Below are 115,343 nucleotides of genomic sequence, written 5' to 3'. Positions count from 1 at the left end.
AAAAAGAAATTCAACAAGCAAGAGCGTGAGGCAGGTAAAACTTGTTATGTAATGGGTGCCACCTTTATAACAGAAGGAGCAATTCCATTTGCTGCAGCAGATCCGATGAGAGTTATCCCTTCTGTAGTGGTCGGTTCAGCAGTAGCTGGAGCCTTAACGATGGTATTTGGAATTGGACTACCAGCGCCACACGGCGGAATTTTTGTTATACCTATCATAACTGGAAGTATTTTATTGTATATTCTTGCGATTTTGATTGGTGCGTTTACAACGGCACTAATGGTTGGATTGTTAAAGAAGAAAGCAACAGTATAATGAATAAAGAAGGACCATTCCCTTTTGTGGAATGGTCCTTAGATATTAAATTAAAGTTATTAATGTTCCACCAATAGCTCCTGAAACCACAACAATCCATGGTGGAAGCTTCCAGAACACCAGCATACTAAAGAGAATAGCGGCAAAAGCAAAGTCTATTGGAGCTATAATAGAGCTTGTCCATATTGGCAAGTAAAAAGCAGAAATAAGTATTCCTACAACCGCTGCATTTACTCCCATCAAGGCTGCCTTTACTTTCACATTACTACGAAGAGAATCCCAAAAAGGCAGGGTGCCTAATATAAGAAGAAATGCTGGAAGAAATATGGCGAAGGTCGCAAGCAAGCCACCTTTCCAACCATTGATGACTGCTCCAATGTAAGCAGCAAATGTAAAAAGTGGTCCTGGTACTGCTTGTGCTGCACCATACCCAGCTAAGAAAGCTTCCTCACTAATCCAACCAGTCGGAACAAATTCTCTTTCCAATAAAGGAAGAACAACATGTCCACCACCAAACACTAAAGAACCTGATCGGTAAAAGCTATCAAACATGGCAACCCAATTTAGTGAAGTAGCTTCTCGAAGGATTGGCAAGAGTATTAGTAAAGCAAAAAATAAACTCAAACAAATTGTAGCAAAACGCTTAGAAATAGGAAATTTGATGCGGGAGTCATCCTTAGTAGCCACTTGTTTAAAAAGGATATATCCAATAAAACCAGATAGTAAAATGACCACAACTTGTGTAAAGGCCGTTTGCCACAAAAGTGTTCCTAGCAGGGCAAATAGTGCAATAGCTTTTCTTTTTAAATCAGGTGTTAAGTTGCCGGCCATCCCTAATATTGCATGGGCAACCACTGCAACAGCCACAATCTTCAAGCCATGAATCCATCCAGCACTATCGATATTCATTCCTTGTAATATAATCGCAAAGACTATGAGTGCGAGGACAGAAGGAAGGGTGAATCCGATAAACGACACGATCCCCCCTAACACACCAGCTCTCATTACTCCTATTCCAATACCAACCTGACTGCTTGCTGGACCAGGGAGGAACTGACAGAGCGCAACAAGGTCAGCATAGCTTTTTTCATCCATCCATTTTCTTCGACGGATATACTCTGTATGGAAATACCCTAAATGTGCGACTGGTCCACCAAAGGATGTAAAACCCAGCCGGGATGATACCATTAGGATTTCCAAAAGAGATTTTATTCGACTTTCATTACTCATTTTTTTCACCTCTGTAATTTTATGTGCTTAGTTTTGTTAAATACTTCCTGCGGGCTAAAGGCGAATTACGCCGGGCAGTGCTGAAGCTATCTTGACAATGGATGTGAGCCCTAGCGTCTACCGCGATCTCCAGTTGAGGTCTAATTTTCCTTGAGCACAAAAGGATATGTCTTTCTAGAGAAATATACCATATCTTATTTTTTGAACCAATCGATATCTATTAAACTTTACATAAACTATATACTTTATGAACAGGAAGAGAATAAACTGCACTTGACTGTCGGTGGTATTTGGGCTATGATGTATTTAATTACAATTTTAATATATTTCCCAAAGGGGAGTAGCTATACAATAAAGTCGTCATTACGGGAATCTTTCCTCGGCTTTATTGGCAACGGATACGTTGTTTGCGAGACCTTTGTCAGTATTAAATTCTGGCAAAGGTCTTTTGTGATTTCAGAGACCTTTTACCGAAATGGTAAAAGGTTTTTTTATAGGGAAAAGAGGAGGAGAAGAAGATGATAAAAAAACTGATTAAAGTATTTATTTTAAAAAAAGGTGCAGATATCGCCCGGAAAAAAGTAATGCCGGTTGTAATGAAAGAAGTTAAAAAAAGAATGAAGAAATAAGGAGAGATTGCTTTGAAAAAATGGTTAGTTATACTTGCAATGATATCTACTGTTGTATTAAGTGGTTGTTCATTACTAGAAGAGGTTAATAATTCATTGGAATATGCAAACAAAGCAAAAGATCATATTCAAACTTGGCAAGATTTCGCGGAGGGAGCTCCACAGTTAATTCAAGAAGCTGCAACTAATGAAGAAACAAAAGCTGAGTTGGAAAATGAGCTAAACTCTTTATTATCCGAAATAGATACTTTTAATCAAACAGAACCACCTGCTATTGCAGAGGATTTGCACCTACAAATAACCGAAAAAAACGAAGCGATTAAAGAAATCATTGAAAATGCTAAGGTCAATGGAGAATTAGCAGTAGAGAATTTGCAGAACTCCGAGCTCTTTACATTAATAAACGAAATTACTACGTTAATGAATTTAGTGGAAGATCTAGGTAATTAGTATGTCTTGCTTTTCTTTTCAATGCTAGGGGGAGGTGAGGTCGTCAATATGGAGCAGGTACTCTTAAAATCCTATGATCAATTGGCTAATACGGTAAGATTTAAACATTCTATGCGTGGATGCTTTATTAAAAATAAAGACAAAGCTCTGACTAAGATTGGTTACGGTAGAAGTGCTTATGTTTTTAGAATTGGAGCAAGCAACCAGGTTCTCAAAGTCTTTTATCCTCCGTATGAACATTTAGCAAAGAAAGAAGCGATGATCTACCAAAAGCTAGAGGGAGCCGCTTATTACCCGAGGTTATATAGTTATGGAGATAACTTTTTGGTGATTGACTATATTGAAGGCTTTACACTTTTTGAATGCCTTGCTAAAGGGGTTGAAATTGAGAAGCATTACATTGATTTTATTGATGAAGCACTTGATTTAGCTAGGGAAAAAGGTTTAAATCCTTCTGATATTCATTTGCATAATATCATTGTGACCCCGAATAAAGAGATTAAGCTGATAGATGTAGCTCGTTTTGAGCAGACTAAACGGTGTTCCCAATGGGCGGATTTAAAATCAGTCTACTATAACTATTACTTGCACCGATTTTTCCCGAAAAAAATACCTGCTTCCTTGATGTACTTTATCGCAAAGTTATATAGGAAGAATTTATTAAAATATTTTTATTAAAGTAAAGAAAAACATGTATTCCATGTTTTTCTTTACCTTTTTTTAGTTAAGGTAAATGTGGAAGAAGAAGTGGAGTAAATACATGAAAAGTAAGGTGAGGGACGGATGAGATACCAGAAAAAGTAGAACTATTACATGAAAAGCAAGGTGGAGGCTGGAGGATGTACCAGAAAACGAAAAGCAGGTACATGAAAAGCAAGACGGAGACCGAATGATTTACCCAAAAAAGCCGATAACGAAGTAGCTATAAGGAGGTTGCGTCCTTTGTCCATAAGAAAATATCCACTTTTCTCAACAACTATTGATACCTCACTAATCTGCTAAATGCACGCTAGTTGAAGTTGACTTTTTATCACAATTCTTATATTATTAAAGTAATAGTTTAAGAGTGAAACTATTGCTCTTTAAAGAGCCTATAATACTCCAAAGGGGAGTAGCTACAGTTATGTCGTCCATTCAAATGGGTTGTGTATCATTGGCTTAACTGGCAACAATTATTGTTGTTTGCGAGACCTTTGCCTATTAGGTAAAGGTGATATAGATGGGAAAACCTTTACCGACTAACTAGGATGGTGAAGGTTTTTTATTGTTTGCGGGAGGGACGTATCATCATTTAAAATTATTAATAAGTAATTACCTAATATCAGAAAAAATGAAAATTTCACGGAGGTGAATCCCTCATTAAGAGGGAATCTATTGGACAGTATAACGATTATTAACTTGCTTTTAGTTGCATTATTGATTGCACTAACGGCTTTCTTCGTAGGTTCAGAGTTTGCAGTAGTAAAGGTACGTATGTCACGTATTGATCAGTTGATTGCAGAAGGAAACAAAAAAGCGATTGTTGCAAAAAAATTAATCAATGATCTTGATTATTATTTATCTGCCTGTCAGTTAGGTATCACAGTTACAGCTTTAGGTCTGGGGATGCTCGGGAAGCCTACAGTAGAGGGACTATTATTACCGCTTTTTGAAGCGATAGGAGCTTCACCTGGCTTAACTGATTTCATTTCGTATGCTGTTGCGTTCTCTTTAGTTACTTTCTTGCATGTGGTTGTCGGAGAGCTTGCTCCAAAGACATTGGCAATCCAGTTTGCTGAAAAAATGACATTAACACTTGCTGCTCCCTTGTATTGGTTTGGTAAATTGATGTATCCTTTGATCTGGACATTAAACGGATCAGCACGTATTTTGCTTCGTGCTTTTGGAGTCCAGCCTGCAGGCCATGATCAAGCACACTCCGAAGAGGAATTAAAATTAATAATGGCTCAAAGCTTTGAAAGCGGAGAAATTAATCAGGCAGAACTATCCTATATGAAGAATATTTTTACCTTTGATGAAAGAGTTGCGAAGGACATTATGGTTCCTCGTGTTCAAATGGTCACACTATCTCAAACCTTCACACGTGAAGATATTATCGCAGTTATTGAAGAACATCAATATACTCGTTATCCTGTCACAGAAGATGGCGATAAAGATAATATAATCGGATGTGTCAATGTAAAAGAAATGCTAACAAGTATTGTTGCAGGTCGTGAAAGTCAATTAACGGATTTTATCCATGAGCTGCCTCTCATACATGAATTCACATCCTTGCAAGATGCATTATTAAAAATGCAGGCTGAACATTTCCATATCGCACTTGTAATTGATGAATACGGGGGAACAGCAGGTATTTTATCAATGGAAGATATATTAGAGGAAATTGTCGGTGAGATTCGTGATGAATTTGATGAAGATGAAGTTCCTGAAATAGAGCAGCAAACTGAGGGTGTCTATTCTATCAATGGTCGCGTACTCCTATCTGAACTAGAACAGGAATTTGGAATTAAATTCTATGAAAGCGAAGATATCGACACAATTGGCGGTTGGATACAAGTTCAAATGCAGAATGCTGAAGAGGATTCTGACGGAACTTATCAACAAGGTGACCATATCTGGTCTGTCCTTGAAATGGATAATCATCAGGTAAAGATGGTGGAACTAAAAATCGGTGTGCTATCTGAGAGTAAATAACATAAACAGGCATTGCTTCATACTTGAAGCAATGTTTTTTTTGTGAAAAAAATACCAAAAAATATTCATTACTTTCGACCTATTTCGACTAATAAGGTGTAATAAATTGTATATACTATGTAGGAGGACTTATATAACTAATGGAGGTGTGAACATGATGAAGGATAAACTAAATCATTATGATGGCAGTGTTCATGAGGATTGGGATGCAAATAACCTACAAGAAAGTCAGGAAGCGTTTGTACTGACAGATGACATGCGCAAATCCATTAGCGGTAATCCATTTGAACTACATAAAGCAGAATAGCATGAAGGTTTGAGATTTGTCGATAAAGGCAAGTCTTTTTTTATAGGCATATTACTTGAAATGATTATTGTTATCAATTATTATTATCTCGAATTAAAAATATTTCTTTTCAAGATAGTTGGTAATTTTTTCATTCTTGAGCAGACTATTTATTATTACATTTTACTAAGAGAAGGGATAGATTTGTTTTGGCAAAAGTATTATACATCACGGCTCATCCTCACGATGACAAACAATCCTATAGCATGGCAGTAGGAAAATCTTTTATTGATACTTATAAGGATGTAAACAAGGAAGATGAAGTAGTTCATCTCGATTTATATTCCGAAAACATTCCACATATTGATGCGGATGTATTTAGTGGTTGGGGTAAGCTACAAACCGGTAAAGGCTTCGAAGAACTATCAGAGGAAGAGAAAGCGAAAGTTAGTCGTCTTTCTGAATTATCCGAGCAGTTCATCTCTGCAGATAAATACATTTTTGTTACACCTTTATGGAACTTTTCTTTCCCACCGGTTATGAAAGCGTACCTTGATTCAGTTGCAGTGGCAGGAAAGGCCTTTAAATATACAGCAGAAGGACCAGTAGGGCTCCTTACAGATAAAAAGGCACTGCATATCCAAGCACGCGGAGGAATCTATTCTGAGGGCCCTGCAGCAGGAATGGAAATGGGACACCGTTATTTAACCGTTCTTATGCAATTCTTTGGGGTTCCTTCTTTTGATGGTTTATTTGTGGAAGGGCATAATGCGATGCCTGATAAAGCAGAGGAAATTAAAGAAAATGCAATAGCTCGTGCTAAGGATTTGGCACATACCTTCTAAAACAGGAAAAGGAGTCAACACTTGGTGTTGACTCCTTTATTTTAGGTTAGATAGAGGCCTTTTTTATAACTTTGACTTGTTTTAACATATTATCTTCCATGTTTGTCACTTCAAAGTGAAGGTGCTGGTATTCAATGCTTTCTCCTGGTTCAGGGATATGTCCGATTTCTTTATAAAGAAATCCTGCAATGGTATCTTCTTCTTCTGGAACTTTTGTTTTAAATACCTCATTAAAGCGACGTATGGAAATTTTCCCGTGACAGATAATTTGGGTTTCCGTTAATTCCTCAATAAGAATTTCTCCCTCTTCATCTGTTTCATCTTCTATCTCTTGACCTATCATTGCTTCAATAATATCTTCATGACTAATAATTCCAGTAGTTCCGCCGTATTCATCTATGACTATTGCTATGTGTTTTTTCTCTTTTAACATCATTTTAAATACTTTTTCAATATTTGTAGACTCTGCAACAAATAAGGGTGTTGCGTCCATAAAGTCTTTAATTGTTAAATGAGGCTGTAAAGACCAATTTAGGAGCAGTTTGGCATGAAATACACCCACAATATTATCCATATTTTCCTTATACACTGGATATCTTGAATGACTGCTATCCATTACAATATTTCTTGCTTCTTCAAATGTTATATCACAAGGAAGTCCGTTTATTTCCACTCTAGGTGTTTTTAAAGCATCCCTAACATCTTTTGTGTAGAAATCAATTGCACCTTTTATTCTCTGAGATTCTTCTTGATAGAAGGTTCCTTCTGTTAAAGCAATATCAACCATCGTTTTTAGTTCTTCTTTAGAAAGGCTGGCCTCCTGAATCATTCCTTTTGAAAGGAAGCGAATGATACCCTTTGTGAAAAGGGAGAGTATGTAAATTAAAGGCTTGAATGCTATAATTAAAAACAATATAACTGGTGCAACTATGTATGAAACTTTATTGGCAAAAGTAGCAGCAATTGATTTTGGCAGTACTTCAGCGAATACAATTATGACAACTGTTAACACAGCTGTTGCGATACCGATATTAAATTCATATTGAATGGCGATCAAAGTAACTAAGGTTGGTAGCATAATGTTTGAGATATTATTACCAATAAGAATAGCGGTAATAAATTCGTTAGGACGTTTCACCAAGCCTAACAGCCTTTGGGAGCGAAGATCATTGTTTTCAGCTTGTGTTTGAATTTTCATTTTATTTGCTGCGGTAAGAGCGGTTTCGCTGCCTGATAAAAAGAAAGACATAAACAAGAAGAATATAAGTGCAAAAATCATAAATTGTTTCCTCCTAAGATAATTTAATAGTAGTAATTTCCCCCAGTCATTTATAAACCATTCCCTTTGGTTAAAAATACATAAACTTAAAACAATGATATATATTGACGTTATCTGCTTTGTCGCATATGATTTAATCGTTATGAAACAATACATTTATTATACAATAGAACGTTCTCAAAGAAATAATAATATACAAAGCTTGGATAATTCGAAGCTTTAATAAAATGGAGTAGAAATGAATGGAGTATAAAGACAAGCAGCAATTGGACGGTACCTTAATCTTCCTCATGCTTTTGATGGTGTTAGCAAGCTTAATCGCTTTAGATAGTATTGAACCTACTTTACCGGCTAATCTTCAGGGTATTAATTTTATGGAAAAACAATTAGTGTGGTTTCTGGTCGGAGCTGTAGGAATCGGAATTTCCTTATCCATCCATTTTGATTATTTGCGTAATCTTGCCTGGATTACTTACGCCCTCGGAGTAATCTTACTTTTGGGTTTAGAGTTTAATATTCCAAGCAGTCTCGTTCTGAACATTAAAGGTGCTACAAGCTGGTACTACTTACCGGGTCTTGGGAATATTCAGCCCTCAGAATTAATGAAAATTTCTTTGATTCTTGTGCTTAGTAAAATAATTGCAGACCACCGGGCTAAATTTGAAGAACCTGAATTAAAGGACAGCTTTTATCTTCTATTTAAAATATTAGCTGCCTCCATGGTACCGCTTCTTCTAGTAGCTAAGCAACCGGACATGGGGACAACCATGGTTTATCTGTCTATCATTGCCGCATTGATTTTGGTTTCTGGAATTCGTTGGAGCATCATTGCTGGGATTTGCATAATTGGAATTGCAGCAGCAGGGCTTTTTCTGTATATCTTCTTTCAATTTCCTGAGTTTTTCCATTCCTATCTAATTCCAGAGTACCAGTTGAATCGGTTCTACGGATGGCTTAACCCATATGAGTATCAAGATGCTCAAGGATTTCAGCTAGTTCGCTCTTTGTTGGCCATTGGCTCAGGAGAGTATATTGGCGCAGGGTATGGATCAATGAATGTTTATTTACCTGAAGCGCATACAGATTTCATTTTTTCGGCCATAGCCAATCAGTTTGGTTTTATGGGTGCAATTGTCGTTTTATCTTTATTCTTCCTTTTGTTATATAAAATCACCTTTGTTGCCCTTCAATGTCACGATCCATATGGGTCGTATTTATGCACAGGTATCATTGGAATGATAACATTTCAGGTTTTTCAAAATGTAGGCATGACTGTAGGGTTATTACCGATTACAGGTATCCCTTTACCGTTCTTCAGTTATGGTGGAAGTTCCTTGCTTACTTATATGATTGCTATTGGAATAGTATTGAATGTGCAACTTAGGACAAGGAAATACGTTTTCACTTAATTTCTTTGGATAAAAAAATTAAAATGATATAATATAAGCATATTGAAATATATTTTCTTGGAGGCACTATGTTAACATTTGAACAAAAACTTGCAATAATTAAATCCTTTCCAGAGCTAAAAAGGAAGGATGTTTCATTAAAACGTGTTAATTATCAATTTGAAGAGAGTGCTAGTGATAAAAAGAATGTTGTTTATCATCTACATCCCAATGGCAATGGCTTTGTGTATGCAAGGGGTCTAAAAGAATATTCTATAGATGAAAAAGGCATGGTAAACATTCGTGAATTTACCGAAGAAAAACTGCGGGATATCATTGGTAAAACAATTGAAAAGATGAAAGATGCCGATGAAGAAGTTGTGGTGCAAACAGAGAATTTCAAGGATGAAAAATGGAAGAATGACGAAGATCAGACGCTTATGTTGATACAGGAAGACGATATGTGGAATGTATATGCTGGACCTAATCTCGATGGCACATTCTTATCTTATAACGAAGCAAAACAATATTTAATTGAAGAAGGATTTAGCAAGCGATTCTATTAGAGAATCGCTTTTTTTGATGTGTTTAATTTGGATGGAAATGGAAAATGGGGCCAGGCCCCTAGGAAAGGTAATTTTTTTAATTAGGCTTACAGCAACGATCTTTAAGAAATGAGCTTAAAAAAAGCTCCATTCACTTTGGGTGAGCAGGAGCTTTTGTTTGATTAGAATTAGCCTGTTAAGACATCTTCTGCTGGGTAGCGAATTTTAGCTGGAGTTGGTTTTGCCAGGGTGTAGGCTAATGTCAGCGGTCCCAGTTTCCCAAGAAGCATAATAAAAATAATAACACATTTTCCGATTTCGCTAAGACTCGAGGTAATACCCATGGAAAGTCCCACTGTCCCAAAGGCGGAAACTACTTCAAAAAGAATAAGAAGAAAGTCTTTGTTTTCAGTTATGGTTAAAATAAATAATGATAAAAAAACAAATAGAAGACTTATCATAGTTATTGAAAGTGACTTGTAAACATTTATCTGATGGATGGACCTTCTAAAAATCCTAATCTCGGGTTTTCTTCTAATGAACGAGACAACAGCTAGCATAATAATAAGAAACGTTGTTAGCTTTATTCCTCCACCGGTTGATGTGCTACCGGCACCGATAAACATCAGCAATATCATAAAGAGAATGGATGGTGTCTCCATTGACCCAATGTCAATCGTGTTAAAGCCAGCGGTTCTAGGTGTTACCGCTTGGAAATAAGAAGCATAAAGTTTCTCTATTATATTTAGATTTGCGAGAGTATTAGGGTTATAGAATTCTAAGGTAAAGAAGATAAGCATTGCTAATAGGTTAATTCCAAGCGTGCCATATAGCATGATTTTTGTGTGAAGGGACAGCTTTCTATGCTCCTTGGTGTACCATAGATCTGTCAGTACTGTAAAACCTATTCCCCCAATAATGAATAGGAAGGAGATAACAATGTTAATTACAGGATCTCCTACATATTGCATTAAACCATCAGACCATAAAGCAAAACCAGCATTGTTAAAAGCTGAAACCACATGGAAAATACTTAAGTAGATGCCTTCTCCCCAGCCATATTCAGGAATCCAGCGATAAAATAAAATGAGAGCAGCTGTTCCTTGAATCAAGAAAGAGAAGATGATTACTCTACGAACAAGTAGAACAATTCCCCCAAGAGATGATTGATTTAAAGCTTGCTGCAGAACTAATCTCTCTTGAAAACCAATCTTTTTGCCGAGCATCATAAAGATTAAAACAGCGAAGGTCATAATTCCAATACCACCAATTTGAATTAAAAACATTATCACTATTTGGCCAAAGGTGGTAAAAGCTACAGGGGTATCCACCACTATCAGCCCTGTTACAGTCATAGCAGATGTAGCAGTAAATAATGCGTTAATAAAAGAGATATTATCGGTAGTAGATACAGGAAGCAACAAGAATAGTGTTCCAAGAAACACAAAAACTACAAAAACTATAACTAATAGTTGAGGAGGACTTAGTTTTAACTTGTTTTTACGCATTGTTTAAACCCCAACTTCTTCAAAGCGGTGAATATCTTCATTTCGACCCAATATAATCATCAAGTCACCTTCTTGAATAATTTCGTCTGCTGCAGGAGATAGGATAATATCCCCGTTTCGTTGGATGCCGATTAAGGTACATCCAAATCTGGCTCGGATGTCTAATTCCATCAAATCTTTGTTTGCTACTTTTTTCGATGCGTATAGTTCTGCAATACTGTGATTATCTGAGAGTTCGATGTAATCGATTATTTTATCGGATATAACATGATGAGCAATTCTTTTTGCCATATCTCTTTCTGGTTGGATGATGCGGTCTACCCCGATTTTCTCCAAAACCTTCTGATGGTATTTATTCGTTGCTTTTACCCACACCTGTTTTAGACCCATTTCTTTGAGCAGAAGACTACACAGAATGCTGGATTCAATATCGTCTCCCATAGATACAATAGCATGGTCAAAATTACGTAAGCCAAGAGAGTTTAGTAATCCTTCATCTGTAGCATTTCCTTGAACAGCATGAGTAGCAAACTGGCTAATTTTATCAATATTATCTGCATCTTTGTCTATAGCAAGCACTTCTACTCCAAGCGTGGAGAACTCTTCCACTATGCTGCCTCCGAATCGTCCTAAACCAATAACGGCAAACTGTTTTTTCATCTGTATTCCTTCTTTCGTAAAGGCTTTCTTGAATTTATCCTAAAGTAGCACCTATATTAACATAAAAAAGACCGTTCCTTGAAAACACAAAGAATGGCCCCTAATCCATAAATTAGACCCTTCTCTCAATAAGCTTACGAGGTTAGCTGTCGGGTTAGAGGATGAGAGTCCTCTTCGTTTTTTACGATTCACCCCAAATATCCGCAATATTACCGGATACTATTATGGTTCCCCCGCTCTCAAAAGATTAAGCAATAGGTTTTTAGTTTCTTTAAAGTGATTTTTACTCTGTTTCATTATCATTTGAGAAAGTAAAACAGATTTTTTATGATGTATAATAATTTACTCTCCTTTATCGGGTTCGTCAATAAGTTTCATATAAATATTTTAAGATATTGATGGTCAATGCAATATCATAAAAGCATCCTCATATAGTTAAAGATCAAATGAATACCTAAGCGCAGCTATATGGGAGTACGAAAAATTTCTCTTTTACAATTGTGGGTTATTATTTCTGAAAATGATGATTTAGTGGTAAAGTTTGAATAGGAAGTATTTTCATTTTGATTTCCTATTTACTAGTAAAAGTGTATAGCTTAGAAAGTGAAGCTGTTATAAAATAGAATGACATATGAAGAAATTAGTTGGTGAAAGGGGGCACTCCTATATCTCGTCAAAGGGTAATAAAAATCTTGTCATTTCTTATTATTGTTATAGCTCTCATTTTTATATTCAACATGGAATGGTTTACTATTATGAAAAGTGGCGACATGGAAATGATTCAAAAGTTTTTAGAGAAGGAATTGCCCGTCACCCTTTTTATTATGCTGTTATTAATGGTCATCCAAAACTTATTTACCCTTATTCCAATTATCATTATAATTATGGTGAATGTTGTTCTATTCGGTTTTGTTAATGGGTACCTATGGAGTGTTGTTTCAAGTATAATAGGGGCTTCCTTTTCCTTTATTTTATATAGATATTGGTTTCAGTCGTATCTCTTAAGGAAGGCAAATCCCAGTCTTATTGAAAAACTAGAACAAAATGGTTTTTTCTTCGTATTTCTTATGAGGTTATTTCCTTTTGCACCTTCGAGTATAATTAACACCGCTTCCGGTATCAGTTCAATCAAAATGTCTCATTTTCTCTTAGCTACTACTTTAGGAAATATGCTTTATTTAGGATTACTTAGTGCGATTACAATTGGTTTATTATCCGAAGAAATACAAGGATATCTAATCATATCTCTATTACTAGCCTTTATACCAAGTTATTTTCTTTATCGGAAATTTAAACCTGGTGGTACTGGCGTAAAAAAATGGAAAGTAAAAGGTCACTAATTATAGCCCTTTTAAATAGAGGAGAATATAGAAGAAATTACGATTTTAGCGGTAGAACTACTAGTAAGCCTCTCCAAAAAGAAATATGGAGAGGCTTTATTATAGAGTAGCACTACGTGTGAACTTTCTAAAAGGTTATTTTCGCATTGCTTGTTGCTTACTTCAACAAGCCCCTTCTTTAAAAATATCAATTAACATAAACTTAATCACTAAGGGGTAATAAATAAAAAAGGGGGCATGGAGAATGTGGGCGATTGTAAGTATACAGTTTTTTCTGATTTCTTTATTCTTAATTCTAGGTTGGGTCATCTACAAGAAAAAAGCATATGGTCTAGTTTCTGGTTTCCAATCTCGATCAGAGACTGAACAACAGGAAATGATCGATAATGGCTATCCACAAAACGCAGCAAAGTTATTGCTTGCAACAGCTGTAGGAATGTTGACTCTTTTACCATTACAATTACTAGAATTTACATATGCATTAGAAATACAGTTTGGTTTTATGTTGCTTTTTTTGCTTGGAGGTTTTGTGTACTTATCAAAATTCGAAGTGCCAAAGAGAAGAAAAATAAGCTATATAATCAGCTCTTCGATTTTTGTTCTTGTCCTTTCTTTTGTAAGCATTTTAACTTTCTTAGGATATCAGGAATTTAAACTTGTACTAAATGAGAATTCTTTAGAAGTTACAGGAATCTATGGGGATGACTGGTCCTATGAGGATATTGAACAAGTTGATCTATTAGAAGAGATGCCAGAGGTTACTTTGAAGCAAAATGGTTTTGGAATGGCATCCATGTCAAAAGGGTATTTTAAAGTAGAGAATTACGGGAGTAGTCTCTTATTTCTTTATAAGGATTTTCCCCCTTATCTTTACATTAAAATGGAAAATGAACATATCTTCCTTAATGCTAAATCAGATGTTATCACAGAAAAGTGGTACATTGAACTTCAAAAAAGAACAAGTTCCAATAATTGAGTAAATAACGTAAAAGGAATGATCATTTTATGACATACGTATTGTTAATTGTAGGCTTTGCGCTGTTAATTAAAGGTGCTGATTTATTTGTAGATGGTGCATCAAAGTTAGCAACTTTGCTACGTGTATCTCCGCTTTTGATCGGGCTAACTATTGTTGCTTTTGGTACAAGCTCACCTGAAGCAACTGTCAGTGTTTTGGCTGCCTTGGATGGGAGTGCAGAGGTAGCGCTTGGAAATATTGTCGGAAGTAATATATTTAATATCACACTAGTGGTCGGGTTGACCGCACTAATCAACCCCCTTAAGGTTGAAAGTGTAACCATTCGGAAAGAAATCCCCTTTACTTTATTGGGGAGTGCTGTGCTGCTTGTTGTAATCAGTGATGTAGTGCTTCAAGGTTTTAGTGAAAATTTAATCACACGAAGTGACGGTTTCATTTTCTTATTGATTTTTAGTGTCTTTATGTATTATATTTTTGAGGTTGCTAGAAATAATCGGGAACAAGCCAAGCCTGAAGAAGGGGCAGAAAAAATCCCTTGGGGCAAGAATGGAGTTTTAACTTTAATTGGTCTTGCTGCCATTATTTTTGGGGGAGAGCTAGTTGTGCGTAACAGCACCGAGATTGCTGTTTCTCTTGGAATGAGTGAGACGCTGGTGGGACTTACGATTGTGGCAGTTGGGACATCCTTACCTGAGCTAGTAACATCCATAACGGCCGCTTTAAAAAAACAAAGCGAAATCGCCTTGGGTAACATAGTAGGTAGCAATATCTTTAATATCCTATTTGTGCTCGGTGCTGCTTCTGTGATTGCACCACTACCAGTTAACGATAAAATATTTACGGATATATTTTTGATGCTTTTCTTAACTGTAGTCCTGCTTGTTTTTTCCCGAACGAAATATCGGATAGGAAAAGTGGAGGGAAGTATCCTCGCAATAGCCTATGTGTTATATTTAATCTTTATTATTATACGAAACTGAGGTAGATTATCAATGGAAGAAATCTATAATTTATTAAAGTACTTGTTATTAGGAATATTTCAGGGGATAACAGAGCCAATACCTGTTTCATCCAGCGGGCATGTGATGATCTTACAGGAATTATTAGGAATTAGGCTTGAAGGCTTAACATTTGAAATAATTGTTAACACCGCTTCATTGGTTGCGATACTGATTATTTACCGTGAATCAATTTCACAACTTTTTGTTGGAGCCACCCGTTACGTTGCAAAACGCGATCATAAGGACAAAGCAGACTTTCGCTTTGCATTATTTTTAATTATAGGTACGATACCTGCCGGAGTAATCGGAGTTTTATTTGGAGATGCGATTGCTGCAATGCTTGATGAAAGCATCAAGCTGATAGGGATTACCCTTATTATAACAGGTATAGCACTGTTTCTTATCAGAAACTTAAGAGGAAGAAAAAGTGATGCAGGATTAACTTTTAGAGATGCTATCATTATTGGCCTGGCACAGGCGGTTGCGTTAATACCAGGAATAAGCCGATCAGGGGCTACAATTGTAGCTGCAATGGGACTTGGATTGAAGCAGGAAACTGCATTAAAGTTCTCGTTTTTATTGTTTATCCCTGTTAGTGTCGGGAGTATTATGCTTGCGATTTCTGATTTTTTGAGCATTCCTGATTTTGACCAGTTGATATTGCCTTATTCTGTTGCCTTTTTGGGTGCACTCGTTGCTTCTTACTTTTCATTAAAATGGTTTATGAACATAATGGCAAAAGGGAATCTGGTTTATTTTTCTATCTACTGTTTTATTGTCGGAACGTTGGTAATACTATTTTTATAGAATTAAAGAAAAAAACTCCGGTTACGGGGTTTTTTTATTGGATGAGTTAAGCACCAGCTGTTAATCAACACTCAATTTTAACAGGGGCAATAAATTTAGACCAGTTGGTTATTAAAACAGAATTTCTTGTGATTACTGGAATATAAAGAGAACTTTATCTGAAGGAATATTAAAACTGTTTGTGAGGAAAACTTCAATTAGATAGGCTCTTTTCATAGTGATTGTTCTAGTAAGCGTCCTTAAAACTTACGTAAAAGCAACAATCAATGCGAAAACAGCGAATAGTTAAAGTATCGATAGGAGTGTGTGGAATGAGAGCTGTAACTTACCAAAGTCCAAATAATGTAGCGGTAACGGAAGTGGATGATGCGAAGCTTGAAAAAAATGATGATGTCATAGTACGTATTACATCAACTGCAATTTGTGGATCAGATCTTCATCTTTATCAAGGAAATATGCCTTTACCAAAGGGCTATATTATAGGACATGAGCCGATGGGAATCGTTGAAGAAGTGGGTCCGGAAGTGACAAAGGTTAAAAAGGGTGACAGAGTAGTTATCCCTTTTAATGTCTCTTGTGGAGAATGTATCTACTGTAAGCATGATTTAACTAGTCAGTGCGATAATTCTAATCCTCACTACGATTCAGGCGGGTATTTTGGATACACAGAAAAATTCGGGAATCATCCAGGAGGACAAGCGGAATATCTGAAAGTCCCCTTTGGCAATTTTACGCCTTTTGTTATCCCTGAGACATGTGAACTAGAAGATGAATCCCTTCTATTTTTATCGGATGTCTTACCAACTGCATACTGGAGTGTTGAAAATGCAGGAGTGAAAAAAGGGGATACAGTGATTGTTCTTGGCTGTGGTCCGGTCGGATTAATGGCCCAGAAGTTTTCCTGGATGAAGGGTGCGAAACGTGTCATTGCCGTTGATTACTTGGAATACCGGCTAGACCACGCGAAGAAGATGAATAATGTAGAGGTATTTGATTTTACTAAATACCCTGATATGGGAGAGCATTTGAAGGAAATCACAAATGGCGGAGCGGATGTTGTTATCGATTGTGTTGGTATGGATGGGAAAAAGTCCCCCCTGGAGTTTATCGAGCAAAAGCTGAAGTTACAGGGTGGAACCTTGGGACCTGTACAAATTGCAACGAAGGCAGTCAGAAAGACAGGAACAGTGCAACTCACAGGGGTGTACGGAGCGAATTACAATAACTTCCCTCTTGGAGCCTTCTTCGCGCGAAACATCACTTTGAAAATGGGCCAAGCACCTGTCATACCAATCATGCCAAAGCTGTTTCAAATGATTATTGATAAAAAGTTTGATCCAAAAGAAATTATCACTCACAAGGTTAGCCTGGACGAAGCTGACAAAGCCTATAAGATGTTTAATAATCATACGGATAATTGCATCAAAGTAATATTAAAACCATAATAGAACAGTCTTTTAATGAATGTGACGGGTTGTAACAACTCTACGCAAAAGCAACAATGTTGCAATAACCGTCTTTTGAAAAGTTAAAAAGAAATTCAAGCGAGGGAGCACCTCACAATAAATTTTTAGAAAGAAAGGGTTCAGAATGGATACATTCAGAACCCTTTTGTGTATTTTTATGACAAGAAAAGTCTATACAAGTAATTTTTTCGCTAAACTGTTAGACTTTTTTGTTTTCTTTGGAGTATTTTCTTAGATGTTACATATATATATGATATAATCAAGTTAAGTAACATTAGAAGGTGGCTGGTGGAATGGAATGCGTAGAAGCACTTAGGGATATTAATTATATAAGTGACATAAAACATTACCTACAGAAAAACTCGAAAAGAGATTATTTGTTTTTTGTGATGGGAATTAATATGGGGCTGCGTGTAAGTGAACTGCTGCAGCTAAAAGTGAAAGATGTAGTGGAAGAAGAGGGAATCATAAAAGAATTCTACGACGTTAAAACTGATGATCCTTCTCCTGCCATCTATATTAATAGACAAGTTGAAGCGGCCTTAGAAAGTTATTTCCAGACTGTAAATTTGGAACCGCAAGATTACCTCTTTAAATCAAAAAAGTGCGCAACTCCCATCACCCGCCAACAAGCGTATCGCATTATAAACAAAGCAGCCAAAGAAGTAGGCGTTCTAGGGAAAGTAGGAACACATACACTTCGAAAAACGTTCGGATACCATGCTTATCGCAGTGGGGTTGCTATCTCGATACTTCAAAAACATTTTCATCATAGTACACCTTCTGAAACACTTCGTTACCTAGGTATATCCAAAAAAGAGAATAATCTTGTGAAAATTGATGTGAATCTATAACTTTTAAAGGAGGGAGACTATGATTTCAGGAGCTTTTAACGTAGACTATTTTATTCTTTTAATTGCTATTTTACTAATTGTTGGTGTAATTACAACGAAGTTTTCTTCTAAAATGGGAGTACCCGCACTTGTTCTTTTTATTATAGTAGGGATGATAGCAGGAAGCGATGGAGTGGGTTTAATTTCTTTTGATAATCCCAAGTATGCGCAGCTTATAGGGATTTTTGCACTTGTCATCATTCTATTCGAGGGTGGTCTGCAAACGAAATGGACGACTGTCAGACCGGTCATTGTACCATCTGTATTATTGGCAACGATCGGGGTTGTTCTAACTACTTCCATTGTGGCTTTAAGTGCCATGTTAATACTTGATGTGACCCTATTAGAAGCATTTCTTTTTGGTGCTATTGTTGGATCAACAGATGCAGCTGCCGTTTTTGCAGTGTTAAAAGGGCAGAATATCAATGAACGGATGGGAGCCACACTCGAAGCAGAATCAGGCACGAATGACCCGATGGCTGTTTTCCTTACCTTATCTTTCATCGAAATTATAATGGCGTCGAATCCCAGTTATATAGGGTTTATTGGAAACTTTTTCTGGCAAATGGGGTTCGGACTAATTTTTGGCCTTGCTTTAGGAAAGATTGCTTCTTATGCAATTAATCGAATTAATCTTGATTCGAGTGGTCTTTATCCTGTTTTTGCTCTTGCCTTTGCTTTACTTACCTATAGTGCTGCGGCACTTATGGGGGCAAGCGGTCTTCTAGCAGTTTATGTGGCTGCTTTAATAATCGGGAATAAAGAATTAACCTATCGTCATTCGATCTTCCGGTTTAATGAAGGTTTTGCCTGGATGATGCAAATTTTGATGTTTATCCTATTGGGGTTATTGGTTTTCCCAGGTCAGTTATTTCAATTAGATATTATGCTAAAGGGCTTGTTGATATCGGTTATCCTCATTGTTGTCGCAAGACCGATAGCTGTCTTTCTTTCTACTATAGGATTAGGATTCGATGTGAAAGAAAAAATATTTTTGTCATGGGCCGGTTTACGTGGGGCTGTTCCAATTGTTCTAGCAACATTCCCGATGCTTGCTGGTATACCCAATAGTCAGCTGTTTTTTAATGTTGTGTTCTTCGTTGTATTGACCTCCACGCTTGTACAGGGCTCAACGATTACGTTGCTTGCACATAAATTGAATCTTATGGGTCCAAAGAAAATTGCGCCGTTACACTCCTTGGAGCTAGTCTCTATCGGAAAAGCAAATGCAGAAATTATTGAGTATGAGGTAGAAGAAGATACTGCCATCATTGGCCAATCTCTTGCAGATATTGAATTTCCCAAGAACACACTTATCAACGCAATTATAAGATCAGGCATACTAGTTACGCCTTCTGGAGATACCATCATAAAAGAGAAGGATTTTCTCTATATTTTAACTTCTAGAAAAAGTAAAAAAGAATTAGAAGCGTTTTTAAGGCAAAAGAATGAAGATGAGATTGAGGAAGAAATAGAATTGAAGAAAAGTTTATAAATGAAAAGCTGGCTGATCCTATGGTTAATAAGGTCATCCAGCTTCTTTATTTATCTTGAGTAAGTTGTTATAACCCTTATCAGTCGGTACTTCCATTCTCTTTCAAGAGTATTCGCGACAAGTTAACCTTAATTTTGCAAGCAATAATCTTAGATCCTTAGGTTTTAATCTATTGATCACTGTTTCCAAAGGTATTACCGAATCCTTGGCCTCCACCAAAGCCAGGAGCGCCGCCAAAGCCAGGAGCACCACCGTAACCAGGAGGGCCACCGTAACCAGGAGCGCCGCCATAACCAGGAGGGCCGCCATAACCAGGAGGGCCACCGTAACCAGGAGCACCACCGTAACCAGGAGGGCCACCAAACCCAGGAGCACCGCCATAACCAGGAGGGCCACCAAACCCAGGAGCACCGCCATAACTAGGAGCGCCACCAAACCCACCTCCAGGATATCCCCCACCAAATGGTGTGCCTCCACCGAAGAAACCACCAGGTGTGTTAAACAGAGCACTTCCAACAAGCCCCCCAACTAATCCACCGAGTAAAGGGTAGCCAAAGCCTCCAAAACCTCCGTATCCGCCGCCAAAGCCTTTGGGATTACCAAAGCCTTTTGCGCCTCCAAACATACCACCGAAACCTTTTGAACGGTACCCTGCCAAAGGAGCGGGACCGTTCCATCGTTGAGATAACATATTTCTCCTCCTCAAATATAGGTTTACTAAGTATAGTATGTATAACTGACCAATAGGTGCCCGGCCTTACCTTACGCTTACAGGCGATAAAAGTGCCAAGTACATATCCTCAAAAAGAAGACACCCCCTCTATAGTAAGAGAAGGTGCCATCCATTTTAAGAAGGCTTTTCTTCAATTGCTTGTTTTAATTTCTTGATTTCTATAATAATATCTTTCTTTTCAACATTTAATTCTTTAGAAATTTCCCGGAATGACTGACCATTTTCTTTCTTAGCAAGAATCTCTTCAAGTTCTACATCCGATAGTTTGGAAAGAACAGAAGCTTTGACAAGGGTGTGTAGACTCACTCCTTCTTTTAAGTGCAGGTTTAACTCTGTTTCCTCTTTATTTAAATAGGAGGCTAGATTTAACATTACTTTGTCTTTATTTTTTTCTAAATACTCTTTATGCTTTTTCCAATGGCGATGATGTTTAATTTCGTTTGGATCCACTCCGAAATGTTTTGCTGTCTCTTTCCATGACCTATTCTTTTTGTAAAAGGTTAATACTATTTCTGGATCCTGTTTAGCTATTTTGGAAATCTTTATGGCATGATAGATATCATGTTTATCATATCCGAGTTTTTCGAGCTCAGCTATCTTACCTTGATCCGCTGACTTCCATCCTTGTTCTAGCTCATGGAAGTTTTGTAAAGGTTGAATAGATGCTACTTCAGCTTGTGGATTCACACTTATTCCTATAAACATACAACAAAATAGAAAATAAATTAACCTCTTCAAGAAACTACCTCCCAATTTATGTATTCTTTTAATATTATCCCCAAAATTGAATATTAAATGTAATGATTTCCATTTAAAGTAGGCGTTATGACTCTTACAGGAAAATGGATGTTTAAAATAGAGAATTAAACTGCAATTAGAGTAGGTACTTTCCCAATAGCCACCTTGCGAAAACTGTTCTATGATAGAAGATGAGACTATCGAACTAATCTATTTCATTTATTTGTCATTCGGATGTTTACTCTTAGGGGGGATAACTTGAGAACCGTTTCGATTATAATTGGAACAGCTATTTTGCTGATGCTTGTAACCCTTACAATTAATCATTACCGAATATATTCTATTGGGAACTCTGAAAGGGAAATCCAAAGTTATCTTAATTCAAGATATGAGGAAAAGGGAGTAAGTCCACTTCTATTGGAGTTATATCCTGTTGAGAATTCTGATACGATGGTAGCGACCTATTTACATAGAGAAGAAAAAATGGGAATTATTATATTAAAGAAGGGCTTTAATCAATCTTTTAAAGTAGTAAAAATGCTGGATACGAAACCTTTCTATATGGAAAAAATAGATACGAATAAAGGAAGCTTTACTTTGTTCGCTGGAGAAAATCTGCATTTGGCAATAAAGACTATTTCTTTTGACTTACTAGAATCCAAGGAAAGAAAAAGCATTAAGATTCCTCCTCATAAATATTTTACACATATAGAAAAAGTTGAAACACACTCTATAGATACTTTGTCGGCTACCTTTCATTACCGAACACTCCGCGGTGCAATTGATTCCTTAAAGCCAGGTCATATTGAGATGGAAATTATGTTTATTGATGAATACAATCAAACGTTTTTGCTGCACTCCTTGATTGAGCAAAGACTACAAACAGTTTTAGGTAGCTTTGAACATACAAACGAGGGTTATCTTGTTAATACAATTTTAGAGCCTGATACCTATTCCATGACAGATGGAAAAACTTTTTGTTTTGAAGAGAAGAAGTTAATTACTTCAGAAAAAGAGCTAGTCTATCTGCATGGACTAATTCCAGATATGGAAGCAGTAAATAAGGTCATATTGGAAGTTGTATTAGAAGACGAAATGATATACCAAGCTGCAAGTGAAGTGAAAAATCAGCAGTTTCTCCTAAACGTGCAAATTCCAGAAGAAATACTCTTAGGAGGCAAAGTGAAAAAGAAATTCCATTTATACGATAAGGCAGGAAGATACCTAGGAACCGAGGGGAAGCTATGAGTTTCTACATTATGAGGAGTGAATAGAGGAGACACTGGGTAATCTAAAATGGGTAAAATGAAGGTAGTCAGGTAGGAAATTTAGATAAGGTTATAAACTAGACAATCAAAAGACCGTCCAATTATCTAGTATTGGAGCGGTCTAATTTTTTGCGGGTTCTTTACTGATATATATATGTTTGTAGAAAGAAATATTCTGTAGAATGCTAACAACTAGCAGAACAAACATAAACCAAAAATACAAGGTATCATGTATAACTAACGCGATTACGGACGCCACTAACATTAAAAATGAAGCCATGATACTAATAACAAATATTATTTTACTTAATTTCAATGGTTTAATACCTCCAATCAACTTAATAAAACCCTGTTACACCGTAGTCTCGGCGCAACCCTGCGACACACGGGGTCTCTAAGCCTTCTGTTTCGATCCCAAGTGAATAACTAATTGCAAAAACAGCCTAAAATACAAATAAAATATCAGCTTTTTGTATATATACCCCATTCTGATTTCTATATGTGTAATTATACATGATAAAACCTAGTCCCTTCATTATATTTTTGAAAAAAACTACAAGAGCTTCTTTTAATATGGCTGTCGTCAAAAAAGGGGCTTAATAAATAACCGAAATTAATATCAAAAAGGGTTAAGGGGGAAGGGGAGAAGAAGTGGAAAATAACTAAAATAATAAAATCAATCATTTATATGAATTAATTCATGAACATCCTTTAAGAACTCATCGCTAGATTCATGCCCAATCCAACCATACTCTGGAGCGAAACTGGAACTGCCTGTTCTTAATAGATTTCCACTACGGTCCTTTTCTTCAAAATCAATCACAATGGTATTATTGAAAGTTTTGGCAGGGGTTTCCACAACGGCATTAATGGACCTAACGGTATACGTGATCTCAACATCTAATCCTTCTGGAGTCTCTGTCCAACTTTCCCCTGCCACTGGTGGATAGGATATAATTTTTGTTTTCGGAAATGCTCTGATATCTTTTGCTGTCCAGTTCTCTGGAAAATTTTCCGATAAGACGATATATCCAAAAATTCCATCATCCAATCTTTCATAAAAGTTATTAGTTTCTGATATTTCATCTGTTTCTAATTGTTGAACAGTTTTAACCTGGGTTATATTGCTATCAGGTACTTGACTATAAAGAACTCTATATTCGGTATGCTCCTTTTCCTCCACATAACGCATAAATGTGTAGTCACCTCTAGTTGGTAATACAGAAGGTTCCTCATTAGCTGATTCCGATTGATTACATCCAGTAAGAATAGTCACACCAAAACATATCACAAAAAGAAAGCTGGAAAGTTTCATTCTTTTTTCCTCCAAGTAAATAGATAGTTGTAGTGTAACCATTTATCATAAATACATTAGGGAGTAAGATTTAATTGTTTTTGAAAAGAAGTGGAATCTTGTGAAAAGTAATAAAACATCGGATTGTTTTTTTCCTTGTTGAATATAAGCATATACGGTCTTTCTCCTATAGGGAATATAAAAATAACCTCTTTTACAGGGTCTTTTAAAAGTTCATGATTAACATTTATTGCTGGCTCAAACGGAACTTTAACCATGCTCCCTGTCCTTGGTGTTGGATTGAGTTTAGGATACAGACTCTCTATACTTTTTACTAACTTGAGTGCTTCGTCTTTTTTTGCTTTATCCAATGGGAAGGTCTGTACTACTTTACTTTGTGCAACATCAAAGACCTCAATTTGCAAATTTGCTTGGGCTAGTGTGGAATGGTTGGTAAATATGCAAACTAAAAATAGAAGGAATAATCGTTTTTTCATTAAGTTCACCTCTATTTTAGTATGCAACTAATGGCTGCTTTTCACACTAAATGTAACTAGTCTTCATTGCCCAAAAATCGGTATCCTACGAATAATATGACAATACAGAAGAAGGTAATGGCTAGAAGGTCGTATCCTATACAGAAGGTTTCAAAGCAAAAGGTCCCCATATAATCACCTCAATATTTTTAATAGTCAGTTAATTAATACTGTGCTAATACAAGTTTATTGTCATCGAAGAGAAAAGAGCACCTGAAAAAAGGTATGGTTTAAAGACATAGAAAGCAAAAAGCCGAGCCGCCAGAAAAATAATTGGTTTCCTGGCGATCGACTACATTATTCCTCTTTGTCTTTTTCCTTTTGTACTTGTATCAACTCTTCAAGAAATGCCACTGCTTCTTCTTTGTCATAGGTGAATAAAATCATATCATCTGTCATGTAACCAGTATATTCAAAAATGAGATAGGCAGGAGATTGCTCTATTTTATAGCGAGAATATTTTTCATTTGCATTCTCTAGCCCTACAATTACTTCGCCCGTTCTTTTTATAAGATCAATATCCTCAATCTCAGACAAAGCTGCATCTTCTTGATGATCGACAACTTCCACATATGAATAGCGGTCAGGAATATCTGGAGCTTGTCCACAAGCTGTTAGAAAAAGAAGGAATGTGGAAAGAAGAAAAATCTTCTTCATGGACATTCACCTCACTTCGTTATAGACAATCTTTTATATCTTTCGACAAATTGGAGGAAAATCCTCTTTTGAAAAGGCAATTTACACATATTTTTATTTTTGGACGGTTTAATTATTGAATGGTGAGGACATAGGTTTTTTCTCATCCGATTTGTTGTCAAAAAGCAACTGACTCGTAGGGACTTTCTGTGCTCAGTGGTGGGGGGGCGTGTCGATTTGTGTCGAATGGCATTTATATTACCTAGATTGGACGATAAAATGAAAAATCGGCTTATATATTTAAAAGTTGGACTATAAAATGAAAACTTAGATTATAAAACGAAAACGTAGATTATAAAACGAAAACTTGCGGATTGATACTAGTTTGTGCGGGGAACCTTGACAAAAAAGTCTGACTGGCAAGTAAAGTGAAGGGTGCCTTGCATTGGATCCAAGCTTTTCGTCTACTTTGATGTAGTCCGAACCTCGCTTTTTATGATTTTTAGATGAATATCTTGGACTTGCTCTCATATATTGGTATGGACAACATTACCTTAAAAGAGGCGAGATATATGGAGCAGTTTTTTCTTGCAGTTTTTGAAATTTTCACAGGCTTAGGTGTGATAGGAATTGCGCTTGGGTTAATGATTGAAATCATACCAAGTGAGATTGTTCTTGGATATGGTGGATACCTAATTTCTAAAGGAGAAGTAGGTTTTATTAGTGCAGCTGTTGCAGGAGTATTTGGAGGAACCCTGGCACAGCTTTTTCTTTATTGGGCAGGAAGTTATGGAGGTCGCCCCTTTTTAGAAAAGTACGGTAAGTACATATTTATTCAACCCAAACATCTCGATTTATCAGAAAAATGGTTTCAAAATTATGGTCCTATTGTCATTTTTACTGCTCGTTTTATTCCGGTTGTTCGGCACGCAATATCAATTCCAGCAGGTATCGCAAAGATGAGATTTCTGCCATTTCTTTTATACACAGTGGCAGCAGTGATTCCATGGACCATCCTATTTCTTTATATAGGCTTTGAGCTAGGTGAAAACTGGCGTGAAATCAAAGAAGTCGCCGAGCCATTAATTGTTCCCATCAGCATTTTAATAATATTGGGTGCTATCACTTATTTTGTATTTGATCGCAAGCGTGAATAAACGGGGGAGGGAATAATGTATGTCCATATTAGAAGCTATCATCTTAGGTATTATTCAAGGGTTAACTGAATTTTTACCAATTTCAAGTACGGGTCATTTGTATTTAGGCAGAAACTTATTTGGCCTTAAAGATGCTGGTTTATTACTAGATACAATGATGCACTTTGGAACACTGATTGCGATCTTGTACTTTTATCGAGAAGAATTCGCAAAGATTATCCGTAATCCTTTTCATAAGCTTACATTGCTACTAATCATAGGAACCATTCCCGCAGTAGTTATTGGATTGACCTTTAAAGATTATTTTGAAGAGATATCCAAAACAGGGGTTACAATTGGTTGGGAATTTCTAATTACCGGTGCTTTTCTTTGGTTTGCTGATAGTATTAAAAAAGGATCCAAGAAGATGGAGGAAATATCCTGGAAAGACGCCCTCTTTATTGGCTCTTTTCAGGCAGCGGCAATCTTTCCTGCGATATCACGTTCAGGCTTAACAATTGCTGCTGGCTTATTCAGAAAATTAGACAGAGAAACAGCGGCATACTTTTCCTTTCTTTTATCCACGCCCGCCATTGCAGGAGCAGTTTTTTTACAAACCGTAGAGGTAGCTCAAGTTGGACGGGAGGATATCTCTCTCACTGCTTTGCTTGTAGGCATTGTATCTTCCTGTTTGTTCGGTTATTTTGCTGTAAAATGGCTGATAACTTATCTAAAGAAACACTCACTCCGAATGTTTGCCGTGTATGTTTGGATCCTGGGAATAGCAGTCCTTATACTTCAACATTTTAATTTATTCTAACTGTTGACAGTCTACTTTGTCATAGTAAGATAAAAGGTGTGGATGTATTTACCAATAGTAAGGTATCTCAACATTGGGGTGAGGAAGATGGATCATGAATCGAAAATTAAATCGTTAGAAAACAGAGTGCACCATTTGGAAAATGAAATTTCACGATTACATGAATTGGTGACTGAAATAAAAACAGGGTCAAATCGCTCCGCTGGATGGGAAAAACCGGTAGAACGTACAGAAAAAGTGAACAAAACAATTTTTAAACCTATGAGGGAGATTCAACCATCACCAACTGCCGAAACAACGGATTGGGAGAAGATTCTCTTGCAAACATGGCTTCCTCGTGTCTTTATTTTAGTTCTGATTGTAGGAGTTTTATGGGGGTTTAAGGCAGCATCGGACTATGGTTGGCTAAATTCATCTGTAAAAGTTGGTCTCGGTTATCTTACGGCGTGTATGCTACTTTATGCCGGCTATAAACAGATGCATAAAAAGCGTGAAGTGCTGGGGCAGGTTCTATTAGGCGGAGCTATTTCTATCCTCATGCTAACAACCTTTGCGATGCACATTTTGTATGGAATGGTGGGCCCGACTTTTGCTTTTATATTGCAGGTCATTTGGATTATTTTTGGAGTATGGCTGACAGTCAGATTTAAAACTCAAGTACTCGCAATGATCAGTGTTTTAGCAGGGTTCCTTGTTCCATTTTTAATAGAAAATACGAACCCATCTATTTTTATTTTTATTGGTTATGAAACAATTTTGTTTGTTGTCTTTTTATACTTGGCTATTCAATTGAGTTTTCCTATCCTTTATGTATCGTCATACATCCTTTTAAATGGAACATTGATGGTGTATTACGGTTTTTCACCGGACATTGAACAGGCATTTTTACTTGCGACGGCGATTATTATACAACATGCAGTTCTGCTCTACTTTTTCCTTACCACAGATTTCTTTTGGAAAGTCCAGGCAGTTACATTATTTAGTAGTGCCTTAATCACTTATTGGTGGGTAAGTTTAATCTACCAGGACCTCTCGATTACTCTATTCTTACTGCTAGGGATCGGCACCTATATTGCCCTTTCTTATTTATGGAAAGATGATAAGAAGCGGGTGGATGTACTGGCAACCAATGGGCTTGTATTTCTCTTTTTCTTTTTCTTTCATTTTATAAATGAGGAAATTGTTGCAGGACTATTATTATTACAGGGGGTAGCTGCCTTTTATGTGGCAGTAAAATATAATAGTTTAATCAATAAGATTCTTGCTGTCTTCATCTATTTTGTCGGAACGGTGATGGTTTTGTTCTCTTTTATCGAGACTCCATTGTCCATTGAGACATTGCAGTGGATGATCTTATTGGTAACATTATCTCTAGGTATCTGGATTAACTGGAAAAATAACCAAGAGTCCAAGGGTAAAGTGTTAACGATAGGTAGCATTGCTTTTACAGCTTTTACTCTAATCTTTGTCAGTCAATTCACATTGGCTATTACAAAAGATTTTGATTATGAAACACGCACTTTATGGTTAAGTTTTGCTTGGATAGCTCAGGCGGTTCTTACGATTATAGTAGGACTATGGCTTAAGTTTAAACAGGCAAAATATATTGGGGTAGGTTTGCTGGTACTTACTCTTGTAAAGCTGGTGTTACTAGATCTTCCTTTTATTCCTATTCAATTTAGAGCACTATTGTTTATTGTATTGGGTATTATTGGTCTGATTGTTTCCCGCACTTTTTATCAAAAAAATAAATAGAAAATCCTCATCTTGTTTCTATAAATGACTCTTCTTAAATAGCCTATCTGTATTTTGCGAAAAATTCTGTTAAAATAGATATTAGGGTTATAAGGGGGATGGGGAGTGTTCAAAAATATTAAATCTCGTAGAAAATCATTTGTACTATTACAGCTATCCTTATTTTTCATTGGTCTTTTTTTAGGTGGATTAGGGGTTTATATGGATAGCACAATACTTTTAGGTTGGATGCTTTGGCTCGTAAGCGGAGCCTTTCTTTTTAGAGGTGTGGAGATGCTACTATTAGATAAGCAACGTTCGATAGGGTATTTTTTGATAGGAAGCCTTTATCTTTGCGTTACATTGTTCTATTATCCTGTTTGGTAGAAGTAATTAACGATTGTCATGATTAGGACTGCAGACAAACTCGATTAAAGTCGTGGTTGCCTACAGTCTTTTTATTATTCATCTTGTAAAATAAAATAGCATGTGTAAGTCCATAGATGAGAAAACTACCTTATGCTATGCTCCTCTTTACAAGTCATCAAATCCATTATCCACAACGTTCACTTTCGTATATTGTCTGGATTTTTGTTCGAAAAAGTCCGATTTCCCAAGATCTACTTCTTCGTATGCTTTAATCCATTTAAGCGGATTGGACCGGTACCCTTCAAAGGGACGGTCAAAGCCTAATTGATGGCACCTTACATTTGCATAAAATTTGATATAATCGTCCACTTCTTGAATATCGATACCGCTTATTTTCTCTCCAATAATATGCTTTGCCCACTCTATTTCCAATTCAGCAGCTTGTACAAAGGTATTTTCAACAAACGATTTTAACTCGGTGTTATCATATTCTGGATATTCCACTAGAGTTTCCTTAAATATCTTCACAAAAAGATCTACATGTATCTGTTCATCACGGTTGATATAATTTATCATCGTGCTGGATCCGACCATCTTTTGATTTCTGGCAAGATGATAAAAAAAGGCAAATCCAGAATAGAAAAACAGACCTTCTAAAATGACGTCGTAAACGATTGAGTGAAGAAAGCTTTCAATATCCGGTTTTTCCGTAAATGACGCATAGCCATTGGTTATAAAGTCATTGCGTTTTCTTAAAGTAGGTTCTACTCGCCAGTATTCAAATACTTCTTCCTGTTGTGAACGGGACACAAGACTCGATAAAATATAAGAATAGGAATGGTTGTGAATGACTTCTTGTTGAGCAAGCATGATCATGAGTGCATTGAGGCTAGAATCTGTTAAATAATCTGCAACTTTTCCTGCATAATCTGTTTGTATGCTGTCTAAAAGAGCAAGTAGTCCAATAATTTTCAAGAAAGCTTCTTGCTCATTATCCGTAAGTCCTTGAAATTGTTTTATATCCTGTGCCATATTGATTTCAAAGGGAGACCAAAAGTTGGCCAACATTTTTTTGTATTTAGGATAAGCCCAAGAAAAAGCAACATCATCCCAGTTTAAAACATTAGAGCTTTGCCCATTAATTATTTTTGTTGATCGATTTGGTGCGTCTGCATCCATTATGAGTCGAGCTTGAAGAGAAGTCATCTTATTCCTCCTAGGTCATTCAGCTTGCGCATGAATCACAGTCTTCTATTTCTTTTGAAGTAGATCTTACATAATAAGTTGTTTTAAGACCCTGCTTCCACGCATCCATATGCAAATCTAATAAAGCTTTTGCTTTTATCGTATTTGTAACATACAAATTAAAAGAAATTGCTTGGTCGACATGCTTTTGTCTTGCTGCGTTCTGCGCAATACTCCAATGCTGATCTATATGATAGGCTGATTTGTAGAGCCATGTTGTAGCAGCGTTTAAGTCGGGTGCCGTAACAGGGATTTTATAATCTTTCTTTTCTTCAGAATACATTTTCAGAAAAATAGGATCAATGCTTGCAGTACTACCGGCAATGATCGATGTAGTTGCATTAGGAGCAACAGCCATAAGATATCCATTTCTTAATCCAGTTTTTCTCACTGTGGCTTCGAGTACTTCCCAGTCGAAGGTATTATCAGTACGATAAAACCTTTTCTGGAAGTACTCGCCGCTATGCCAATCAGAGCCTTCGAATGCAGGGTAGGCGCCCTTTTCACTAGCTAAGGCTGCACTCGCTTCTATAGTGTAAAAAGCAATTTCTTTATAAAGTGTATCCGCATAAGCAACAGCCTCTTCACTTTCCCATTTTATCCCTTGCAACGCTAATAGATGATGCCACCCGAAAGTACCAAGCCCAATCGAACGATATTTTTTATTAGATAACGTAGCTTGAAGAACAGGTATGGTATTTAAATCAATCACATTGTCTAGCATTCGGACTTGGATTTTTATTAGTCTCTTTAAAACATCAGCACTAACCGCGCGGGCAAGATTTATTGAAGAAAGATTGCAAACAACAAAGTCACCAGGTGTCTTTACTGTAACAATTGAGCCATCTTTGACAAATTGCTCTTTCGTTGTGGTAGCACTCTGATTTTGGGTTATTTCTGTGCAAAGATTCGTACAATATATCATTCCTTTATGATGATTGGGATTCATCCGGTTTACTTCATCACGGTAGAACATAAATGGAGATCCAGTTTCAAGCTGTCCGCGCATAATTCCTTTCATAATCTCGATAGCAGGGACTTTTTCCTTTTGTAAAGAAGGGCTGTTTACACACTCCCAATATTTATCACGAAATTCACCTGCCCCTTTTTCTTTGTCGAAGGAATCTTCAAGAGAATATCCCATGACTGTTCTAATTTCGTGAGGATCAAATAGATACCAATCTTCCCGTTTTTCCACCTGTTCCATAAATAAATCCGGTATGCATACTCCGTTGAAAAGATCGTGGGCCCGCATTCTCTCATCCCCATTATTCAACTTACTATCAAGAAAAGAGAAAATGTCTTTATGCCATACATCTAAATAAACAGAGATAGCTCCTTTTCGTTGACCAAGCTGATCGACGCTGACTGCAGTATTATTTAATTGCTTCATCCAAGGAATAACACCACTAGATACACCTTTGAAGCCGCGAATATCACTGCCTCTGCTCCGGATTTTCCCAAGGTAAACACCAATTCCGCCACCAGATTTTGAAAGATTGGCAATATCGGTGTTGCTATCATAAATTCCTTGTAAGCTGTCGTCTACTGTATCAATAAAGCAGCTTGAGAGTTGCCCGTAGCTTTTTCCTGCATTGGAAAATGTAGGGGTTGCAACGGTCATATATAGGTTGCTGAGTGCCCAATAAGCTTCTTTTACTAGTTCGAGTCTGGTTTCGGCAGGTTCTTTTGACATTAACGTCATTGCAATAATCATAAATCTTTCTTGTGGAAGCTCCCAAAGCGATTTGCTATAATCTCTTGTTAAATAGCGGTCAGCTAAGGTCTTTAGTCCGATGTAGTTGAACAGCTTGTCATGTTCAGGAATGATTGCTTTTTCTAAATATAGAATATCCTGCTGGCTGTATGACTCTAAGAGAGAAGTATGGTAGATTCCCTCTGTAGTCAAGGAGTGTAAGAGAAATGAAAAGTTTTCATAGGGCTTTGATGTCCCTCTAGTAGAGCACACTTCCGCATATAGACTTTTGAGTAATAATCTTTCTGCAATATAGGTCCAGTCGGGCTCTTGTTCTGTTAATCTATTAAGCGCCTCTAGTATAAGTTGAGGCAAGAATTCTGAGGGATCTGCTTTTTCTGTTATTTTCATTGCTTTGCTGATAAATGCTTCTGTTTGTAGGGAGGGGAATTCTGCTAGGATCTCGTGTATCCATTGGTTATCGTTTATTGTTGTTGTGCTCATTTTGTTCAGCTCCGTTTCTTGATTTTTGGCTTTTGTGAGAATATGTAGGGTATTGTTATAACATCCTGTTCCTTTGCGTTTCAGGTGATCGCTTTCCGCGGGGCGGTGAGGGAGCCTCCTCGGCTGTGCCTGTGGGGTCTCCCGTCTACCGCTATCTCCCGCAGGAGTCGATCACCTGCCATTCCAATCCACAGGGGAGAGCACTTTAGATGTGATGACCTTCTTTACATTGCTTATTAAAGTTTTCACTTGGAGAGCTAGCCTGAAAAAATTAGAGTAGCTTTTTAAATCCCTGTTCATTTGCGTTCTAGGTGATCGCTTTCCGCGGGGCGGTGAGGGAGCCTCCTCGGCTGTGCCTGGGGGGTCTCCCGTCTACCGCTATCTCCCGCAGGAGTCGATCACCTGCCAATCCAATCCACAGGGGAGAGCACTTTAGATGTGATGACCTTCTTTACATTGCTTATTAAAGTTTTCACTTGGAGAGCTAGCCTGAAAAAATTAGAGTAGCTTTTTAACTCCCTGTTCCTTTGCGTTCTAGGTGCTCGCTTTCCGCGGGGCGGTGCAGGAGCCTCCTCGGCTGCGCCTGCGGGGTCTCCTGTCTACCGCTATCGCCCGCAGGAGTCGATCACCTGCCACTCCAATCCACAGGGGGGAGCACTTTAGATGTGATGACCTTCTTTACCTACCTATAGATTTCTGTTTCAAATAAGCAACATGCGATTCTAAGTACCCTAGCTGTGAATCGGAGCGAAAGGCGGAGACTCCAGCGGGAGATAGTGCTTTGGGAAGACCCCGCAGGCGTTTAGCCGAGGGGGCTTCCCAAGCACCTCGCGGACGCGAAGCCTTTCGTGAAGAGGAACAGCGGTGTTCAAAAAGACCTCTTTAAGTTCCATGTACAAGTGGATGCCTTCCTAAGAGATTCCTTAAATAGAAAGCTATCCCTTTATCAACCTATTGATCTCTGTTTCTAATGAGCATCATTCCATTATAAGAATCCTAGCTGTGAATCGGAACGAAAGGCGGAGACTCCTGCGGGAGGTAGTGCTTAGGGAAGACCCCGCAGGCGTTAGCCGAGGAGGCTTCCCAAGCGCCCCGCGGACGCGAAGCCTTTCGTGGAGAGTAACAGCGGTGTTCAAAAGGTAACTAAAAAAATTCATTGTCAGAGTTATATCTCTTAATATAAAGATTCCTAAAAAGTCAGGTTATTCTTTAACTACCTATGGATTTCTGTTTCAAACGAGCACCATCTGATTCATGTTAACCCACCTGTGGGTCGGAACGACGTAATCAAAAAAAATCCACTCAAATTTTGAGTGGATCAAACGATAGTAGAAGATGTAGGATGGATTTCTTCCATGGAAAAAACAAATGAAAGGATCAGCCTAATTTCTAAAATCGTTTCATCCTCTCAATTCCCGAAGAAAAAGAAACGTATCGGTAAAAGGCAGGTCTCCTGGCTCGTGCTTCATCCTTCATTGAACCTTCCCGTACAAGAGCCGTAAAGCCTCCTTATACAGTGGTGAATCAACTTGTCTGCACTTACAGTTGCGGGGACAGCGCTGGACTTACACCAGCTTCCCTATTAAGTCTTCGAAAAGACACCTTTATCGTTAAATACTATATATAGTTATTTATATTAGTTTCGTTACTGTATTTAGTGTTTTGCTAATATCTATCATATAGTAACGAAAGAGGAATTACAATACACAAATTTAAAAAGCCTCAAAAAAAAGAACTGCGAACTCGCAGCTCTTTTCTCTTAATTTGTTATTTCTTGGAGGATTTGCTCTATCGAACCTGTAATCTGAATGTCTGTTAAACTCACACCAGTTGAGATGAATTGTAAGCTTAATTCTGGTCTTAGTCCGGTAATAATAGGGGTGATACCAATCAATTTTAAAGATCGAATCAGCAAGTCTATTGTATGCAGAACTGTTTCATCTAATTTATAGACTCCTGAGAAGTCGACAATCAATTTGCTGATGGATAAATCTTTGCTTTTTTGCAAGGTTTCTTCAATAAGGATGCTTGCTCTCAAATCATCTATTTCCCCAACAAGCGGAAGAACTCCTAAACCTTGGAATAATGGTACAATCGGGATGGATAGACGAATAAAGTTGGTTCGCGTTTCCTGAAATTTTTGTTCAGATGCTAATGTGAAGGCATGGCTAAAGCCATAAACTACGATATTAAATATTTCATCAATAAATATAAAGATTTCTGTAAGCTCTGGTAATTGTATTCCAGCGTGAGATCCTTCTTTTTCGATAAAGTTCCAAAAGCACCTTTTATATAGAGTCATATTAGATAGCGCCTTCTCTAAAGAGCCACCAGCTTGAACAGACATGAAGCCTACCGATTCACCCCAACTTTTTGCTTCATCCAGCACTTTATTTTCAGGGTCCTTTACATAGCTTCCAACAAATTTAATCAGCGTCTGAAAGACTTTTTTAATTTGTTCTTGAGTAGCGGGATCGTCATATTGAGGCATATCGGGGTGCTCTTTTTTAATTTCACTTAAAATCTGCTCAGAAAACTCTACATATAATTCCTCTAATTTGTTTCCAATTTCAATATGTACCGATGTTGTCATAATTAATCCTCTCTTTTACCTATTTAGTCTGCTTTACCTATTTAGTCTGTTTTACCTATTTAGTCTCTATTATCTATTTTAATCAATTATAAGAAGAATGTATATCATTACATCAAGAGAATATCATAGAAGATAAAAATTTGAAGTGCAAATTAGTAAAGTTAAAGAGAACCTTGTATAATTTCATATGAGATTACATAAGGAGTGGTGTTAATTGGAAAAAATAAATTTATCAAATGATGTTGCTATTTCGAGAATTGTTCATGGTATGTGGAGGTTAGATAGCTGGGGATTTGACGCGCAGCAAACTCTTTCTTTTATCGATAGTTGTCTAGATTTTGGTATATCCACATTTGATCATGCGGATATTTACGGAAATTATACTGTGGAAGAAATGTTTGGAAAAGCTTTAGCATTAAATCCAGCACTAAGAGAAAAAATGCAGATTGTAACAAAATGTGGTATTAAACTGATTTCGGCGAATAGGCCAGACCATAAGCTTAAATATTATGATACGAGCAAAGAGCATATTGTGTGGTCTGTAGAGAACTCACTGAAAAATCTTCATACAGATTATATTGATGTCCTTCTGCTTCATAGACCGGACCCTTTAATGGACCCAGCTGAAGTGGCAGAGGCGTTCTCACAATTGAAAAAAGAAGGGAAGGTAAGGGCGTTCGGTGTATCTAATTTTAAGCCAACAGCCTATCGTTTACTAAACTCTTATCTAGATACTCCGCTCGTAACAAATCAGATAGAGATTTCTGCAACACATTTAGAGCATTTTACTGAAGGAACTATTGAAACTTGCCAGCAAGACAGAATATCACCAATGGCTTGGTCACCACTTGGTGGAGGGTCAATATTCACCAGTGAAGAAGAAAGTGTCCGTCGAGTTCGTATCGTTCTTGAGCAAGTAAAAGAGGAGCAAGGTGCAACATCGATAGACCAAATTCTTTATGCATGGCTTTTAACTCATCCTGCAAAAATTATTCCAATTGTGGGTTCAGGTAAGATTGATAGAGTGCAGGCAGCTGTTGAATCTCTAAACTATACGTTAACTAGAGAACAATGGTTTAAAATATATGAGGCATATCGCGGAAAAGAAGTGGATTAGAAAAAGCAGGCACTATGGCCTGCTTTTTTTAATAGTTAAAACTTTAGCTGGTTATTTCTTCTATCAACAAATTTTTTGAAGATGTCGGAAAAAAACATCAAGGCTATTAAACCGAATATTAAATACGATAGATTTAAGTATAATGATGGATCTATCCGAATATGGCTACCACCTGCAGCTGTTTTTAAAATTTGATAGGAATCAATCGCAACCTTAGCAGCAATTAAGACAAAAGTCGATACCAACACTCTCCAAAGTAGTTTCAATAAAACATCCTCCTAAATTAGCATGAAAAATTTTCTATATGTGAATGCTATAAAAGTTTAAATAGTGGGTAAATAAAGATAGAAAATCATTGTTAAATATATCAAATAAATTGTAAAAAAACAATATGACTTTTGTACTTATATTTGGAAATAGATTTCCTGGATAAGTGGTTATCCCTTTACAGTTTATTATATTGAAAGTAAAATATTTAAATTGACGCAAGTGAAGGCTTTTTATCAAGGAAGGATAGAAATGAGTCATTTTGGGGATTTCTGCACCACGCCCACCCATTACAGCAACATCTTAATAAGTAAGTAAATCACAAGGTGCTAAAAATAGCTCACACTTATTTCCAATGTAGTCTTCGAAAAAAATTATAGTGATATTGTAAAAGGAGGGAAAGTTTTGAAAAGAAAAAAATTATCACTCACAAAGAAAATAATAATAGGACTTGTATTGGGTATAGTGTTTGGTCTGGCTATTAATATATATGCTCCAAACTATTATTCACCTTTAGATACCTATTTGTTTCAGCCACTTGGAACTATTTTTCTGAACTTAATTACCATGCTGGTGGTCCCTATTGTCCTTATCTCCATTACACTAGGAGTAGTGGGGCTTGGGGACACGAAGAAGCTTGGCACAATAGGACTCAAAACAATATTGTATTTTTTGGTGACCACATGTATTGCCATAACAATTGGTTTAACGCTCGCTTCTGTTATTCAACCTGGTTTAGCAGGTAACTTTGAAGAGATGACGGTTGAAGGTTTATCTGAAGAGGAAACACCTGAAGCAGCTCCTCCAGTTACAGAGACCTTATTGAACATCATTCCTAAAAATCCTTTCCAATCTTTAGTAGAAGGAGAGATGCTTCAAATTATCGCTTTTTCTATCTTACTAGGTTTTGCTATTAATGCTCTGGGAGATAAAGTTGCAGGGGTCAAAACTTTTTTTGAACAGGCAAATGAAATAGTCATGCTCCTCGTTCATATCGTAATTAAAACTGCTCCATATGGTGCATTTGGTTTAATCGCTTCCGCTGTTGGAGGATTAGGTATTGATGCCATTAAAGCAATGAGTGCCTATTTTTTTGTAGTTCTATTGGCGCTATTTATCCACTTTTTTGTTACATATGGTGGAGCGATTTTCTTTTTAGGTAAAACGAATCCACTAACGTTTTTCAAACGATTTTTACCAGCCATGAGTGTTGCATTCAGTACATCAAGCAGTAATGCTACATTACCAGTATCAATGGATGTGGCTCAGGAGAATCTTGGAGTGCCAAAACGAATCAGCAGTTTTGTTCAGCCATTAGGCGCAACAATAAATATGGATGGGACTGCAATAATGCAAGGTGTAGCAACAGTATTTATCGCACAGGTGTACGGAATTGATCTTAGTCTTACCCAACTTTTAACTGTTGTAGGATTAGCGGTGGTTGCAAGTATTGGTACAGCGGGGGTGCCTGGTGTAGGGTTTATCCTGCTTGCAATGGTTCTGCAAGAGGTCAATCTTCCAGTTGAAGGTATCGCATTAATACTAGGTATTGATCGTTTACTTGATATGACCCGAACTGCTGTTAATATAACTGGGGATGCAGCAGGTGCGTATGTTGTGGCTAAATCAGAAGACAGCACCGTACGAATACCTGAAAAGGAAATGTAGGTTCTTGGATTTCATAAAATAACAAGGCATATATTTATAATAAATCATTAATCTAAAAAGGGACCGGGGGGTTAGTCCGGTCCTTTTTTTAATATATTATCATAGATTTTTCGTACATGCTCTTAGGAAGTTATTTTTAAACCAACAACACCGATTATAATAAACGAAAGCAGTAGAAGGCGGATGAAGCTTTTTGATTCCCTGAAAAACAGCATACCAAGCAGTACGCTTCCTGCTGAGCCAATTCCGGTCCAGACAGCATAGGCAGTACCCATCGGTATCTCTGTTAAGGCAAGGGATAGAAAGTAGAAGCTAGTCATTCCTATTAGGACAAAGAAGATGGAAGGAACAAGACGCTTGAAGCCTTCAGCCAATTTAAGAGCAAGTACTGCACCGATTTCACAAAAACCAGCAATTATTAGAAAAAGCCACGCCATATTATTCTTCCCTCCTTTGTGCATCTGATTGAGTTTCTGTTGGGGTTGTTAACTTGAGCCCGACTATTCCTGCCAGCATTAAGCCAATAAAGAAAAGTTTAGAAGCATTAGCGGACTCTTGGAAAAAGAATATCCCGATAACAGCGGTTCCGGCTGCTCCAAAGCCTGTGAAAATAGCATAGGCTGTACCAATAGGCAGAAACTTCAGGGATTTGGAAAATAAGTAAAAACTGACAGCCAGAGTGGCAACGGTTAGGATACTAGGAATTAAAATGGTAAATCCATTAGAAAAACGTAAACCAAGCACCCAAACTATTTCAAGTAAACCCGCAATAAATATATATATCCAATGCATCAAGTTTTTCCTCCTGTTTCAATACCATTCCAATAATGGTTAAATGCATGTATCACTTTTTGATTATATTGATCGCTAGGGTAGAAAAAGCGTTGAACAAATAAGCCGTCGACTAAACAATAAAATGCATCAACTAGTGGTTTTAATGGTTGTGGATGTATTTGACCAGACTGAAAAGCCTCCGCAAAAATACCGTTTATAATTTTCGTGGTATATTCCTCACTCTCTTTAAACTGTTCATGGATAAGATCTTGAAACTTTTCTTCAGGAAAAAGCATCGAACGTTTATAAAGCAAACCAAGATCCTCTTCTTTCCAGAAATTGACCATTTTTTCTACAATAAGAAATAACTGTTCCTTTGCATTATTTTCAAAAGCTTCAACTTTTGTTAGGTTTACACGTTCTTTAAATATAAAAATTAAATCTCTAATAACTGTCTTATATAATTCATCTTTATTTTTATAATGAGCATATAAGGAGGGCTTTTTTATACCTACCAGCAGGGCTACTTCATTTAGAGAGGTTCCATAATATCCTTTTTGGGCAAACAGATGTAGAGCGCTTTTCTTTATTTTTCCTGTTGTGGGGAGACTCATAAACTTTTATACCTCGTTTCCCTACCTAACGTTCGTTAGGCGATTAATTGATTTTATTTTACTACTAACAAATTTTATTATCAACAATATCAGGACACCGACATTTTACTTAGATCTCATCAGGTTTTATTCAACTGCCAAAGGGTATATATTTTTATAAGAGATGAGGAGGAACTGATGTGAAGAAAAGTTTGACAAAAAAGCTTGAAATAAGGCAAGCGTTATTCAAATCGCATGCTGAACACCGGGCCAAGGGGCATGCCACACGTTTAATAACTACACATCAAAGAACTCAAAATAATACACAAAAAATTTTAACTAGAGAGCAGTAAGGAGGATATTCCCATGAGTGACAGCACATTACAAAAAAAGAGTCAAAACCTAATGGAAAAGTCAAAATACGCTCAAGATGGTTCCAGTCTAGAAAAAGATGCGAAAGGTGCAAGAAGAGTAAATAGACATTTGGAGCGCGAAAAAGTGCGGAAAGAACAAAAAAACCTTCAACCAGCATATGAAGTGTTTGTAAACGACAAATCGTTTCGTGTTACAGGGGTGAACTCAGAAACTGAGGCAATTGATAAATTGTCGAAGTGGAGTGCTTTTCATAACATGGTAAACAAAATGAAAGAAAAAGAGGAAGACGTTAATATCCATGCACAACAAATTCATAAATAGGAAAACACGCCATATTTCTTGAATGTGGCGTGTTTTTCTATGGTTTATGGAAATTATAAAAAGCTCCCATAGTGAATACTTACTCAAAGGGAAGTAGCATCAAGATATCCAGAGACTATCAAACTTCCCTCTCCTTAAGACTAGCATCCATGTATTTCTTTTAACTCATATGGCTCAGTCTAATGTGTACGTCTTTAAGCGGGCGACTTGCAATTTTGGGCTGAGAATTTAGACACATTGGAAGGATCTGATTCTATTGGTATCTATACCAAAATAGACCCAAGTGAAGAAAAACCATCGATAGCCGGCAACCGACCTTCTTCCGAGAAATGTTGGATAGAACCAAAATGATTCTCCGTTATTTAAACGAATGTATGTGTATCGAAACATGCATCTACGTAAAGCACCAGAGTCTACTGCGAGTGCACTTGGTCCCCCAGCTCCATAGCTCGCTTGCGACTGTTGCGGTGGAGAGGAAGGTGGCGGTCCAGGAGGAGGTCCACTTTGTCCGCCTTGCCCCGGAGGTCCGAATCCTGTCCCTTGTCCTGGAGGTCCGAATCCTGTCCCTTGTCCTGGAGGTCCGAATCCTGTCCCTTGTCCTGGAGGTCCGAATCCTGTCCCTTGTCCTGGAGGTCCGAATCCTGTCCCTTGTCCTGGAGGTCCGAATCCTGTCCCTTGTCCTGGAGGTCCGAATCCTGTCCCTTGTCCTGGAGGTCCGAATCCTGTCCCTTGTCCTGGAGGTCCGAATCCTGTCCCTTGTCCTGGAGGTCCGAATCCTGTCCCTTGTCCTGGAGGTCCGAATCCTGTCCCTTGTCCTGGAGGTCCGAATCCTGTCCCTTGTCCTGGAGGTCCGAATCCTGTCCCTTGTCCTGGAGGTCCGAATCCTGTCCCTTGTCCTGGAGGTCCGAATCCTGTCCCTTGTCCTGGAGGTCCGAATCCTGTCCCTTGTCCTGGAGGTCCGAATCCTGTCCCTTGTCCTGGAGGTCCGAATCCTGTCCCTTGTCCTGGAGGTCCGAATCCTGTCCCTTGTCCTGGAGGTCCGAATCCTGTCCCTTGTCCTGGAGGTCCGAATCCTGTCCCTTGTCCTGGAGGTCCGAATCCTGTCCCTTGTCCTGGAGGTCCGAATCCTGTCCCTTGTCCTGGAGGTCCGAATCCTGTCCCTTGTCCTGGAGGTCCGAATCCTGTCCCTTGTCCTGGAGGTCCGAATCCTGTCCCTTGTCCTGGAGGTCCAAACCCAGGTCCTTGCCCCGGAGGTCCGAATCCTGTCCCTTGTCCTGGAGGTCCAAACCCAGGTCCTTGCCCCGGGGGTCCGAATCCTGTTCCTTGGCCTGATCCTGGTCCGAAAAATGGAGGCATTCCCGGTAATTGTCGATCTGAATTCATAAGGATAACCCCTTTCGTGTTAATTACTTTATAGAGTATGCATATGCCTATATTTTGGTGCTAGTGCATTGCGAAGGGATAGATTTTGACAAAAAAGTCAGGTCTCCAATATAGGAGACCCGACTGAGGGGGTGATATTTATTTTGCTACAAGTACAGGAATGGTAGCCGTATTGGTCACTTTATCACTAACGCTTCCGAGAATAAATTTCTTTAATCCTCCAAGTCCTCTGCTTCCGATAATGATGAGGTCCTTGTTATGTTCTTCTGCATAATTGCAAATTGATTTAGCGGGATCACCCACTAAAATATCTACTTTGGCATCGATGTTTTCTTTAGCGAGCGTTTCATGAAGTTCTCTTGCTTTTTCATCAACAGGATCTTGCTGGTTGTGCTTTGGCTGCTCCTGTGGCACTTTGTTTCTTACATTGTTGGCATACATGTTCATGCCTTCTAGAGCAAAGCCGCCATTAGGCATGGTGGATGTGTGCTGGGTTTGGATAGGAGCTCCTGTCATTTTTTCTTCTATTACCTGCAATATCGTAATATTAGAATCTAAACTTTTTTTCATATCTATTCCAAGCTTAACTGCGTTCATGCTACCATCTGAACCATCGTACGCAATAAGAATATTGTTGAAATTATTCATGTTCTTTCCTCTCCTTTTCACTGTTTCCTTAGTATTTTATGTACCCAGTGCCTAGACTTTTAAACGTAGTCTCATAGCGGAACAACAGGAAATAGATGGTATAGAGAAGTGGTGAAGAAGCTTCAATAAAATACCCTTTAACATTTAACATAGTAGATATAATCAAAGACATTGCAGGTGAAAATAAAGTAGCACAAGAATTGAATCTCTTGATGTAACGATAAGGTATAATGATTGAGGAGACTTTTAAGAGGATTTGTCATTTGGTTGCGGGATCTTGAGATATTAAACCGCGGTTGAGTAACAATAGGTTTTTAAACCACACTGATAGATAAGTTCTGCTTTTAAATATTTTAACTATGAGTATAAGTTTTGTTTTCTAGTAAAATGGGTATTTATAATTGTTTGAAATATAGAGACCAGGTATATATCTCATTCTTCAAGGAAAGATGGGTTTAAACACGACAACCTAATGACGAGAAGAGAGTAAAGATTTTATGCAACTATGGAGGATTTATATGGCAAAGAGAACAAACATAAATAAAAAGCAGGTCAGCTTTCGTGCAATTTTATTGATCACAGGATTACTGGTATTGATTAGCCTGTTGGCAATGCAATTATACATAAAAACGAGGGATGTTAGTGCCTTAACTGAGCCTTTACCTCAATCAACCATAATTTATGATAGGCATGGAGAAGTTGCTAGTAAGCTGACATCCCATAAGATAGAAGGGGTTTCGAGTGATGAAATACCGGATGTAATGAAATTGGCTGTAGTGGCTGTGGAGGATCACCGTTTTTTTGATCATGATGGCTTTGATCTAGTCGGTACGTTTCGTGCATTTTCTTCCAATATTAAAGCTGGTGGAGTAGTTCAAGGAGGAAGCACGATTACTCAACAGTTAGCAAAGAATGTTTTTCTGACGAATGAAAGAACGTTTAAGCGGAAATTTGATGAATTCTTTTTAGCAAAAAAAGTTGAAAAAACATATACAAAGGATCAAATCATCAGTCTTTATTTAAATCAAATATATTTTGGTGAGGGAGCATGGGGAATAAAAAATGCTGCGGCGGTGTATTTTGCAAAAGATCCCCAAGAATTAACTTTGGGTGAGGCAGCAACGCTTGCAGGAATAATTAAAGCACCATCTGCGCTATCTCCATTCAATAATGAAGAACGTGCGATTCAAAGGAGAAACCTTGTCCTGCATCTTATGCATAACCAGGGAATAGTCTCATTACAAGAGCTTGAAGCAGCAAAAGAAGAAAAACTAAATCTAAAAACAAGAGTCGCTGATCCTTATCAGGGAAAATATCCAAGCTATATGGATTACATTTTGGAAGAAGCCGATAAACTGTACGGAATTAGTGGAAATGATCTTTTAGCTGGGGGCTACAAAATATATACCTCTTTGGAACCAAAAGCACAAGAGGCATTGGAAAAGGTATATGCGGAGTCAGCTAACTTCCCGACTGCACCTAATGGAGAAGTGGCACAGAGCAGCGGGATATTAATCGATCCGGAGACTGGTGGGATTCTTGGTCTTATTGGTGGAAGAGAGTACAAATTCCGTGATTTTAATAGAGCCTCTCGTCTGAACAAACAGCCTGGTTCTACGGTCAAACCTTTATTGGTATATACACCTGCATTGGAAAAAGGCTATGGGATCTATGACATGCTAAATGATTCTCCAATCGATATCAATGGCTATAGTCCAGAAAATCATACATTGGATTATCGCGGGGAAGTTTCCATGTATGATGCGGTCCTGAATTCGTATAATGTTCCTGCAGTGTCACTTTTGCATGAAATGGGTGTAGAGGCCGGAATGGAAGCAGCCAAGAAGCTATACCTACCGATAACGGAAGGAGACCGTAATCTTGCAAGTCTTGCACTGGGCGGCCTTACAAATGGAATTGCTCCAAAGCATTTAGCAGAGGCCTATACAATTTATCCTAATAATGGAGAACTGGTAGAATCTCATGCGATAATAAAGATTGAAGCTGCCAATGGAGAGACGGTGGCAAACTACGAAGGAGAGAAAGAACGGGTTATATCAAAAGAAGTAGCAGAAAAAATGACCTTTATCCTGCAAAATGTAGTAGAAGAAGGAAGCGGGAACAACGCTATTATCCAAGGTCGTGATGTGGCTGGAAAGACCGGATCAACCCAAACAATGGATAATAACCATAAAGCAACCTCCAACCAGTGGTTTGTAGGTTTTACTCCTCAAGTGGTAGGAGCCTTTTGGATAGGCTTTGATATACCTTCAGAAGAATTATTTCTACCCATTGTACCTGGAGCTGGAAGCCCTTCTGCGAAAATATTTCAGCAAGTGGTAAAAGATGCACTTGAGGGCGAATCAGTGGAGAGTTTCAACCTCCCAGCTAATCTACAAAAGAAGCAAAGAAATAGCAATTCGAACGGAAACAATTAAAGAGGAATCTCTACAAGAAAATAACGGAAATTGTAAGGAATTGAATTAGAGGCGAAAAAAAGAATAGACTAAGAATAGTGCAATAAAAAAGAAGAGGCTGGGACAAAGGTGTTTTTGCCTTAGAAAAACCCGAAATAATTTGAGTTTTTAAGATCAAATTATTTTCGGGTTTTTTAATGTGTTTAAATATACGTAAAGTTTTTAGGTTACTCAAGCGGTATTGGTGTGCAAGACGAAGACGAGAGTGTATAGCTGTTTTTGCGATACATGGGTTACTGCGGGAGAAGTGGCCGATATGAGACCCCGCAGGCGAAGCTGAAGCTCACGGGTCACCCGCGGAAAGCGAAGTCTAACACGGAATTCAATAGCGTTTTTAAGAGCCGGTACTAAAATTGTTCGTCTTTTGTAAGAGTTATTTCAGTTTTGTCCATCCTCTTCTTTTTTATAGGCCTGTTTTCGCATTGGTTGTTGCTTTTACAAAAAGAGCCTTTTATAAGGTTCATTAAGTCCTTAAATGTATATCTTCCTCCACCTCAAGGAGGATACAAAACGAATCATAAGACTGTTACCAGTGTTTTTATCTGAAAGTAAAATAAAGCTAGATACAAAATGAAGGTGGAGGAAAAGATGAAAAATATGGTACAGATCTTTCAAAATAGAAATTATAGTTTATTGTTCTTATCTGCTTTCACTTCCCAGATGGGGAGTATTATTGGAATTGCCGCTCTTATGCTTTATTTTCTTGATCGCTTTTCCACCAAGCCTTATTATGCGGCAATAACGGAACTGATGTATTCGTTGCCAACCTTAGCAGTGTTTTTCTTAGTCGGGGTGCTTGCGGATAGAATGGATCGGCAGAAAATAGCAGTTCAAAGTGATGTAATTTGTGCTGTGTTATCACTAGGTTTAATGGGAGCAATTTATATTGATTGGCTGCCACTGATTTTTGCGTTATTGTTTTTAAGAAGTGCTGTTTCCAAGTTTTTCTTTCCTGCTCAAGCGGCAATCATACAAGGTATTTTATCAAAAGATGAATACACCGTTGCTGCTGGATTAAATCAAATGACAAGTAGTTTGTTCATGCTGTTCGGGAATGCTTTGGGTATATTTATTTATTGGTCGATTGGTTTACAAGGGGCAATTTTTGTGTGTTTTGTCACTTATGTGATAAGTGCCATTTTAATTAAAGCATGTAAATTGGACGAAATAATCCGTCTTCCAAACGGAAATCATAGTTGGCGCGATCTAAACATGAAGTTTGTGGCGAAAGATTTTAATTCTGGGTTGCTGTATATTCTCAAAAGCCCATTATTAATCTATTTAATTATTGGATTCTTCGTATTTGGAATCGTTAATGGTGGAATGTCTGTTATGCCGGTTTATATTTTGAAATACAAATTGGCTCCTGATAATTATGAGGAAATCATGGTATATGTAGGGATTGTTTTCGGTATATCCGTTCTGCTTGGAAGCATTGTTGCTTCGGTATTAGCGAAAAAACTGAAGCTATATCAGATGGTTATTATCGGGGTAGGAATTTCAGGTGCATTTGTTATAGCATCGGGTTATAGTACTTCAATCGGTTATTATTTCGCATTCAGTGCATTAGTAGGTTTAAGTTTACCTTTTGTTAACATTGGGATAGGAGGTTGGCTCCCGAGAATTGTAGATCCTAAGATGATGGGGAGGGTTCAAGGATGGATTACTCCTATCATGATGTTATCTCAATCAATTACACTCGGAATTATTGCCTTAACATTTCAAAAAGCTCTAAGTATAGAAGGGATATATGTTTTAGTTGGAGGATGCCTTTTATTTGTTTCATTTTTTTATATGCTTACCTTACCGAAGCATTCAGATGTGGAAGAAGTTTCGGCTGTTATAGAAAGGCTACCATCGGTATAATTAGAAAACCTCTGATGCTGAAATATCTTCAACTAAAAAAAGTTTTGACAAATTAGGGAAAACTGATATGATAATTATCAGAATTGTTATTATCTAGCAAACAAAATTTCATACCGTTTTTACCACTAGGGGTGCCTTATAAAGGCTGAGATTAGAGTACAACTCTAAGACTCTTAGAACCTGATCTGGTTAACACCAGCGTAGGGAAGTGGTCGGTCGAGAGCTATACTTTATTTTATGTATAGCATACAACATTGTGTACTCAACCACCTTTCTTGCGCCTGCAGGGAAGGTGGTTTTTTGTTTGTCTAAAAAAAATTATTGGAGGAATGAAGCATGAAATTTTCACAAGAAATTAGAAACAAAGCGGATCATATTTGGGAGGCAAGCTTTCACCATCCGTTTGTTACAGGAATAGCAGATGGAACTTTGTCATTAGAATCGTTCAAGTATTATGTTCTACAGGATGCATATTATTTAAGTCATTTTGCAAGAGTTCAAGCTTTTGCAGGAGCAAAAGCGTTTGACCTGCATACCACATCAAGGCTCGCGGCACATGCTCAAGGAACGTATGAAGCGGAGCTGTCCTTGCATGAGAATTTTTCAAAAAGATTAGGTATTACGGAGGGAGAAAAGCAAAGATTTAAGGCAGCTCCTACTGCACATGCCTATACTTCTCATATGTACCGGGCTGTGTTAACTGGTGGCCTTGGCGAGGTGATCGCAGCACTATTACCATGCTACTGGCTGTATTATGAAATTGGAGAGAAACTTAAAGGTTCCACACCATCTGAGCCTATTTATCAAGAATGGATTGCAGCATATGGTGGAGACTGGTTCCGCGATCTTGTAGAAGAGCAGATTGAAAGATTGGATGAACTCGCAGAAAAGGCAACTGCAGAAGAAAGAGAAAGAATGTTAGAGTACTTTATTATTAGTAGTCAATATGAATATTCCTTCTGGGAAATGGCTTATACACTCGAACAGTGGCCGGTTACTGAAGAAACGGAAATTAAACAATAGGGAGAGCGAAGACAATGAAAAAAGGGTTAAGGCTAACAGACATTTTAGTTACCATTGTTATTGCATTAGTATTTGGTATTGTGTATAAAATTTGGGGACCAGTATATGCCTTTTTGAGTCCAATTGGTCTACAGATTCAAGAACTTTCCTACGGTATGTGGTTTATTGCTGCATCTGTTGCTTATTTGCTCATACGTAAAGCCGGTGTAGCTTTTCTAGCTGAAGTGGCAGCAGCCTCGGGTGAATTCTTGGTTGGTTCAGAATTTGGATTAATGGTGCTTGTTTATGGAGTAATACAGGGGTTATTTGCGGAACTTGTCTTTGCGGGTTTTCGATACAAGCGTTTTGATATGTTGGCTGTTTCTTTAGCAGGCATAGCGGCTGCAATTGGATCTTTGCTGCTTGATTTATTTAGAGGATATTTATTTGATTATGTTTGGTGGAATGTCATGTTATTAATATCCTTTCGAATCATCGGAGCGGTATTGTTAGCTGGAATATTGGCTTATGCAATTGTGAAGGCACTAGAAGCAACGGGAGTTACTAGCCTCTTACGTCCGGCAAGTAAAGAGGATTATGATTCGTTAAGGCACTAAATAGGAGGGATTGCCATGGAACCTTTGATTAAAACGGTAGATTTACGACTTAAATATCCCGGTGGAAAGCAATTGTTTCATGACTTGACACTTTCTATTCATCAAGGAGAGAAAATTTTGATATTAGGACCATCTGGAAGCGGTAAGTCAACACTTCTTCAAGTGCTTTCCGGGTTAATACCTCAGGTGGTCGAAATACCTATGGTCGCAAAAGAACTGGCGCTTCCCGATTCTTGGGGATATGTATTTCAAGATCCCGACTCTCAGTTTTGTATGCCTTTTGTGGATGAGGAACTTGCATTTGTTTTAGAAAATCTAGCGGTTCCAAGAGAATATATGCAGGGGAAAATTGATGACCTTTTGCTGCAGGTTGGCCTTCATCTCCATGATACTCACAAAAGCATTAGAGAGCTTTCAGGTGGGATGAAACAAAGGTTGGCGATTGCTTCGATTTTGGCTATGGAGCCTGAAGTGCTTTTCTTAGATGAACCAACAGCTATGTTGGACCCAGAAGGTACCGAAGCGGTATGGGATACAATAAAAAAAGTTGGAAAAGAGAAGACTGTAATAATCGTGGAACATAAGATTGAACATCTTCGAGACTTTGTTGGTAGAGTAATCGTCCTAGATGAAAAAGCGGAAATTATCGCCGACGGTCCAACGGAAGTTATTTTCAGCGAATGTATTCCTCTTCTAAAAAAATATGGTATCTGGTATCCGGACGTCTGGCAGGATTACTTAAAGGGGCGAGAACTCAAAGAAAGACAAATAGTAGAAGAAGGCCCACCTATCATAGTATTAAAGAACTTTTCCGGTTTTCGAGGAAAAGAAAGGAAAATTAAGGTACAGGAAGCGGTTATAACTAAAGGGGAATGGATCACAATTATTGGAGAAAATGGGGCTGGTAAGAGCACGTTGCTCGAATCCTTGATGAAGCTTTTGAAAACAGAAGGAAAGTATGAACTAGAGGGAAAGGGTGTAAAAGCTCTCCCCACTGATAGTATCACCTTTGTGTTTCAAAATCCGGAATTTCAATTTGTCACAACTTCCGTTTTTGACGAAATTGCTTATACTCTCCGTTTGAAAAAAGTGGACGAAATTGAAATAAAAAAGAGGGTGGAGGAGCTGATGGTAAGGTTTCGATTATCTCATGTTAAGGATCATCATCCTTATCAGCTTTCCATGGGACAAAAACGACGCTTGAGCGTGGCTGCTGCAGTTGTCCACCAACCTAAAATACTTTTACTTGATGAGCCTACTTTTGGACAGGACAGTAAAAATACTTTTTCCATGCTGGAATGGCTCGAAATGATAAAGAGTGAAGGGGGAACGATTGTTATGGTTACTCATGATCTTCATATAGTAGAAGAATTTGCTGATAAGATCTGGTTGCTAGAAGATGGAGAACTTGCTTCCATTTTGAGTAACGAAGCGTTTCAGTCTAATCAGCGGAGTAGGAGAGAACATCATGCAGTTGGCGCTTTATAATAACAAAACATGGATGTACCAGGTAAATCCGAGCTTAAAATTAATGTTGATGATCATTCTATTTATTAGCATATTATTTATTCATAATATAAATGTGATGATTAACTTGACGTCTTTATTTTTGGTAGTCTATCTTCTTTTTGCCGGTTATTCTTTAAAACTCAAAAGTCTGTTATTAATACCATTCCTGATTCTTTTTCTTTCTTCCTCGATGTCAATGATTATGTTTGGAAAGGGAGATACTACCCTGTTTCAAGCAGGTATTATCCACGTAACAGAAGAAAGTCTTTTCAGAGGAGTACATTTAGGGTTACGTTCGATGGCTTTTGCATTTTGTGGACTGATTTTTGCCCTGACAACCAAACCTGTTTTTTTATTCTATTCTTTAATGCAGCAATGCAAGCTTCCTCCTAAATATGCTTATGGATTTATGGCTGGTGTACGTTTACTTCCTATCATGCTAGAGGAGTTTTTCACCATAAGAAAAGCACTAATGGTAAGGGGAGTAGAGCAGAAAAAAGGGTTAGGAGCGCTCATTAAAAAACTGCATTATTACAGTATCCCTTTGCTATCACAGAGCATTAGAAGGGCTCATCGAATTGCGGTTGCGATGGAGGCTAAGCGTTTTATGAAACAACAGAATCGTACATACTATTATCATATAGGCTATGGTAAGAATGATGTGTGGTTTATTGGGGTTTTTATTATCGTGTATGCCTTGTCCTATCTTGTTGCTTTTTATACACCATTTTTTCCGATTACAGATGTTCGGTATGGATGATGCTGCCAAAAATCATTTTGCACCCATAACCTTAACAATTTAGTTTAACGTAGCTAATAGAGGAGCAACTATGCTATACTAAGAGCAACAAACGAATACAGAACACTAGGGGAGTCATAATTGACTGAGATGGAAAGAGAGATTTCCAGACCCTTTGAACCTGATCTGGCTAATACCAGCGTAGGGAAGTGGAACCGCTCTATTATTGTAGGGGAAATTACATACCACATATAGACCAACCACTCTTTACGAAAAGAGTGGTTTTTTTATGCGCAATTTTTGGTTTTGTCCCCTCGAATGGTTTGGAAGAAGGGTGAAATGAAATGAAGTTGCATGTCATTACAGATGGTAAAAAAACAGAAAAGGAACTTGTGGATATTCTTTGTGGCATACATTCCTTTGTAGACATTATTCACATTAGAGAAAAGCAACGAACAGCAAAAGAATTGGTAAGTTTAATAAAGAACTTGACAGATCAAGGTGTACCTCTTAAGAAACTTATTGTTAATGACCGTGTGGATGTTGCCTATGCAATGGGAGCAAGAGGAGTACAGCTTGCTTATCATAGTCTGGAAGTTTCTGAAGTTCGTAGAATCTTTCCGCTGCTTCATGTTGGATGCTCTGTGCATTCTTTTGACGAGGCAGTAAAGGCTCAACACGATGGTGCTGATTATGTTCTATATGGCCATGTATACCGAACGTCCTCGAAAATCGGCTTGCAACCAAGAGGATTAAAGGAATTAAGAAAGAAGTTAGCTTCCCTTTCTATCCCTGTTATTGCTATTGGGGGCATTACACCAGAGAAGGTGGAGGAGCTCAAGGCCTGTGGCGTAGATGGAATTGCCATAATGTCGGGAATAATGGATGCTCCAGATCCTGTAAAAGCTGCTAGAAACTATAAATCTAAGGTACTGGTAGAAACGGAGGGACTCCATGAATACTAGTTATGATGTCATTATTGTTGGCGGAGGGGTAAACGGTTGTGCCGCAGCCTATTATTTAAGTAAAAGCGGAAAGAAAGTTCTTTTGCTTGAAAAGGACCTTGTTGCTTCCAAAGCATCGCGTGCCGCAGCAGGCATGTTAGGTGCTCAAGTGGAGATCACAGAGGAGGGTGCACTCTTCAAAATAGCGAAGGAGAGTCGAGCTTTGTTCCCTGAGCTTCAGATGGAACTAAAAGAAGTTTCCGGCATTGATATAGAATTGGTGCAAAAAGGAATGCTCAAGGTAGCTAGAAGTAAAAAGGAAGCTATACGATTAAAGGAAACGATTCTTACTCAAAATCGTATGGGGGAGAAGACGGATTGGATTGGTAAAGATGAAGTGTTCAGGAGAGAACCGGAGCTTAGTGGGGATGTAGTAGGTGCAATGGACATTCCATTGGATGGCCATGTAAATCCGGAAAGGTTAACAGTCTCTTTTGCTAAAGCTGCAATAAATTTTGGTGCAACTGTTATGGAGCATATAGAGGTCTTTTCCTTTCAGGAGGCTGGAAATATTGTTCAGGCTGTCGAAACGAGCGAGGGAACATTTACTGCTTCCACTTTTGTTGTAGCAGCGGGAGCGTGGAGTAAAAGGGTGTTGGCTGGAACAGATTTAATGATCTCTGCCTTCCCTGTTAAAGGGGAATGTTTCTCTGTGTTGACGGCACGTCCTATCCTAACAAGTACAATTTTTACAGAATCCTGTTACATCGTTCCGAAAAACAATAACCGGCTAGTGGTGGGAGCAACAATGATTGAAGGGACTTTTTCCGACCAAGTCACATTAGGCGGTCTTTCCCACTTAATGAAAGAAGCCACCAAAATATTGCCTGGAATTGCTAGTGCAACCTTTGAACAGTCCTGGGCAGGAATACGCCCCCAAACCGGGGATGGTCTTCCGTTTTTAGGAAAACATCCAACATTAACTAACTTGATTATTGCTACAGGCCATTATCGCAATGGGATATTACTGGCACCAATCACTGGAAAACTGGTAGTCAGCATGGTATATGAGGAGGAAATGCCTGCTTACATGGAGGCATTTTCACTGGCAAGATTAAATGAACCTTTAAAGAGGTGAAGGAAAATGAAATTATTGATAAATGGCGATACCGTAGAAGTGCCGGAGAATGTAACCAATGTGGAAGATCTACTAAAACATTTCGGTCTTGATCAAAAAGTAGTCATTGTAGAAAAAAATAAAGATATTTTACAAAAAGAAAGCCATCAAAAAGAAAGTGTTGCTGAAGGAGATCAGCTAGAATTAGTACATTTTGTAGGAGGCGGATGAAAATGTTAAAAATCGGTTCAAATACTTTTAATTCTCGTTTATTACTTGGTACGGGAAAATATCCAAACTTTGATATGCAAAAAGAGGCGGTTGATGTTTCAGAATCAGAGATTTTAACCTTTGCTGTTAGACGAATGAATATTTTTGAAGCTAGTCAGCCGAATTTTCTGGAAAAGTTGGATCTTACAAACTTCACTCTTTTACCAAATACAGCAGGGGCAAAAACGGCAGAGGAAGCGGTAAGAATAGCCAAGCTGGCTAAAGCATCCGGATTATGTGACATGATTAAAGTTGAAGTGATTGGATGCTGGAAAACATTGTTGCCGGACCCGGTTGAAACGTTAAAAGCCACAGAAGAGCTGCTAAAGGAAGGTTTTATTGTTTTACCGTACACCTCGGATGATGTAGTACTTGCTAGAAAACTAGAAGAACTTGGCGCACATGCAATTATGCCTGGCGCTTCACCAATTGGTTCTGGTCAAGGAATCATTAATGAATTAAATTTAAGCTTTATTATCGAACAAGCGAATGTGCCAGTTATCGTTGATGCAGGTATAGGATCTCCCGCTGATGCTGCAAGGGCAATGGAACTTGGAGCGGATGGGGTTCTTTTAAATACTGCCGTATCAGCGGCAAAAGATCCTGTTAAAATGGCGCATGCCATGAAATTAGCGATTGAAGCAGGTCGCCTTGGTTATGAAGCAGGTCGCATGGAAAAGAAACGTTACGCAACGGCGAGTAGTCCAAGTGAAGGAATGAGCGTGGGATAATGGACCGTTATTCTCGGCAAACCCTCTTCGCACCAATTGGGGTGGAAGGTCAAAGGCAAATAAGTGACAAGCATGTGCTATTAATTGGTGCTGGAGCACTTGGAACTGGTAATGCAGAGGCACTCGTCCGAGCGGGAGTAGGAAAGCTGACTATTATTGACCGGGATTATGTGGAGTGGAGTAATCTACAACGGCAGCAGCTGTATAGCGAAGAGGATGCAAAACAAAAGCTTCCAAAAGCAATAGCTGCCAAAAACCGCTTACAAGAAATTAATGTCGAAGTTGAACTAGTTGCACTCGTAGCAGATGTGACAGCGGAGAGCCTTGAACAACGGATAAAAGCAGAAAAAGTTGATTTGATGCTTGATGCAACTGATAATTTCGATATACGAATGATTATGAACGATGTAGCGCAGAAATACGAGATTCCCTGGGTGTATGGAGCATGTGTGGGAAGCTACGGACTTACATTTACCATCCTGCCAGGTGTGACTCCATGTCTTCACTGCCTACTTAAAAAGGTACCGCTTGGAGGAGCAACATGCGACACAGTAGGGATTATTGCTCCTGCCGTTGGAATGGTAGTGTCCCATCAGGTGGCAGAGGCACTTAAGATCCTTTCAGGTAACATGGAGGATTGTCGAACAAAGCTAGTTTCGTTTGACCTGTGGAAGAATCAATATGTAGCGTTAGAGGTACAAAAACTAAAAGACCTTAACTGTCCTAGTTGTGGTATTCAGAGAACCTACCCCAATATTAGTTTTAAGAACCAAACTAAAACAGCCGTTTTATGCGGAAGAGATTCTGTTCAGATTCGTCCTTCATCTGATGGCGAAAGAAATCTTACCGAACTGAAAACTATATTAGAAAATCAAGGGCTTCCAGTAGAAAATAACCCTTATCTATTATCTTTTGAAATTAAGGATCATCGAATAGTAGCCTTTAAGGATGGTAGAGTCCTTGTTCATGGAACTAAGAATATTAATGAAGCAAAATCATTGTATTACCGATACTTTGGATAAGAAACGAAGGTGTATAGTCTATGGTATATAAAGCATTAACTATTGCTGGTTCTGATTGTGGCGGTGGAGCTGGAATTCAAGCGGATATCAAAACCTTTCAGGAGCTTGATGTTTATGGGATGTCAACGATAACGGCAATTACTGCTCAAAATACGGTCGGTGTTCAAGGAGTCTACCCTGCATCCATAGAAGCGGTTGTGCAGCAGATGAATTCCATTCATGACGATCTCCGGCCTGATGCTCTTAAAACTGGTATGCTTTTTAGTAGTGAATTGATTGAGGCGGTTGCAAGGCACATCAAATTATTTGAGTGGAACAACCTAGTGGTTGATCCAGTAATGATTGCCAAAGGGGGAGCAAAGCTTTTGCAAGAAGAAGCGATTCGTTCGCTCAGGGAGTCACTCATTCCGCTTGCTACTGTTATCACCCCCAATATTCCAGAAGCCGAGGTGCTAACAGAACGCTCGATTGAGACAATAGAACAAAGAAGAAAAGCAGCAGAAATTCTTCATAAGCTTGGAGCGGATTATGTTGTTATCAAAGGTGGACATGGTAAAGAGGAAGAGTTGGTTGATCTATTGTTCGACGGAAGCACTTTCCATGAACTGAAAAGTACCCGAATCATTACCAAAAACACACATGGTACTGGCTGCACCTTTGCTGCTGCCATTACAGCCGAGTTAGCAAAAGGAAGTTCTGTTGAAGAGGCTGTTCAGGTTGCCAAACAATTTATACATGCCGCAATCAGAGATGACCTTAGAATAGGGAGCGGGCATGGTCCGACAAACCATTGGGCATATCGGAAAGAGGGCATTAGAGTATGAGCATGGCAAGGGAACTTTTGAGATTATACTTTGTAATGGGAAGTAGTAACTGCCGGGATCAGGATCCTCTGAAGGTTCTTCAAGCTGCGATTGATGGTGGGATTTCTCTTTTCCAATACCGTGAAAAAGGTGCAAACGCTAAGACCGGTGAGGAGAAAAAAAAGCTTGCTGAGAAACTAATGGCGAAATGTAGAATGGCAGGTATTCCTTTTATTGTAAATGATGATGTGGAGCTGGCTTGTTCCATTGGTGCCGATGGTGTACATATTGGTCAAGACGATGGGTCTATATTAGAAATTAGAAAGAGGATGGAAGGAAAGCTTCTAGGTGTTTCAGTGCATAATGTACAAGAAGCAAATGAGGCACTGATAATGGGAGCAGACTATCTCGGTGTAGGTCCAATGTACTTTACAAGCACAAAAGAAGACTTACATGAAATCCAAGGGCCCGGAGTTATACAACAGATTAGAGCTGCTGGAGTTAACCTGCCGATTGTTGGAATAGGTGGAATAACATTTGAGAATGTAATGGATGTTATAAATGCAGGGGCAGATGGAGTTGCTATTATTACTGCTATAACACATGCCCAATCACCACTAGAAGCAGCAAAAGAGTTAAGAGAGATGGTGGAAAAAGCAGAATCGAGCTTTTAGGTTATTTTCGCATACTTTTTGCTTCTGCTGAGTGCGGATATGAACAAGAGAGACTATCGTTTAAGAATAGGTAGTACAGTTATTGTGGAGGAAACTGAGAATAACCAAATAGCACATAATAAAGCTCAGAGTTTATTGCTCTGAGCTTGTTTACTTTAGGGTAGCTATTCATTGGAGCCTAGTAGCTGGTGGTAGCGTAATATGTCGTCGTGTGTCGAATGGCATTTATATTGCTTCAAATGGACCATAAAATGCAAAAGTAGCTTATAAATCAAAAAGTTGGACAATAAAACAATAAGTTGGACAATAAATCAAAAAGTTGGACAATAAAACAATAAGTTGGATCAAATAATAATTTTTATGTGCAGGATAGTCAGCCCAATGTTATCCTGAACTACTTAATTTTAGAAATCTTCCTTGCTTGAATTAATTTATTGCTTGTTTTTGTTTAAGATCCATAGCTGGTCCGAAAAATTCATAATGAATCCTGTCTGCAGGAAGACCGATATTTTCTAAATGCCCAATTATCGCTTTCATAAATGGGGCGGGTCCACATACATAAACTAATGCATTTGACTCTATGTTAAGGTTTTTAAGAAACTCCTCTGTGATGTATCCTTCATGATGAAACTTTTCTTTCTTGCGATCTTCCTCTTCAGGTGTCTCATAAACAAAGATTGCCTTTGCATTACTTTTCTCAATAAGTGCTTTCTCTACCTCTTCATTAAAAGCATGAACAGTTCCATTTCTGCTAGCGTGGACAAAGGTTACTTGCTGTGTTGGGGCCGCTGTTTTTAACATACTCAGCAAAGGTGTGATGCCTACTCCGCCGCTTATTAAATATACTGGAGCATTTGTACCTGTTTGCAGTGTGAATTCACCAGCGGGAGCAGTGATTTCTATTACATCTCCAACATTTACATGGTCATGTAGATAATTGGAAGCTTTTCCTTCAGGTTGTTGTAGTTCTGCTTCTTTTTTGACTGAGATGCGATAATAGTCTCCATTAGATGCATCCGACAGGCTATATTGTCTGTTAACAAGATATGTCTCACCTGGAATGCTTAACCGTACAGTAATATATTGCCCTGCTGAATATGGAGGGAGCTTAGAACCGTCCGAAGGTTTTAGATAGAACGATGTGATAACGGAGCTCTCTGTTTCCTTCTTAACAACTTCGAAAGACTTGTAGTCCAGCCAGCCGTTCTTTTGATTTTCGACTTCATGATACATTTCTTTTTCCACATCAATAAATACCTGGGCGATGACTCCGTAGGCTTCTCCCCATGCTTCGAGTATATCCTCTGTTGCCGCATCTCCTAAGACTTCTTTTATTGCTAAGAGTAAGTATTTTCCTACAATAGGATAATGTTCCGGCTTTACTTGCAAGCTTCTATGCTTTTGAGCAATCTGCTTTACAGCGGGCAACAGAATTTCCAACTGATCAATATAGGTAGCAGCCGCATAAACAGTGTTAGCTAAAGCTGTTTGTTGTCTACCTTTCGATTGATTTGCATGATTAAAGATATTAAGTAATTCGGGATGATTCTCAAAAAGATTTTTATAAAAACATGTAGTAATTTGTACCCCTTTGTCTGCTAGAACAGGTGCAGTTGCCTTGACTATTTGAATGGTTTTTTGATCTAACATCTTCATTACCCCTTTAAAGATATATTTTAAATACATCTTTATGATAAGCGATAGATGAGGATAAAGTAATATATATAATACTTCTTTAACCAAATTGTCACATTGTTATGTCAGTAATGTGAAAGGAGAAAGCTTTTTTAAGGAAGGGGAGTACGGTAACAGGAGTTGGTTTAGATAAAAGAGAATTAAAAACGAGGTAGAAAAATAGAGCAGCAAAGCAAAAAGGCCCCCAAAATGGGAGCCTTTTTTTATAGGTTGAAATAATTATGCTTTATTTACGTTAGCAGCTTGGTCTCCACGGTTACCTTGAACAATTTCAAATGTAACTCTTTGACCTTCTTCTAAAGATTTGAAACCTTCGCCTTGGATCGCTGAGAAGTGAACGAATACGTCGTCTCCATCTTCACGTTCGATAAATCCGAATCCTTTTTCTGCGTTAAACCATTTTACTGTACCTTCTAACATGTTGTTACCTCCTACGTGCTTTCGCACATTGTAAATTACTATTCTTGCTCAAACAATATCAAGGTGAAAGTTAAATCTTAACTTTGAATCCTTACATACCGAACAAAAATAATTCTCCTTAAGAATAACAGTTCTCCCCCAATATTGCAAGAAAATATCATATTCCTCTAGGAATGTAACGGCCCTTCGACAGAAGAAAAAAAACTCCTGCCGGGGCCTGGCCCCGGCAGGAAATTTTTAAAAAACTATTTTTTATAACAGACTTTCCTTCATTTAATTATAATAATCTTAAAATTTGTAATTGACAATTTCTTGTTAGAGGTGATAAGTTATTAAAGTGAAAGTGGAAATTATATGAAACTATTTTAAAGGAAAGGGAGGGTTCGAGGATGATTAAAGTAATTGATGGTATTGATGATGTTGAAGTTTCACTCAATTTAATAAATCTCGTGACCTGTCCTATTATTGAAGAATCTGCTCTATTGTAAAAATAGGCGTTTCTTTATCCTTTAAATAACATAAGGGCAAATAATGTAAAAACACAGGTCGCACTAGAGCGTGACGTGTGCTTTTTTTATGGAATGTTATTTCAGGCATACCGGCTATCGTTCGGTATGTCTTTTTTTGTCTTTATCTGTTTCTATAATTTACCATAACGCAACTAAAAAACAAGGAGGAAAACAAAATGCAAAATGCAGTAGTTCGCTTGATCACGTACAAGGATGCTTCAGATGGAGGGTAGCAATACAAGGGAACTTAGAACAAAAAGGGGTTGGAATATATGTTATCAGTGTTAGGAAAATTAGCTTGGTTTTTTAAAGAGCATTGGAAAAGATATGCACTTGCCATTGCACTGCTTGTTTTTGCAGGTATTTTAGAGGTTATTCCTCCAAGAATGATAGGAATGGCTATTGATGATATACAAATAGGGGCATTCACAGCAGAAAAGCTTGTACACTATGTCGGTTTTCTATTCTTGTTGGCTTTTGTTATTTACGGTTTAACTTACGTCTGGATGTATCAGCTTTTTGGGAGTTCTTTTTTAGTAGAACGATCACTCCGCTCCAAATTAATGGGACATCTATTAAAAATGACACCTACCTTTTATGAGAAAAACCGTACAGGAGATCTTATGGCACGTGCGACAAATGATCTAAAAGCCATTTCCACTACTGCTGGATTTGGGGTGTTAACTCTTATCGATTCTAGTGTGTTTATGCTGGTGATTATTAGCACAATGGGTTTTCTAATAAGCTGGAAATTAACATTGGCAGCCATACTGCCATTGCCTATCATGGCTCTTGCAATGAATATTTATGGTAAGAAAATTCATCAACGCTTTACAGAAGCCCAAGATGCTTTCGGGGATATGAACGACCGGGTATTGGAATCCATTGCAGGGGTTCGTGTTATCCGAGCATACGTTCAAGAAAAAGCAGATCAGGGGAAATTCCATGCGATGACAGATGATGTTTATAAAAAGAATGTAAAAGTAGCAATTATTGATTCACTATTCGAACCAACCATCAAATTATTAGTCGGAGCTAGTTATTTAATTGGTTTAGGGTATGGTGCTTATTTAGTATTTCACAAAGAAATCACTCTTGGTGAGCTTGTCTCCTTTAATGTATACCTTGGAATGCTAATCTGGCCTATGTTTGCAGTCGGGGAACTTATCAATGTAATGCAGCGGGGGAATGCATCTATAGACCGAGTGAATGAGACGCTCGCCTATAAAGCGGATGTGTCAGATCATCCTGATGCAGAAAAAGTTGAAGACCCTAAAACAATTGAATTTAATCAAGTGACATTCCGCTATCCTTCATCCAATATGGACAATTTAAAAAATGTGTCCTTTCATTTGAAAAAAGGTCAGACATTGGGGATCGTCGGGAAAACTGGAAGCGGAAAAACAACCATTATTAAACAATTACTAAGAGAATATCCACTTGGTACTGGAAAGATTACGGTGGACGGTATAGCTTTGGACCGAATAACATTAGAGCAGCTGCAAGGTTGGATAGGTTATGTTCCACAGGATCATGTTCTTTTTTCAAGATCCGTGAAGGAAAATATACTTTTTGGTAAAGAGGATGCTACGGAAGAAGAGATAGCACAAGCAATTGAGAGCTCTGCTTTTAAAAAGGATTTGGAACTACTTCCTGAGGGCCTTCAAACAATGGTAGGAGAAAAAGGGGTTTCACTCTCTGGTGGACAAAAGCAAAGAATATCAATAGCCCGAGCGCTTATTGCTAACCCTGAAATTCTAATCTTAGATGATTCCCTATCTGCGGTTGATGCCAAGACAGAGGCAAAGATTATCAATAACATCCGTAAAGAACGAAGTGGAAAAACAACCATCATATCAACACATCGCTTATCAGCCGTACAACATGCAGATTGGATAATCGTACTAGATAATGGAGTGGTTACAGAATCAGGCATGCATAATCAATTAATGGCCACTGGTGGATGGTATAAGGAGCAATTTGTTAGACAGCAAGTTCAATCGCCAAAAGGAGGCGAGGTATACACATGAAAAAAATAAAATCCGGGAAACGACTAGTTAGCTACGCACTTACTCAAAAGAAAATTATTATTGTTGCTTTAATTATGCTTTCCATAGCTGTAGCAGCAGAGCTAACAGGGCCATTCATTGCAAAACGGATGATTGATGAGCATATACTAGGAATCGAAAAAACCTGGTTAGCAACAGAAGAGAACGGTACTGATCATGTTTTCTATAAAGGAAGCTATTATATTCGTGAAGACAGGGCAGAAAATCTCGAGCCTTCCCAACAGGAAAAAGCAAGAATCCTTCAAGTAGGCAGAGAATACTATTTTGTACCATCAGAGATTGCTTTTGATGGAGAACGCACTGCATCAAACGGCGAAATCACGATCACACGAGGTGAACAACAAGCCTCATATGACGCAGAGATTTTAACCAATAGTGAGTTGATCTCTTTTTATACTCCTGAAGTGAAATACATCGGATTCTTAGTTGCCTTGTACTTTGGATTACTGGTTGTAGCCTCCTTTTTTCAATATGGTCAGAGCTATTACCTGCAAACGTCCGCAAACCGGATCATCCAAAAGATGAGAGACGATGTTTTTGGTCAAATTCAACAGCTTCCGATCCAATATTTTGATCATTTGCCGGCAGGAAAAGTCGTTTCTAGAATTACTAATGATACAGAAACCATTAAAGAACTGTATGTTACGGTTCTTGCAACTTTCTTTTCCGGACTGATCTATATAACAGGTATCTATATTGCCTTATTTTTATTGGATGTAAAATTAGCAGCAATCTGTTTGTTGTTAATTCCAATCCTTATTGTGTGGTTTATTTTATATCGTAAATATGCCTCGGTATATAATCATAAAATAAGAGCACTTTTAAGTGATATTAACGGCAATATAAATGAATCGATTCAAGGAATGACGATTATTCAAGCCTTTCGAAGACAGAAAAAAGCTAAGGAAGAGTTCGAATCGTGGAACACGGAGCATTTTTCTTACCAAAATAAATTGTTGAGCCTTAATGCGTTAACTTCTCATAACCTAGTGGGGGTTCTGCGAAATATTTCATTTGTAGCAGTAATTTGGTATTTCGGCGGGGCTTCTCTAGGTGTAGGTTCTGTTATTTCATTAGGTGTTCTTTATGCCTTTGTTGACTATCTTGGGAGAATGTTTGGTCCTATAACAGGAATGGTTAACCAACTGGCAAACTTAGAGCAGGCACGAGTTTCAGCCTCGAGAGTGTTTGAGCTGATGGATGAAGCCGGGATAAAGGTGTCAGATGAAAAATATCCACGTTATAAAGGAAATGTTTCCTTTGAGTCTGTTTGGTTTGGATATAAGGAAGAAGAATATGTACTGAAGGATATTACATTTCAGGCAGAAAAAGGGGAAACAGTGGCACTGGTTGGTCATACAGGTTCAGGTAAAAGTTCTATCATGAACTTGCTTTTCCGCTTTTATGATATTAAAAAAGGGAAAATTCTTATTGATGGAAAAGATATTTCACAATTATCCAAGCAAGCGATTCGGCAGCATATGGGAATTGTTCTGCAAGATCCATTCTTATTTTCAGGAACAATTGCTTCTAATGTCAGCTTAGATGACCCAGCCATTTCAATGGAAAAAGTAAAAAAAGCAATTGAAGATGTAGGCGCAATGGACTTTATCAATGAATTGCCAAATGGATTAGAGGAGCCTGTCCTTGAAAAAGGGAGTACACTCTCTTCCGGCCAAAGGCAATTAATTTCCTTTGCCAGAGCGCTAGCCTTCGACCCGGCAATTCTTATCTTAGATGAAGCAACAGCAAGCATTGACACCGAAACAGAAGCAGTTATACAAAAAGCCTTGGAAGTACTAAAAAAAGGTAGAACCACCTTCATTATTGCACATAGACTATCTACTATAAAAAATGCGGATCAAATATTAGTATTAGATCGTGGAGAAATCGTGGAGCGAGGAAATCATATTCACTTGATGAAGAGTAAGGGGAAATACTATCAAATGTATGAACTGCAACAGGGAAGTAAAGAGATTGCAGGATAATTAAAGAAACAGGCAGTGGGAATGCAACCGCTGCCTGTTTTTTGATTTGTTAAGAGATTGGCCGGGTATAGGAGGAATAAGTAGAAAAGCTTTAATTATTAATATCGTTATATTAGGAAAAGATAAATATTGAAGCAAACTCATTGACAGATGGGTTTCCTTTTTTATAGTATACAATATGTTATAAACAATAATTCTGATAAGAATACTGGGGGTTTAACATTTGAAGAAATTACTTACTCTATTCACTTTATTATTTACATTTACTGTCGTTTTAACGGCATGTGGAACAAATAATAGTAATAGCAATGAATCGACTACAGGAGAGGATACTCCTTCACAAGAGACAGACAATCTGCTTAGCAAGGTTGAAGAAGAAGGTACACTACTGGTTGGAACAGAAGGAACCTATCCTCCATTTACTTTCCATAATGATTCCGGAAAGCTAACTGGATTTGATGTGGAAATAGCAGAAGCCATCGCTGAACGATTAGGTGTAGAAGTGGAATTCAAGGAAACACAGTGGGATGCAATGTTTGCTGGACTGGACTCAGAACGTTTTGACATGATTGCAAACCAAGTTGGAATAAGAGAAGACCGCTTAGAGAAATATGATTTTTCCGATCACTATATCACTTCTACTGCTGTTGTAGTTGCGCATGAGGAAAATGATGATGTAAATGGTTTTGAAGATATTCAGGATAAAGAATCTGCACAATCGTTGACAAGTAATTATGCTGATTTAGCACGAGAATATAATGCGGAAATTGTTGGTGTAGACGGGTTTAATCAGGCGATTGAACTTTTATCCTCTAAACGAGTAGATGTAACAATTAATGATAAATTATCAGTTCTTGACTTTCAGAAAAACCGCCCAAATGCCCCTGTTAAAGTAGTGGCAGAGCATGAAGATGCAGCACAAAGCGGTTTTATGTTCAGAAAAGGAAATGAAGAGCTTGTGGATGCAGTGAATGAAGCATTAGCAGAGATTATTGAAGATGGAACGTATGAAGAAATTTCAGAAAAATGGTTTGGTGAAAATGTACTTAACTAGTATCTTCTCAGATCCTGACCGCCTGGAAAGAATGTCCGAAATTGCTCAGAGTGCCCTTCTCCCTTTGGTGAAGGGGGCTCTTTATTATACTATTCCACTTACTTTAATTTCTTTTAGTGTGGGATTAATTATTGCTATATTGACAGCACTTGCAAGAATATCTTCCATTAAGCCATTGCAAATTATTGCAAGAATCTATGTGTCCATTATTAGAGGAACTCCTTTATTAGTGCAGTTATTTATTATCTTCTATGGCTTACCTTCTGTGGGCATTACCATTGATTCTTTTATGGCAGCGGTTATCGGATTTTCATTAAATATGGGGGCCTATTCCTCGGAAATTATTCGGGCTGCGATTTTATCGACTCCCAAAGGGCAATGGGAAGCGGCTTATTCCATGGGAATGTCCTATCCTCAAGCTTTAAAGCGGATAATCTTACCGCAAGCTTCAAGGGTCTCCATTCCACCGTTATCTAATTCTTTTATTAGTCTTGTAAAGGATACTTCTTTAGCGTCGCTTATTCTAGTAGCAGAAATGTTTAGGAAGGCACAGGAAATTGCAGCAACGAATTATGAATTTTTATTGTTGTATACGCAGGCTGCTTTGCTTTATTGGATGATTTGTTTTGGGTTATCGTTGATTCAAGGGCAGTTGGAACGTCGGTTAGACCGGTATGTAGCTAAGTAACGCTGGTAAGTAGTGGTTTAGCATCTACTTCGATATACTTTAAAAAAGTTTGGTTGAAAGTTAAACTCCCTGTTCCTTTCCGTTTCAGGTGATCGCTTTCCGCGGGGCGGTGCAGGAGCCTCCTCGGCTGCGCCTGTGGGTCTCCTGTCAACCGCTATCTCCCGCAGGAGTCAATCACCTGCCACTTCAATCCACAGGGTGGAGCACTTTAAATATCTGATGAGTACTTACCATGGCATATTGAAGTTTTCACATGACTTGCCTTTTAATAGGTAGGGTACTGTATTAACTCCCTGTTCCTTTGCGTTTCAGGTGCTCGCTTTCCGCGGGGCGGTGCGGGAGCCTCCTCGGCTGCGTCTGTGGGGTCTCCCGTCTACCGCTACCTCCCGCAGGAGTCGAGCACCTGCCACTCCAATCCACAGGGGAAAGCACTTTATAGCTTAGGGAGTTTATTCTCAACAAATATGAAGGTTTTCTCTTAGCTTACTTGAAATAGGGGGGTCCGGGAATACTCCCTGTTCCTTTTCGTTCTAGGTGCTCGCTTTCCGCGGGGCGGTGCGGGAGCCTCCTCGGCTGCGCCTGTGGGGTCTCCCGTCTACCGCTACCTCCCGCAGGAGTCGATCACCCTCCACTCCAATCCACAGGGTGGAGGATTTTATATATATGGTGAATTGTTTACATTGTTGATTTTGAAAAGCCTATATATATAAAGTCTATCCTGTAAGTAGGCTGGTTAGTGGTTTAACTCCCTGTTCCTTTCCGTTCTAGGTGCTCGCTTTCCGCGGGGCGGTGCAGGAGCCTCCTCGGCTGCGCCTGTGGGGTCTCCTGTCAACCGCTATCGCCCGTAGGAGTCGATTACCTGCCACTCCAATCCACAGGGTGGAGGACTTCATATGTGATGACTTACTTTAATATGTATTTAGTTGATTTCTTCCTATAAAGATGCTTTAAAAAGTCAGGTTATTTTCTAACTACCTATTGATTTCAGTTTCAGGTGAGCTCCAATTGTTTCTTGTTAGTCTAGCTGTTGTTCGGAACGAAAGGCGAAGACTCCAGCGGGAGGTAGTGCTTAGGGAAGACCCCGCAGGCGTAAGCCGAGGAGGCTTCCCAAGCACCCCGCGGACGCGAAGCCTTTCGTGGAGATCAACAGCGGTCTATAAAGCCGACACCTTAATAGTAAACGTCTGGCAGGAAGCTACTTCAATCCACGGATACAACTAAAAACATAGACACTATTAACATGCAAGATACTAAAAAGAGACCTTAAAATGTTCCATGTACAAGTGGATAAACAAAAGCAGCAGCCCATGCAAATACAACCAAAAATAAAAAGGAGCTCATATGATGATTGCAGTAGAGAGCTTATATAAACAGTTCGGAGAGTTAAAAGTTTTAAAAGGAATAGACCTAAATGTCGAGCAAGGAAAGGTAGTGGTAGTCATTGGTCCTTCTGGATCAGGGAAAACCACTCTCTTACGGTGCTTGAATATACTTGAAACACCAACCTCTGGAAAAGTGCAAATAGAAGATCTATCCTTGGATTTTTCTTCTAAAGTAGCTGCCAAAAAAATTGCCACCTTTAGAAGGCAAACTGGTATGGTATTTCAGAGCTATAATCTTTTTCCACATATGACAGCGTTACAAAATGTCATGGAAGGGCCGATTACCGTAAAAAAGGAAGCGAAAGCGCAAGTGAATGAACGTGCTAAGCGTTTACTCAGCAAGGTAGGTCTTGGGGACAAGGTCAATTTTTATCCTTTTCAGTTATCAGGTGGCCAGCAACAACGTGTTGGAATTGCACGAGCTTTAGCAATGGAACCGAAAGTAATGCTTTTTGATGAGCCAACCTCAGCTCTGGACCCAGAACTAGTTGGGGAAGTGTTAAGAGTAATGAAAGAACTTGCTCAAGAAGGGATGACCATGGTTGTTGTGACTCATGAAATGAAATTTGCTCGTGAGGTGGCAGATGAAGTTATTTTCATGGATGATGGAATGATAGTAGAAAGAGGAACACCAAAAGAAATATTTGAAGCTCCTAAAGCTGAACGCACGAAGCAGTTCTTACAGCTGATTAGCAGTGGAGTCTGAAGGGGGTACGGGAATCTCGTTGAAATAGCGGGATTTCTTTTTGTTGTTCAACGCTTTTGAAAAATAGGAAGACACCTCAATAATGAGGTGCCTACGAGCCAATCATATAAAATTATGTTGTTACATAAAACTAAAGCTTATCTTCCGCCTAATTGTTGCTCAGCCATTTGAACTAGGCGTTTCGTGATTTCTCCACCAACAGATCCGTTAGCGCGAGAAGTTGTGTCAGCACCAAGGTTTACACCAAATTCTGTTGCGATTTCATACTTCATTTGGTCGATTGCTTGTTGTGCTCCAGGTGCTACTAATTGATTAGACGAATTACTTGATGATTGATTTGCCATGTTGATTCATCTCCTCGTAATTTTTTTTGGCTGGACCAACTGGGTTCGCACCAGTTCAACAAAATTACTTGTTGACCTCTTGGCTTGGTCCACCGCGTTAATAAGAGCTTACTTGTATTATAGGATTATCTGAAAAACCTTATTCTTTTTTCTGTTAGGTAATTTTTGGATATAGATGATATCCAATATCTTACCTTTTTAATAAGGGATAATTGAATCCTTTTAAGTAAAAATAATAGAAATAACTATCTTTAAAATGGAGGTAAAGGGATGGGGATATGTCCGTTATGTAATGGCTTTGAAGAATATAATCAAACCTGCACATCGTGTGGTAATCTATTGGTGGATGCTGGTAAAGTAACTGATTTTTTTGATGATTATAGTGCCTATATGGAGATCGACTCAATGAAAGAGGTCGATGGAAACCTGGTGAGTTTAGCGGAAAATATTTGTATGCATCTTGTAAGTTGCCCGTTATGTCAACAAGATAAAGTGGTGGCAATTAATGAATAAAGCCAAGCCCTCTTTGAAAGAGTAGGCCTGGCTTTACTAACATTTATAATTTAAACTATATTATTTAAATCGAATACGAGATTCTGTTTCAAAATCGAAGAAGTGTGATTTGTTCATATCTAGAGCAAGGTCAAGTGTTTGATCAGGCTTCACATCAGAACGAGAATCAACACGTGCTACGAAGTCCTGTCCATGAATTTGAGAATAAAGCATGGATTCCGCACCAAGTAATTCTGCTACTTCAATCTTTGCTGTGATAGTAGAACCAATTGCGGATTCAATGAAAATTGGCTCATCATGAATGTCTTCAGGGCGGATACCGAGGATAATTTCTTTTCCAACATACCCATTTTCACGAAGAACCTTCATTTTTCCACCAGGAACAGTTATTTTTTGATCTCCTAATAAAAATGCTCCATCTTCTAATTTACCATTAAAGAAGTTCATTGCAGGAGATCCAATAAATCCGCCAACAAAGACGTTTTCAGGATTCTCATATACTTCCTTAGGAGAACCAACCTGTTGGATGATACCATCTTTCATTACTACAAGACGTGTAGCCATTGTCATTGCTTCAGTTTGGTCATGCGTTACATAGATTGTAGTTGTTTTTAAACGGTTGTGAAGTTTAGAAATTTCGGCACGCATTGCTACACGAAGCTTAGCATCCAAGTTAGATAATGGCTCATCCATTAAGAAAACTTTTGCATCACGAACGATTGCACGACCTAAGGCAACACGCTGACGTTGACCACCGGATAATGCCTTTGGTTTACGATCTAGATATTGTTCTAATCCTAGGATTCCAGCAGCATTTTTCACACGGCGATCAATTTCATCTTTCGCAAATTTACGAAGTTTCAATCCAAATGCCATGTTGTCATAAACATTCATATGCGGATACAATGCATAGTTTTGGAAAACCATCGCGATGTCACGATCTTTAGGTGCTACATCGTTCATTACTTTTCCATCAATCTCGAATGTTCCTTTAGAAATTTCTTCAAGACCTGCAATCATACGTAATGTAGTTGATTTTCCACATCCAGATGGACCAACAAATACGATAAACTCTTTATCTTTAATATCCAAATTAAAATCTTGAACTGCTGTAACGTCACCTTCGTATACTTTATAAATATTACTTAATTTAATTTCAGCCATTATGTGTAGCCTCCTATGAAATCGTTTTCTTACTTGATATTAGTCTACCGAAAACGGATACATTTCGTAAATGTACAAGTTGCACAAAAAAGAATAACAGTTTTGTGCAATCTTACCTTAGTTAGAGAAATCGCTTTAGCGCTCGGTCTCCAAAATGATGATTGCCAAGTAGGCAGCCAGGGCTCCTTGAAAGTTTTTGATATCAATCCCTGTTCTTTCAGAAAATTTATCAATGCGATATTGAAGGCTGTTACGGTGCATAAACAGTTTTTTTGCTGTTAGAGAAACATTAAGATTATTTTCTATATAGATTTTTACGTTTTGAATTAATTCCTGTTCACCTTTTAGGTCAGAACCGAAAAGCTCTTTTATTTTTGAAACCAATTCCTTTTCCAATTGTCCTGTCACAAGGTAGGGGATGGCTTGTTCAAAAGTATGAATATTACTTTTTTTTCTTGCTTTCATGGACAGGGAAAAGCATTTACTCTCCCAGTTATATAGCTCTTTAGTTTTTTCGTTTATCGCGACTGTTGATCCAATATATAGCTTAACAGTTGAATAAAAGTCGCTAGCTGTAATGTCGACTATGTCTGAAAAGGCTTGAAACTCTTCAGATTTAGGATAGGAACGGCTCAGTTCTATTACTACACACGAGGTGGGGCTTTCCCATATAAGTTCTATATCCTCATCAAAAAAAGCCGTTATTGCTTCCTTCCATACATTCTTTTGTGAAAAAGGTTCGGTAAATCTAAAATGGATAAAACGGCATGTATCATAAGCTTGATAAGGTGTTTCAATATGACCATCCGTTTGGGAAAACAAATACTCATGCCACCATTTTTCTCTAGGAGTTAGGGTGAATTGTTCAGGTTCAACCTTTTGTAAGAATGCCTCAAGTAATCGTATATCTTTCTTTTCTAATGCTTTTTTTTCTATTCCCAAATAATCATCAGAAGGGGAAAGAAACCATTCATAGTGGTCAAAATCATGTGGGATGGTTGCTTTCACAAGAGAGTCTTTATATATTTTTTTTAATCTATTATACATACGGATCCCTTTCTTTCTATCATTACTTCTATTATAGCAAATGAGTGCTCTTAATATAATCTATCCGCACGAACAAAAAAACTCCTCCTAGTATTGGAAGAGTTGTTATGATTCATTGGGTGGAGATTCTTTTTGTAACTCTCGAGCTTCTTCAATATTGGTATACTCTTCTCTTTCAAAGACAGTTCCTCCCGCCATGCCTTCGTTAATAAAGCGGTCAACATCAACGTATAGGTCATCACGGCCTTCATAGCTGGAATCTAGTTTGATGGTTTTTTCTTTTTCCTTTTTCTTCATGGAAAATCCCTCCTTTACACACTTAGTTTGTGTAAAGGAGGGACCGATGATACGAGTATTAGTCATAAATATGATAAAGCATTAATTCATGTATCTGTGCTTCCAAGTTCGACTGATCTTCTTCTGTTGCGTGAAGGGAGTCATTATATTCGATTTTTCCGTCTTTGTGATAAACTGCTTTTATATTTTGCCCTTTGTAAAAAAAAGAGAGATTCCAGCCAGGAAGTTGGCTGTTTTTATATAAGGGTTTTAGTTGGAAATGCGAGATCACTGCTGTTTTCCCTCCTATTAAAATTAATTTTTAACTATCATAGCAGTTTCTTGGTGTAAAGAAGCTATGGAAATATGGTTCGTCATTTCATAAAATAGCTCTATTAGCGCTTTTGTTGAAGTTCTTTTAATGGATGGTTCATCAAAGTCCATCGGTTTTGCATTTAACTCAAATATATAATAATTTCCTTCGTTTGTAACCCCAATGTCCGCAGAAAATTCTCCTATCGTCTCATAAAAAGATTGTAATTGTATTCCGCATTGTTTTATCATCTGCTCTAGCTTAGAGGTATCTAAGGGAATGGGAGTATCTTCGAGGGAAGCGATAGCACCTCCTGAAGGGACGTGAGTGGTTACCTGTTGGGTGTTCGCCACTCGAACCCCGACTCCTGTAATCGAGAACCTATTATTTTTTCTGTGGGATAGTATTCGGTAGTCAAATTTTTTTCCATGTAAAGGGACAGTGGAGATTGCTTCCTGGACTATGAATGAAAACAGCGGGCCTTGTTTTTTAAAATACTGTGTAAGTTTATTTATATTCGGAAACAGTAATGTTTTCGTTGAGGTGGTTTTCAGTAAAAAGGTGTGACCGTTTCGACGAATAAAGGCAATTCCATTTCCTTTATTGCTTTTTCTTTTCTTTACATAGACAGTGTTGTACTTTGTTAGAAATTCTTCTAATACTTCCTCGTTCAATAGAGCTGTATCAGGCAGATGGGAAGTCAGCTTCTCGTGATTTCTTAATTGAAGATAGAGCTCCCATTTGTCAAAGAAACAAGGGTTAAGAACAGGTATTTGATACAGGCTTGCTATGTTTTGAATAGGTTCTAAATACTTATCTTCGTCTTCAAAAGTATACAAACGATTATAAATTATATCTGGCAATGGTGCCTCCATCTTAATCCAATGATCATGGTTGGGAAGATAGCAAAAACCACTTACCCCATTGTCCGATAATTGATTGGGGGTGAATACGATACTATTTCCTCCCGTTTGATGTAAGGCCTTTTGAATGCGTTTAAACAAACCGATATTCCCAATAAAACCTTCTTTTTTCGGACTGGCGAGGATCCCAATTAATGGTCCTGCCTTATTTTCATGTAAGAAATACGGAAAAGAGAGATAATCCTTTGCATGATAATCTTTATATGGGACAATAAAGTATCTTCCTAAAGAAATTTGCTCTTCTATGCTTGCGTAAGTATGATACCAGCTATTCTTCTTTAAATCATAATAGAGCTGTTTCATAAGAAAACACCATCCGGATGCTGAAGGCTTTTTTCAGTTAAATAGACAGCATATTCTATGGAAAGCTTTCTTGTAAGCATATCTTCATTTCTTAGTTTGGGGTGGTAAAAGATCGACCGGCCCGGTTTTGAATTTGCTTCAAACAACCAGACTCGCTTTTCTTTGTCTAAACCAAAATCAAAACCAATCTCTCCGATAAAACCAGGCAGATGCCTATCAATGGCTTCGCTAATTAAGAGGGAAGCATTTGTAAGTTTATCAATTACTTCTTTTTGATCTTCTTCTTTTGGGAACAGCTCTGGGATTGTTTTCACCACGCCGCCGCTATTCCGATGGGTAGTAACGCTGCCTTTCCCACTAAGTTTAGCTGCCAGTGCACTGACAATCCAATTTCCTTTTTCATCTTTATTAGTATGAACACGAAAATCCACATGTGAATCGTTTGCTTTTAATAGTGAGATTCCTTGTTGAACCAAATAAGTAGTAAGGTCTTTGTTCTTCAGAACGGTACCAAGTAATGCTTCTAAAGAGGGAAAGCGTTGCAGTTTGTTTTTGGATTCCTCATTTTTATAACGCACATAATAAAGTTGTTCATCCCGGTTATAAATTATTTTGTATAATCCTAACCCTAAGCTCCCATTAACAGGCTTTAAGTAGATGAAAGAATAGTCGGATAGGAATCTTTCAAGCGTTTCAATTGTTACTTTATCGTTTGTTTCGGGAAGAAAAGATACAATGCTTTCTTCAATCATAAGCTTTTTATGAATATCCCATTTGTTGAAAAATCCTGGATTAAACCAAGGAATAGAGTAATCCTTTTGAATTTTTTCTCTCGCTTCTGTTAAGAGTTTGTGCTTTTCAGTCCGGCGATTAGGTAATCTATCATAGACAACGTGTGGAAATGGTAAGGTTTTTCTGCACCAACCTTTTTCTGTAAACATGTATCCTTCCATTGTTCCATCTTCCCAATTGATATGATTAGCACCAAAAAGGAATACATAAGCACCAACTTTTTTTTCCATAGAAAGAAGCTTTGAAAAAAATAAAGTGCGTTCTCCAATTGGACGAATGATGGAATTAGTGAAGCCAGCTGTGAAGATACCGATTAATGGTCCAAGGTGGAGGACTTTTTCATGAATAAACAGATGGATATTGCCTTCATAAGGAAGATTTAGATCCTGAAATATTTTTTTAGAAAGATATAAAGAACTGCCGGAATGGTAGGAGGGCTCACATGGTATTTGAAAGGTACCAAACGCTACAGAAGACACCTCCCAACTTTTTAGTGTTTGTGGAACAAGAATTTTGTTTTCCTTTAACTCTTCCTTACATTTCACAGATAAGAGTGCTTTCATCCTATTCAACTCCCATTTTATTTCCTGATGAAGCGGCCAAGTATCGACTATATCTACTTGGAGCTTCGTATATTTCCTGCTGTTTTAAATTTGATGCCATTGTTACTATCTTATGACCTGGCTTTGAATTAATATCTAAAATCCACAAATTCTGCTGATCATCCATTCCCAGATCAATTCCTAATTCAAATAAAGGCTGAAATGAATCTTCGAGATTTGGAGGGAGGTGTGTAATGATTTCACGGATGTCTTTTTCTACTTTACTTTGATGAAAGTCTGAGAGGTCATGGAGCAAGGTGGAAAAGGGGAGCATACGGCCGCCACCCGCTAAATTTGATGTAATATGATGTTGCATTCCTTTACGAACGACCCTGATTTGCTCTTTCCATGCGCCATTTTCATCTTTTTGCATCAAAATCCTTATATCAAATGGATAACCATCGGTACTTTGTAAGGACAAAAATGGCTGGAAAATATAATCGTTCGTTTTCATTTTTCTATGTAACCACTGTTGAAATTGTCCTGTTGTAGTAAAAGTAAAAAGCTTTTCTCCAGGCTGTTTCACTTCTTTTACTTTAAACATTCCATTCTCTCTATTCACTAGGATCAGTCCTCTTCCTTGTGAGCCCTGAATAGGCTTGAGAAGCCATTTAGGCTGCTGTTTAAGTTGTGCCAATAAAAAGGAGGAAGAGGTTAACCTTTTTGTTTTTGGAAGAAATGATTGAATGGTTGGGTCACTTTTACAAAGTGCCTGATAGACGATCCATTTATTTGGAAGTCCATAACCTAGAAATTGATGATGCTTACTTTGCTTTAGTTCTTCAATTTTCTTCAGAAAAGAACGTGAATTGCTCGAAGTATAAAAACAGCGATCATAAATAAAATGAGGAATGGGGAAAACTTCCATTTGCCATTCCTGTTTTTGGGGGCAATACCTTAAACCATTAATGTGTTGACTATGAAGGTCTATTTCCTCGGGCGAAAAGTGGTAAAGTGTGACAGAGTGAGCACGAGAATAGTGAGCTAATTTTGTGAAATAGGATGTAGGCTTTGAAAAAGATAATACTCCGAGAGCAACCATGTTACGCCTCCTTGATATTTTCATTTATCAGATATAAACAATAGAAGATAACCGCTTTAGCAGACGGGCGAATAGTTGATGTGCTTGGTTTGCTATCCATGTTTTTAGATGGCTTTGTATTCACTTCAATTATCCAAGGATGGCCCGATTGATCAATCGCAAGATCGATTCCAAGTTCACCATAGATTCCTTCAGAAGTTTTTCCAATCTCGTTTGCTACCTCTAAGGCTAATTCTTGTAAATGGTGACGTAGCTGAGATAGTTCGTTTTTTTCATATTTGGTTCTTAACACTTTCGAAACGGTAAGCATTTCTCCACCTTGAGCAAGATTAGAGACGAATTGCCCTGTCTTGGAGGCTCTCGCTGTGGAAGAAGTAACACGCCATCGATTGTTTTCCCTCTGGTGAACAAGATAACGGAAATCAACTGGACGACCTTCGAGATCCAAAAGTTCAATGCCCTCCTGGATAACATAGCGTTTCTTTTTTATCTGTGAGGAAAGTCGCTTGTACAATTCTGTAAAGTTACTGTATGTTGTAGATACTTCTTGTTGAATCGAAGAATAGCTTAATGCAAATCCTTCCTTTATCTTGCAGATCTTGAATATCTGCTTTCCTTGACTGCCGTTGATCGGTTTTAAAAAAAGAATAGGGTATTTTTCGACCCATTCTTTAAAGATTTCTTTCGAAAATAAAACCGTATCAGGCAAATAAGGCTTGAGGTGCTCTGCTTCTTTCAACAGATCATAGACAGTCCATTTATCTAGAAAATGGTCATTAAAATAAGGGATGTTCCATTCCTGAAGTTGAGTTGTGAATTGTTCAAATAATGCCCGTTTTTCGCTAGAACGTTTATGAAGCCGGTTATGAACTACCTGTGGAAAAGGAAGAATGCTTTTACTCCAATGGTTGTTGTCAAAATAATACCCTTCTATATGTGGTTCGCTGCAATGTTCTGGCAAGGAAAAGACATAAAAAATAACCCCTATCTCTTCAGAGTAATTTGCAAGCTCCATACAGTAAGCATGAATGGATTTAAAATCTATTTCATTTTCTTTCGGCGAAATCTCTGTCATTAATCCAATAACTGGACCGATATGAATTTTCGTCAAGGATGAATCATATGAAATTAAATAATTTTTTTCTTCCTCAAATAGTAATAAAGATTTCAATAAGGCAGAATGGAGTCTTAGTGTGAGTTCCTCTCCTTTCATACATACGATAGGAGCGGAAATTGTATTCCGACTGCACTGCAAATCTATAAAAGTAAGATCTGTAGGAAGCTTTATTTTTTTTGCCAAAGCCTCACTTATTTGTATAATTGGTATAGGATGGTTACTTTCAAAAGGAATAACCCTAACTACTTGAAAGTTCATGTTTTTCCCTCATTTTATATCTTGTTCTAAGACAAGTTTAATTGGGATGTTAGGCAGCTAAAAGCAGCGGACTAACACCCCGAGTGGTTCAACTAACTTAGGCTCTAAAGGAGTTTAGACCTACACCTCGGTAGTTTCTTTTTATAGTATGAAAATGTTGAAAATAGGTGAAAAGGAAAGGTTGTTTATCTCATGAAAATTGTTTTAATTATTTCCGTTATGGTGCTTGTAGGTGCTCTTATAGGAGGGATAACAAACTCACTCGCTATTCGCATGCTATTTAGGCCCTACACACCGAAATATGTATTAGGAAAAAAAGTACCTTTTACGCCTGGACTCATTCCTAAAAGAAGAGCAGAACTTGCAGAGCAGCTTGGTAAGCTAGTTATGGAGCACCTCCTAACTGCAGAAAGCATGAAGCGCAGACTGGAAACTAGTCAGTTTCAAGAAAAGATGGAGGAGTGGACAAAGAGAGAGATTCAAAAATATTTAGCTAAAGGTTTGACGGTCCAGGAGTTTTTACAAAGATTTGGTATCGATCAGGCTGATGAAAAGCTCCAAGCTAACCTCACTAAAATAGTGGAAGTAAAATATGAAGAGGTGATGGAAGAGTTACGCGCAAAACCAATATACAAAGTGTTGCCTGTAAACATCTTCCATTCCATCGAGCATAATATCCCACTGGTGGCAGATTATGTTTTAGAGAAAGGCGTAATCTATTTTGAAAGCGCAGAAGGAAGAAATCAGCTTAACCAAATGATTCAAGATTTTATAGCAACCCGTGGAAAGCTCGGAAATATGATTCAAATGTTTATGGGGAATTATAGTATCGTCGATAAAGTACAGCCTGAAGTGGTAAAGTTTCTAAAGCATGAAGGAACAAAAGATGTGCTTTTAAAAGTCCTAACAAAAGAATGGGAAAAATGGAGAACAACAGAAATATCTGAAATAGAAAAGAAAATAACAAAAGACACAATTCTCTCCACCATAAATTCAGCCCTAGAAAAAACGATAAATATCCCAGGCTGGATGAGCAAGAGCATGGAAGAAGTCGTTCGCCCTGTCTATCCATGGGCAATGGAAAAGCTCGTTCCTTCTCTTCTATCCACTGGAAGCAATTTAGTACTGGAAAAGTTGGAAGAACTGCTAGCCAAGCTGGAATTGCAAGACGTAGTGCGGGATCAGGTAGAATCATTTTCCTTAAAGGAGTTAGAAGAGATGGTTCTTTCTGTTTCCAAACAGGAGTTAAAGATGATTACCTATTTGGGGGCAATTTTAGGTGGAATGATTGGACTTCTACAAGGTCTTTTTGTGCTTGTTTTATAGGTTTTAGAGAAGGCAATGAAAAAAGGTTACAGTGAAATGTTTGAATGCATTCGAGGTGTTTGTTATACTGTTCACTACTAAGCCTGAGTATTGGGCAAAACAGGAAGGACTGAAGGTATTGTCAAATAATATTTATGATGCAGCGTATGAGTTAGAAAAAGCAGTAAGAGAAAGTGATGATTTCAAAAATCTTCAACGTTTATATAAAGAGGTTTTTGCTGACGAATCTACAAAAGGGATGTTTGAGAACTTCCGCAACATTCAATTAGAATTACAACAAAAGCAGATGTCAGGACAAGAAATCACGCAAGAGGAAGTAGAACAAGCTCAAAAAACAGTAGCGCTTGTTCAGCAGAATGAAACAATTGCAAAGCTGATGGAAGCGGAGCAAAAAATTAGCATGATGGTTACGGAGCTAAACAAAATCATCATGAAGCCTCTTGAAGAATTATATAGTGATGTGGATCCTAACTAATAGGAATTTTTCTTGGTGTAAATTGAATTAGAATGCAAGATGCTCAGAGGTATGATCTCTGAGCATTTTTTTGGTGTCGCTATATGATATATAGGGTTCATGTTTAACACCGCTGTTACTCTCCACGAAAGGCTTCGCGTCCGCGGGGCGCTTGGTAAGCCTCCTCGGCTTACGCCTGCGGGGTCTTCCCTAAGCGCTACCTCCCGCAGGAGTCTACGCCTTTCGTTCCGATCCACAGCTAGGAACATCTTGAATCGAATAGTCCAATAGCATTTTTTTTAAAAACCTTTATTTTCAGTGGTCTCGCTGTGCAGGATACTGCTGATGACAGCGGCCATGTTTAATACAGCTTTTACTCTAGAAGTTCTTCCGGGAATTTAATAGGTGTTTCCAGGTTGTAATGGTCACGGTAGGATCGATAAGACACGAGATGATGATTTTTTGAATGAACATCCAATTGGAGAATAGATAAATCAACTGTTTCTAAATAAAACTGAGCATCTTCTTTATTTAAGTTGTAGAACATATAGGTTGATTCTAGAAGTGTTTTGGAAGACTGTTTTGTGTCAGGGTGTTTTAAAATGTATTCTGCCAGTTGCGAAACTGTTGCTGTAGGAGTCCCTGTAATTTCAAACGCTTTTGCTTTCAACTGGGCTGCCCTATGATTGTATGTTTCTTTTGCAGTCTTCCATATCTCATTTATTCCTTGCATAAAGTAATCCTCCACCAGTAAAATATTTTTATATATTCTAGTATTTGAGAAACATTAGGGTTTATCCTCAAATAATTTTGGGAATTTTTTTATGTTACCCACCCCACTAAAATCACTGTAATCCACTCCATATCTGTTCTAATTTTCCTAGATTCTTCATACTCATACACTAAGTACAAACATCTTAGATAAGGAGGTCTCTCCATGATATATCGCTTATTGGCTATAAATATCGATGGAACCTTGTTAAAATCAAATGGCAGATTAACCAAGGAAACTAAGGAAGCCATCGGATACGTGAAAAATAAAGGGGTTTATGTAACGTTAGTGACTGGCAGGAACTTTGCTTTTGCGAAGAAGGTTGCCAAATCATTGAAATTAGATACGTTTTTAATCACTCATGGGGGAGCATTTATTGCCTCCAAACTAGATCAGCCTCTCCATGTGAAGCGGATTTCAGAAGATAAAACCTTTAATTTAGTTCAGGTTTTAGAAAACTATGATTGTACAGTGAGAATTTTGCATGAACGATATTCGATTGGAAATCGTCTGAGAGGTGCCAATAATTTAATGGCGAGAGCTGTCCTTGGCTCAAGTGATCCGCTTATCTATCCGATGCAATTCGTGGAATCTTTAGGAGATACACTCATGGATAATCCAATTGCTCCTCCTAAAATAGAAGTGTATTTTACAGAACCTGAGGAACGAGATAAAGTGGTATCTACTTTAAAGACATCTTTTGAAGAAATAGAAGTGCAAATTCACGAGGACGGTAAAGTAGATATTTTACCTGACGGTGGAACAAAGCTGGATGGTTTGCTGACCTTAGGTGATGTGTTAAAAATCTCACCTCAAGAGATGGTAGTCATAGGGGATAGCTTGGAAGATCTGCCATTGATAGAAGTTGCAGGTTTAGGTGTTGCCATGGGGAATGCACCCAAGGAAGTTAAGCAAGTGGCAGATTGGATTACTCGTACCAATGACGAGTCAGGTGTCGCCTACATGATAAAAGAACATTTCCGTATGCAGCAACGTATTTCCTTCTTGAATAAAATGAAAATTTAGGATAAAGCGATTAAGAGGTGGACTCTGTAAAAAAAGAGGCCATCTCTTTTTTCCCGTTTAATTATCCTTGATAATCGTTAATAGGTTCCGTTACACTGGAGAAGGTGAAAATGGATGGAATTGAAAGGTGATTATGTTGAAAATATTAATTCATGGCTTGCATGATGAAAGATATAAACGTCCGCTAACATTAATATCGGACTTGTTTTTTGAGATTACCGAAGTAGCTTTTGAAGAAAGTTCTCTAGATAAAGTAGAACTTACCGTAGATTTTATAGTGGATGAAACTGATGATAGCATCATTGTTAAAGGGAAGCTTGGAGAGCAATTATCCACTCATGAAAAGGATTTAGTTGGAACAAATGAAAAAGAGCGCTTCAGAAGAATGAAGCAGGCTGTGTCTTATGTTTATTTGACACTTCTCCAAGAAAAAACAGGGATTATTCAAAAATGGGGAATCTTAACGGGAGTGAGACCGACAAAATTACTTCACTCCAAGCTGCAAAAAGGGGAAAATAAGGAGAAAATACATCAACAGCTGCGGGATGAATACTTGATAACAGAAGAAAAGATTGCGCTAATGCAAGAGATTGTCGATCGTCAGCTTGCTGTCGTTCCGGATTTATATAAATTAGGAAACGAAGTAAGCATCTATATTGGAATTCCGTTTTGTCCGACCAAATGTGCCTATTGCACTTTCCCAGCCTATGCTATAAATGGTAAGCAGGGAAAAGTGGATTCCTTTTTAGGTGGCTTGCATCATGAAATTAAAGAAATTGGTGCTTGGCTGAAAGAAAAAGGAATTAAAATTACAACGGTCTATTATGGTGGGGGTACACCAACGAGTATTACTGCTGAGGAAATGGACGAGCTGTACGACCAGATGTATCAGGCATTTCCAGATATGAATTTGGTGCGTGAGGTGACGGTGGAAGCTGGAAGGCCAGATACGATAACACCTGACAAGCTGGAAGTATTGAAAAAGTGGAACATTGACCGAATAAGTATTAATCCTCAATCCTATACGCAGGAAACGCTAAAAGCGATAGGCAGGCATCACACTGTCGAGGAAACCATTGATAAGTTTCATCTTGCAAGGGAAATGGGCATGAACAATATTAATATGGACTTAATTATCGGTTTACCTGGTGAAGGAGTGAAGGAATTCAACCACTCCCTGGAGGAAACGGAAAAACTGATGCCTGAGTCGTTGACGGTGCATACCCTGTCATTTAAACGAGCATCAGAGATGACACAAAACAAACAGAGGTACAAAGTTGCTGACCGTACAGAAATCGGAAAAATGATGGATATGGCAACAGAATGGTCCAAAGAGCATAACTATGTTCCATATTATCTGTATCGCCAAAAAAACATACTTGGTAATCTTGAAAATGTTGGTTATGCACTACCAGGACAAGATAGTATATATAACATCATGATTATGGAAGAAAAGCAAACCATTATCGGTCTAGGCTGCGGGGCATCAAGTAAGTTTGTCGATCCTGCTACAGGGAAAATTACAAGATTTGCGAACCCAAAAGACCCTAAGTCCTATAACGATGGATTTCTCCATTATACAGATGAAAAGATTCGAATCTTGGAAGCATTGTTTTTTGATGAGGGAAAAGAAGCATTAGCAAGTGAGTTAGACTGAACAGAGTACTGTTAAGGCATTGGATGCTTTAGCAGTATTTTTTATTTTTAGCGGGACTTTGGTAAAAGTGACCGTATGTGAAATGTGCTCTTGGAAAGGCCGCACAAAGAATATGTATTTTATGAATGATTAATCATTCATAAGGTCGAGGTTTTGTATTACAATGGAAGAAGGATGTATAAAACGGGAGGGGAATTAATGAAAATTAACACAGGGGAAATCCATACGTGGTCTAGAACATTCACAGAAGAAGAAACACTGCGATTTGCGGAGCTCTCAGGTGATCAGGGAAATCACCATATGCAACACGACGAACAAGGTCGCTTAATGGTTCACGGTCTGTTGACCGCAAGTATTGGAACCAAAATCGGTGGAGATCTGAATTATATCGCAAGAGAAATGAACATGGAGTTCATCCGGCCAGTATTCACAGGTGATACCATCACCTGTGAAGCAACATTAACGGCTGTAGAACAAAAAGAAGGCTACAAAAAAGTAACCGTCCACTCCACCTACACCAACCAAAAAGACAAACAAGTACTTCAAGGAACTAGCCACGGCATCATTCGGGATTGAGCGATAAACTCCTGCCGGGGTCTGGCCCCAAATTGAAATTTAATAAAACTGAAAATTCTATCTAAAGGTGATTGTGTGGTATATAATAGAGAAATGAATAGGTATTCATATTTAAGGGAGGATGATGAAGATGGGGACTATTAAGGTGATGAAGCAGGGGGAGGTTACTGTTGTAGAGTTGAACAGGCCTGAATCCTTGAATGCGATGAATGTGGAGATGTTGAATAGTTTAGCAGAGGAACTGCAAGAGATCGCGAAGAGCGAGGCTAAGGTAGTTGTCTTAAAGGGAAGTGGAAATGCCTTTAGTGCTGGTGGAGATATTAAAACGATGCTGCAGAGTGAGGAAGGCAACTTTGATGAGGTGATGGATACCATCGCTACTATTATTACCACACTCTATACGATGCCTAAGGTCACCATTAGCGCCATTCATGGTGCAGCTGCTGGTCTAGGTCTCAGTGTAGCACTTGCTAGTGACATTGTGATTGCGCACAGCTCTGCTAAATTAGCGATGAATTTCATTAAGATCGGTCTTGTTCCTGATGGTGGGGGACACTTTTTTATGGAAAAGCGTCTTGGGGAAGTAAAAGCAAAGCAGATGATATGGGAAGGCAAAACAGTCTCTGCTCAAACCGCTTTGGAAATGGGGTTAGTTGATAGAGTTGTTGAGGATAATGTGGAAGAAGCTATCATGAAAAGAGTTTCAGCTATCCTTCAATCTCCCCTACAAGCAATGCTTGAAACGAAAGAAATTTATACAAAAACTTCACTATCCCGACTGCAGCAAATACTTGAGTTGGAAAAAAATGCACAACAGAGAATGCGAAAATCAGCTGATCACCAAGAAGGGATACAAGCATTTCTTGAGAAAAGGATGCCGGTGTTTTCTGGTAAGTAGATTATTAAACTATGTTTTTAAGACTATCACTCCTTTAAAGAGTGGTAGTTTTTTATTGTTATTATTTCGCGTATGTTGGTACACCCCATACTCTCTTTATAAAAATAGAAAAAAATGCTTAGGCTTCTAAAGCCTAAGCGAATGTCTAACGGTGAAACAATACAAGTTTGCCTCTAGAATTGGTGCATCGGTGGGTTGAATCCAAATAACCTAACTCTGCTAATCTTTTTTCACCAGTATCTTTGGCCTCTTTTTCAGAAGCTGCATCAAAGCTTTCGTCTAACAAAGTTTCCCCTGCTTTACTGAAGACGGTAAGTGTATACTTCTCCATAGAAATCCCTCCAAAAAATGAATAGTTATTCATTACTCTTATTCTACTATTTGAAATAGTTTTTGTAAAAGGAAGTTTCGTATTGATTATTGCTATTGTGTAGTTTGATTTAGCCTGGTTAGTATATAGGTTAACTTTGAAAGGTAGATGAATTTTAAAATGTGTTAGATGAATTTTGAAAGTTGTTAGATGAATTTTGAAAGTTGTTAGATGAATTTTAAAATGTGTTAGATGAATCTCAAAATATGTTAGATGATAGACTAATAAGTGTTAGATGAAACCACAAATCTTCTCAGATTGACTAAAAAATTCCCTCCTGCTATCGAATTATGACTCAAAATAAGCATCTAACCTGAAAATATTAGCTAAGATCCTCATAATCACGAGCATTTTTGACCCGAATAAGAAAAAATACGTCCCTTTAGAAATAACTCTTAATCTTGACTGAATCGAACAGTAAAAAATCCACAAACGAATTTTTTACTGTTCTACCACAATATTAAGAATAACTTTTTAAAATTATATAAACAGAGCAAGCCAGCAACAATAGTTACGGTGATAAGAAAACAACCATAAAAATAAGAAGAAATGAAACTTTTTGGTGCTTTATTCGTATAATTGAGAGGTAAGCATAGGAGGGATTATTAATGTCGCTACAATTAAAAAATGTTACAAAACAATTTGGTAAGCACATTGCTGTAAATGACTTGACCTTGGAAATTCCTGAAAGTCAAATGTTTGGATTCCTTGGGGCTAATGGTGCAGGGAAAACAACGACTTTCCGAATGATCTTAGGTTTACTAGAGCCTACAGAAGGGAAGGTCTCATGGGCAGGAAAACCTATAACCTATAAGGAAAGTCACTTAGTAGGGTATTTGCCTGAAGAGAGAGGGCTTTATCCTAAAATGACAGTGAAAGACCAAATGATTTATCTAGGCCGTTTAAGAGGAATGGACAAATCGGAAATCTTAAAGCAGCTTGACTATTGGTTAGAAAGATTTAAAGTGCCAGAATACCTTAATAAAAAGGTTGAAGAACTCTCGAAAGGAAATCAACAAAAAATCCAATTTATCACGTCCATTATACATAATCCGAAGCTTTTAATTCTTGATGAACCTTTTAGCGGATTGGACCCTTTAAATGTGGAACTTTTGAAAGAGGCAGTATTGGATTTAAAAAAGCAAGGAACTTCTATTGTATTTTCTTCCCACCGGATGGAGCATGTAGAAGAGCTTTGTGAGCATTTATGTATCATGCACCATGGTAAGCCGGTTGTACATGGGTCCCTTAGAGACATTAAGCAATCTTATGGAAGAAAAAATGTCATAATCCATGCAGATTTCGACTTGGAGTTTTTATCTTCTATTACAGGAATCACAAAAATGAAGAAAACCATAGAGGGTATGAATATACAAGTTGCTAATGAAGAAGTTTCCCAGGATATTCTGAACCAAATTACAGGTAAGGGATATGTCAGGAAATTTGTTCTTGAAGAACCATCCTTAAATGATATCTTTATTGAAAAGGTGGGTGCATCTTATCATGAATAAGTTTTTTGTCATCCTATTTCACACTTACTTAAGTAAATTAAAATCCAAGTCGTTTATTATTACTACTATTATCACGACACTTCTTATTGTAGGTGTTTCCAATATCCAATCTATTATTGAAGTTTTTGATACAGACGATCAGAAAATAATTGCGGTGTATGATGAAGAAAATAGAGCAGCTCCTTTATTGGAAGAGCAATTATCAGCCTCATCGGAATCGGTAACAATAGAGCAGGTAACAGACGTATCTGGTGTGGAACAAAAAGTGGAAGAAGGGGAATATGAGGGGCTGTTAACTGTAACCTTTGACGAGCAAGGTCTTCCTTCAGGGGAATATCAAGCTTCATCTATTACGGATTCTGCAACCATTACTCTTTTAGAGCAAGCTCTGCAGCAAATAAAAATCGGAGTTGCTACAAGCCAAATGGGTCTTACTCAAGAACAAATAGCAACATTGTATGAGCCTATTAATTTTAACGTGACAGCAATGGAAGAATCAGCAAAATCTGAAGAAGAATTGAATCAGGCACGAGGATTAGTATATGTACTACTATTTGTTATTTATTTTTCTGTCATTCTGTACGCCAGTATGATTGCAACAGAAGTAGCAGTGGAGAAATCCTCACGCGTAATGGAGATTCTCATTTCTTCTGCTTCTCCAATCATGCACATGTTTGGAAAAATTCTAGGTATTGCTTTATTAAGTCTAACACAATTGACGTTTTGGATCGTGGTTGGATACTTCTCAATGAGCAATAATCTTGATGGAATGACAGGCGGTATGTTTGAATACTTCGGAGTGGGAGATCTTCCTGTTTCCACGATTATTTATGCGATAGTCTTCTTCTTATTAGGATATTTCCTATTTGCTACTTTTGCGGCTTTTCTAGGATCCTTAGTAAGCAGAATCGAAGAAATTCAACAGATGATTATGCCTATGACCTTACTTATCGTAGCGGGCTTTATGATCTCGATGTTTGGGCTTAGTAACCCCGACAACTCTTTTATCCAAGTAACTTCCTTTATACCATTCTTTGCTCCAATGATCATGTTTCTTAGAGTGGGGATGCTTGAAATACCAGTATGGGAAATAGGATTGTCTATTGGTATACTAGTTTCAACCATTGTGCTTCTAGCCTTGTTTGGAGCAAAAGTGTATCGAGGAGGAGTATTAATGTATGGGAAATCCTCTTCCTTGAAAGATATAAAGAAGGCTTTACAATTAACAAAAGAAAAATAATAGAATACCAAACAAACCTTGAATAGTTTTTATTTGAGGTTTGTTTTTTTATTCTCTTAACGAACGTGCATTCGTATTTAAGGCGTGTTAAAATAGAGAAAACAGTGAAATGATGGGGTAAAATATGACAAATAGTATTCGATTTATACATGCAGCCGATTTGCATTTAGATAGCCCATTTAAAGGACTTAACTACTTGCCGAATGAACTATTTGAGAGGGTAAGAGCAAGTACATTTGATGCTTTCACAAGAGTCGTAGATGTGGCTTTAGAGGAAAGAGTTGATTTTCTGCTATTGGCAGGAGATTTATTTGATCTTGAACAACGAAGCCTTTTAGCGCAGGCAAAATTAAGAGAGGAGTTTCTGCGTTTAGCAAAGTTTGATATTCCAGTTTATGTAATTCATGGGAATCATGATTATATAACAGAACGTCAACAACGTTTTCGGTACCCAGATAATGTACATATTTTCGGCGAGACGGTTGCTGCAGTGCCCTTTATAAAAAATGGCATACCTGCTGCCAATATTTATGGATTCAGTTATTCAACGCGCCATATTCTACATAACAGAACAAGTGAATACCAAAAACAAGACAATGTTCCATATCATATCGGATTGTTGCACGGAAACCTTTCGGGAAGAGAGGATCATGACCCATATGCGCCCTTCTCTATCTCAGACCTATTGGCAAAGGATTTTCAGTATTGGGCTCTTGGCCATATTCATAAGCGGGAAATCCTTCATCCAGAACCACCTATTGTTTATCCTGGAAATATTCAAGGCCGAAACAAAAAAGAAATAGGGGAAAAGGGCTGCTATCTTGTTGAATTAAGTAATCAAAAGCCGAAGTTAACCTTCATAAAAACCTCGAAAATTTTATGGGAAAACATGGATTTATCAATTCGAGACCTTCAAACAATGGATGAACTGTTACAAAAGGCAAAGGAAATTTATGACGAAAATAGGAAAAGTTTAAAAGGAACACTTCTACATCTAACGCTTACTGGAAGCGGTCCTTTATTTTCACTTCTTCAGGAGGAAAGTCAGCTCGAAGACCTCAAGCTGTTCTTAAATGAAAGAGAACCCGAAAAAGAGGATTTTCAATATGTGTATTCTCTTACAAACCATACAACACCGGAGTATAGCAAGGAAAGTTTGAAAAAGAAGCCATTTTACGAAGACTTTTATAAGATATTGGAGGAAAATGCAAATATTGACCCTTTCTTAACATCCTTGTTCCAGCATTCTGATGCAAGAGGCTATTTGGAACCTTTTCACCAAACAGAAAAACAAGCCATTTTAGAAGAAGCGGAACAATGGATTGTAAGCCAACTTATGGACGATGGAGGGAGGGGAGACAAATGAAATTAATTGAAGTTGAGATATACGGATTTGGCAAGCTGGAAAATGTAAAAATAGATTTCCTTTCCGAAAAAATCCAAGTGTTCTATGGGAGCAATGAAGCAGGTAAATCAACGTTAATGGCTTTTATACAAGCGATTCTTTTTGGATTTCCAACCAGAAATCAGGCAGACCTGCGATATGAACCAAAAAAAGGCTTTAAATATGGTGGCAAGCTGAAAATAGAGTCCCATGACGGCTGTATTCTGACCATTGAAAGAATAGCTGGAAAAGCAATTGGAGATGTTCGTGTATGGGATGTGGATGGTAATGACTACCCGCTAAATCGTGTGCTCGAAGGGATGGATAAAAGCATTTTTAAAGGGATTTTCTCTTTTAATATTATGGATGTTCAAAATTTAAAGCTTATAGATGTGGAACAACTGGGAGGCTATTTGTTTTCTTCTGGACTAATCGGTACAGATCAGCTACTCAAGCTTTCTGGTCATTTAGTAAAATCCCAAGATGACCTATTTAAACCAAGTGGAAGAAAGCCGGCTATCAATAGGTTGCTAAAGGAACTTCGAGAAGAGGAAAAGATTGTCTATAAATGGCGAGAAAAACTTGAGCAGTATGAAACATTACAGACGAAGATACAGGATGCAGAAGAAAAACTTCAAACTATATCATTGGAGAAAAGCAAGCTTTCCTTGAGGGTGCGCCAAGTCGAGGCGATGCTAGTTATGCAACCGATCTATGATCAATTAGAGAGAGTGGATTATGAGCTCGCCAAGCTCGGGGACTATAGGAGTTTCCCTGTGGATGGACTGGCAAGATTAGAAAAAATGCTAACAGAACGAAACCTAACCTGTTCCAAGTTGGAAAAATTAGAAGAGGAAAACCAAGCATTAAACGAAGAAATACAACTAATAAAAGTCAATACCAGCCTTTTGGAGTTAGAAGAAAGGTTAAATGACTTAACAGAAAAATTTCCTAAGTACCAGCAAGCAGCAGTGCAAGTAGGATTGCTTGAAATCGAACAGCGGCGACTTGAAAGTCAAATCGACTCTTTTGTACAGGAACTTAATTGGGAAGACTATTCTGAACAAGAAATACTGGAGGTTGATACTAACCTGCAGAGTAAAGCAACTTTAAAAGAACTCCTTAATACACAGCAGCTATTATCCCATCAAAAACAGGGGTTAGACGAACAGTTTCAGCAAGCAAAAAACGAGTTGGAATACTTAGAAGAACGGATTGCATCACTCGAAAAAGAACAAATGACTCCAGCAGAGATCAACCAATTACACAATGAAGCGGCAGAGCAATCAACTGAAAACATGGAAAAAGAAATAACACTTCATGAGCAATTACTAAGCCAGCTAGAAAGCCAGCTAGATTTTCAGACAACAGTATCGGAGAAAAGCAAGAAGCTTAAAAGACTTAGTGGCGGGGCAAGTATGATTATTGGAATCTTCGGCGGCATAAGCTTTTTCCTGCAGGGTAATATGCTGTTAGGACTTTCTGTATTTATTTTAGCTTCTATTATTGGAGCGTTCCTTTTCTTTTCAAATCCTCAAAACTCCTTGGCTTCAAAATTGCAGAGAAGACAAGCTGAGTTAAAGGAGAAACTCGAAGGACTAAAAGAAAAATTATATAGCAATCCCAAAAGGGAAAATATTAATCGAGTGCAACTAAAAATTGCAAAGGAAGAGAGGCTACAGGAGTTTCTTCAGAAAGATCGCCTGCTCCTCTCCCAAAGCGAAAGGGTCTATGACAAAATCATCCGCCAATTTGAAGAATGGGAAAAAGATCGATTTAAATTTGAAGAAAAGTGTGCAGAATGGACAAGAGATAGGTATCTCCAGTCCATCCCCTTCAGTTATGTCGAAGAGGCTTTTGAGAACGCAACACAAATAAAAGCATCTATTATAGAAAAAACCACCGTGGAAAGTAAAATAAAAGTCTATACCGCTTTCATCCACGAATTTGAAACAGAAATTAATCAACTAATGATAAAAGGTGGATTTACTTTACAAGGAGTAGAGGAAGCATTTTATTTTCTTAAAAGACAGTCGAAGGAACATCAGGAGCTTCAATCTGTAAAAAATAATTTAATTCAGAAGAGGGATGAAAAGCTAGAAGAATCTAATCTGTTATCGCTTCAATGGAAAGAAGCGTGTAAAAGAATTGATATAATTATGAAGCAGGCACACGCTCAAACAGAAGAGGATTTTCGTGTAAAAGATCAGGAATATCAAAGAGCGATGGCCTTAGAACAAAAAAGACAACTATTAGACTCCCAGCTAAAGCAGATGGAAAAATCCTATAATACACCTATTGAAAAAGGAAAAACCTACACCATGTGGGAGGAAGAAAGAAACCTGCTTGATCAGGAACTAAATACAATAAAAGAAGAGGAAACTTTGCTGTTTCAATCAAAAACTAGAGATAGGGAAGTTATTCGAACTTTAGAAGAGGGCGGTACCTTCTCAGACGCCATACAAAAATTCGAACTTTCTAAAAGCAAATTGCAAGACTATGCTCGTAAATGGGCTGTATATGCAACCGCACAACAGCTGCTATTAAAAACAATGGAATATTATCGTACCGTAAAGCTTCCTGAAGTTCTTGAAAAAGCCTCACGGAACTTTCGCTTCTTAACGGAAGAAAATTATCTACGCGTTTACGATTCCCATAATGAGCCAACCCTGATGGTAGAACATAAAGACGGACTTTCCTTTGAACCTAAAGAACTCAGCCAAGCGACTGTTGAGTCCTTGTATATTTCCTTAAGATTCGCAGTTGCTTCGGTTTGGAGCAAAGAACATCATTTTCCATATATGTTAGATGATTGCCTTGTCAACTTTGATGCAAAAAGGACATCGCAAGCGTTGAACTTATTGCAGAAATTATCAGACGAAGGGGAACAGATTTTATTCTTTACTTGTCATGAGCATATGAAAGTTTTGTTTGAAAAGCAAAAGGGAGCAAAGGTATACTCTCTAGAACTTACTGCAGCTCCCAATGTAATAGGTTAAGATGAAATCTCTTTATTTGATTGCTCTAGTGAGACGACAAATGCTATGATTATCTAGATAAATCAAGGTTCGGTGAAAGGAAAATGTAATGAAAGAAAGACTAATGTCTAACCCAAAAACCCCATTAATACTTTTAAGTTTTAATCTATTTATTATCATGGTTGGTATTGGTTTGGTTATACCAATCCTTCCATTTTATATTGATCTCTTTGGTGCAGATGCCCGCACATTGGGGTTACTTGTTGCTGTTTTTGCATTTATGCAATTTTTATTTGCTCCTATATGGGGCAGATTGTCAGATAAGATCGGTAGAAAGCCTTTAATAACGATAGGGCTTTTTGGATTTGCAATTGCAGAGTTTATTTTTGCCTTTGCTAATGGATTATGGATGTTGTTTTTGTCACGAATCCTTGCAGGTATTTTTGGTTCTGCATTAATGCCAACTGCCATGGCTTATGTATCCGATGTGACTACTTCTGAAAAGCGCGGCCAAGGAATGGGAGTGTTAGGGGCTGCCATGGGTCTTGGAATTGTAGTTGGTCCTGGAATTGGAGGATGGCTTGGAGAGTATAATTTAGCAGTACCCTTTATTGTTGCTGGGGTCGCTGCTACTTTGGCCGGGATTGTTTCTATAATAGTTCTGCCAGAGTCCTATCCAAAGGAAAAACGAGAAGAGGATGCTTTATCAGAAACCGGAGAGAAGCGAGATAATCAATTTGTTCTCATGGGGAAAGCTTTAAAAAGTCCAGTTGGCTTTTTATTAGTATTAGTGTTTATCATGAGCTTTGGTTTAGCTAATTTCCAATCTATCTTTGGTTACTACTCTATGCAGCGCTACGAGTACGATCCTAGCGAAGTAGGGACTATTATTCTATTGGTAGGGGTAGTTGGCACTATCGTACAGGGAGTCCTTGTAGGAAGACTTACAAAACGTTATGGAGAAGAGCGAGTAGTGACAGGGGCTTTGCTGATTAGTGCAATAGGATTTATCCTCATGACCCTTGCTACAAATTTTATACTTGTGCTCTTAACTACAAGTATTTTCTTTTTAGGAAACTCTTTATTACGACCATCGTTAAACTCCTTTATTTCTAAACTTGCTGGCAAAAAACAAGGTATGGTGATGGGGCTGAATAATTCCTTTCTAAGCTTAGGAAATGTGGCTGGCCCCATCCTTGCAGGGATATTCTTTGAAATAAATATCCACATACCATATCTGTTTGGTTCATGTGTTATGTTATTTGGATTAATCATTACGAAAATATGGCTGGCGAAAAAAAGAGGGACCGTTCATGCAACTTCTTAGACCTTGTTTTATAACTTGCCGGTTGCTCTGATTATTCTGAAGTAGTATGTACTGTGCTATACTAACTAAATAAAATGTATCGATTTTAGATTGGGGGAAATGTTTATGAAGAAGGGAATTCTCCACTTTGAGGTAGGCGAACAAGTGGATGTTCATTTATTAATAAAAAACGCAACAAAGGGAATTGCAAGTAATGGTAAGCCTTTTATGACATTGATTTTCCAAGATAAAAGTGGAGAAATAGAAGCAAAGCTTTGGGATGCTTCCTCTAATGACGAAGAACTTTATAGTCCTCAAAGTATTGTGCGTGTGCAAGGAGATATCCACCACTATCGTGGACGTAATCAGTTAAAAATACGCAAAATCAAACCAAAGGAAGATCATGAAACGGTTACAGTCTCAGATCTTATAGAAACGGCTCCGCTTGGTCAAGACCAAATGATGGAGAAAATTACGCAGGCCATCTTTGAGATGAATAATCCTAACATTCAACGGGTAACACGCCATCTTTTAAAGAAGCATCAACAGGATTTCTTACAATACCCTGCAGCTACTAAAAACCATCATGAATTTGTATCAGGCTTAGCCTATCACGTTGTGTGTATGCTTGAATTGGCTAAATCAATCAGCTCTTTATATCCTACACTTGATAAAGATTTACTCTATGCTGGTGTGATTCTGCATGACTTAGGAAAAGTAACGGAACTCTCTGGGCCTGTTTCTACCAGTTATACAGTGGAAGGCAATCTTATCGGTCACATTTCCATTATGGTTAGTGAAATCAGTAAAGCAGCAGAAGAGTTGGGGATTGAAGGGGAAGAAGTCATGGTCCTTCAGCATCTGGTACTAAGTCATCATGGTAAGCCAGAGTGGGGCAGCCCTAAAATGCCGCTAATTAAAGAAGCAGAAGTTCTTCATTACATTGATAATATTGATGCAAAAATGAATATGCTTGATCGAGCCCTTGAACATGTCAAACCAGGAGAATACACAGAGAGAATTTTTGCAATGGACAATCGAAACTTTTATAAACCTACTTTTCATAAGTAGAACTAAGTACGATTTCACAAAAGGCCTCACTAAAAGGTAATAGGTTCTCTCTTTCTTTCATATAAATGTACTAGCTAGGATACTTGTGCTAGTTTTGAAGGGAGGAAAGAGAATGCCTTGGTGGATGTTACTTGTGGTAATTGCAATCTGTTTTAGTGCATATATGACGTTAAGGACTGCAAAAGAGGACAAGGAAATAGAGTCTGCAATCATCGAAAAAGAAGGACAAGTCTATATGGATCGAATCCAAGACGAGCGTGAAAGAAAGCAACATGTTTTTTCTAATAGTTCTAACGCATAAAAAAGCAGGAGCACCGTGGCTCCTGCTTTTTTACTTTAGGCTCTCTTTTAAAGAAGAGTGTTGATAATAGTGCTTCCCTAGCAATGATTGGAGAAAAAGGCAGAGACTCGAAATCCTGAAAACGGGAGGCTCAAGCACTGGCCCGCGGAAAGCGTAGTCTTTTGCGGAAATCAACAACAGAGTATAGGACAGCCTTACTTAAAAATAGCTGTCGTGCTCTATTCCTGTTAAATTTAGAAATTACTCTTAATTTTGAGTGAACATGGCAGTGAAAAATGTAAATGCCGTTTTTTTCGTACTTATAGCAACAATCTTTAAGGAAAAAGCCTAACAGAATAAAGTTTATTACTACTCTTCATCTGTTGTAGTTGTGTCTTCCTCTTTGTTAAACGTATTTTTAAGCTTAGAATCTTTTACATCCACATTGGCCTTTTCCAACTCTGCTTGTACCGCTGCGTCCACTGATTCTTGTCCTAGTTTTGATTGAAGAAGTTCTGCTTCAACATCTTCGCGAATTTCCTCTAACGGTTGTTTGTCTTCTTTGTCTGTTACTTTAATAATATGGAAGCCATACATACTTTCAACAGGGTCGCTTATTTGATCAATTTCCAAGTTGTAAGCTGCCTCTTCAAATTCAGGAAGCATCTTACCAGCACCAAACCAATCTAGGTCCCCACCATTCTCAGCAGAGGCGGTATCTACTGAATATTCCTTTGCAATCTCAGAAAAATCCCCACCAGCTTCAAGCTTTTCTTTTACTTCTCTTGCTGTTTCCTCATCCTCCACAAGGATATGACTAGCCCTGATTTGAGGTTTCATATTGTCATAATAATCTTGAATCTCTTCTTCTGAGACTTCAAGATTTGCCATTGCAGCTTTTTCTTGAAGCATGGAGATGCGTAAAGTTTGTTTAAGCTGTTCTTCGTTTTTGAAGCCACTTTGCGTGAGTGCCATTTCAAACTGTGGCCCGAGCTCCTGTTTTAATTCATTTAACCGTTCATCGAGCTCTTCACTAGTCACTTCATATGTATCACCAAGAACTTTAGCATACACCAGTTCCCGCAGTACTTCTTCGCCAAAGCGCTCTTTCATCGCGTCATATAATTCCTCTTGAGTGATATTTCCAGCAGAAGTTTCTGCTATTACCTCAGAATTGTCTTCCTCTTCGTTATTACATGCGGAAAGAGCCAGAATTGTTGTTGTCACAGTTAAAGCTATCATCCATTTTTTCATTATAAACACTCCCATATATAGTAAACATTCAAATTATACTATAGCATATTCCCTTAAATTAATGAAAATATTATTCAGCCCCTAAAAGAAGCACTCGATGGAAGCAAACCTCCACTTTTATCTTTTTTCCTAGGCAAGAGTCCAATCGGATTTTCCTTACTTACGTAGTATATAGAGAATCATGAAGATAATAGCTTAAGCAACAGTCCCAGGAATTTAGATAAAAAAAGCCTTAGAGGCAGGTTAAACGCCTAGGCCTTTTAAGAAACTGTTGCATAAGATATCGTAACAACTCAAGAAGGAGGTGTTACTTGATGGGTACTCCATATGCAGGCGGCTTCGCGTTAATTGTAGTATTGTTTATCTTATTGGTAATCGTAGGTGCAGCTTGGTTATACTAAACGCATTTTAAAGCGCAACAGTAGCCTATACCAAGTGAAGCTAAATGGGAGTTAACACCCCGATTGGTTCAACTAACTATGAGTGAGGATATAGTTCAACACTCAGGTAAGTTTCATTCTAAACCCAATAAAACAAAAGGAGGAAACAAAGATGTCAGGTGGATATGCAGGCGGAGGTTTCGCGTTAATCGTAGTATTGTTTATTTTGTTAGTAATCGTAGGTGCAGCTTGGTTATACTAAGCTAGCTAGGGAGAGGGGAGAAGAAATTCTCCTTTCTTTTTTTGGGCGGTAATCAGCTAAAAAAAACACTTTATCCATAGACAGGATAAAGTGTTTTTTTATGAACCACTATTTAAAAATTAGAAAGCAATTACAGTAATCATAAAGATTTTAATAGGATATCTACATAAGAAGAAATTAATAGAATAGTAATTAGGACATTGATGGTTCGGAATACTTTTGGTTGACGCTCCTCCGGTATTTCCTTTTGAACACATAATGCATTGGTTAACTTGTTTATGTAGAAGAGTATAAATACAGCCACCACAATAAATAAGATAGCCATAAGATCCCTCCTTTTGGCTTCTATTATGAGAGGATAGGCAAAAGTAAGGAAAAAAGCATGAATTGTTATGTCAGCCTGAATCATCTGTCCAATTGTCATCTAAGAAAATTGGTCCTTGAATATGTGCTTTCATCTATATCTTGCTCTTTGTCTTATTCTTTTGTATCCGCATTATAAATATAACCTTACCAAAGTTTTAAGAAAAAAGATACCTCGGAGGCTTAGATTTTTTTTACAAATTAAGGTTAATGGAAAATTTTGAATAAAAAAAAGCAACCTACTTTTAACTAGGATGCTATTTCATTCTTGTTAGTTAGCAAAATATCAAAACCATGATCTAACTCTTCGACCTGACATGCACTTGGTGCGGATTGGATATGTCTTATATAAAGAAAATCCGTAAAGCATAATCCAATGTTAAGAGCAGCTAACATGGAAAAGTAATGATAGTAGCTTGGAAATATGGAAGTCAGGAATATCAAGGAAACTGTTATAATTAAAAAAGGTGCCAAGAATACTAAGTAGGATTCATTTTTTGAAAAAGACTGTTTGGTTTTAATAGCAATATAGGGCATAAAGCCTTTAAGTTTCCATCGGAATTTCACTTGTTTTTTTGTGGCAAGTAACGGTAATGCATGACAAAGCTTATGCAAGGTGAACATGCTTGCTAACGCTAGGCAAAACCAGCCAAAATATCTTGAGGATACGATTATTTCAGCATAAATTAAACTATAGGACAAATAGAACAAAATGAAAGAAAGTAATGTGAGTATAAGCGAAATAAGCGTTAAGCGATTGGTTCCATATTGTTTTGTTATGTTAATGGATTTCCAACAATTCATAATGATTCACCTTCCGATACTGCAAGTTCGAATTACTAAACTAATGTACGCCTTTTTATATTAAAAATCAATAGGAGTTTTGGATTTATTTTTTTTACTTCTATCTATATATTGGTAAGCAGTGAAATATAGGGTAGAATAATAGAAAAAGAGGATGAAGGAAGTCGAATATGGCCGATTTAGAGAAAAGAATGGAGAAACTTGAGTTTCAGATGGAGTTATTATTAAAACAAATAAAGGTAGATCAGTTTCCATTTGACGCGTTGGTGATTAAGGGGAACTTGAGCAGGGAAGATGTAACAAATATTATGAATTTATGTGAAGACTTGACCATAGAAATGGAAAAGCAAAAAGCGGAGGGATTTGTAACTTTCACTCCGCTTCTTGCTATGTTTGAAAAAAGATTACATCCCCATATGCCTTTAGAGGATACAATTTTGGCATTAAAAAAACAAGGGATATACCAATCGCTTATGTGTGCATTTTTAAAGTTGCTTATAAAGAAGTAAGACTTTCATTTTTAGCAGAAGATGCATCTTCTTTTTTGTAAAGCTTCCCATCTACTTCTACAAAGTCTTCTTCTATATTGTTAAAGGAACGCTCAAAGATTTTCATAAAATCATCCCCATAAATATTGCGGATGACACACATTACATCCAGTAGCTCAGGGAATTTTCCATACAAGTCATGCATAGGTAGTGCTCCACTAAAGACCGAATTGCTACTAGGATCATAGCTTTCCATTAAATCTAATAAGATTTTTTCACCTTTATCCGTTAATTCAATATAGGTATTACGTTTATCGTTCTCTTTTTTGGAAAACCGTAATAGTTCACGTTCTTCCAACTTCTTTGAGAAGTTAAAGGCTGTTGAGACATGCATTACTCCAAATTTAGCAATCTCTGAAATACTTGCTCCCTTTAAATGATACGAGATCCAAAGGATATGATGCTCATTAATATTCAAATCATACGGTTTAATCCACTGTTGCCAGTCTTTTTCAATCGTTTTCCAAAGAGCTTTACTTAGCTGCGCGACACGTTGACTAAATAGCATTGCTTCCTTTAATGAATATTCCCCGTGCTGTGTGCTCACAGACTCACCTACTTTTTTCTAATATATTACTATCTATTATGACAAGAAAGTAAAAATTAATAAAGGTCTAAATATACAAAAAATTAAAAATTTATATTATTCTCCGTTTTTATTTAAGTTTTTTTCCAATTTTTCTACTTCTTTTTCTACAAGAGCAATATTATCCTGGATATTTTCCTGGTGTGGCCGGATAGAGTCCTGCCAAATTTCAAGCGATGTTTTAAGGTCTTTTGAAACGTTTGGAATAACGGTTTTGCTCTCCTCGACTACGTTTGATACGTTACTTTTGATCTGCATTGCCTCGCTTTTTAGTTCGGTAAAAGTTAGTTTTGCTTGCTCTTTAGTTGTTCTTACTTTTGACCGCATGCTTTCTCCTGAAGAGGGGGTAGTAAGTAGTGTAGAGACTCCTGCGATAACGCTTCCAACAACTATTCCACTTATTAATGATTTTCCATTCATCTTGATCACCTCGTAATAAAATTATGTAAGTATAGTTCAATACCCTTAAGATTATTATATAATTCAACATTTATAGAAAAATTCCTTTATTTTAGTCTTTCCTTGTTTGGAAAAATTTATTTTAGTGGTGCCTGCATTGGACATAGATTGGTTAGTTGTGAAACTCCCTGTTGCTTTCCGTTTCAGGAGCTCGCTTTCCGCGGTGCGGTGCGGGAGCCTCCTCGGCGATGCCTGCGGGGTCTCCCGTCAACCGCGGCCGGACGCCGGAGTCGAACTCCTGCCACTCGAATACACAGGGGGCAACACTTTAAATATTTGGGCCTTTTCTTATTTGAATATATTGCGACATCTTTAAATACTGTCTTGATAATAGGTAGGTTAGTTCTGAAACCTGTTTCTTTCCGTTCTAGGTGATCGCTTTCCGCGGGGCGGTGCGGGAGCCTCCTCGGCTGCGCCTGTGGGGTCTCCCGTCTACAAGCGGCCGGACGCCGGAGTCGATCACCTGCCACTCCAATCCACAGGGGAAATCACTTTATATGAGATGTCCTTCTCTACTATGTTTATAGTAGGATGTCTTCTTATGAAGATTCCTTGAATATTAAGGTTTCCCCACACTTTTACCTATGGATTTCTGTTTCAAATAAGCAACATACGATTCTAAGAATCCTAGCTGTGAAACGGAACGAAAGGCGGAGACTCCTGCGGGAGATAGCGGTTAGGGAAGACCCCGCAGGCGTAAGCCGAGGAGGCTTCCCAAGCGCCCCGCGGACGCGAAGCCTTTCGTGGAGAGCAACAGCGGTGTTTAATGAACCCTAAATATAAAAGTGCTTATTCGATGGCCTACGCTCCATTTCAACAGAATTCTTCGTAGATTACTCTAATTAAAAGCTTGAGTTATAAATCCTTTAAATTAGAAAACTTTTAATAATAAAAAAGAGAAGTAATTGTACAAGAATCTAATTGAAGAAAAGACATGTTATAAGAAAGCGAGAAAAAGCATAGATATGTAGAAAGGGGGCGGTGATAGATGGTAGGAATTACATTTGGTTTATTTACCATAAGCATCTTGCTAATCTTTGGTGGAGTAAACTATTATCTTAGCTCTCAAAGAGGAGGAGTTTATCCACCCAGAAAAGTGTTGCAACAAAAAGCTTTCGTAATTTTCGGTGCAGGTGTTGGAACACTTTTATTAGCGATTATTGCTTTATGGATTACATAGATAGAATAGAAGAGGGGATGGATCCCTAAGGACCATCCCCTCTTTAAGTTAGGCAGAAGCTGCTATTTTTATATTGGATCTCTTTGCAATAGTTGTAACAATAGGGTAGAGAATAACCATTAGTGCCGTATTTAATGCTACAGTTGGCAAGACTATTGTCATAAAGAAAAAGGAAAATGTTCCTCCAGCAGGTAATCCGACAAGAAATAATGCGGAACCTAAGAAGATTCCTCCCGATATGGCTGTGCCAAGTGCAGTCAATATTCCTGCTTTTAGTAAACTCTTATTCAGCTTCTTTAATGCAAGTAGCATGAAAAAGAATAAAAAGGCTGAAATAGGCTTGTCAATGATATTTGGCAGCTGTCCTCCAGGAAACCCTGTTGTTAGGGCAGAGATAAAACCTGTGGCAAGTCCTAATAACAAGACGTTTTTCTTTTCTGGAAATAAAATAATTCCTAAGAACATCATGGTTAATGCAATATCTGGTTTCATTCCTAGGATGACTCCTGGAACTATTGTGTGAAGTACTGCACCAATTCCCACCATTAAAGCTAGTGTTACTAAAGTTTTCGTATTCATTTCTCATCTCTCCTCGGCTCTTCTACTTTTTTATAATCCCATTAGTACACTCTTTGTCTAATGCAGATTATTCTCATTATTATACATAAGTTTACTTACTTTGAGAAGTATTTTGTTTATTATATAGAATCTGTTCGGAATTTCTCCATGAATGAGGCAAGTTCCTCACAATCTGCTAGTGATACTGCGTTATAGATGGAAGCTCTGCACCCGCCAATCAAACGATGTCCAGCAAGCCCGACAAATCCTTTCTCGTCTGCTTGTTTCAGAAAGGAAAGAGTTAATTTTTCGGTGGGTAAAGTAAAGACAACATTCATTTTGGAGCGGCTGTTAGTTTGTGAAGGACCATTGTAAAAACCATGGCTGGAGTCAATAGTATGGTATAGCCTGTTTGCTTTTTCTGTGTTTCTTTTTTCAATTTCCTTGATGCCACCTTGATTTTCTACCCACTCCAAAACAAGGGAGAGCATATAGATAGAATAGGTAGGCGGTGTGTTATACAGCGATTTATTGGTTGCGTATGTCTGGTAGTTGAGCATCGTTGGGAGAGGCTCAGGGCACGTATCCAGTAAATCTTTTTTAATGATTACCACTGTTACTCCCGACGGACCAAGATTTTTTTGGGCACCCGCATAAATTAGTGAGAACTTCTCTAGCTCTATTTGTTTACTAAGAATATCACTCGACATATCTGCTATTAAAGGGACTGATTGTGGCAAAGTGGGAAAGGACTGCCACTGTGTACCAAAGATGGTGTTATTACTGGTTAGATGAACATAAGCAGGTTTATCAGAGAGCGTTAAGTTTTCTGGGATGAAAGTGTAGTTGTTTATTTTCGAAGAAGAGGCAATATGGGTTCTACCAACTCTTGATGCTTCTTTTAAAGCTTTCTCAGACCAGGATCCGGTCAGGCAATAGTTTGCTATTTTGTCCCCTGTTAAAAAGTTAGATGGGATGGTAGTGAATTGAAGACTAGCTCCACCTTGCATGAATAAAATTTCGTAGTCCTCAGGTATTCGCATTAATGCTCTTAAAAGCTGCATGGCTTTTTCTTGGATAGCTTCGTAATGTTTACTGCGATGGCTAAGCTCCATTACAGACAATCCGGTTCCACGGTAATTTAAAAATTCATGCTGAGCTTTTTCTAACACTTCTTTTGGTAGTGCAGCTGGACCAGCATTAAAATTATACACCTTTTTCATAACTTTCCCCCTATAAAGCTTTCTAAAAAAATGATAATATTTATCCTAACATGAAATGTGCTGCTATACATAAAATATTTTGACAATTAAAAAGGAGGTGGGTTGGGGTGTATCGGGACAATAAACCTTTTGATTTAAGTCCATACGACCAACCAAATATTTACCCTGGACCAAGACCAAATTCATCTTTTCTATTTTGGAAAGGAAAAGCGCACAGAATGAGTGGCTTGAAAGGATTGCCATTGGAACAGCAAAGTATTTATCTTTCCAATACCGACCATATACTGGGTAGTCTTGCCTTTAATAGCTTTGAGGAAAGGAAGGTAGAAGATTTTCTTGGGGGAAGTTCGATAAAAGAAAAAATTCCTGTTGTTGCTTACGGTTCCAATGTTTGCCTGGCTCAGCTTCGTTATAAGTTTAGCCTGCGTCCTTCTGATAGTGACTTTATGCTTTGCGTAAAAGGGGAAATAACTGATTCAGATATTGTCTACTCTTCTTTTTTAGCGCCTTATGGTTCATTACCGGCTGTAATAGCTCCAATGAAAGGGGCAAAAACAGAAGTATGGATTACATTTATGGATGAAGATCAATTAAAGTTAATTAATGCTACAGAAAAAGATTATGAGCTTCGAGAACATACAGGTAAAAAATTAGTCTTAAATACAGGGGAAGTTTTTGACAAGGTTTATGCTTATTATGTACCGAAAGCTTTGCTATGGGAAGGCGAAATGGTCCGCTTTAAGGATATACCAAGTACAAGTACACTACAGGAAAAATGGCATATTGACATGTTAGATGATCTGAAAAAGAAAGTGGATTTTTTAGGAACAAGAGAAGAATTTATTCATTTATTGCGATGGAACTTTTCCTACAGAGAGTTTATTGAAAAGTTTTTAAGGGAGCATACATATGAATTTGAGCATCCAGATTGGTTACCTGTTGAGAAAATATCTACAATCGGAGAAATGAGTCGGTCATTTGGTTAGATAGGTGAGCAGGAAATCTCTACAATCAATAAAAGGGTTTCTCAGCGCCTAGGCTATATTCGCCTACTAATAAGAGCAACTAGAGAAACCCGTTATTGAAAATATATTCAAAAGCTTCGATATGTTATTTTATCCCTTTGGCAATTTGAGTAGAAAGCTCTTTTAGAGTTTCAGGAGTATAATCGCTTTGATTGGACTTCCAGACTGCTCCAAATCCGTCACCTTTTCCATAGCGTGGAAGGATATGAATGTGATAATGGAAAACCGATTGCCCTGCTGCTTCTCCATTGTTGTTGAGTAGATTTAAGCCAATCGGTTGAAATTGCTCCTTAATAGCGTTTGCTATTTTTGGTACTACCTTGAATACATTAGCTGCCATCTCTGGTGGGAGGTCGTAGATGTTTTCTTTATGTACTTTCGGAATGACAAGTGTATGTCCTTTTGTAACTTGACTAATGTCTAAAAAAGCAAAAACATGTTCATCTTCATATACCTTTGCTGCGGGAATATCCCCATTAATAATTTTGCAAAAAATACAATCATCCATCTGAATCACCTCTATGTTTTTTATTTATATTACCATGTTTTGAACAAGGAACATAATAGTGTATTACTTGGTGGGGAAATAAAAAAGCAGAAGCTAATAAACAGCTTCTGCTTTATAGAAAGGGAAGGGGAGCCACAAGCTTCTCTATCCTAATAAGGAGAAGCCTTTAAACAGCATTTTTAGCTTACAAATAAATTGTGTTTGATAAACACCTCATCATCTGAATTTTAAAAATGTGTCTAGTTATCAGCTTTCCTGTTCAAAACAACCATCCCCTTGTTACTTAGTTATCGCAACTTTAGCAACGTGGTTTTCGACTGAATCGTCTTTGACGAACACCTCATTTTCAAAATGAATTACTCACGGATATACTACTTTACTAATAAAGAGTCGCCCGTAAACACCTCATTCCGGTCATCAGCAGGAGTTCTGTTCATGATGATCGAGTTGTTGTAGCCGGTTAAGTCCCACAACGACGAGAGAAATGAAATCTAACTTTCAGCACAATAAGCATTAACTGTCTTGGACAGCCACCCTCATTCTCAAAAAGCTGATTTTATAACTTGTTTCTTGCTCCCCGTTCCCCTTCCTTCCTTATCATGCGCACTTACGCTAAAATTATGTTATGGTAAATTTTATATTTAGAAAAAACTTTAAAAAATATTTTTTTTAGGGGCCAGACCCCGGCAGGATTTTTGCTGTTTATGTAGTACGTGTTATTAGAGTAGGATTTGATTTGGGAGGTTGTGTGATGGTGAATATGAATTTGTTGGAGATTAGTGAGTTGACTGGTGGGTATACCAATCAGGCTGTTTTGAAGGATGTTTCTTTTTCTGTGAGACCTAATGAGCTTGTAGGGCTGATTGGGTTAAATGGAGCTGGGAAAAGTACGACAATCAAGCATGTGATTGGGACGATGGAGCCGAAAAAAGGATCTATTAAAATAGATGGTATTTCAATCCAGGAGGATACTACTAAATACCGCTCTACCTTTACCTTTATTCCTGAGACACCAATCCTTTATGATGAGTTAACCTTGTATGAGCACCTAGAATTGACTGCTATGGCGTATGGTCTTTCAAAAGAGACGTTTGAAGCAAGATTACACCCATTGCTTAAAGAATTTCGTATGGAAAAGCGTTTAAAGTGGTTTCCTGCTCATTTTTCAAAAGGTATGAAGCAAAAAGTCATGATTCTTGCTGCTTTTTTAATTGAACCTAAGCTTTACATCGTAGATGAACCTTTTGTCGGGTTGGACCCACTTGCGATTCATTCTTTGCTTGAAATAATGGACAAAGCGAAGAAAAATGGTGCAGGAATATTAATGTCCACCCATATATTAGCAACGGCTGAAAAATATTGTGATTCTTTTGTTATATTGCATGAAGGTAAAGTACGGGCAAAAGGGACACTTGAAGAGCTTAGAAAACAATTTAATATGCCTATTGCCTCACTTGATGATCTTTATATTAGGTTAACAAAGGAAGAAAGCGATGTTTAATGTAGATAAGCTGTGGAAGAATAGATTTGATCAATATTTAAAGGATACGCGCAAATATTTACGTTATATGTTCAATGATCACTTAGTTATTGTCATGATCTTCCTACTAAGTGGCCTGGCACTTGCTTACCAAAATTGGCTCGAAGAAGTTCCTAAGGATTTTCCGTATGCATTACTTATGGGTGCGCTGCTTGCATTGCTTTTAACGAGAGGAAGTATACATACCTTTCTTAAGGATCCGGACCTGGTTTTTTTACTGCCCCTCGAGGTAAAGCTGAAGCCTTATATTAAAAAATCCTTTTTATACTCTGTTGTTATTGAAAGCTATATACTATTAATTGTATTCGGAATATCTGTTCCATTATTTCTTACCCTTACAGATGCAACACTGCAAACTGTTTTGGGAATTATTGCTTTGTTAATTGTAATAAAAGCATGGAATTTATGGATGTTCTGGTTACTGAGCCTCTACACGGACTTTAAGACACGTCTAGTGGATTGGTGGATTCGTCTTTTATTGAACTTCGCCCTTCTTTATCTAGTTTTTGTTCGTGCGGATTTTTTATTTGTTCTCTTAATCCTAGCGATTATGGGAGCGTTGCTTATCTATTTCCAGTTAGCCTCAAAGAAGTTAAATTGGAAATGGGAATTTTTAATTGAAAATGAAACAAAAAGAATGCAACTCTTTTACCGTGTGGCTAATTTGTTTGTCGATGTTCCAGGATTAAAGGAAAAGGTGAAAAGAAGAAAATGGTTGGACTTTGTGCTTCCTGCCACCGGTTATCATCAAAATAACTCCTTTCAGTATCTTTATTTAAGGACTTTTCTGCGCTCAGGTGACTATTTTGGTTTATTTTTACGATTATTAGTTATTGGGGGAGTGCTTCTTTTCTTATTACCAGTTGGATACTCGACATATATCGCTCCATTATTGGTTCTTTATTTAACGGCATTTCAACTAGTTCCGATGTGGAGACATCACTATAATAAATTATGGTTATCCATCTATCCTGTTCGTGAGGAAGAAAGAAACAAAGCGTTTCTCAAGATGCTACAAATGATTCTTATTATACAGACACTAATACTAAGTGTAATTGTGGCTTTCGTTGCGTCCTGGAACGAGGTCGCCATTGTGTTAGTGGGGGGCGTTCTATTTTCTATTTTGTATACTAATGGAGTAGTGAAAAAGAAAATATCCTTATTATGATGCTTCTGAGCTCTGAAAGGGAACTTTATCCTAAAGACAAAATGCAACACGTAGACGACATCCGGTTGTTTGCGTGTTTTGCTATGTTATATTTGAAACAAATCACAGTGAAATCCGTATACATAATAATGATATAGGGAGGTGTTTTCTTTTGGATGATAGAAAGATTTTGGAAGAAGTAACAAAATGGAAGCTCCAGTTGACAAAAAGGTCCAGTATGTTTCAACGGTTTTCGAAAGGCGCTCAAAACAAAGTAAATAATATGATCCCAGAAAAAGTGCATACGATTATGAGAGAAAGTATTAAAAAGATGGTACAGGCAACTTTGGTGGGAAGTAATATTACAACAAAAAAAAGAGAAGATATTTCCCTTTTGTCACTAGATGAGAAAGAAAAGTTATTGATGGATAAAATAGATAAATATAAAAGAACAGCTGCAGTGGAGGGAGCAGGGACTGGTGCAGGCGGGATATTTTTAGGTCTTGCAGATTTTCCGCTGCTGCTTTCTATCAAAATGAAGTTTCTATTTGAAGCAGCTACCATTTATGGATATAATGTAAAAAATTATGAAGAACGTATCTTTATTCTCTATATTTTCCAGCTAGCCTTTTCAGGGGATGAGCATCGAAGGGCGGTACTCGAAACCCTTGAAAACTGGGAACTGCATAAAGAAGAGGTCAAAGAATTAGATTGGCAGGTCTTTCAACAAGAATATCGGGATTATATTGATCTAATCAAAATGCTACAGATGATACCTGGGTTAGGGGCCATAGTAGGCGCATATGCCAATTATAATTTCCTGGACCATCTCGGAAAAACGGCGATGAATTGTTATCGAATGCGCTATCTTAAGGAAAAAAACCTACTTTAAAATTTTTAGTGGATCTCGCCATTTGTTAACATGGCAAACAACTACAAGTTTACAGAACCAAACTTAATAGGCACGGACCTCTAATGAAGTCCAGTGCCTATTTTTCTAATTGTAAAGAACTGTTGCTGCTCCAAGTGTTTTAGCAGCGATTAATAACGCATCCTCATTTATATCAAACTTCGGGTGGTGGTGAGGGTAGGAAACCTCCACGCCAGCAGGCTGTGCACCAGTAAAGAAGAAAGAACCTTTAACATGACGCAAGTAGTATGAAAAATCTTCCCCGCCCATATGAGGTTCTGTTTCTTCGACGGTTTGAACCTCTGCAACACGCGCAGCTATTTCTGCTATATATTCCGTTTCCTCTTTATGATTTACTACCGCAGGATATCCCCGATGAAAGTCATATTGGTAGGTTGAGCCATTTAGTCCACAAGTAGCTGCGGCAACTAAATCAATTTCTGCTTCAATCTGGTCTCGCACTTGATCATTAAAGGTCCGAACAGTTCCTTCAATTTTTGCTGAGTCTGCTATTACATTAAAGGCATTCTCTGCTACAAAAGTACCCACTGAAATAACTGCAGGGTCAATAGGATTAACTCTTCTGCTAACAATCTGCTGCAAATTTACCACTAGCTGGGAAGCCGTCAAAATTGCGTCTTTTGTTGTATGAGGCTGTGCTCCATGACCACCTGAACCTTGAATTTTCACAGTAAAACGATCTGCTGCTGCCATGACTGGTCCAACACGGGTTTGAATAGTGCCTACTGGGACACCAGCCCATAGATGGGTTCCAAAGATAACATCCACCCCTTCTAAACACCCATCCTCAATCATTGATATGGCACCACCAGGGGCATACTCTTCTGCATGCTGATGAATAAGTACTACTGTCCCTTTTAGTTCAGCTTTTAACTCATTCAGACATTTAGCAAGCACAAGTAACGTAGCGGTATGACCGTCATGGCCACATGCGTGCATCACACCAGGAACTTTTGATTTATATTCCACATCTTTTTCATCCTCAATAGGTAAGGCATCAAAATCTGCTCGTAGTGCTACTGTTTTACCAGGCAACCCTCCAACAATATGTGCAACTAGACCATTACCTCCAACATTCGTTCTAACAGGTATCTTTAAGTTTTTATAATAATTTGCTATATATGTTGCCGTTTGAATTTCTTGAAAAGATAACTCAGGATATTGGTGAAGATATCTTCTAATCTCCGTCATTTCTGCAGAATGTTTTTCTAATAAGTCATTTAGTTTCGATAGCATCTTTGATCCCCTCTCTAATAAAAAGCAGTTAGAAAGTATTTTATATTAGTCTGTGAAAAAAGAATAGTCATAACATTCAAAAATCCTGTATGATGGAAAGGTAAATAGCTGTTGGGGGAGATAGAATGCAGGCAGAACAAGCATATAAACTAAAGGTTAAATCGAATTACACAGTATGGAGAAGAGTTTTTTTATTTATCATTTGTGGATTGTTTTTCTTTTGGTCTTTTCAACAAATAATCGCACAAAATACAATCACGTTTGATTCGGCTATTCGTGAGACCATTAATGGATGGGAAATCAGTTTGGTAGTAGATTTCTTTTATCTTTTTACTGTTTTGGGAGATAAGGCAGGGGTAATTACCATTATGATTCTGGCAATTCTGGTAATCTGGTGGAAAACAAAGGATTATGTTGCAATGGGTGTCCTTGTTAGTGGAGTAATTGTCGTAAATGAACTTAATAAATGGTTAAAGGACTTTACCGGGAGAGAGCGTCCCATGACCGGTCCAGGGGCGGAAAGCCTAAGCTTTCCAAGTGGCCATGCTATGGTAGGTTTATTCTTTTATGGTCTTCTTCTTTATTTACTGCTACTTTACACAAAAGCAAGAGGCCGCCGGCTGCTTATTCTCGTTTCAGGCATAACTTTTATTTTATTACTTGGAAGTAGCAGGATATTCTTGAATTATCATTATCCTTCTGATGTTTTTGCGGGCTATGCTGCAGGGTATATTTGCCTGTTGTTTGGCGTGCTGGCCTATGAAGGGCTGCAATATTTTCTGACGAAAAAATCAGCGTAGCCACAAGGGCGCTGGTTTTGTTATCTAAGCACAGTTAAGCAACCGGTTTAAGAATAATCTCCATTCATAGGGAAGCAACTGGAAAGAAAAGACCTAAGTAGTTAAACCGGTAAGATGTAAGCTGAAGCCGCTGGTATTCTGACAATGATAATCTGGGCATTCCGTCTAAAGGCGGATATACATACAAACTGCAGGTTGGTTTCATTTCGACTAATTCATCGTACACTGGCACTAGTATAGAAAACTTTTGTTACCTACCACTAGTCTAGCTTATGTAAAGGAGGGATGAAAAGAATTGTTATGAAAACTTTCAATCAGAAGTTAATTGCTCTTATATTTGTTTTCATAGGGGTCTTGTTATTATTGATTAATTTAGGTGTCATTTCCTTGGAAATAAAAGAGTATTTTGTCACATATTATCCCGTGCTTATTGTCCTATATGGATTTAAATTACTTATTGAAACAGTGATTTACCGAAGACATGCACTCTTTTTTAGTTTTCTCTTTCTTAGTTTGGGAGGTTTGTTGCTTTTAGATCGTCTAAATGTTTTGCAGTTTGAAATCCATATGATATGGAAGTTGTGGCCAATAATATTTATCTATTTTGGTTTAAAACTTTTCATTCGGAAGCGTCCGGTAACAGTAACAGTGTCTAGAGGAGATGTTGATTTTAATTTGTTCTCGGATAAAGAGGAAGAAGATTTTGAAGATAACAAAGAAGACTTCACAAAGGAAAAAGTAATCACAATAGGCGAATTGAAAATGAATAAGCCAAACTGGTCCGTAGAACCTTTATCACTAAAAACTGTAGTAGGGGATTATTATTTTGATTTTTCAAAGGCTTATATCCCTGACAAAGAAACTAAAATACAAATCACCGGAATGGTAGCAGATTTAAAAATGCTAGTACCAGAAGACCTTCCGGTTCGTATTGATTCAGCGATAAAAATGGGGAAGCTCAGAGTTTTTGATGAAATGTCGCAAGGGAAAAGCTGTAGAATCTTATATGAATCACCAAATTATATTGAATCGACGCGTAAATTGAATATTGTTATAGCTTTAAAAATAGGGGATGTAAGAATTGATCGAATCTAAACAGGAAAATAAGATTAATAGCTTGCGGTTTTGGTTAATTCGTTCATTTATAACCGTTTCAATGGTTTCCTCTGCTTTATTCTTTATCTTTCTTCAATTATTGGTATTATTCTTTCCTAATGGAAAGATCAATGTCCAAGTAACAATAGGGATGACGGTTATAGGCCTTCTGATTTCCATTGCAACAAGTGTATACATTGGGTATCGACATAGTAGTTATTTGAAAAAAAGAGTGGAGGATATTTCTACCTTTATTGCTACTTTAGGTAGGGGGAAATTATCAGAAAGAATGGCTGTCGTTGAAAAAGATGAACTAGGAAGGCTGACAGAGGATATTAATCAACTTGCAAATAAGATCCAAAACCAAGTTCGTTCATTACAGAAGTTAGCTGAGGAGAAAAACCAGTTAGCACTAAGAGCACATAATGCAGCAACAATTGAAGAAAGACAAAGGTTAGCAAGGGAATTACACGATTCTGTTAGTCAGCAGCTATTTGCTGTAAGCATCATGTCTTCGGCAACAATCCGTATGTTTGACTTGTATCCGGAAGAAGCAAAAAAACAGATGAATGATATTGCGATGATAGCAGCCCAAGCACAGGGGGAAATGAGGGCTTTACTATTACATCTTCGCCCAGTGTCGTTAACAAATGACACCTTGTGCGTCGGTATTCATAAACTATTGGAAGAGTTGGAGGAAAGAACCCCGATCAATTTTCAACATAGCATAAATGAAATAATTTCACTTTCCAATGCCACAGAGGATCATCTATTCCGCATTATTCAAGAAGCCCTATCCAATATTTTAAGGCATGCCGATGCATCAGTTGTCAAAATAGATATGCATCAAAAAGATGATAAGTATGTATACATATTTATTAGTGATAACGGTAAAGGATTTGAAGTGAATCAGCACAAGCAGTCATCCTACGGAATCTCTAATATGCGTGAGCGTTGTGAAGAAATAGGTGGTCAATTTACAGTACGCTCTAAAACTGGCGAAGGAACTCATATTGAAATTTATATTCCGATAAGGGAGGAGGAAAAGTAGATGGATAAGATAAGAGTGGTAGTAGTTGATGATCATGAAATGGTTCGTAAAGGGCTTTTGGCTTATTTGATTACAGAGCCGGGTCTTGAAGTAGTAGGTGAAGGTGCTAGTGGAAAAGCAGCGATAGAAATTGCACGCAAAGAGAGGCCGGATGTAATTTTAATGGATTTACTTATGGAAGATGGAACAGGAATTGATGCAACACGGGAAATTATTAAATTTCATCCATCCTGTAAAATTATTATCATAACAAGCTATTATGATGATGAGCAAGTTTTTCCTGCTATAGAAGCAGGGGCCTATAGCTATCTTTTAAAAACCGCAAGAGCGGAAGATATTATACAAGCTATTGAAAAAGCGATACGTAATGAGCCTGTAATTGAACCGAAAGTTGCTAACAAGATGATGAATCGTTTTCGAAGTCAAGTAAAGCTGCCTCATAATGACTTAACGGAGCGGGAATTGGAAGTGCTGATGTGTCTAGGTGATGGATTAACCAATCAAGAAATTGGGGATGAGCTTTTTATTGGTGTGAAAACTGTGAAAACTCATGTTAGTAATATATTAAGTAAACTAGCAGTAGCAGATCGGACCCAGGCAGCCATTTATGCCAATAGGCATGGAATCCTTAAAGAGAAAAATAACGAGAAGTAGAAATAGAAGGACCGCGTTGAAGATGCGGTCCTTCTTTAGATTTTAAATTCCACGGCATTAGTTATGGGTGGTATCATCTTCTGGTGTTGGTGCATGATAACTGGTTACAAATGAAGGCCTTGGAAAGACTGATTCCTTTTGGTCTACACCTTCTGAAGTTCCACGTTTTTCGTGGGCTTTACTATAGGCTTGCGATTCCTGCCATTTAGTAAAATTGCTCTCTTCTTCCCAAAGCGTAAGAATTACATAGGTGTCTGAATCGATTGGGCGCAATACTCTGATTGCTACAAACCCTTCTTCCTCTTCTATAAGTCTTGCTCTCTGACTAAATCGATATTCAAATACAGGTCGTCCTTCCTGTGTTACGGGAATATTATTTAAAACCGCATATTTACCAGTTGAAAAGTCTCCTGAGGCATCTAGTACTTCAAATTTCTTTCCGGAATTAAAACTGGATTGTTCTGTTGTTTCATGCATTAGAACGGCGTTATCCTCTCCTTGCATCAATAATAGCTCACCTACATTAATACCTTCTTTTAAGTCTTCTAAAAAACCAGCTGTTCCAAAAGTCATATAAAAATTCATTTTTCACTTCTCCTTATGTTTAATATCCTAGTTCTTATAACAAAATAAGGGGAATGCAAGAAAGATTCTCCAGAATACGATAGAATAATATCTGGCACCTTATTTTGACCTAGGTTTTCTTAAGCGGTAGTTACTATAAGTCTTATTATAGAGAAAGTGCATAGATTTGTCGCTTATTGAGTACAAAACTATCTATTTTTTCATATAATTCCGCTTTTTCAGAGGAGGTAAACAACATGGAAAGAATTACGAGAAAAAATCAGTGGAAGAAGAAACTAAAGGACATACAGAATTTTGTTCCAAAGAAATATTTACTTGTTCCTATCATTTTATTATGTTTTATGATTGTTGGCTTGTTTGGTTATATCCTAATAATATTTGCAGGAAATTATGTGATAGATGATAAGAAGCTTATTATGGACTCTACGACTACATTAGTAGATGAAAAAGGAATCCCGATAACCAAGCTTTTTTTTGAAGATCGTGAAATTATAACTATTGATGATATTCCAAAGCATGTTCAACAAGCCTTTGTAGCGGTAGAGGATCAACGTTTTTATGAGCATCGCGGAATAGATATTCGTGCAATAGGACGAGCTGTCTATCGTGACGTTATAACAAGAAGTAAGGCAGAGGGGGGCAGCACCATAACCCAGCAACTTGCCAAAAATGTGTTTCTGACTAATGAAAAATCCTGGCTTCGTAAAACAAAAGAAGCGGTTATTGCCATTAATCTTGAAAATCGATATACAAAAAATGAAATATTAGAAATGTATTTAAACCAAATATATTTTGGGCATGGAGCATATGGAGTAGAGGCAGCTTCAGAATTTTATTTTAATAAAAGTGCGAAAGAGTTAACGGTCGAGGAGGGAGCATTATTAGCTGCTTTACCGAAGGCTCCTAACGGATATTCACCGATTAACTTTCCTGATAAAGCAAAAGAACGTAGAGATTTAGTTATAAGCTTGATGCATAACGGAGGTTATATTCAAGCGGAAGAAGCGTTGGCCCTCCAGGGTAAAACACTTGGAGTGAAAGTGAAAGAGAACACAGAAACTCAATCCTATTTAACCTATATTGATATGGTCGTAGAAGAAGCGGAAGCACTATATGGATTAACGAATGAAGAGTTACACAGAGGTGGATACTCCATTACGGTGCCAATGCACCTTGCCGCTCAAGAGACTGCGTTTGAACTTTTTAAGCAGAATGAATATTTTCCAGGTGAACCACCGCTTGTCGAGGGGGCATTTGTACTAATGGATCAACATTCCGGAGGCGTTCTTGCAGTCATTGGGGGGCGTAATTATGTGACACAAGGCATTAATCGGGTTTCGATCAAACGTCAGCCAGGTTCTACCTTTAAACCGCTTGCTGTTTATGCTCCTACAATGGAAGAAGGAGTTTTTGAACCATATAGTTTATTAAAAGATCAGCGCTTATCCTATAATGGTTATGAGCCAAGAAACTATCATCATAAATATTTAGATAATGTCACCATGTATGAAGCTATTCAGGATTCATTAAATGCTCCGGCAGTATGGGCTTTAAATGAATTAGGTATTCAAGAAAGCAAGAGTTATTTAGAAAAAATGAATCTCCCTATCCCTGATAATGGACTAGCTATTGCTCTCGGCGGTCTAAAAGAAGGGGTAACTCCTTTAGAACTAACAAGAGCCTACCGGATTTTTGGGAACGGTGGAAAAATTGTGGAGCCGTATTTTATTATAGAGATAAAAAATAGAAATGGTGAAACAATTGCTAAAGCAAAAGTGGCAGAAAAAACAGTCTTCAGCCCTCAAACTGCATGGTCCATGACAAGAATGCTCCAAGGTGTCGTGGAAGAAGGATCTGCTCAAGCAGGAACGATAAAAGGAGAACTTGCCGGAAAAACAGGGACAACGAATTACCCTGGTGTAGAAGGGGCAATAAAAGATACATGGTTTGTTGGATATACTCCAGAAATTGTAGGAACGGTGTGGATGGGGTACGATAGTACTACGAAGGAACAGTTTTTAACAGGTGGCGGGGCCTATCCAACTAAACTGTTTAAAGATATTCTAAGAGGAGCAGAGTTGGATAGTGCTGCCTTTTCCGTGCCAACAGGTGTTACAGACCTTGAGGAACCAATCGTTTTGGAGAGTGTGGAAGAAATTGAAGCTAAGATGACTTTCCGTCCTTTTGGTTTGTTTACCGCATCGTTAAATTGGTCCATTTCGGAGGATGATCGAATTGTCTACCGTATCTACTCTTTTCATAATGATAAAGCTACTTTAATAGAGGAAGTAACGGGTATGGGGAAATATGAAGTTGAAACGATAAATATTTTTTCAATACCATCCTATTATGTTGTCCCATTTAATCCACAAACCGGCCAAGAAGGAGAACCTTCTAAAATGGTGAAACCAACCTTCCGATAGGGCTGCTTTAGCATTGTGGGGCTTACATCAACAATTTTCAATAAAAGCTCTGTTAAAGTTGTGTGTTGATAATAAGGCTATTCCAGCGATGATTGGAGCAAAAGGCGGAGACTCCAACGGGAAGATAGCCGTAGTTGGAGACCCCGCAGGCGCAGCCGAGGATGCTCTAGCACCGCCCCATGGAACGCGGAGCCTTTTGCGGAAATCAACAGCGGTGTTTAATATAGCCTTAATAAAAGAGCTTTACGAAAAGAACTACTATAAAGATAGGCAGTATTCGTGAAAATCGTCAATTTTATGAACAATACGCGCTATTTCTATACTTTCCTTCTATTAATAGGTATAGTGTAAAATGACAGAAGTGAAACGAAATAAAAGAGAGAATTAATGAGACGGAAGGGGTCATCATAGTGAGTCAACGTAAGTTTAATGATACATTTTTAAAAGCATGTCGAGGAGAAGAAACAAATCATGTACCATTATGGTATATGAGACAAGCAGGGCGTTCACAGCCTGAATACCGGAAAATTAAAGAGAAATATTCACTGTTTGAAATTACCCACCAACCGGAGCTTTGTGCCTATGTTACCAAACTTCCGGTTGACCAATATAATGTCGATGCTGCCATTCTTTATAAAGATATAATGACACCACTTCCGGCAATCGGTGTAGATGTTGAAATTAAATCAGGAATTGGTCCTGTTATTGATAATCCTATCCGCTCCGTACAGGATGTCGAAAGATTAGGAGAGATTAATCCAGAACAGGATGTTCCCTACGTTCTTGATACAATCAAACTATTAACAAAGGAACAACTCGATGTTCCCTTAATTGGCTTCGCTGGAGCACCTTTCACATTAGCATCTTACATGATCGAAGGCGGACCTTCTAGGAATTATAACAAAACGAAAGCTTTCATGTACTCAGAACCGAAGGCGTGGTTTGCGTTAATGGATAAACTTGCAGACACAACCATCACCTATGTACGGTCACAAATTAATGCAGGTGCAAAAGCTATCCAAATTTTCGATAGTTGGGTCGGAGCATTAAATGTGGAAGATTATCGTTATTTCATTAAGCCAGTGATGAATCGAATCTTCTCATCTTTGAAAGAAGAAAATGTTCCTCTTATTATGTTTGGTGTAGGTGCAAGTCATCTTGCAAATGAATGGCATGACTTACCGGTGGATGTGGTCGGATTAGACTGGCGTTTACCAATTTCAGAGGCTAGACAACGTGGTATTACAAAGACAGTTCAAGGAAACTTAGATCCATCTATCTTATTAGCTCCGTGGGAAGTGATTGAAGAAAAAGCAAAAGCTATTCTTGATCAAGGAATGGAACGCCCAGGCTATATCTTTAATCTTGGTCATGGTGTCTTCCCAGAGGTAAAACCTGAAACATTGAAACGTTTAGCGCAATTTGTTCACGATTATACTGCTAAATAAAGTAAAGTATTCCCTAATAGTTTTTCTTTAGATAAATAGAATGAGGTGTACAGATATCATGGCAAAAAAGACAGTGGGCTTGTTGGTTATGGCATACGGAACGCCATACAAAGAAGAAGACTTAGAGCGTTATTACACACATATTCGCCGAGGAAGAAAACCGACAGAAGAAATGCTTCAAGATTTGCGTGACCGCTATAATGCAATTGGCGGCATCTCTCCTCTTGCAAGAATTACACAAGATCAAGCAAACGCACTTGGCTCACACTTAAACAGCATTCAGGATGAAATAGAATTTAAAGTGTATTTGGGATTAAAGCATATCGAACCCTTCGTGGAGGATGCCGTAAAACAAATGAACGATGATGGCATACAAGAGGCAGTAAGTATTGTTCTTGCGCCACATTTCTCCACCTTTAGTGTGAAATCATATAATGGTCGTGCACAAGAAGAGGCGCAAAAACTAGGTGGACCAACAATCTATTCCGTTGAAAGCTGGTACGAGGAGCCGAAGTTTATTAATTATTGGGTGAAGCGCGTGAAAGAAACCTTTGATAGCATGGACGAGGCTGAAAAGAAAAAAGCGGTGTTGATTGTTTCTGCTCACAGTTTACCTGAGAAAATTATTTCAATGGGAGATCCATATCCAGATCAGCTTCAAGAAACAGCCGACTTAATTGCCAAAGGTGCAGGTGTAGAAAATTATGTGATTGCTTGGCAAAGTGAAGGAAATACACCTGATCCATGGCTTGGCCCTGATGTACAGGATATTACCAGAGACCTATATAAAGAAAAAGGCTACACATCCTTTGTATACACACCTGTCGGGTTTGTATCCGATCATTTAGAAGTTCTATATGATAACGATACGGAGTGTAAGATTGTAACAGATGAAATTGGTGCAAAATACTATCGCCCTGAAATGCCTAATACACAACCGGAGTTTGTTGATGCAATGGCAACAGTAGTGCTAGAAGAGTTGAAAAAGAAGTAACAGAAACTGAAAAAAAAGGCGATGATACCATGAATGAGGAGAAAAAAAGGGTTTTCATCATCGGTGGAGGCATTACGGGACTATCTGCGGCCTATTATCTTCTTAAGGAAATAAAAGAGAAAAACTTAAATATGGAAGTTACGTTAATTGAAGCGAGTAACCGTTTAGGTGGCAAAATTCAAACCATAAAAAAGGATGGTTATACA

The 115,343-nt window shown here is 38.0% G+C and carries 112 protein-coding genes, 1 pseudogene and 4 riboswitches (2 of these 117 running past the window's edge); of the genes and pseudogenes, 72 read left to right on the top strand and 41 right to left on the bottom strand.

Going from position 1 to position 115,343, the window contains the following annotated elements; translation table 11 throughout:
- Positions 1–315 carry the 3' end of a PTS fructose transporter subunit IIABC gene (locus K9B36_RS05020; RefSeq protein ID WP_223700885.1) on the top strand. It extends 1,557 nt beyond the left edge of the window, so 315 of the gene's 1,872 nt are visible here — the last part of the coding sequence; its start codon lies beyond the left edge, outside the window; its stop codon occupies positions 313–315.
- A 45-nt stretch (positions 316–360) separates the two neighbouring features.
- Here K9B36_RS05020 and K9B36_RS05015 read toward each other — a convergent pair whose 3' ends face one another.
- On the bottom strand, positions 361–1,545 hold the full coding sequence (locus K9B36_RS05015) for a chromate transporter (protein ID WP_223700884.1): 1,185 nt from the start codon (positions 1,543–1,545) through the stop codon (positions 361–363).
- A 641-nt stretch (positions 1,546–2,186) separates the two neighbouring features.
- On the opposite strand from K9B36_RS05015, the gene K9B36_RS05010 reads away from it, so the two are divergent.
- From K9B36_RS05010 to K9B36_RS04990, 5 genes are all read left to right on the top strand, one after another.
- A complete protein-coding gene (locus K9B36_RS05010) occupies positions 2,187–2,624 on the top strand; it encodes a DUF6376 family protein (protein WP_223700883.1) in 438 nt (145 codons plus the stop codon).
- A gap of 48 nt (positions 2,625–2,672) precedes the next feature.
- Positions 2,673–3,302 carry an RIO1 family regulatory kinase/ATPase domain-containing protein gene (locus K9B36_RS05005; RefSeq protein ID WP_223700882.1) on the top strand — a complete coding sequence of 210 codons (630 nt, stop codon included), beginning with the start codon at positions 2,673–2,675 and terminating at the stop codon, positions 3,300–3,302.
- Positions 3,303–3,998: 696 nt separating this feature from the next.
- Positions 3,999–5,318: a hemolysin family protein gene (locus tag K9B36_RS05000; RefSeq protein ID WP_223700881.1), complete on the top strand. Its 1,320-nt coding sequence runs from the start codon at positions 3,999–4,001 to the stop codon at positions 5,316–5,318.
- A gap of 154 nt (positions 5,319–5,472) precedes the next feature.
- Positions 5,473–5,625 carry a hypothetical protein gene (locus K9B36_RS04995; protein WP_223700880.1) on the top strand — a complete coding sequence of 51 codons (153 nt, stop codon included), beginning with the start codon at positions 5,473–5,475 and terminating at the stop codon, positions 5,623–5,625.
- A gap of 188 nt (positions 5,626–5,813) precedes the next feature.
- Positions 5,814–6,449: an FMN-dependent NADH-azoreductase gene (locus tag K9B36_RS04990; protein WP_223700879.1), complete on the top strand. Its 636-nt coding sequence runs from the start codon at positions 5,814–5,816 to the stop codon at positions 6,447–6,449.
- A gap of 46 nt (positions 6,450–6,495) precedes the next feature.
- Here K9B36_RS04990 and K9B36_RS04985 read toward each other — a convergent pair whose 3' ends face one another.
- Positions 6,496–7,728: a hemolysin family protein gene (locus K9B36_RS04985; RefSeq protein ID WP_223700878.1), complete on the bottom strand. Its 1,233-nt coding sequence runs from the start codon at positions 7,726–7,728 to the stop codon at positions 6,496–6,498.
- A 242-nt stretch (positions 7,729–7,970) separates the two neighbouring features.
- On the opposite strand from K9B36_RS04985, the gene K9B36_RS04980 reads away from it, so the two are divergent.
- Positions 7,971–9,137: an FtsW/RodA/SpoVE family cell cycle protein gene (locus tag K9B36_RS04980; protein WP_223700877.1), complete on the top strand. Its 1,167-nt coding sequence runs from the start codon at positions 7,971–7,973 to the stop codon at positions 9,135–9,137.
- Between the two features lie 68 nt (positions 9,138–9,205).
- On the top strand, positions 9,206–9,682 hold the full coding sequence (locus tag K9B36_RS04975) for a hypothetical protein (RefSeq protein WP_223700876.1): 477 nt from the start codon (positions 9,206–9,208) through the stop codon (positions 9,680–9,682).
- A 167-nt stretch (positions 9,683–9,849) separates the two neighbouring features.
- Here K9B36_RS04975 and K9B36_RS04970 read toward each other — a convergent pair whose 3' ends face one another.
- A complete protein-coding gene (locus K9B36_RS04970; protein WP_223700875.1) occupies positions 9,850–11,169 on the bottom strand; it encodes a TrkH family potassium uptake protein in 1,320 nt (439 codons plus the stop codon).
- A 3-nt stretch (positions 11,170–11,172) separates the two neighbouring features.
- Positions 11,173–11,829: a potassium channel family protein gene (locus K9B36_RS04965; RefSeq protein WP_223700874.1), complete on the bottom strand. Its 657-nt coding sequence runs from the start codon at positions 11,827–11,829 to the stop codon at positions 11,173–11,175.
- Between the two features lie 117 nt (positions 11,830–11,946).
- Positions 11,947–12,093, bottom strand: a riboswitch (cyclic di-AMP (ydaO/yuaA leader).
- A gap of 428 nt (positions 12,094–12,521) precedes the next feature.
- Between K9B36_RS04965 and K9B36_RS04960 the strand changes: the two genes are divergently transcribed.
- From K9B36_RS04960 to K9B36_RS04930, 7 genes are all read left to right on the top strand, one after another.
- A complete protein-coding gene (locus tag K9B36_RS04960) occupies positions 12,522–13,169 on the top strand; it encodes a TVP38/TMEM64 family protein (RefSeq protein ID WP_223700873.1) in 648 nt (215 codons plus the stop codon).
- Between the two features lie 244 nt (positions 13,170–13,413).
- Positions 13,414–14,145 (top strand): DUF3784 domain-containing protein, encoded by a 732-nt coding sequence (locus K9B36_RS04955; RefSeq protein WP_223700872.1) that lies wholly within the window; start codon positions 13,414–13,416, stop codon positions 14,143–14,145.
- A 29-nt stretch (positions 14,146–14,174) separates the two neighbouring features.
- Entirely contained in the window at positions 14,175–15,128 is a 954-nt protein-coding gene (locus tag K9B36_RS04950; RefSeq protein WP_223700871.1) for a calcium/sodium antiporter, read from the top strand.
- 12 nt (positions 15,129–15,140) lie between these two features.
- Positions 15,141–15,956 carry an undecaprenyl-diphosphate phosphatase gene (locus tag K9B36_RS04945; protein WP_223700870.1) on the top strand — a complete coding sequence of 272 codons (816 nt, stop codon included), beginning with the start codon at positions 15,141–15,143 and terminating at the stop codon, positions 15,954–15,956.
- Between the two features lie 311 nt (positions 15,957–16,267).
- On the top strand, positions 16,268–17,401 hold the full coding sequence (locus tag K9B36_RS04940; protein ID WP_223700869.1) for a zinc-dependent alcohol dehydrogenase: 1,134 nt from the start codon (positions 16,268–16,270) through the stop codon (positions 17,399–17,401).
- A gap of 314 nt (positions 17,402–17,715) precedes the next feature.
- On the top strand, positions 17,716–18,276 hold the full coding sequence (locus K9B36_RS04935; protein ID WP_223700868.1) for a tyrosine-type recombinase/integrase: 561 nt from the start codon (positions 17,716–17,718) through the stop codon (positions 18,274–18,276).
- A 19-nt stretch (positions 18,277–18,295) separates the two neighbouring features.
- Positions 18,296–19,810: a potassium/proton antiporter gene (locus tag K9B36_RS04930; RefSeq protein ID WP_223700867.1), complete on the top strand. Its 1,515-nt coding sequence runs from the start codon at positions 18,296–18,298 to the stop codon at positions 19,808–19,810.
- Positions 19,811–20,270: 460 nt separating this feature from the next.
- Here the strand turns inward: K9B36_RS04930 and K9B36_RS04925 are convergent.
- Together K9B36_RS04925 and K9B36_RS04920 are read right to left on the bottom strand one after the other, a co-directional pair.
- Positions 20,271–20,501, bottom strand: a pseudogene (locus tag K9B36_RS04925) (hypothetical protein); the annotation flags it as partial.
- Positions 20,502–20,657: 156 nt separating this feature from the next.
- Positions 20,658–21,281, bottom strand: a complete 624-nt coding sequence (locus K9B36_RS04920) for a hypothetical protein (protein ID WP_223700866.1) — start codon at positions 21,279–21,281, stop codon at positions 20,658–20,660.
- Between the two features lie 258 nt (positions 21,282–21,539).
- On the opposite strand from K9B36_RS04920, the gene K9B36_RS04915 reads away from it, so the two are divergent.
- A complete protein-coding gene (locus K9B36_RS04915) occupies positions 21,540–22,529 on the top strand; it encodes a hypothetical protein (protein ID WP_223700865.1) in 990 nt (329 codons plus the stop codon).
- 696 nt (positions 22,530–23,225) lie between these two features.
- Here the strand turns inward: K9B36_RS04915 and K9B36_RS04910 are convergent.
- The 3 genes from K9B36_RS04910 to K9B36_RS04900 form a co-directional block, all read right to left on the bottom strand.
- Positions 23,226–23,864, bottom strand: a complete 639-nt coding sequence (locus K9B36_RS04910; RefSeq protein ID WP_223700864.1) for a hypothetical protein — start codon at positions 23,862–23,864, stop codon at positions 23,226–23,228.
- Positions 23,865–23,920: 56 nt separating this feature from the next.
- Positions 23,921–24,340: a hypothetical protein gene (locus tag K9B36_RS04905; RefSeq protein WP_223700863.1), complete on the bottom strand. Its 420-nt coding sequence runs from the start codon at positions 24,338–24,340 to the stop codon at positions 23,921–23,923.
- A 336-nt stretch (positions 24,341–24,676) separates the two neighbouring features.
- Positions 24,677–25,036, bottom strand: a complete 360-nt coding sequence (locus K9B36_RS04900; protein ID WP_223700862.1) for a hypothetical protein — start codon at positions 25,034–25,036, stop codon at positions 24,677–24,679.
- A 551-nt stretch (positions 25,037–25,587) separates the two neighbouring features.
- Here K9B36_RS04900 and K9B36_RS04895 point away from each other — a divergent pair.
- The 4 genes from K9B36_RS04895 (at position 25,588) to K9B36_RS04880 (ending at position 29,092) form a co-directional block, all read left to right on the top strand.
- The gene (locus K9B36_RS04895; protein ID WP_223700861.1) at positions 25,588–26,172 is read left to right on the top strand and encodes a DedA family protein; all 585 of its coding nucleotides are present in this window, start codon (positions 25,588–25,590) and stop codon (positions 26,170–26,172) included.
- A gap of 19 nt (positions 26,173–26,191) precedes the next feature.
- Complete coding sequence (locus K9B36_RS04890; protein ID WP_223700860.1) at positions 26,192–26,971, top strand: undecaprenyl-diphosphate phosphatase; 780 nt, start codon at positions 26,192–26,194, stop codon at positions 26,969–26,971.
- Positions 26,972–27,058: 87 nt separating this feature from the next.
- A complete protein-coding gene (locus K9B36_RS04885; RefSeq protein ID WP_223700859.1) occupies positions 27,059–28,726 on the top strand; it encodes a DUF2339 domain-containing protein in 1,668 nt (555 codons plus the stop codon).
- A 105-nt stretch (positions 28,727–28,831) separates the two neighbouring features.
- Positions 28,832–29,092 (top strand): hypothetical protein, encoded by a 261-nt coding sequence (locus K9B36_RS04880; RefSeq protein ID WP_223700858.1) that lies wholly within the window; start codon positions 28,832–28,834, stop codon positions 29,090–29,092.
- A gap of 147 nt (positions 29,093–29,239) precedes the next feature.
- On the opposite strand, the gene K9B36_RS04875 is transcribed toward K9B36_RS04880, so the two are convergent.
- The 3 genes from K9B36_RS04875 to K9B36_RS04865 all read right to left on the bottom strand — a co-directional run bounded on the left by K9B36_RS04875 (position 29,240) and on the right by K9B36_RS04865 (position 35,112).
- Positions 29,240–30,280, bottom strand: a complete 1,041-nt coding sequence (locus K9B36_RS04875) for a ribonucleotide-diphosphate reductase subunit beta (RefSeq protein ID WP_223700857.1) — start codon at positions 30,278–30,280, stop codon at positions 29,240–29,242.
- Between the two features lie 19 nt (positions 30,281–30,299).
- On the bottom strand, positions 30,300–32,561 hold the full coding sequence (locus K9B36_RS04870; RefSeq protein WP_223701005.1) for a ribonucleoside-diphosphate reductase subunit alpha: 2,262 nt from the start codon (positions 32,559–32,561) through the stop codon (positions 30,300–30,302).
- 1,384 nt (positions 32,562–33,945) lie between these two features.
- Positions 33,946–34,139: riboswitch (cobalamin riboswitch) on the bottom strand.
- 139 nt (positions 34,140–34,278) lie between these two features.
- Complete coding sequence (locus K9B36_RS04865; RefSeq protein ID WP_223700856.1) at positions 34,279–35,112, bottom strand: STAS domain-containing protein; 834 nt, start codon at positions 35,110–35,112, stop codon at positions 34,279–34,281.
- 214 nt (positions 35,113–35,326) lie between these two features.
- Here K9B36_RS04865 and K9B36_RS04860 point away from each other — a divergent pair, with 214 nt between their 5' ends.
- Positions 35,327–36,229, top strand: a complete 903-nt coding sequence (locus K9B36_RS04860; RefSeq protein ID WP_223700855.1) for an aldo/keto reductase — start codon at positions 35,327–35,329, stop codon at positions 36,227–36,229.
- A gap of 35 nt (positions 36,230–36,264) precedes the next feature.
- Here the strand turns inward: K9B36_RS04860 and K9B36_RS04855 are convergent, their stop codons facing one another.
- Complete coding sequence (locus K9B36_RS04855) at positions 36,265–36,495, bottom strand: hypothetical protein (protein ID WP_223700854.1); 231 nt, start codon at positions 36,493–36,495, stop codon at positions 36,265–36,267.
- A gap of 406 nt (positions 36,496–36,901) precedes the next feature.
- On the opposite strand from K9B36_RS04855, the gene K9B36_RS04850 reads away from it, so the two are divergent.
- A complete protein-coding gene (locus K9B36_RS04850) occupies positions 36,902–38,164 on the top strand; it encodes a dicarboxylate/amino acid:cation symporter (RefSeq protein WP_223700853.1) in 1,263 nt (420 codons plus the stop codon).
- A 122-nt stretch (positions 38,165–38,286) separates the two neighbouring features.
- On the opposite strand, the gene K9B36_RS04845 is transcribed toward K9B36_RS04850, so the two are convergent.
- From K9B36_RS04845 to K9B36_RS04835, 3 genes are read right to left on the bottom strand one after another with little or no spacing between them, the layout of a single operon-like run.
- Positions 38,287–38,601 (bottom strand): DMT family transporter, encoded by a 315-nt coding sequence (locus K9B36_RS04845; protein WP_223700852.1) that lies wholly within the window; start codon positions 38,599–38,601, stop codon positions 38,287–38,289.
- A 1-nt stretch (position 38,602) separates the two neighbouring features.
- Complete coding sequence (locus K9B36_RS04840) at positions 38,603–38,956, bottom strand: DMT family transporter (protein WP_223700851.1); 354 nt, start codon at positions 38,954–38,956, stop codon at positions 38,603–38,605.
- A complete protein-coding gene (locus K9B36_RS04835; RefSeq protein WP_223700850.1) occupies positions 38,956–39,552 on the bottom strand; it encodes a TetR/AcrR family transcriptional regulator in 597 nt (198 codons plus the stop codon). Before K9B36_RS04835 ends, K9B36_RS04840 begins: the two co-directional genes overlap by 1 nt.
- 179 nt (positions 39,553–39,731) lie before the next feature.
- Here K9B36_RS04835 and K9B36_RS04830 point away from each other — a divergent pair, with 179 nt between their 5' ends.
- Together K9B36_RS04830 and K9B36_RS04825 are read left to right on the top strand one after the other, a co-directional pair.
- Positions 39,732–39,884, top strand: coding sequence for a hypothetical protein (locus K9B36_RS04830; protein WP_223700849.1), 153 nt, complete (start codon positions 39,732–39,734; stop codon positions 39,882–39,884).
- 13 nt (positions 39,885–39,897) lie between these two features.
- Positions 39,898–40,227 (top strand): hypothetical protein, encoded by a 330-nt coding sequence (locus K9B36_RS04825; RefSeq protein WP_223700848.1) that lies wholly within the window; start codon positions 39,898–39,900, stop codon positions 40,225–40,227.
- 413 nt (positions 40,228–40,640) lie between these two features.
- Here K9B36_RS04825 and K9B36_RS17035 read toward each other — a convergent pair whose 3' ends face one another.
- Both K9B36_RS17035 and K9B36_RS04810 read right to left on the bottom strand, forming a co-directional pair.
- Positions 40,641–41,513: a hypothetical protein gene (locus K9B36_RS17035; RefSeq protein WP_451923549.1), complete on the bottom strand. Its 873-nt coding sequence runs from the start codon at positions 41,511–41,513 to the stop codon at positions 40,641–40,643.
- Positions 41,514–41,748: 235 nt separating this feature from the next.
- The gene (locus K9B36_RS04810) at positions 41,749–42,258 is read right to left on the bottom strand and encodes a universal stress protein (protein ID WP_223700847.1); all 510 of its coding nucleotides are present in this window, start codon (positions 42,256–42,258) and stop codon (positions 41,749–41,751) included.
- A 518-nt stretch (positions 42,259–42,776) separates the two neighbouring features.
- On the opposite strand from K9B36_RS04810, the gene K9B36_RS04805 reads away from it, so the two are divergent.
- From K9B36_RS04805 to thiE, 13 genes are all read left to right on the top strand, one after another.
- The gene (locus K9B36_RS04805; RefSeq protein ID WP_223700846.1) at positions 42,777–44,696 is read left to right on the top strand and encodes a transglycosylase domain-containing protein; all 1,920 of its coding nucleotides are present in this window, start codon (positions 42,777–42,779) and stop codon (positions 44,694–44,696) included.
- Between the two features lie 627 nt (positions 44,697–45,323).
- The gene (locus K9B36_RS04800) at positions 45,324–46,601 is read left to right on the top strand and encodes an MFS transporter (protein ID WP_223700845.1); all 1,278 of its coding nucleotides are present in this window, start codon (positions 45,324–45,326) and stop codon (positions 46,599–46,601) included.
- Between the two features lie 117 nt (positions 46,602–46,718).
- Positions 46,719–46,825: riboswitch (TPP riboswitch) on the top strand.
- Between the two features lie 112 nt (positions 46,826–46,937).
- Positions 46,938–47,624, top strand: coding sequence for a thiaminase II (tenA, locus tag K9B36_RS04795; protein ID WP_223700844.1), 687 nt, complete (start codon positions 46,938–46,940; stop codon positions 47,622–47,624).
- Between the two features lie 14 nt (positions 47,625–47,638).
- Positions 47,639–48,220 (top strand): ECF transporter S component, encoded by a 582-nt coding sequence (locus K9B36_RS04790; RefSeq protein ID WP_223700843.1) that lies wholly within the window; start codon positions 47,639–47,641, stop codon positions 48,218–48,220.
- A gap of 15 nt (positions 48,221–48,235) precedes the next feature.
- On the top strand, positions 48,236–49,708 hold the full coding sequence (locus K9B36_RS04785; protein ID WP_223700842.1) for an ABC transporter ATP-binding protein: 1,473 nt from the start codon (positions 48,236–48,238) through the stop codon (positions 49,706–49,708).
- Positions 49,689–50,489: an energy-coupling factor transporter transmembrane component T family protein gene (locus K9B36_RS04780; RefSeq protein ID WP_223700841.1), complete on the top strand. Its 801-nt coding sequence runs from the start codon at positions 49,689–49,691 to the stop codon at positions 50,487–50,489. Before K9B36_RS04785 ends, K9B36_RS04780 begins: the two co-directional genes overlap by 20 nt.
- Before the next feature lie 97 nt (positions 50,490–50,586).
- Positions 50,587–50,693: riboswitch (TPP riboswitch) on the top strand.
- Positions 50,694–50,812: 119 nt separating this feature from the next.
- Positions 50,813–51,433, top strand: a complete 621-nt coding sequence (gene tenI / locus K9B36_RS04775; protein ID WP_223700840.1) for a thiazole tautomerase TenI — start codon at positions 50,813–50,815, stop codon at positions 51,431–51,433.
- Complete coding sequence (thiO, locus tag K9B36_RS04770; protein ID WP_223700839.1) at positions 51,423–52,550, top strand: glycine oxidase ThiO; 1,128 nt, start codon at positions 51,423–51,425, stop codon at positions 52,548–52,550. The genes tenI and thiO overlap by 11 nt, the downstream gene beginning before the upstream one ends.
- A 6-nt stretch (positions 52,551–52,556) precedes the next feature.
- The gene (thiS, locus tag K9B36_RS04765) at positions 52,557–52,760 is read left to right on the top strand and encodes a sulfur carrier protein ThiS (RefSeq protein WP_223700838.1); all 204 of its coding nucleotides are present in this window, start codon (positions 52,557–52,559) and stop codon (positions 52,758–52,760) included.
- Complete coding sequence (locus K9B36_RS04760; RefSeq protein ID WP_223700837.1) at positions 52,757–53,530, top strand: thiazole synthase; 774 nt, start codon at positions 52,757–52,759, stop codon at positions 53,528–53,530. Before thiS ends, K9B36_RS04760 begins: the two co-directional genes overlap by 4 nt.
- Positions 53,527–54,552 carry a thiazole biosynthesis adenylyltransferase ThiF gene (locus K9B36_RS04755; RefSeq protein ID WP_223701004.1) on the top strand — a complete coding sequence of 342 codons (1,026 nt, stop codon included), beginning with the start codon at positions 53,527–53,529 and terminating at the stop codon, positions 54,550–54,552. The genes K9B36_RS04760 and K9B36_RS04755 overlap by 4 nt, the downstream gene beginning before the upstream one ends.
- Before the next feature lie 20 nt (positions 54,553–54,572).
- Positions 54,573–55,376, top strand: coding sequence for a bifunctional hydroxymethylpyrimidine kinase/phosphomethylpyrimidine kinase (gene thiD / locus K9B36_RS04750; protein ID WP_223700836.1), 804 nt, complete (start codon positions 54,573–54,575; stop codon positions 55,374–55,376).
- Positions 55,373–56,029: a thiamine phosphate synthase gene (thiE, locus tag K9B36_RS04745; protein ID WP_223700835.1), complete on the top strand. Its 657-nt coding sequence runs from the start codon at positions 55,373–55,375 to the stop codon at positions 56,027–56,029. The genes thiD and thiE overlap by 4 nt, the downstream gene beginning before the upstream one ends.
- A 426-nt stretch (positions 56,030–56,455) precedes the next feature.
- Here thiE and hmpA read toward each other — a convergent pair whose 3' ends face one another.
- A complete protein-coding gene (gene hmpA, locus K9B36_RS04740) occupies positions 56,456–57,679 on the bottom strand; it encodes an NO-inducible flavohemoprotein (protein ID WP_223700834.1) in 1,224 nt (407 codons plus the stop codon).
- Between the two features lie 264 nt (positions 57,680–57,943).
- Positions 57,944–58,144 (bottom strand): cold-shock protein, encoded by a 201-nt coding sequence (locus tag K9B36_RS04735; RefSeq protein WP_223700833.1) that lies wholly within the window; start codon positions 58,142–58,144, stop codon positions 57,944–57,946.
- 781 nt (positions 58,145–58,925) lie between these two features.
- On the opposite strand from K9B36_RS04735, the gene K9B36_RS04730 reads away from it, so the two are divergent.
- From K9B36_RS04730 to K9B36_RS04710, 5 genes are all read left to right on the top strand, one after another.
- Entirely contained in the window at positions 58,926–60,683 is a 1,758-nt protein-coding gene (locus K9B36_RS04730) for an ABC transporter ATP-binding protein (protein WP_223700832.1), read from the top strand.
- A gap of 5 nt (positions 60,684–60,688) precedes the next feature.
- Positions 60,689–62,710: an ABC transporter ATP-binding protein gene (locus K9B36_RS04725; protein WP_223701003.1), complete on the top strand. Its 2,022-nt coding sequence runs from the start codon at positions 60,689–60,691 to the stop codon at positions 62,708–62,710.
- Between the two features lie 223 nt (positions 62,711–62,933).
- Positions 62,934–63,764 (top strand): amino acid ABC transporter substrate-binding protein, encoded by an 831-nt coding sequence (locus tag K9B36_RS04720; RefSeq protein ID WP_223700831.1) that lies wholly within the window; start codon positions 62,934–62,936, stop codon positions 63,762–63,764.
- Positions 63,751–64,452 carry an amino acid ABC transporter permease gene (locus K9B36_RS04715; RefSeq protein ID WP_223701002.1) on the top strand — a complete coding sequence of 234 codons (702 nt, stop codon included), beginning with the start codon at positions 63,751–63,753 and terminating at the stop codon, positions 64,450–64,452. Before K9B36_RS04720 ends, K9B36_RS04715 begins: the two co-directional genes overlap by 14 nt.
- Positions 64,453–65,796: 1,344 nt before the next feature.
- Complete coding sequence (locus K9B36_RS04710; RefSeq protein ID WP_223700830.1) at positions 65,797–66,540, top strand: amino acid ABC transporter ATP-binding protein; 744 nt, start codon at positions 65,797–65,799, stop codon at positions 66,538–66,540.
- A 137-nt stretch (positions 66,541–66,677) separates the two neighbouring features.
- Here the strand turns inward: K9B36_RS04710 and K9B36_RS04705 are convergent, their stop codons facing one another.
- Positions 66,678–66,884 (bottom strand): alpha/beta-type small acid-soluble spore protein, encoded by a 207-nt coding sequence (locus tag K9B36_RS04705; protein ID WP_223700829.1) that lies wholly within the window; start codon positions 66,882–66,884, stop codon positions 66,678–66,680.
- 270 nt (positions 66,885–67,154) lie between these two features.
- Here K9B36_RS04705 and K9B36_RS04700 point away from each other — a divergent pair, with 270 nt between their 5' ends.
- Positions 67,155–67,397 (top strand): hypothetical protein, encoded by a 243-nt coding sequence (locus K9B36_RS04700; protein WP_223700828.1) that lies wholly within the window; start codon positions 67,155–67,157, stop codon positions 67,395–67,397.
- Positions 67,398–67,457: 60 nt separating this feature from the next.
- Here K9B36_RS04700 and K9B36_RS04695 read toward each other — a convergent pair whose 3' ends face one another.
- From K9B36_RS04695 to K9B36_RS04660, 8 genes are all read right to left on the bottom strand, one after another.
- A complete protein-coding gene (locus tag K9B36_RS04695) occupies positions 67,458–68,561 on the bottom strand; it encodes an ABC transporter ATP-binding protein (RefSeq protein ID WP_223700827.1) in 1,104 nt (367 codons plus the stop codon).
- 135 nt (positions 68,562–68,696) lie between these two features.
- Positions 68,697–69,608: a PucR family transcriptional regulator gene (locus K9B36_RS04690; RefSeq protein WP_223700826.1), complete on the bottom strand. Its 912-nt coding sequence runs from the start codon at positions 69,606–69,608 to the stop codon at positions 68,697–68,699.
- A 105-nt stretch (positions 69,609–69,713) separates the two neighbouring features.
- The gene (locus K9B36_RS04685; protein ID WP_223700825.1) at positions 69,714–69,905 is read right to left on the bottom strand and encodes a hypothetical protein; all 192 of its coding nucleotides are present in this window, start codon (positions 69,903–69,905) and stop codon (positions 69,714–69,716) included.
- A gap of 58 nt (positions 69,906–69,963) precedes the next feature.
- Positions 69,964–70,176 carry a YheE family protein gene (locus K9B36_RS04680; protein WP_223700824.1) on the bottom strand — a complete coding sequence of 71 codons (213 nt, stop codon included), beginning with the start codon at positions 70,174–70,176 and terminating at the stop codon, positions 69,964–69,966.
- A gap of 23 nt (positions 70,177–70,199) precedes the next feature.
- Entirely contained in the window at positions 70,200–71,423 is a 1,224-nt protein-coding gene (locus K9B36_RS04675) for a YheC/YheD family endospore coat-associated protein (protein WP_223700823.1), read from the bottom strand.
- Entirely contained in the window at positions 71,420–72,778 is a 1,359-nt protein-coding gene (locus K9B36_RS04670; protein WP_223700822.1) for a YheC/YheD family endospore coat-associated protein, read from the bottom strand. The genes K9B36_RS04675 and K9B36_RS04670 overlap by 4 nt, the downstream gene beginning before the upstream one ends.
- A gap of 1 nt (position 72,779) precedes the next feature.
- Positions 72,780–73,859 carry a YheC/YheD family endospore coat-associated protein gene (locus K9B36_RS04665; RefSeq protein ID WP_223700821.1) on the bottom strand — a complete coding sequence of 360 codons (1,080 nt, stop codon included), beginning with the start codon at positions 73,857–73,859 and terminating at the stop codon, positions 72,780–72,782.
- A 1-nt stretch (position 73,860) separates the two neighbouring features.
- Positions 73,861–75,234: a YheC/YheD family endospore coat-associated protein gene (locus K9B36_RS04660; protein WP_223700820.1), complete on the bottom strand. Its 1,374-nt coding sequence runs from the start codon at positions 75,232–75,234 to the stop codon at positions 73,861–73,863.
- A 192-nt stretch (positions 75,235–75,426) separates the two neighbouring features.
- Here K9B36_RS04660 and K9B36_RS04655 point away from each other — a divergent pair, with 192 nt between their 5' ends.
- Both K9B36_RS04655 and K9B36_RS04650 read left to right on the top strand, forming a co-directional pair.
- A complete protein-coding gene (locus tag K9B36_RS04655) occupies positions 75,427–76,560 on the top strand; it encodes a DUF445 domain-containing protein (RefSeq protein WP_223700819.1) in 1,134 nt (377 codons plus the stop codon).
- Between the two features lie 118 nt (positions 76,561–76,678).
- Positions 76,679–77,035, top strand: a complete 357-nt coding sequence (locus K9B36_RS04650) for a YlbF family regulator (RefSeq protein WP_223701001.1) — start codon at positions 76,679–76,681, stop codon at positions 77,033–77,035.
- Positions 77,036–77,387: 352 nt separating this feature from the next.
- Here the strand turns inward: K9B36_RS04650 and K9B36_RS04645 are convergent, their stop codons facing one another.
- Complete coding sequence (locus tag K9B36_RS04645; RefSeq protein WP_223700818.1) at positions 77,388–77,747, bottom strand: hypothetical protein; 360 nt, start codon at positions 77,745–77,747, stop codon at positions 77,388–77,390.
- Between the two features lie 204 nt (positions 77,748–77,951).
- Between K9B36_RS04645 and K9B36_RS04640 the strand changes: the two genes are divergently transcribed.
- The 4 genes from K9B36_RS04640 (at position 77,952) to K9B36_RS04625 (ending at position 81,943) form a co-directional block, all read left to right on the top strand.
- Positions 77,952–78,812: a Cof-type HAD-IIB family hydrolase gene (locus K9B36_RS04640; protein WP_223700817.1), complete on the top strand. Its 861-nt coding sequence runs from the start codon at positions 77,952–77,954 to the stop codon at positions 78,810–78,812.
- A 136-nt stretch (positions 78,813–78,948) separates the two neighbouring features.
- Positions 78,949–80,469 carry a coproporphyrinogen III oxidase gene (locus K9B36_RS04635; protein WP_223700816.1) on the top strand — a complete coding sequence of 507 codons (1,521 nt, stop codon included), beginning with the start codon at positions 78,949–78,951 and terminating at the stop codon, positions 80,467–80,469.
- Between the two features lie 198 nt (positions 80,470–80,667).
- A complete protein-coding gene (locus tag K9B36_RS04630) occupies positions 80,668–81,045 on the top strand; it encodes an FAS1-like dehydratase domain-containing protein (protein WP_223700815.1) in 378 nt (125 codons plus the stop codon).
- A gap of 121 nt (positions 81,046–81,166) precedes the next feature.
- Positions 81,167–81,943: an enoyl-CoA hydratase gene (locus K9B36_RS04625; protein ID WP_399201313.1), complete on the top strand. Its 777-nt coding sequence runs from the start codon at positions 81,167–81,169 to the stop codon at positions 81,941–81,943.
- 145 nt (positions 81,944–82,088) lie between these two features.
- Here the strand turns inward: K9B36_RS04625 and K9B36_RS04620 are convergent, their stop codons facing one another.
- The gene (locus K9B36_RS04620) at positions 82,089–82,274 is read right to left on the bottom strand and encodes a YhzD family protein (protein WP_223700813.1); all 186 of its coding nucleotides are present in this window, start codon (positions 82,272–82,274) and stop codon (positions 82,089–82,091) included.
- Between the two features lie 647 nt (positions 82,275–82,921).
- On the opposite strand from K9B36_RS04620, the gene K9B36_RS04615 reads away from it, so the two are divergent.
- The 7 genes from K9B36_RS04615 to K9B36_RS04585 all read left to right on the top strand — a co-directional run bounded on the left by K9B36_RS04615 (position 82,922) and on the right by K9B36_RS04585 (position 92,104).
- Complete coding sequence (locus K9B36_RS04615) at positions 82,922–83,824, top strand: ABC transporter ATP-binding protein (RefSeq protein WP_223700812.1); 903 nt, start codon at positions 82,922–82,924, stop codon at positions 83,822–83,824.
- Complete coding sequence (locus K9B36_RS04610) at positions 83,817–85,064, top strand: ABC transporter permease (RefSeq protein WP_223700811.1); 1,248 nt, start codon at positions 83,817–83,819, stop codon at positions 85,062–85,064. The genes K9B36_RS04615 and K9B36_RS04610 overlap by 8 nt, the downstream gene beginning before the upstream one ends.
- 124 nt (positions 85,065–85,188) lie before the next feature.
- The gene (locus tag K9B36_RS04605) at positions 85,189–86,430 is read left to right on the top strand and encodes a metallophosphoesterase family protein (protein WP_223700810.1); all 1,242 of its coding nucleotides are present in this window, start codon (positions 85,189–85,191) and stop codon (positions 86,428–86,430) included.
- Complete coding sequence (locus K9B36_RS04600; protein WP_223700809.1) at positions 86,427–89,447, top strand: ATP-binding protein; 3,021 nt, start codon at positions 86,427–86,429, stop codon at positions 89,445–89,447. Before K9B36_RS04605 ends, K9B36_RS04600 begins: the two co-directional genes overlap by 4 nt.
- Positions 89,448–89,535: 88 nt before the next feature.
- The gene (locus K9B36_RS04595) at positions 89,536–90,753 is read left to right on the top strand and encodes an MFS transporter (protein ID WP_223700808.1); all 1,218 of its coding nucleotides are present in this window, start codon (positions 89,536–89,538) and stop codon (positions 90,751–90,753) included.
- Positions 90,754–90,858: 105 nt separating this feature from the next.
- Complete coding sequence (gene yhaM / locus K9B36_RS04590; RefSeq protein ID WP_223700807.1) at positions 90,859–91,803, top strand: 3'-5' exoribonuclease YhaM; 945 nt, start codon at positions 90,859–90,861, stop codon at positions 91,801–91,803.
- A gap of 112 nt (positions 91,804–91,915) precedes the next feature.
- Positions 91,916–92,104 (top strand): sporulation YhaL family protein, encoded by a 189-nt coding sequence (locus tag K9B36_RS04585; RefSeq protein ID WP_223700806.1) that lies wholly within the window; start codon positions 91,916–91,918, stop codon positions 92,102–92,104.
- A 348-nt stretch (positions 92,105–92,452) separates the two neighbouring features.
- Here the strand turns inward: K9B36_RS04585 and K9B36_RS04580 are convergent, their stop codons facing one another.
- Positions 92,453–93,337 (bottom strand): peptidylprolyl isomerase, encoded by an 885-nt coding sequence (locus K9B36_RS04580; protein ID WP_223700805.1) that lies wholly within the window; start codon positions 93,335–93,337, stop codon positions 92,453–92,455.
- Between the two features lie 314 nt (positions 93,338–93,651).
- On the opposite strand from K9B36_RS04580, the gene K9B36_RS04575 reads away from it, so the two are divergent.
- Together K9B36_RS04575 and K9B36_RS04570 are read left to right on the top strand one after the other, a co-directional pair.
- A complete protein-coding gene (locus K9B36_RS04575) occupies positions 93,652–93,738 on the top strand; it encodes a YjcZ family sporulation protein (RefSeq protein WP_223701000.1) in 87 nt (28 codons plus the stop codon).
- A 151-nt stretch (positions 93,739–93,889) separates the two neighbouring features.
- Positions 93,890–93,979: a YjcZ family sporulation protein gene (locus K9B36_RS04570; RefSeq protein WP_223700804.1), complete on the top strand. Its 90-nt coding sequence runs from the start codon at positions 93,890–93,892 to the stop codon at positions 93,977–93,979.
- Positions 93,980–94,118: 139 nt separating this feature from the next.
- On the opposite strand, the gene K9B36_RS04565 is transcribed toward K9B36_RS04570, so the two are convergent.
- Both K9B36_RS04565 and K9B36_RS04560 read right to left on the bottom strand, forming a co-directional pair.
- Positions 94,119–94,304, bottom strand: coding sequence for a hypothetical protein (locus K9B36_RS04565; RefSeq protein ID WP_078381556.1), 186 nt, complete (start codon positions 94,302–94,304; stop codon positions 94,119–94,121).
- 287 nt (positions 94,305–94,591) lie between these two features.
- A complete protein-coding gene (locus tag K9B36_RS04560) occupies positions 94,592–95,146 on the bottom strand; it encodes a DUF3267 domain-containing protein (RefSeq protein WP_223700803.1) in 555 nt (184 codons plus the stop codon).
- A gap of 170 nt (positions 95,147–95,316) precedes the next feature.
- Between K9B36_RS04560 and K9B36_RS04555 the strand changes: the two genes are divergently transcribed.
- On the top strand, positions 95,317–95,655 hold the full coding sequence (locus K9B36_RS04555; RefSeq protein ID WP_223700802.1) for a DUF1878 family protein: 339 nt from the start codon (positions 95,317–95,319) through the stop codon (positions 95,653–95,655).
- On the opposite strand, the gene K9B36_RS04550 is transcribed toward K9B36_RS04555, so the two are convergent.
- Together K9B36_RS04550 and K9B36_RS04545 are read right to left on the bottom strand one after the other, a co-directional pair.
- On the bottom strand, positions 95,642–96,241 hold the full coding sequence (locus K9B36_RS04550; RefSeq protein WP_223700801.1) for an HTH-type transcriptional regulator Hpr: 600 nt from the start codon (positions 96,239–96,241) through the stop codon (positions 95,642–95,644). The genes K9B36_RS04555 and K9B36_RS04550 overlap by 14 nt on opposite strands.
- A gap of 96 nt (positions 96,242–96,337) precedes the next feature.
- Positions 96,338–96,700, bottom strand: coding sequence for a YtxH domain-containing protein (locus K9B36_RS04545; protein ID WP_223700800.1), 363 nt, complete (start codon positions 96,698–96,700; stop codon positions 96,338–96,340).
- Between the two features lie 1,027 nt (positions 96,701–97,727).
- Between K9B36_RS04545 and K9B36_RS04540 the strand changes: the two genes are divergently transcribed.
- On the top strand, positions 97,728–97,919 hold the full coding sequence (locus K9B36_RS04540; RefSeq protein ID WP_223700799.1) for a hypothetical protein: 192 nt from the start codon (positions 97,728–97,730) through the stop codon (positions 97,917–97,919).
- Positions 97,920–97,967: 48 nt separating this feature from the next.
- Here K9B36_RS04540 and K9B36_RS04535 read toward each other — a convergent pair whose 3' ends face one another.
- On the bottom strand, positions 97,968–98,498 hold the full coding sequence (locus K9B36_RS04535) for a tryptophan transporter (RefSeq protein WP_223700798.1): 531 nt from the start codon (positions 98,496–98,498) through the stop codon (positions 97,968–97,970).
- Between the two features lie 119 nt (positions 98,499–98,617).
- A complete protein-coding gene (gene serC, locus K9B36_RS04530) occupies positions 98,618–99,700 on the bottom strand; it encodes a 3-phosphoserine/phosphohydroxythreonine transaminase (protein ID WP_223700797.1) in 1,083 nt (360 codons plus the stop codon).
- Between the two features lie 107 nt (positions 99,701–99,807).
- On the opposite strand from serC, the gene K9B36_RS04525 reads away from it, so the two are divergent.
- The gene (locus K9B36_RS04525) at positions 99,808–100,686 is read left to right on the top strand and encodes a hypothetical protein (protein WP_223700796.1); all 879 of its coding nucleotides are present in this window, start codon (positions 99,808–99,810) and stop codon (positions 100,684–100,686) included.
- 124 nt (positions 100,687–100,810) lie between these two features.
- Here K9B36_RS04525 and K9B36_RS04520 read toward each other — a convergent pair whose 3' ends face one another.
- Positions 100,811–101,233 carry an HIT family protein gene (locus K9B36_RS04520; protein WP_223700795.1) on the bottom strand — a complete coding sequence of 141 codons (423 nt, stop codon included), beginning with the start codon at positions 101,231–101,233 and terminating at the stop codon, positions 100,811–100,813.
- 760 nt (positions 101,234–101,993) lie between these two features.
- Between K9B36_RS04520 and K9B36_RS04515 the strand changes: the two genes are divergently transcribed.
- From K9B36_RS04515 to K9B36_RS04505, 3 genes are all read left to right on the top strand, one after another.
- Complete coding sequence (locus K9B36_RS04515) at positions 101,994–102,734, top strand: ABC transporter ATP-binding protein (RefSeq protein WP_223700999.1); 741 nt, start codon at positions 101,994–101,996, stop codon at positions 102,732–102,734.
- Positions 102,727–103,941, top strand: a complete 1,215-nt coding sequence (locus K9B36_RS04510) for an ABC transporter permease (RefSeq protein WP_223700794.1) — start codon at positions 102,727–102,729, stop codon at positions 103,939–103,941. Before K9B36_RS04515 ends, K9B36_RS04510 begins: the two co-directional genes overlap by 8 nt.
- A 151-nt stretch (positions 103,942–104,092) precedes the next feature.
- Positions 104,093–104,812 (top strand): EcsC family protein, encoded by a 720-nt coding sequence (locus tag K9B36_RS04505; RefSeq protein ID WP_223700793.1) that lies wholly within the window; start codon positions 104,093–104,095, stop codon positions 104,810–104,812.
- 105 nt (positions 104,813–104,917) lie between these two features.
- On the opposite strand, the gene K9B36_RS04500 is transcribed toward K9B36_RS04505, so the two are convergent.
- On the bottom strand, positions 104,918–106,087 hold the full coding sequence (locus K9B36_RS04500) for a M20 family metallopeptidase (RefSeq protein ID WP_223700792.1): 1,170 nt from the start codon (positions 106,085–106,087) through the stop codon (positions 104,918–104,920).
- 125 nt (positions 106,088–106,212) lie between these two features.
- Here K9B36_RS04500 and K9B36_RS04495 point away from each other — a divergent pair, with 125 nt between their 5' ends.
- The 4 genes from K9B36_RS04495 (at position 106,213) to K9B36_RS04480 (ending at position 109,687) form a co-directional block, all read left to right on the top strand.
- Positions 106,213–106,887, top strand: a complete 675-nt coding sequence (locus tag K9B36_RS04495; RefSeq protein ID WP_223700791.1) for a phosphatase PAP2 family protein — start codon at positions 106,213–106,215, stop codon at positions 106,885–106,887.
- A 285-nt stretch (positions 106,888–107,172) separates the two neighbouring features.
- Positions 107,173–107,982 carry a cell wall-active antibiotics response protein LiaF gene (liaF, locus tag K9B36_RS04490; RefSeq protein ID WP_223700790.1) on the top strand — a complete coding sequence of 270 codons (810 nt, stop codon included), beginning with the start codon at positions 107,173–107,175 and terminating at the stop codon, positions 107,980–107,982.
- A complete protein-coding gene (locus tag K9B36_RS04485; RefSeq protein WP_223700789.1) occupies positions 107,969–109,033 on the top strand; it encodes a sensor histidine kinase in 1,065 nt (354 codons plus the stop codon). Before liaF ends, K9B36_RS04485 begins: the two co-directional genes overlap by 14 nt.
- Complete coding sequence (locus K9B36_RS04480) at positions 109,034–109,687, top strand: response regulator transcription factor (RefSeq protein WP_223700788.1); 654 nt, start codon at positions 109,034–109,036, stop codon at positions 109,685–109,687.
- A 57-nt stretch (positions 109,688–109,744) separates the two neighbouring features.
- On the opposite strand, the gene K9B36_RS04475 is transcribed toward K9B36_RS04480, so the two are convergent.
- Positions 109,745–110,272 carry an antibiotic biosynthesis monooxygenase family protein gene (locus K9B36_RS04475; RefSeq protein WP_223700787.1) on the bottom strand — a complete coding sequence of 176 codons (528 nt, stop codon included), beginning with the start codon at positions 110,270–110,272 and terminating at the stop codon, positions 109,745–109,747.
- A gap of 341 nt (positions 110,273–110,613) precedes the next feature.
- Here K9B36_RS04475 and K9B36_RS04470 point away from each other — a divergent pair, with 341 nt between their 5' ends.
- From K9B36_RS04470 to hemY, 4 genes are all read left to right on the top strand, one after another.
- Positions 110,614–112,695: a transglycosylase domain-containing protein gene (locus tag K9B36_RS04470; protein WP_223700998.1), complete on the top strand. Its 2,082-nt coding sequence runs from the start codon at positions 110,614–110,616 to the stop codon at positions 112,693–112,695.
- Between the two features lie 410 nt (positions 112,696–113,105).
- Complete coding sequence (hemE, locus tag K9B36_RS04465) at positions 113,106–114,143, top strand: uroporphyrinogen decarboxylase (RefSeq protein WP_223700786.1); 1,038 nt, start codon at positions 113,106–113,108, stop codon at positions 114,141–114,143.
- Positions 114,144–114,201: 58 nt separating this feature from the next.
- The gene (gene hemH, locus K9B36_RS04460) at positions 114,202–115,137 is read left to right on the top strand and encodes a ferrochelatase (RefSeq protein WP_223700785.1); all 936 of its coding nucleotides are present in this window, start codon (positions 114,202–114,204) and stop codon (positions 115,135–115,137) included.
- Positions 115,138–115,166: 29 nt separating this feature from the next.
- Positions 115,167–115,343: the 5' portion of a protoporphyrinogen oxidase gene (gene hemY / locus K9B36_RS04455; RefSeq protein WP_223700784.1), read on the top strand. It continues 1,251 nt past the right edge of the window; 177 of the gene's 1,428 nt are visible here — the first part of the coding sequence; it begins with the start codon at positions 115,167–115,169; its stop codon lies beyond the right edge, outside the window.

The sequence above is a fragment of the Sutcliffiella deserti genome, from assembly GCF_020037475.1.
In the GTDB taxonomy this organism is placed as follows: Bacteria; Bacillota; Bacilli; order Bacillales; family Bacillaceae_I; genus Sutcliffiella_A; species Sutcliffiella_A deserti.
This window is presented reverse-complemented; position numbering and strand designations above follow the sequence as displayed.

Coding starts and splice junctions, on each gene's coding strand:
- K9B36_RS05015 (WP_223700884.1), bottom strand. CDS start 1,545: ATGAGTAATGAAAGTCGAATAAAATCTCTTTTGGAAATCCTAATGGTA.
- K9B36_RS05005 (WP_223700882.1), top strand. CDS start 2,673: ATGGAGCAGGTACTCTTAAAATCCTATGATCAATTGGCTAATACGGTA.
- K9B36_RS04995 (WP_223700880.1), top strand. CDS start 5,473: ATGATGAAGGATAAACTAAATCATTATGATGGCAGTGTTCATGAGGAT.
- K9B36_RS04985 (WP_223700878.1), bottom strand. CDS start 7,728: ATGATTTTTGCACTTATATTCTTCTTGTTTATGTCTTTCTTTTTATCA.
- K9B36_RS04980 (WP_223700877.1), top strand. CDS start 7,971: ATGGAGTATAAAGACAAGCAGCAATTGGACGGTACCTTAATCTTCCTC.
- K9B36_RS04975 (WP_223700876.1), top strand. CDS start 9,206: ATGTTAACATTTGAACAAAAACTTGCAATAATTAAATCCTTTCCAGAG.
- K9B36_RS04970 (WP_223700875.1), bottom strand. CDS start 11,169: ATGCGTAAAAACAAGTTAAAACTAAGTCCTCCTCAACTATTAGTTATA.
- K9B36_RS04965 (WP_223700874.1), bottom strand. CDS start 11,829: ATGAAAAAACAGTTTGCCGTTATTGGTTTAGGACGATTCGGAGGCAGC.
- K9B36_RS04955 (WP_223700872.1), top strand. CDS start 13,414: ATGTGGGCGATTGTAAGTATACAGTTTTTTCTGATTTCTTTATTCTTA.
- K9B36_RS04950 (WP_223700871.1), top strand. CDS start 14,175: ATGACATACGTATTGTTAATTGTAGGCTTTGCGCTGTTAATTAAAGGT.
- K9B36_RS04945 (WP_223700870.1), top strand. CDS start 15,141: ATGGAAGAAATCTATAATTTATTAAAGTACTTGTTATTAGGAATATTT.
- K9B36_RS04940 (WP_223700869.1), top strand. CDS start 16,268: ATGAGAGCTGTAACTTACCAAAGTCCAAATAATGTAGCGGTAACGGAA.
- K9B36_RS04935 (WP_223700868.1), top strand. CDS start 17,716: ATGGAATGCGTAGAAGCACTTAGGGATATTAATTATATAAGTGACATA.
- K9B36_RS04930 (WP_223700867.1), top strand. CDS start 18,296: ATGATTTCAGGAGCTTTTAACGTAGACTATTTTATTCTTTTAATTGCT.
- K9B36_RS04910 (WP_223700864.1), bottom strand. CDS start 23,864: ATGAAACTTTCCAGCTTTCTTTTTGTGATATGTTTTGGTGTGACTATT.
- K9B36_RS04905 (WP_223700863.1), bottom strand. CDS start 24,340: ATGAAAAAACGATTATTCCTTCTATTTTTAGTTTGCATATTTACCAAC.
- K9B36_RS04900 (WP_223700862.1), bottom strand. CDS start 25,036: ATGAAGAAGATTTTTCTTCTTTCCACATTCCTTCTTTTTCTAACAGCT.
- K9B36_RS04895 (WP_223700861.1), top strand. CDS start 25,588: ATGGAGCAGTTTTTTCTTGCAGTTTTTGAAATTTTCACAGGCTTAGGT.
- K9B36_RS04890 (WP_223700860.1), top strand. CDS start 26,192: ATGTCCATATTAGAAGCTATCATCTTAGGTATTATTCAAGGGTTAACT.
- K9B36_RS04885 (WP_223700859.1), top strand. CDS start 27,059: ATGGATCATGAATCGAAAATTAAATCGTTAGAAAACAGAGTGCACCAT.
- K9B36_RS04875 (WP_223700857.1), bottom strand. CDS start 30,280: ATGACTTCTCTTCAAGCTCGACTCATAATGGATGCAGACGCACCAAAT.
- K9B36_RS04865 (WP_223700856.1), bottom strand. CDS start 35,112: ATGACAACATCGGTACATATTGAAATTGGAAACAAATTAGAGGAATTA.
- K9B36_RS04845 (WP_223700852.1), bottom strand. CDS start 38,601: ATGGCGTGGCTTTTTCTAATAATTGCTGGTTTTTGTGAAATCGGTGCA.
- K9B36_RS04840 (WP_223700851.1), bottom strand. CDS start 38,956: ATGCATTGGATATATATATTTATTGCGGGTTTACTTGAAATAGTTTGG.
- K9B36_RS04835 (WP_223700850.1), bottom strand. CDS start 39,552: ATGAGTCTCCCCACAACAGGAAAAATAAAGAAAAGCGCTCTACATCTG.
- K9B36_RS04825 (WP_223700848.1), top strand. CDS start 39,898: ATGAGTGACAGCACATTACAAAAAAAGAGTCAAAACCTAATGGAAAAG.
- K9B36_RS04810 (WP_223700847.1), bottom strand. CDS start 42,258: ATGAATAATTTCAACAATATTCTTATTGCGTACGATGGTTCAGATGGT.
- K9B36_RS04805 (WP_223700846.1), top strand. CDS start 42,777: ATGGCAAAGAGAACAAACATAAATAAAAAGCAGGTCAGCTTTCGTGCA.
- K9B36_RS04800 (WP_223700845.1), top strand. CDS start 45,324: ATGAAAAATATGGTACAGATCTTTCAAAATAGAAATTATAGTTTATTG.
- tenA (WP_223700844.1), top strand. CDS start 46,938: ATGAAATTTTCACAAGAAATTAGAAACAAAGCGGATCATATTTGGGAG.
- K9B36_RS04790 (WP_223700843.1), top strand. CDS start 47,639: ATGAAAAAAGGGTTAAGGCTAACAGACATTTTAGTTACCATTGTTATT.
- K9B36_RS04785 (WP_223700842.1), top strand. CDS start 48,236: ATGGAACCTTTGATTAAAACGGTAGATTTACGACTTAAATATCCCGGT.
- K9B36_RS04780 (WP_223700841.1), top strand. CDS start 49,689: ATGCAGTTGGCGCTTTATAATAACAAAACATGGATGTACCAGGTAAAT.
- tenI (WP_223700840.1), top strand. CDS start 50,813: ATGAAGTTGCATGTCATTACAGATGGTAAAAAAACAGAAAAGGAACTT.
- thiO (WP_223700839.1), top strand. CDS start 51,423: ATGAATACTAGTTATGATGTCATTATTGTTGGCGGAGGGGTAAACGGT.
- thiS (WP_223700838.1), top strand. CDS start 52,557: ATGAAATTATTGATAAATGGCGATACCGTAGAAGTGCCGGAGAATGTA.
- K9B36_RS04760 (WP_223700837.1), top strand. CDS start 52,757: ATGAAAATGTTAAAAATCGGTTCAAATACTTTTAATTCTCGTTTATTA.
- thiD (WP_223700836.1), top strand. CDS start 54,573: ATGGTATATAAAGCATTAACTATTGCTGGTTCTGATTGTGGCGGTGGA.
- thiE (WP_223700835.1), top strand. CDS start 55,373: ATGAGCATGGCAAGGGAACTTTTGAGATTATACTTTGTAATGGGAAGT.
- hmpA (WP_223700834.1), bottom strand. CDS start 57,679: ATGTTAGATCAAAAAACCATTCAAATAGTCAAGGCAACTGCACCTGTT.
- K9B36_RS04735 (WP_223700833.1), bottom strand. CDS start 58,144: ATGTTAGAAGGTACAGTAAAATGGTTTAACGCAGAAAAAGGATTCGGA.
- K9B36_RS04730 (WP_223700832.1), top strand. CDS start 58,926: ATGTTATCAGTGTTAGGAAAATTAGCTTGGTTTTTTAAAGAGCATTGG.
- K9B36_RS04715 (WP_223701002.1), top strand. CDS start 63,751: ATGTACTTAACTAGTATCTTCTCAGATCCTGACCGCCTGGAAAGAATG.
- K9B36_RS04710 (WP_223700830.1), top strand. CDS start 65,797: ATGATTGCAGTAGAGAGCTTATATAAACAGTTCGGAGAGTTAAAAGTT.
- K9B36_RS04705 (WP_223700829.1), bottom strand. CDS start 66,884: ATGGCAAATCAATCATCAAGTAATTCGTCTAATCAATTAGTAGCACCT.
- K9B36_RS04700 (WP_223700828.1), top strand. CDS start 67,155: ATGGGGATATGTCCGTTATGTAATGGCTTTGAAGAATATAATCAAACC.
- K9B36_RS04695 (WP_223700827.1), bottom strand. CDS start 68,561: ATGGCTGAAATTAAATTAAGTAATATTTATAAAGTATACGAAGGTGAC.
- K9B36_RS04690 (WP_223700826.1), bottom strand. CDS start 69,608: ATGTATAATAGATTAAAAAAAATATATAAAGACTCTCTTGTGAAAGCA.
- K9B36_RS04685 (WP_223700825.1), bottom strand. CDS start 69,905: ATGAAGAAAAAGGAAAAAGAAAAAACCATCAAACTAGATTCCAGCTAT.
- K9B36_RS04675 (WP_223700823.1), bottom strand. CDS start 71,423: ATGAAACAGCTCTATTATGATTTAAAGAAGAATAGCTGGTATCATACT.
- K9B36_RS04670 (WP_223700822.1), bottom strand. CDS start 72,778: ATGAAAGCACTCTTATCTGTGAAATGTAAGGAAGAGTTAAAGGAAAAC.
- K9B36_RS04665 (WP_223700821.1), bottom strand. CDS start 73,859: ATGGTTGCTCTCGGAGTATTATCTTTTTCAAAGCCTACATCCTATTTC.
- K9B36_RS04660 (WP_223700820.1), bottom strand. CDS start 75,234: ATGAACTTTCAAGTAGTTAGGGTTATTCCTTTTGAAAGTAACCATCCT.
- K9B36_RS04655 (WP_223700819.1), top strand. CDS start 75,427: ATGAAAATTGTTTTAATTATTTCCGTTATGGTGCTTGTAGGTGCTCTT.
- K9B36_RS04645 (WP_223700818.1), bottom strand. CDS start 77,747: ATGCAAGGAATAAATGAGATATGGAAGACTGCAAAAGAAACATACAAT.
- K9B36_RS04640 (WP_223700817.1), top strand. CDS start 77,952: ATGATATATCGCTTATTGGCTATAAATATCGATGGAACCTTGTTAAAA.
- K9B36_RS04630 (WP_223700815.1), top strand. CDS start 80,668: ATGAAAATTAACACAGGGGAAATCCATACGTGGTCTAGAACATTCACA.
- K9B36_RS04625 (WP_399201313.1), top strand. CDS start 81,167: ATGATGAAGATGGGGACTATTAAGGTGATGAAGCAGGGGGAGGTTACT.
- K9B36_RS04620 (WP_223700813.1), bottom strand. CDS start 82,274: ATGGAGAAGTATACACTTACCGTCTTCAGTAAAGCAGGGGAAACTTTG.
- K9B36_RS04615 (WP_223700812.1), top strand. CDS start 82,922: ATGTCGCTACAATTAAAAAATGTTACAAAACAATTTGGTAAGCACATT.
- K9B36_RS04610 (WP_223700811.1), top strand. CDS start 83,817: ATGAATAAGTTTTTTGTCATCCTATTTCACACTTACTTAAGTAAATTA.
- K9B36_RS04605 (WP_223700810.1), top strand. CDS start 85,189: ATGACAAATAGTATTCGATTTATACATGCAGCCGATTTGCATTTAGAT.
- K9B36_RS04600 (WP_223700809.1), top strand. CDS start 86,427: ATGAAATTAATTGAAGTTGAGATATACGGATTTGGCAAGCTGGAAAAT.
- K9B36_RS04595 (WP_223700808.1), top strand. CDS start 89,536: ATGAAAGAAAGACTAATGTCTAACCCAAAAACCCCATTAATACTTTTA.
- yhaM (WP_223700807.1), top strand. CDS start 90,859: ATGAAGAAGGGAATTCTCCACTTTGAGGTAGGCGAACAAGTGGATGTT.
- K9B36_RS04585 (WP_223700806.1), top strand. CDS start 91,916: ATGCCTTGGTGGATGTTACTTGTGGTAATTGCAATCTGTTTTAGTGCA.
- K9B36_RS04580 (WP_223700805.1), bottom strand. CDS start 93,337: ATGAAAAAATGGATGATAGCTTTAACTGTGACAACAACAATTCTGGCT.
- K9B36_RS04575 (WP_223701000.1), top strand. CDS start 93,652: ATGGGTACTCCATATGCAGGCGGCTTCGCGTTAATTGTAGTATTGTTT.
- K9B36_RS04570 (WP_223700804.1), top strand. CDS start 93,890: ATGTCAGGTGGATATGCAGGCGGAGGTTTCGCGTTAATCGTAGTATTG.
- K9B36_RS04565 (WP_078381556.1), bottom strand. CDS start 94,304: ATGGCTATCTTATTTATTGTGGTGGCTGTATTTATACTCTTCTACATA.
- K9B36_RS04560 (WP_223700803.1), bottom strand. CDS start 95,146: ATGAATTGTTGGAAATCCATTAACATAACAAAACAATATGGAACCAAT.
- K9B36_RS04555 (WP_223700802.1), top strand. CDS start 95,317: ATGGCCGATTTAGAGAAAAGAATGGAGAAACTTGAGTTTCAGATGGAG.
- K9B36_RS04545 (WP_223700800.1), bottom strand. CDS start 96,700: ATGAATGGAAAATCATTAATAAGTGGAATAGTTGTTGGAAGCGTTATC.
- K9B36_RS04540 (WP_223700799.1), top strand. CDS start 97,728: ATGGTAGGAATTACATTTGGTTTATTTACCATAAGCATCTTGCTAATC.
- K9B36_RS04535 (WP_223700798.1), bottom strand. CDS start 98,498: ATGAATACGAAAACTTTAGTAACACTAGCTTTAATGGTGGGAATTGGT.
- serC (WP_223700797.1), bottom strand. CDS start 99,700: ATGAAAAAGGTGTATAATTTTAATGCTGGTCCAGCTGCACTACCAAAA.
- K9B36_RS04520 (WP_223700795.1), bottom strand. CDS start 101,233: ATGGATGATTGTATTTTTTGCAAAATTATTAATGGGGATATTCCCGCA.
- K9B36_RS04515 (WP_223700999.1), top strand. CDS start 101,994: ATGAATTTGTTGGAGATTAGTGAGTTGACTGGTGGGTATACCAATCAG.
- K9B36_RS04510 (WP_223700794.1), top strand. CDS start 102,727: ATGTTTAATGTAGATAAGCTGTGGAAGAATAGATTTGATCAATATTTA.
- K9B36_RS04500 (WP_223700792.1), bottom strand. CDS start 106,087: ATGCTATCGAAACTAAATGACTTATTAGAAAAACATTCTGCAGAAATG.
- K9B36_RS04495 (WP_223700791.1), top strand. CDS start 106,213: ATGCAGGCAGAACAAGCATATAAACTAAAGGTTAAATCGAATTACACA.
- liaF (WP_223700790.1), top strand. CDS start 107,173: ATGAAAAGAATTGTTATGAAAACTTTCAATCAGAAGTTAATTGCTCTT.
- K9B36_RS04480 (WP_223700788.1), top strand. CDS start 109,034: ATGGATAAGATAAGAGTGGTAGTAGTTGATGATCATGAAATGGTTCGT.
- K9B36_RS04475 (WP_223700787.1), bottom strand. CDS start 110,272: ATGAATTTTTATATGACTTTTGGAACAGCTGGTTTTTTAGAAGACTTA.
- K9B36_RS04470 (WP_223700998.1), top strand. CDS start 110,614: ATGATTGTTGGCTTGTTTGGTTATATCCTAATAATATTTGCAGGAAAT.
- hemH (WP_223700785.1), top strand. CDS start 114,202: ATGGCAAAAAAGACAGTGGGCTTGTTGGTTATGGCATACGGAACGCCA.